The 115,343-nt window shown below is 69.1% G+C and carries 96 protein-coding genes and 1 pseudogene (1 of these 97 running past the window's edge); 51 read left to right on the plus strand and 46 right to left on the minus strand.

Going from position 1 to position 115,343, the window contains the following annotated elements:
• Window positions 1-123: 123 nt before the first annotated feature.
• From ABNF93_RS19430 to ABNF93_RS19450, 6 genes and pseudogenes are all read right to left on the minus strand, one after another.
• Window positions 124-2,484: an ATP-binding protein gene (locus ABNF93_RS19430; RefSeq protein ID WP_349329505.1), complete on the minus strand. Its 2,361-nt coding sequence runs from the start codon at window positions 2,482-2,484 to the stop codon at window positions 124-126.
• A gap of 149 nt (window positions 2,485-2,633) precedes the next feature.
• Entirely contained in the window at window positions 2,634-2,966 is a 333-nt protein-coding gene (locus ABNF93_RS19435; protein WP_349329506.1) for a LapA family protein, read from the minus strand.
• A 158-nt stretch (window positions 2,967-3,124) separates the two neighbouring features.
• On the minus strand, window positions 3,125-3,943 hold the full coding sequence (locus tag ABNF93_RS19440; protein WP_349329507.1) for a methyltransferase domain-containing protein: 819 nt from the start codon (window positions 3,941-3,943) through the stop codon (window positions 3,125-3,127).
• A complete protein-coding gene (locus tag ABNF93_RS19445) occupies window positions 3,940-4,575 on the minus strand; it encodes a low temperature requirement protein A (RefSeq protein WP_349329508.1) in 636 nt (211 codons plus the stop codon). The genes ABNF93_RS19440 and ABNF93_RS19445 overlap by 4 nt, the downstream gene beginning before the upstream one ends.
• A gap of 115 nt (window positions 4,576-4,690) precedes the next feature.
• Window positions 4,691-5,149: pseudogene (locus tag ABNF93_RS34965) on the minus strand (low temperature requirement protein A); the annotation flags it as partial.
• Window positions 5,150-5,515: 366 nt separating this feature from the next.
• Window positions 5,516-8,230 (minus strand): polysaccharide lyase 8 family protein, encoded by a 2,715-nt coding sequence (locus ABNF93_RS19450; RefSeq protein ID WP_349329509.1) that lies wholly within the window; start codon window positions 8,228-8,230, stop codon window positions 5,516-5,518.
• A 483-nt stretch (window positions 8,231-8,713) separates the two neighbouring features.
• Here ABNF93_RS19450 and ABNF93_RS19455 point away from each other — a divergent pair, with 483 nt between their 5' ends.
• From ABNF93_RS19455 to ABNF93_RS19465, 3 genes are read left to right on the plus strand one after another with little or no spacing between them, the layout of a single operon-like run.
• Window positions 8,714-9,541 carry an ABC-2 family transporter protein gene (locus ABNF93_RS19455; RefSeq protein WP_349329510.1) on the plus strand — a complete coding sequence of 276 codons (828 nt, stop codon included), beginning with the start codon at window positions 8,714-8,716 and terminating at the stop codon, window positions 9,539-9,541.
• Window positions 9,531-10,448, plus strand: coding sequence for an ABC-2 family transporter protein (locus tag ABNF93_RS19460; RefSeq protein ID WP_349329511.1), 918 nt, complete (start codon window positions 9,531-9,533; stop codon window positions 10,446-10,448). The genes ABNF93_RS19455 and ABNF93_RS19460 overlap by 11 nt, the downstream gene beginning before the upstream one ends.
• Window positions 10,399-11,466: an ABC transporter ATP-binding protein gene (locus tag ABNF93_RS19465; RefSeq protein ID WP_349329512.1), complete on the plus strand. Its 1,068-nt coding sequence runs from the start codon at window positions 10,399-10,401 to the stop codon at window positions 11,464-11,466. Before ABNF93_RS19460 ends, ABNF93_RS19465 begins: the two co-directional genes overlap by 50 nt.
• Here the strand turns inward: ABNF93_RS19465 and ABNF93_RS19470 are convergent.
• On the minus strand, window positions 11,455-11,889 hold the full coding sequence (locus tag ABNF93_RS19470; RefSeq protein WP_349329513.1) for a DUF2237 family protein: 435 nt from the start codon (window positions 11,887-11,889) through the stop codon (window positions 11,455-11,457). The two genes, ABNF93_RS19465 and ABNF93_RS19470, sit on opposite strands and share 12 nt — an antisense overlap.
• Before the next feature lie 114 nt (window positions 11,890-12,003).
• Between ABNF93_RS19470 and ABNF93_RS19475 the strand changes: the two genes are divergently transcribed.
• The 4 genes from ABNF93_RS19475 to ABNF93_RS19490 all read left to right on the plus strand — a co-directional run bounded on the left by ABNF93_RS19475 (window position 12,004) and on the right by ABNF93_RS19490 (window position 15,013).
• Window positions 12,004-12,615, plus strand: coding sequence for a CBS domain-containing protein (locus ABNF93_RS19475; RefSeq protein WP_349329514.1), 612 nt, complete (start codon window positions 12,004-12,006; stop codon window positions 12,613-12,615).
• A 94-nt stretch (window positions 12,616-12,709) separates the two neighbouring features.
• A complete protein-coding gene (locus ABNF93_RS19480) occupies window positions 12,710-13,588 on the plus strand; it encodes a universal stress protein (protein WP_349329515.1) in 879 nt (292 codons plus the stop codon).
• Complete coding sequence (locus tag ABNF93_RS19485; protein WP_349329516.1) at window positions 13,585-14,526, plus strand: CBS domain-containing protein; 942 nt, start codon at window positions 13,585-13,587, stop codon at window positions 14,524-14,526. The genes ABNF93_RS19480 and ABNF93_RS19485 overlap by 4 nt, the downstream gene beginning before the upstream one ends.
• Window positions 14,519-15,013, plus strand: a complete 495-nt coding sequence (locus ABNF93_RS19490; RefSeq protein ID WP_349329517.1) for a universal stress protein — start codon at window positions 14,519-14,521, stop codon at window positions 15,011-15,013. Before ABNF93_RS19485 ends, ABNF93_RS19490 begins: the two co-directional genes overlap by 8 nt.
• Window positions 15,014-15,075: 62 nt before the next feature.
• Here ABNF93_RS19490 and ABNF93_RS19495 read toward each other — a convergent pair whose 3' ends face one another.
• Window positions 15,076-15,516, minus strand: a complete 441-nt coding sequence (locus ABNF93_RS19495; protein WP_349329518.1) for a CBS domain-containing protein — start codon at window positions 15,514-15,516, stop codon at window positions 15,076-15,078.
• A gap of 78 nt (window positions 15,517-15,594) precedes the next feature.
• A complete protein-coding gene (locus ABNF93_RS19500; RefSeq protein WP_349329519.1) occupies window positions 15,595-16,014 on the minus strand; it encodes an Hsp20/alpha crystallin family protein in 420 nt (139 codons plus the stop codon).
• Between the two features lie 204 nt (window positions 16,015-16,218).
• Here ABNF93_RS19500 and ABNF93_RS19505 point away from each other — a divergent pair, with 204 nt between their 5' ends.
• The 3 genes from ABNF93_RS19505 to ABNF93_RS19515 all read left to right on the plus strand — a co-directional run bounded on the left by ABNF93_RS19505 (window position 16,219) and on the right by ABNF93_RS19515 (window position 20,825).
• Complete coding sequence (locus ABNF93_RS19505) at window positions 16,219-16,896, plus strand: DUF2267 domain-containing protein (protein ID WP_349329520.1); 678 nt, start codon at window positions 16,219-16,221, stop codon at window positions 16,894-16,896.
• Between the two features lie 90 nt (window positions 16,897-16,986).
• Complete coding sequence (gene ppsA / locus ABNF93_RS19510) at window positions 16,987-19,401, plus strand: phosphoenolpyruvate synthase (RefSeq protein WP_349329521.1); 2,415 nt, start codon at window positions 16,987-16,989, stop codon at window positions 19,399-19,401.
• Entirely contained in the window at window positions 19,398-20,825 is a 1,428-nt protein-coding gene (locus ABNF93_RS19515) for an RtcB family protein (RefSeq protein ID WP_349329522.1), read from the plus strand. Before ppsA ends, ABNF93_RS19515 begins: the two co-directional genes overlap by 4 nt.
• Window positions 20,826-20,914: 89 nt before the next feature.
• Here ABNF93_RS19515 and ABNF93_RS19520 read toward each other — a convergent pair whose 3' ends face one another.
• A complete protein-coding gene (locus tag ABNF93_RS19520) occupies window positions 20,915-21,808 on the minus strand; it encodes a LysR family transcriptional regulator (RefSeq protein ID WP_349329523.1) in 894 nt (297 codons plus the stop codon).
• A 96-nt stretch (window positions 21,809-21,904) separates the two neighbouring features.
• On the opposite strand from ABNF93_RS19520, the gene ABNF93_RS19525 reads away from it, so the two are divergent.
• Both ABNF93_RS19525 and ABNF93_RS19530 read left to right on the plus strand, forming a co-directional pair.
• Window positions 21,905-22,069, plus strand: a complete 165-nt coding sequence (locus tag ABNF93_RS19525; protein ID WP_349329524.1) for a hypothetical protein — start codon at window positions 21,905-21,907, stop codon at window positions 22,067-22,069.
• Between the two features lie 31 nt (window positions 22,070-22,100).
• Window positions 22,101-22,550, plus strand: a complete 450-nt coding sequence (locus tag ABNF93_RS19530; RefSeq protein ID WP_349329525.1) for a RidA family protein — start codon at window positions 22,101-22,103, stop codon at window positions 22,548-22,550.
• On the opposite strand, the gene ABNF93_RS19535 is transcribed toward ABNF93_RS19530, so the two are convergent.
• The 5 genes from ABNF93_RS19535 to ABNF93_RS19555 form a co-directional block, all read right to left on the minus strand.
• Window positions 22,534-22,950 (minus strand): archease, encoded by a 417-nt coding sequence (locus tag ABNF93_RS19535; protein WP_349329527.1) that lies wholly within the window; start codon window positions 22,948-22,950, stop codon window positions 22,534-22,536. The two genes, ABNF93_RS19530 and ABNF93_RS19535, sit on opposite strands and share 17 nt — an antisense overlap.
• Window positions 22,951-22,966: 16 nt before the next feature.
• The gene (locus ABNF93_RS19540; RefSeq protein WP_349329528.1) at window positions 22,967-24,475 is read right to left on the minus strand and encodes a bifunctional aminoglycoside phosphotransferase/ATP-binding protein; all 1,509 of its coding nucleotides are present in this window, start codon (window positions 24,473-24,475) and stop codon (window positions 22,967-22,969) included.
• 192 nt (window positions 24,476-24,667) lie between these two features.
• Window positions 24,668-25,372, minus strand: coding sequence for a hypothetical protein (locus ABNF93_RS19545; protein WP_349329529.1), 705 nt, complete (start codon window positions 25,370-25,372; stop codon window positions 24,668-24,670).
• Between the two features lie 170 nt (window positions 25,373-25,542).
• Window positions 25,543-26,106, minus strand: a complete 564-nt coding sequence (locus ABNF93_RS19550; RefSeq protein WP_349329531.1) for a hemerythrin domain-containing protein — start codon at window positions 26,104-26,106, stop codon at window positions 25,543-25,545.
• A 242-nt stretch (window positions 26,107-26,348) separates the two neighbouring features.
• Window positions 26,349-29,666: a tetratricopeptide repeat protein gene (locus ABNF93_RS19555; protein ID WP_349329532.1), complete on the minus strand. Its 3,318-nt coding sequence runs from the start codon at window positions 29,664-29,666 to the stop codon at window positions 26,349-26,351.
• Window positions 29,667-30,076: 410 nt separating this feature from the next.
• Between ABNF93_RS19555 and ABNF93_RS19560 the strand changes: the two genes are divergently transcribed.
• The gene (locus ABNF93_RS19560) at window positions 30,077-31,006 is read left to right on the plus strand and encodes a DUF5996 family protein (RefSeq protein WP_349329533.1); all 930 of its coding nucleotides are present in this window, start codon (window positions 30,077-30,079) and stop codon (window positions 31,004-31,006) included.
• Here ABNF93_RS19560 and ABNF93_RS19565 read toward each other — a convergent pair.
• On the minus strand, window positions 30,987-31,610 hold the full coding sequence (locus tag ABNF93_RS19565; RefSeq protein ID WP_349329534.1) for a hypothetical protein: 624 nt from the start codon (window positions 31,608-31,610) through the stop codon (window positions 30,987-30,989). The genes ABNF93_RS19560 and ABNF93_RS19565 overlap by 20 nt on opposite strands.
• 161 nt (window positions 31,611-31,771) lie before the next feature.
• On the opposite strand from ABNF93_RS19565, the gene ABNF93_RS19570 reads away from it, so the two are divergent.
• The 5 genes from ABNF93_RS19570 to ABNF93_RS19590 all read left to right on the plus strand — a co-directional run bounded on the left by ABNF93_RS19570 (window position 31,772) and on the right by ABNF93_RS19590 (window position 39,148).
• The gene (locus tag ABNF93_RS19570; RefSeq protein ID WP_349329535.1) at window positions 31,772-35,161 is read left to right on the plus strand and encodes a S8 family peptidase; all 3,390 of its coding nucleotides are present in this window, start codon (window positions 31,772-31,774) and stop codon (window positions 35,159-35,161) included.
• A 56-nt stretch (window positions 35,162-35,217) separates the two neighbouring features.
• Entirely contained in the window at window positions 35,218-35,793 is a 576-nt protein-coding gene (locus ABNF93_RS19575) for an RNA polymerase sigma factor (protein WP_349329536.1), read from the plus strand.
• Window positions 35,794-35,805: 12 nt separating this feature from the next.
• Window positions 35,806-36,801, plus strand: coding sequence for a hypothetical protein (locus tag ABNF93_RS19580; RefSeq protein ID WP_349329537.1), 996 nt, complete (start codon window positions 35,806-35,808; stop codon window positions 36,799-36,801).
• 146 nt (window positions 36,802-36,947) lie between these two features.
• Window positions 36,948-37,889 carry a 5-dehydro-4-deoxyglucarate dehydratase gene (locus ABNF93_RS19585; protein WP_349329538.1) on the plus strand — a complete coding sequence of 314 codons (942 nt, stop codon included), beginning with the start codon at window positions 36,948-36,950 and terminating at the stop codon, window positions 37,887-37,889.
• Window positions 37,886-39,148: a glucarate dehydratase family protein gene (locus ABNF93_RS19590; protein ID WP_349329539.1), complete on the plus strand. Its 1,263-nt coding sequence runs from the start codon at window positions 37,886-37,888 to the stop codon at window positions 39,146-39,148. Before ABNF93_RS19585 ends, ABNF93_RS19590 begins: the two co-directional genes overlap by 4 nt.
• 33 nt (window positions 39,149-39,181) lie before the next feature.
• On the opposite strand, the gene ABNF93_RS19595 is transcribed toward ABNF93_RS19590, so the two are convergent.
• A complete protein-coding gene (locus ABNF93_RS19595) occupies window positions 39,182-40,711 on the minus strand; it encodes a ferredoxin reductase family protein (RefSeq protein WP_349329540.1) in 1,530 nt (509 codons plus the stop codon).
• 228 nt (window positions 40,712-40,939) lie between these two features.
• Here ABNF93_RS19595 and ABNF93_RS19600 point away from each other — a divergent pair, with 228 nt between their 5' ends.
• The 3 genes from ABNF93_RS19600 to ABNF93_RS19610 all read left to right on the plus strand — a co-directional run bounded on the left by ABNF93_RS19600 (window position 40,940) and on the right by ABNF93_RS19610 (window position 43,925).
• Window positions 40,940-42,100, plus strand: coding sequence for a baeRF3 domain-containing protein (locus ABNF93_RS19600; RefSeq protein ID WP_349329541.1), 1,161 nt, complete (start codon window positions 40,940-40,942; stop codon window positions 42,098-42,100).
• 104 nt (window positions 42,101-42,204) lie between these two features.
• On the plus strand, window positions 42,205-42,900 hold the full coding sequence (locus tag ABNF93_RS19605) for a thiamine pyrophosphate-binding protein (RefSeq protein ID WP_349329542.1): 696 nt from the start codon (window positions 42,205-42,207) through the stop codon (window positions 42,898-42,900).
• 14 nt (window positions 42,901-42,914) lie between these two features.
• Window positions 42,915-43,925: a transketolase family protein gene (locus ABNF93_RS19610; RefSeq protein ID WP_349329543.1), complete on the plus strand. Its 1,011-nt coding sequence runs from the start codon at window positions 42,915-42,917 to the stop codon at window positions 43,923-43,925.
• Here the strand turns inward: ABNF93_RS19610 and ABNF93_RS19615 are convergent.
• Window positions 43,906-45,036, minus strand: coding sequence for a Gfo/Idh/MocA family protein (locus ABNF93_RS19615; protein ID WP_349329544.1), 1,131 nt, complete (start codon window positions 45,034-45,036; stop codon window positions 43,906-43,908). The two genes, ABNF93_RS19610 and ABNF93_RS19615, sit on opposite strands and share 20 nt — an antisense overlap.
• Window positions 45,037-45,311: 275 nt before the next feature.
• Between ABNF93_RS19615 and ABNF93_RS19620 the strand changes: the two genes are divergently transcribed.
• The gene (locus ABNF93_RS19620) at window positions 45,312-45,515 is read left to right on the plus strand and encodes a hypothetical protein (RefSeq protein WP_349329545.1); all 204 of its coding nucleotides are present in this window, start codon (window positions 45,312-45,314) and stop codon (window positions 45,513-45,515) included.
• Here ABNF93_RS19620 and ABNF93_RS19625 read toward each other — a convergent pair.
• A complete protein-coding gene (locus tag ABNF93_RS19625; RefSeq protein ID WP_349329546.1) occupies window positions 45,505-46,641 on the minus strand; it encodes a mandelate racemase/muconate lactonizing enzyme family protein in 1,137 nt (378 codons plus the stop codon). The genes ABNF93_RS19620 and ABNF93_RS19625 overlap by 11 nt on opposite strands.
• A 238-nt stretch (window positions 46,642-46,879) precedes the next feature.
• Here ABNF93_RS19625 and ABNF93_RS19630 point away from each other — a divergent pair, with 238 nt between their 5' ends.
• On the plus strand, window positions 46,880-47,881 hold the full coding sequence (locus tag ABNF93_RS19630; RefSeq protein ID WP_349329547.1) for an acetamidase/formamidase family protein: 1,002 nt from the start codon (window positions 46,880-46,882) through the stop codon (window positions 47,879-47,881).
• On the opposite strand, the gene ABNF93_RS19635 is transcribed toward ABNF93_RS19630, so the two are convergent.
• The gene (locus ABNF93_RS19635) at window positions 47,868-48,104 is read right to left on the minus strand and encodes a hypothetical protein (RefSeq protein WP_349329548.1); all 237 of its coding nucleotides are present in this window, start codon (window positions 48,102-48,104) and stop codon (window positions 47,868-47,870) included. The two genes, ABNF93_RS19630 and ABNF93_RS19635, sit on opposite strands and share 14 nt — an antisense overlap.
• Window positions 48,105-48,420: 316 nt before the next feature.
• On the opposite strand from ABNF93_RS19635, the gene ABNF93_RS19640 reads away from it, so the two are divergent.
• Together ABNF93_RS19640 and ABNF93_RS19645 are read left to right on the plus strand one after the other, a co-directional pair.
• Window positions 48,421-49,752, plus strand: coding sequence for an HNH endonuclease signature motif containing protein (locus ABNF93_RS19640; RefSeq protein ID WP_349329549.1), 1,332 nt, complete (start codon window positions 48,421-48,423; stop codon window positions 49,750-49,752).
• Between the two features lie 18 nt (window positions 49,753-49,770).
• On the plus strand, window positions 49,771-50,259 hold the full coding sequence (locus ABNF93_RS19645; protein WP_349329550.1) for a GNAT family N-acetyltransferase: 489 nt from the start codon (window positions 49,771-49,773) through the stop codon (window positions 50,257-50,259).
• A gap of 62 nt (window positions 50,260-50,321) precedes the next feature.
• Here the strand turns inward: ABNF93_RS19645 and ABNF93_RS19650 are convergent, their stop codons facing one another.
• Window positions 50,322-50,939, minus strand: a complete 618-nt coding sequence (locus ABNF93_RS19650; RefSeq protein WP_349329551.1) for a TetR/AcrR family transcriptional regulator — start codon at window positions 50,937-50,939, stop codon at window positions 50,322-50,324.
• A gap of 115 nt (window positions 50,940-51,054) precedes the next feature.
• Between ABNF93_RS19650 and ABNF93_RS19655 the strand changes: the two genes are divergently transcribed.
• The 3 genes from ABNF93_RS19655 to ABNF93_RS19665 all read left to right on the plus strand — a co-directional run bounded on the left by ABNF93_RS19655 (window position 51,055) and on the right by ABNF93_RS19665 (window position 53,374).
• Complete coding sequence (locus tag ABNF93_RS19655) at window positions 51,055-52,269, plus strand: cytochrome P450 (protein ID WP_349329552.1); 1,215 nt, start codon at window positions 51,055-51,057, stop codon at window positions 52,267-52,269.
• A gap of 29 nt (window positions 52,270-52,298) precedes the next feature.
• Window positions 52,299-52,580: a ferredoxin gene (locus tag ABNF93_RS19660; RefSeq protein ID WP_349329553.1), complete on the plus strand. Its 282-nt coding sequence runs from the start codon at window positions 52,299-52,301 to the stop codon at window positions 52,578-52,580.
• 95 nt (window positions 52,581-52,675) lie between these two features.
• Window positions 52,676-53,374 (plus strand): pentapeptide repeat-containing protein, encoded by a 699-nt coding sequence (locus tag ABNF93_RS19665; protein ID WP_349329554.1) that lies wholly within the window; start codon window positions 52,676-52,678, stop codon window positions 53,372-53,374.
• Here ABNF93_RS19665 and ABNF93_RS19670 read toward each other — a convergent pair.
• Both ABNF93_RS19670 and ABNF93_RS19675 read right to left on the minus strand, forming a co-directional pair.
• On the minus strand, window positions 53,362-55,503 hold the full coding sequence (locus ABNF93_RS19670) for a glycoside hydrolase family 84 protein (protein ID WP_349329555.1): 2,142 nt from the start codon (window positions 55,501-55,503) through the stop codon (window positions 53,362-53,364). The two genes, ABNF93_RS19665 and ABNF93_RS19670, sit on opposite strands and share 13 nt — an antisense overlap.
• Before the next feature lie 145 nt (window positions 55,504-55,648).
• The gene (locus ABNF93_RS19675; protein ID WP_349329556.1) at window positions 55,649-57,319 is read right to left on the minus strand and encodes a beta-N-acetylhexosaminidase; all 1,671 of its coding nucleotides are present in this window, start codon (window positions 57,317-57,319) and stop codon (window positions 55,649-55,651) included.
• Between the two features lie 102 nt (window positions 57,320-57,421).
• Between ABNF93_RS19675 and ABNF93_RS19680 the strand changes: the two genes are divergently transcribed.
• Window positions 57,422-59,953 (plus strand): Tex family protein, encoded by a 2,532-nt coding sequence (locus ABNF93_RS19680; RefSeq protein ID WP_349329557.1) that lies wholly within the window; start codon window positions 57,422-57,424, stop codon window positions 59,951-59,953.
• Between the two features lie 34 nt (window positions 59,954-59,987).
• Here the strand turns inward: ABNF93_RS19680 and ABNF93_RS19685 are convergent, their stop codons facing one another.
• From ABNF93_RS19685 to ABNF93_RS19715, 7 genes are all read right to left on the minus strand, one after another.
• Window positions 59,988-62,093: a prolyl oligopeptidase family serine peptidase gene (locus ABNF93_RS19685; RefSeq protein WP_349329558.1), complete on the minus strand. Its 2,106-nt coding sequence runs from the start codon at window positions 62,091-62,093 to the stop codon at window positions 59,988-59,990.
• Window positions 62,094-62,173: 80 nt separating this feature from the next.
• Entirely contained in the window at window positions 62,174-63,202 is a 1,029-nt protein-coding gene (locus tag ABNF93_RS19690) for an aspartate-semialdehyde dehydrogenase (RefSeq protein WP_349329559.1), read from the minus strand.
• 64 nt (window positions 63,203-63,266) lie between these two features.
• Complete coding sequence (locus tag ABNF93_RS19695; RefSeq protein WP_349329560.1) at window positions 63,267-63,845, minus strand: hypothetical protein; 579 nt, start codon at window positions 63,843-63,845, stop codon at window positions 63,267-63,269.
• Window positions 63,842-65,224, minus strand: coding sequence for a DUF58 domain-containing protein (locus tag ABNF93_RS19700; protein ID WP_349329561.1), 1,383 nt, complete (start codon window positions 65,222-65,224; stop codon window positions 63,842-63,844). Before ABNF93_RS19700 ends, ABNF93_RS19695 begins: the two co-directional genes overlap by 4 nt.
• A complete protein-coding gene (locus ABNF93_RS19705; protein WP_349329562.1) occupies window positions 65,221-66,282 on the minus strand; it encodes an AAA family ATPase in 1,062 nt (353 codons plus the stop codon). Before ABNF93_RS19705 ends, ABNF93_RS19700 begins: the two co-directional genes overlap by 4 nt.
• Window positions 66,264-66,803 (minus strand): hypothetical protein, encoded by a 540-nt coding sequence (locus tag ABNF93_RS19710; protein ID WP_349329563.1) that lies wholly within the window; start codon window positions 66,801-66,803, stop codon window positions 66,264-66,266. The genes ABNF93_RS19705 and ABNF93_RS19710 overlap by 19 nt, the downstream gene beginning before the upstream one ends.
• The gene (locus tag ABNF93_RS19715; RefSeq protein ID WP_349329564.1) at window positions 66,800-67,516 is read right to left on the minus strand and encodes a DUF4129 domain-containing protein; all 717 of its coding nucleotides are present in this window, start codon (window positions 67,514-67,516) and stop codon (window positions 66,800-66,802) included. The genes ABNF93_RS19710 and ABNF93_RS19715 overlap by 4 nt, the downstream gene beginning before the upstream one ends.
• A gap of 151 nt (window positions 67,517-67,667) precedes the next feature.
• Here ABNF93_RS19715 and ABNF93_RS19720 point away from each other — a divergent pair, with 151 nt between their 5' ends.
• The 5 genes from ABNF93_RS19720 (at window position 67,668) to ABNF93_RS19740 (ending at window position 72,831) form a co-directional block, all read left to right on the plus strand.
• Complete coding sequence (locus ABNF93_RS19720; protein ID WP_349329565.1) at window positions 67,668-68,651, plus strand: carbohydrate kinase family protein; 984 nt, start codon at window positions 67,668-67,670, stop codon at window positions 68,649-68,651.
• A 434-nt stretch (window positions 68,652-69,085) separates the two neighbouring features.
• Window positions 69,086-69,244, plus strand: coding sequence for a hypothetical protein (locus tag ABNF93_RS19725; protein ID WP_349329566.1), 159 nt, complete (start codon window positions 69,086-69,088; stop codon window positions 69,242-69,244).
• A 236-nt stretch (window positions 69,245-69,480) separates the two neighbouring features.
• Entirely contained in the window at window positions 69,481-70,350 is an 870-nt protein-coding gene (locus ABNF93_RS19730; protein WP_349329567.1) for an SDR family NAD(P)-dependent oxidoreductase, read from the plus strand.
• Between the two features lie 425 nt (window positions 70,351-70,775).
• Window positions 70,776-71,849, plus strand: a complete 1,074-nt coding sequence (locus ABNF93_RS19735; RefSeq protein WP_349329568.1) for a Gfo/Idh/MocA family protein — start codon at window positions 70,776-70,778, stop codon at window positions 71,847-71,849.
• A gap of 85 nt (window positions 71,850-71,934) precedes the next feature.
• Entirely contained in the window at window positions 71,935-72,831 is an 897-nt protein-coding gene (locus ABNF93_RS19740) for a DUF6807 domain-containing protein (protein WP_349329569.1), read from the plus strand.
• Window positions 72,832-72,984: 153 nt separating this feature from the next.
• Here ABNF93_RS19740 and ABNF93_RS19745 read toward each other — a convergent pair whose 3' ends face one another.
• Window positions 72,985-74,172, minus strand: a complete 1,188-nt coding sequence (locus ABNF93_RS19745; RefSeq protein WP_349329570.1) for a lytic transglycosylase domain-containing protein — start codon at window positions 74,170-74,172, stop codon at window positions 72,985-72,987.
• 276 nt (window positions 74,173-74,448) lie between these two features.
• Between ABNF93_RS19745 and ABNF93_RS19750 the strand changes: the two genes are divergently transcribed.
• The 3 genes from ABNF93_RS19750 to ABNF93_RS19760 are packed head-to-tail and all read left to right on the plus strand — an operon-like array spanning window position 74,449 to window position 77,762.
• Entirely contained in the window at window positions 74,449-76,047 is a 1,599-nt protein-coding gene (locus tag ABNF93_RS19750; RefSeq protein ID WP_349329571.1) for an AlkA N-terminal domain-containing protein, read from the plus strand.
• On the plus strand, window positions 76,044-76,613 hold the full coding sequence (locus ABNF93_RS19755; protein ID WP_349329572.1) for a methylated-DNA--[protein]-cysteine S-methyltransferase: 570 nt from the start codon (window positions 76,044-76,046) through the stop codon (window positions 76,611-76,613). Before ABNF93_RS19750 ends, ABNF93_RS19755 begins: the two co-directional genes overlap by 4 nt.
• A gap of 15 nt (window positions 76,614-76,628) precedes the next feature.
• On the plus strand, window positions 76,629-77,762 hold the full coding sequence (locus ABNF93_RS19760; RefSeq protein ID WP_349329573.1) for an NAD(P)/FAD-dependent oxidoreductase: 1,134 nt from the start codon (window positions 76,629-76,631) through the stop codon (window positions 77,760-77,762).
• Window positions 77,763-77,830: 68 nt separating this feature from the next.
• On the opposite strand, the gene ABNF93_RS19765 is transcribed toward ABNF93_RS19760, so the two are convergent.
• From ABNF93_RS19765 to ABNF93_RS19775, 3 genes are all read right to left on the minus strand, one after another.
• Complete coding sequence (locus ABNF93_RS19765; RefSeq protein ID WP_349329574.1) at window positions 77,831-79,795, minus strand: copper resistance protein CopC; 1,965 nt, start codon at window positions 79,793-79,795, stop codon at window positions 77,831-77,833.
• Window positions 79,792-80,583 (minus strand): YcnI family copper-binding membrane protein, encoded by a 792-nt coding sequence (locus tag ABNF93_RS19770; protein ID WP_349329575.1) that lies wholly within the window; start codon window positions 80,581-80,583, stop codon window positions 79,792-79,794. The genes ABNF93_RS19765 and ABNF93_RS19770 overlap by 4 nt, the downstream gene beginning before the upstream one ends.
• Window positions 80,584-80,825: 242 nt before the next feature.
• Complete coding sequence (locus tag ABNF93_RS19775; RefSeq protein ID WP_349329576.1) at window positions 80,826-81,278, minus strand: MerR family transcriptional regulator; 453 nt, start codon at window positions 81,276-81,278, stop codon at window positions 80,826-80,828.
• A gap of 46 nt (window positions 81,279-81,324) precedes the next feature.
• On the opposite strand from ABNF93_RS19775, the gene ABNF93_RS19780 reads away from it, so the two are divergent.
• The 8 genes from ABNF93_RS19780 to ABNF93_RS19815 all read left to right on the plus strand — a co-directional run bounded on the left by ABNF93_RS19780 (window position 81,325) and on the right by ABNF93_RS19815 (window position 92,843).
• A complete protein-coding gene (locus ABNF93_RS19780; RefSeq protein WP_349329577.1) occupies window positions 81,325-81,942 on the plus strand; it encodes a class I SAM-dependent methyltransferase in 618 nt (205 codons plus the stop codon).
• Window positions 81,943-82,102: 160 nt separating this feature from the next.
• A complete protein-coding gene (locus ABNF93_RS19785; protein WP_349329578.1) occupies window positions 82,103-83,170 on the plus strand; it encodes a lactonase family protein in 1,068 nt (355 codons plus the stop codon).
• A 472-nt stretch (window positions 83,171-83,642) separates the two neighbouring features.
• Complete coding sequence (locus tag ABNF93_RS19790; RefSeq protein ID WP_349329579.1) at window positions 83,643-86,123, plus strand: YncE family protein; 2,481 nt, start codon at window positions 83,643-83,645, stop codon at window positions 86,121-86,123.
• 151 nt (window positions 86,124-86,274) lie between these two features.
• Complete coding sequence (locus ABNF93_RS19795; protein ID WP_349329580.1) at window positions 86,275-87,207, plus strand: DUF1775 domain-containing protein; 933 nt, start codon at window positions 86,275-86,277, stop codon at window positions 87,205-87,207.
• Entirely contained in the window at window positions 87,204-89,030 is a 1,827-nt protein-coding gene (locus tag ABNF93_RS19800) for a copper resistance CopC/CopD family protein (protein WP_349329581.1), read from the plus strand. The genes ABNF93_RS19795 and ABNF93_RS19800 overlap by 4 nt, the downstream gene beginning before the upstream one ends.
• 36 nt (window positions 89,031-89,066) lie before the next feature.
• On the plus strand, window positions 89,067-91,034 hold the full coding sequence (locus ABNF93_RS19805) for a PepSY-associated TM helix domain-containing protein (protein WP_349329582.1): 1,968 nt from the start codon (window positions 89,067-89,069) through the stop codon (window positions 91,032-91,034).
• Between the two features lie 11 nt (window positions 91,035-91,045).
• Entirely contained in the window at window positions 91,046-91,540 is a 495-nt protein-coding gene (locus tag ABNF93_RS19810) for a 2Fe-2S iron-sulfur cluster-binding protein (RefSeq protein WP_349329583.1), read from the plus strand.
• An 88-nt stretch (window positions 91,541-91,628) separates the two neighbouring features.
• Window positions 91,629-92,843 carry an NAD(P)/FAD-dependent oxidoreductase gene (locus ABNF93_RS19815; RefSeq protein ID WP_349329584.1) on the plus strand — a complete coding sequence of 405 codons (1,215 nt, stop codon included), beginning with the start codon at window positions 91,629-91,631 and terminating at the stop codon, window positions 92,841-92,843.
• A 10-nt stretch (window positions 92,844-92,853) separates the two neighbouring features.
• Here the strand turns inward: ABNF93_RS19815 and ABNF93_RS19820 are convergent, their stop codons facing one another.
• The 5 genes from ABNF93_RS19820 to ABNF93_RS19840 all read right to left on the minus strand — a co-directional run bounded on the left by ABNF93_RS19820 (window position 92,854) and on the right by ABNF93_RS19840 (window position 99,228).
• Window positions 92,854-93,894, minus strand: a complete 1,041-nt coding sequence (locus tag ABNF93_RS19820; RefSeq protein ID WP_349329585.1) for a zinc-dependent alcohol dehydrogenase — start codon at window positions 93,892-93,894, stop codon at window positions 92,854-92,856.
• A 166-nt stretch (window positions 93,895-94,060) separates the two neighbouring features.
• The gene (locus ABNF93_RS19825; protein ID WP_349329586.1) at window positions 94,061-95,581 is read right to left on the minus strand and encodes a rhamnulokinase; all 1,521 of its coding nucleotides are present in this window, start codon (window positions 95,579-95,581) and stop codon (window positions 94,061-94,063) included.
• Between the two features lie 6 nt (window positions 95,582-95,587).
• Window positions 95,588-97,684: a bifunctional aldolase/short-chain dehydrogenase gene (locus tag ABNF93_RS19830; protein ID WP_349329587.1), complete on the minus strand. Its 2,097-nt coding sequence runs from the start codon at window positions 97,682-97,684 to the stop codon at window positions 95,588-95,590.
• Window position 97,685: 1 nt separating this feature from the next.
• On the minus strand, window positions 97,686-98,867 hold the full coding sequence (gene rhaI / locus ABNF93_RS19835; protein WP_349329588.1) for an L-rhamnose isomerase: 1,182 nt from the start codon (window positions 98,865-98,867) through the stop codon (window positions 97,686-97,688).
• 40 nt (window positions 98,868-98,907) lie between these two features.
• Window positions 98,908-99,228: an L-rhamnose mutarotase gene (locus tag ABNF93_RS19840; protein ID WP_349329589.1), complete on the minus strand. Its 321-nt coding sequence runs from the start codon at window positions 99,226-99,228 to the stop codon at window positions 98,908-98,910.
• 289 nt (window positions 99,229-99,517) lie between these two features.
• On the opposite strand from ABNF93_RS19840, the gene ABNF93_RS19845 reads away from it, so the two are divergent.
• The 3 genes from ABNF93_RS19845 (at window position 99,518) to ABNF93_RS19855 (ending at window position 104,858) form a co-directional block, all read left to right on the plus strand.
• Window positions 99,518-100,795 (plus strand): Gfo/Idh/MocA family protein, encoded by a 1,278-nt coding sequence (locus tag ABNF93_RS19845; protein WP_349329590.1) that lies wholly within the window; start codon window positions 99,518-99,520, stop codon window positions 100,793-100,795.
• A 279-nt stretch (window positions 100,796-101,074) separates the two neighbouring features.
• Complete coding sequence (locus tag ABNF93_RS19850) at window positions 101,075-102,919, plus strand: glycoside hydrolase family 2 protein (RefSeq protein WP_349329591.1); 1,845 nt, start codon at window positions 101,075-101,077, stop codon at window positions 102,917-102,919.
• 133 nt (window positions 102,920-103,052) lie between these two features.
• Window positions 103,053-104,858, plus strand: a complete 1,806-nt coding sequence (locus ABNF93_RS19855; protein WP_349329592.1) for a hypothetical protein — start codon at window positions 103,053-103,055, stop codon at window positions 104,856-104,858.
• A 61-nt stretch (window positions 104,859-104,919) separates the two neighbouring features.
• On the opposite strand, the gene ABNF93_RS19860 is transcribed toward ABNF93_RS19855, so the two are convergent.
• The 7 genes from ABNF93_RS19860 to ABNF93_RS19890 form a co-directional block, all read right to left on the minus strand.
• Entirely contained in the window at window positions 104,920-106,929 is a 2,010-nt protein-coding gene (locus ABNF93_RS19860; protein WP_349329593.1) for an aldo/keto reductase, read from the minus strand.
• Window positions 106,930-107,315: 386 nt separating this feature from the next.
• Window positions 107,316-107,648 (minus strand): LuxR C-terminal-related transcriptional regulator, encoded by a 333-nt coding sequence (locus ABNF93_RS19865; protein ID WP_349329594.1) that lies wholly within the window; start codon window positions 107,646-107,648, stop codon window positions 107,316-107,318.
• Window positions 107,649-108,049: 401 nt separating this feature from the next.
• Window positions 108,050-109,150, minus strand: a complete 1,101-nt coding sequence (locus tag ABNF93_RS19870; RefSeq protein ID WP_349329595.1) for a Gfo/Idh/MocA family protein — start codon at window positions 109,148-109,150, stop codon at window positions 108,050-108,052.
• The gene (locus ABNF93_RS19875) at window positions 109,135-109,821 is read right to left on the minus strand and encodes a ThuA domain-containing protein (RefSeq protein WP_349329596.1); all 687 of its coding nucleotides are present in this window, start codon (window positions 109,819-109,821) and stop codon (window positions 109,135-109,137) included. Before ABNF93_RS19875 ends, ABNF93_RS19870 begins: the two co-directional genes overlap by 16 nt.
• A gap of 271 nt (window positions 109,822-110,092) precedes the next feature.
• Window positions 110,093-110,872: an ATP-binding cassette domain-containing protein gene (locus ABNF93_RS19880; RefSeq protein WP_349329597.1), complete on the minus strand. Its 780-nt coding sequence runs from the start codon at window positions 110,870-110,872 to the stop codon at window positions 110,093-110,095.
• Complete coding sequence (locus tag ABNF93_RS19885) at window positions 110,872-111,921, minus strand: ABC transporter permease (RefSeq protein WP_349329598.1); 1,050 nt, start codon at window positions 111,919-111,921, stop codon at window positions 110,872-110,874. The genes ABNF93_RS19880 and ABNF93_RS19885 overlap by 1 nt, the downstream gene beginning before the upstream one ends.
• A gap of 6 nt (window positions 111,922-111,927) precedes the next feature.
• Window positions 111,928-113,064, minus strand: a complete 1,137-nt coding sequence (locus tag ABNF93_RS19890) for a sugar ABC transporter substrate-binding protein (RefSeq protein WP_349329599.1) — start codon at window positions 113,062-113,064, stop codon at window positions 111,928-111,930.
• Window positions 113,065-113,359: 295 nt separating this feature from the next.
• Here ABNF93_RS19890 and ABNF93_RS19895 point away from each other — a divergent pair, with 295 nt between their 5' ends.
• The 3 genes from ABNF93_RS19895 to ABNF93_RS19905 all read left to right on the plus strand — a co-directional run.
• Window positions 113,360-114,163 (plus strand): methylenetetrahydrofolate reductase, encoded by an 804-nt coding sequence (locus ABNF93_RS19895; protein WP_349329601.1) that lies wholly within the window; start codon window positions 113,360-113,362, stop codon window positions 114,161-114,163.
• A 67-nt stretch (window positions 114,164-114,230) separates the two neighbouring features.
• Window positions 114,231-114,956: a response regulator transcription factor gene (locus ABNF93_RS19900; protein WP_349329603.1), complete on the plus strand. Its 726-nt coding sequence runs from the start codon at window positions 114,231-114,233 to the stop codon at window positions 114,954-114,956.
• Window positions 114,953-115,343, plus strand: partial view of a sensor histidine kinase gene (locus ABNF93_RS19905; RefSeq protein ID WP_349329604.1) — the 5' end (the start) only. The gene runs 1,163 nt beyond the window's last position; 391 of the gene's 1,554 nt are visible here — the first part of the coding sequence; the start codon lies at window positions 114,953-114,955; the stop codon falls past the right edge of the window. Before ABNF93_RS19900 ends, ABNF93_RS19905 begins: the two co-directional genes overlap by 4 nt.

Genomic DNA, 115,343 nt, shown 5'->3' on the forward strand with positions numbered 1-115,343 from the left:
AGACGTCCGCGAGTGGATCAAGAACTGGAACGAAAACCCCAAGCCCTTCATCTGGAAGAAGACCGCCGAGGAGATCCTCGACTCCCTCGCCCGATATATCGCACGAATTTCAGGCGGAGGACACTAGCGTCCAGTGTCATCGGCGGCGTTCGGCTCGAATGAACTGTCCTGGCCGACCCACGCCGCGATCTGCGTGCGGGAGGTGAAGCCGAGTTTGGTGAAGATGTGGTCGATGTGGCTCTCGGCGGTCCGCTCCGCGATCACCAACTGCGCGGCGATCTCCCGGTTCGAAAGGCCATCGGCGACGAGCTTCGCGACATCTCGTTCCCGACTGCTCAGGGTTTTCTGGTCATCCTGGTCATGTGCGGCCCGTGCGCCTCTCTTCTTCTCACCGGTGGCGCAGGAGACGACCGCGTCGACGGTGAGGAGCGATCCGCGCCGGTACTCGTTTTCGTAGGGCTGATCGCCGAGAAGCGCACGCAGCCGCGCCTCACATCGCTCGCGCCAGTCCAGGAACGCCTTGTGCCCGTACAGAAACGTACCGATCGGCTTCCAGCGCGCATGTACCGCGCCGAGCAGTCGGGCCGCGCGAACCGCCATCGCGGTGTCCCCGGGAGTCGCCAGCGTCCACGCCAGGCACTCGGCGCTCAACAACGTGCCCGCAAGGTCGTGGAACGCGTGTTTGATCAGCAGTGACTCACGCAGCTGGGCGATGGCGTCCTCGATGTTCCCCGCGATCCAGTGGGCGAGGCCGAGTCCCCACAGCGTCCATGACAGTGCCCAGCGCTCGTCGTGGGTGCGGCAGATCCTCCCGCCTTCCTCGCAGAGCGCGACCGCCCGCTCGGTGTTCCCGCGCAGGCACATCGCGTACGCAAGGAAGAAGAGCGCGAGGATCAGCGGGGTGTCCGGCCTGGCATGCTCGGTCCGGTAGTACGCGATGGCCTCCTCCAGGCGCGCGACGGCGCTGGGCAGATCGTCGGCGAACTGCAACGTCAGCCCCGCGGCGCTGTTGGCATGGGCCGCGATGTCCTCCTCGCCGAGCTCCCGCCCGAGAGCCCGACAGCTGTCGAGCATGTCCAGCGCGGTGGCGATGTCGCCCTGCCTGGTGGCGACATAACCGCAGGCCCACAACGCCTGTGCGCGCTCCCGACACGGTGTCGTGTCGAGCTGGAGCGCCCGGTCGAGCCATGACCTACCGTCGAGGAGGAATCCGCAGGGAATCCAGTAGGGCCACAGGGCGCCGGCCAACCGCAGCCCCGAGCGGTTCTCCCCGTGCTCGGACAGGCAGTACTCCAACGCGACGGTGAGGTTGGCGTACTCACTCCGCAGGTTCCTGGCCAGATCGAGCTGGGCCTCGCCGAACCACGCCGACTCCACCCGTTCCGCGAGGTCCAGGTAGTGGTCCCGATGCCGGCGCCGTAGCGTGTCGCTCTCGCCATCGCCAAGCCGGCTCCTGCCGTACTCACGGATCGTCTCCAGCATCCGGTAGCGCGCCTCAGGAGCGTCCTGGTCCAGTGTGAGGATGGACTTGTCCGAGAGTCCGCCGAGGACGGAGAGCAGGTCGTCGGCCGGCAGACTGGCGTCGGTGCAGACCATGGCGGCAGCACCGAGATCGAAGCCGCCGGCGAACACGGACAATCGTGCCCACAGAACCCGCTCCGGCGGTGAGCACAGCTCGTAGCTCCAGCCCATCGCGGCATCGAGCGTGGCGTGTCTCGATGTCGTGTGGTCGTCGGCGAGTACGCGGTAACGATCATCGAGCTGGGCGAGCAGCTGGCCGATCGACATCCTCCGCAGCTGTGCCGCAGCCAGCTCGATCGCCAGCGGGAGCCCCTCCAGAAGGTGGCATATGCGAGCGACGGCCCTGTCGTTCGACCGGTCCTTCGCGACGCCTGGCAGGACCGACTCCGCCCGCTGCCAGAACAGGTCGATCGCTTCGTACCGGCGGTCATGCCCGGCACCCGGGTCGAGGGCGTCCTGGGGCGGTACGGACAAGGGAATGACCGGCCAGACGTGCTCGCCGACGATCCTCAACGGCTCCCGGCTGGTGGCCAGTACGCGGATGTCCGGCGCGGTCCGCAGGAGCTCCGCCACCAGGCGCGCGCTCGCGTCCAACACATGCTCGCAATTGTCCAGAACAAGGAGAAGTTGCCTGTCCTGGAGGTACTCGACCAATGCCCGCAGTGGTTCGCGGATCGCGGTTTCCTGCAGGCCGAGGGTGGCCGCCACCACATGGTCCAGGAGTAAGGGATCATCCAGCTTGGCCAGGTCGACCAGCCACACCCCGTCGTGGAACGCGCGCCGGGACTCCCACGCCACGTGCCGGGCCAGACGGGTCTTTCCGACCCCTCCGACACCTGTCAGTGTGAGCACACGCGCCTCGGACAGCTTTCGCCGCACCTGCGCCGTCGCCTCGCGGCGACCTACAAAACCGGGCAGGTCAGTGCGCAGGTTGCCTTCCTCGCGAACCGCGACTCTCGTCATACTCCACCAGTGTGGTCGGCTGGCTCCTCACCACGCCTTCTTCATCCTAAGGCGCGCTGGACGAGGTGCGGCGTACCCAGGTGACCTGACCCCCGGCTCCTGGCCTCGGCGAGTGTCCCGTGTGATCGGCTTGTGGACTGGTCGGAGCGTCACCTGTGGTGACCGACAAGGCGGCCGAACTGGGCGAGCAGGAGTCCACCCGCGACGGCGATCAACGCCACGATCGCTACCGGAGCTGATCCACGCATCCACAGGAAGGAGAATTCGGCGGTGCCGGTGTTCTGCAGCATGAACACGGTCAGCGCGACGAAGACGACGGTGGCCGCACCGACGCTGACCATCCAGGGCAGATTCGCGGGGCGGCGGGCAGCCGGAGACTTGCTGGTCGGCGGCAACCCGTACCCTGCGGGCATCGGGCTGTCCGACGGCCTGTCCGCGCTCGGATCGATGGAATTGTCGCGGTTGCGATACATGACGTTCATGGAATCCCCTTTTGGTAGCCGGGTGGCTGGCAACCTCAGGCTCGGGGATGTCGTCAATTCCGGATACGTGAAACTGTACCCGACAAATCATTGAACAGGTGTTGTTTCCCGGGGCGCAAATAGACCATCGCATTTCGGGCCGGGTGCGGCAGGGCCGATCATCTGGTCATCCCCGTCCGACCGCCTTGAAGAACCGTGTAGCAGAAAGTCCCGTCGTCTTCGGCGGTGCGATACAGATCCCTGATACCGGCCGCCCAGTCCGCCTCGTTCATCATTCCCTGTCCGACGGCCTGATCTCCGACCCCTTCGACCATGGCGGTGAAGGTCTTCCGCGTGAAGCCGTCGACCAGGGCAGGCCTGCTGGCATCGACGTACACCATCCGGGGTGAGACGTGGACGTCGCGATAGCCGGCCCGGACCAGGAGCGGATACAGCCGTCGACCGATCAGGGCGTCGCCACCGGCCTGTCGCTGGAGATCGACCAGGCACTGGACGGCTCGGCGCGCTGGCTCGCTGTCGGGGTGAAAGTAGGTGGATCCATGGTCACCTTCGATGACGGTGATCGAGCCTCCGGGCTTGAGCACGCGCGCGAGTGCGGCCAACGCCTCGGTCGGATTCGGCAGATGCTCGAGGACGAAGCACACGAAGATGTGGTCGAAATGATCGTCTGGAAAAGGGAGATCGAAGATGTCCGCCTGCCGGAACTCCACATTGCCCAGGCCCGCTTCGTCGACCCGCTGCTTCGCCGCTGCCAGCGAGTCATCGGAGATGTCGACGGACGTGATGTCGGCCTGCGGGCTGTTGCCGGCCAGGATGACGGTCTGCGCACCGACGCCGCAGCCCGCCTCCAACACCCTGCTACCGGGAGGAAATCGGGTGTCGGCGTGCAGAAGCTCGGTCAGTGTCGCCGCCTGGTCACCGAGGCGCGTGCCCTCCACTGCCGAATAGCCGTGGACGTAATCGTTCACCAATGTCATCTCCCAGCAGGCTGGTCCTCGAGTCTGTCCCCGGAGGAATCATCTCGGGTGGCGATCACGAAGGTCGCCGCGGCAAGGCCGGTCAGAAGCAGGCCGCTCAGCAGCACCGGAACCCCCGTCCACGTGGTCGCCAGCACCAGGACGGCGGTGACCGGGTACAGCACCGTGCGGGCAGCGCGGACCCCATGCGGTCGTACGTGCAGGAACCACAGCGTGAGCAGGTAGACCGCCACCGGAACCGTCACGGCAGCTCCCGCGCCGGTCCGGCCCAGCTCGCCATGATCGGTCTGCTGGTCGATGACCACGGACAGGCCGGCGCCGACGGCGGCCGCCGCGGCGAAGATCAGGTAATGACCGTAGCTCCACACGAAGGCTGCCCGGTTCGTGTCGAGGAACCGGGCCGCGGGCTTGGCGAAGTACAGCCACCACATCGCGAAGACGATCAGCAGACCGCCCAGCACGACCTCGTACAACGCCGCGCTGGCACGGTTCTCGTCGAGCGCCGTCTGCACGGCGATCGTCGCGGCGAGGACCGACTCGCCGAGCACGATGATCGTGAACAGTCCATACCGCTCGGCGATGTGGTACCGATGCCACGCCGTCCGCCCGGCACGTTCGGCCCAGACGGGCACGCACACTTCCGCGACGACCAGGATTCCCCAGCCCCAGAGGGGCCAACTTCCCCTCGATGAACAGCACGGTCCACCCGAGCATGCAGACCGTGAGCCCGATGACGAAACGAATCGCGGTGGCCCGGCCGGCCGGGTTGGCGAACGCCGCTCGCAGCCACTGGGCGACCAGGGCGATCCGCATGATCGCGTAGCCGAGCACGATGATCCCGAAGTCGCGGGAGTCGAACGCCCGCGGAACCCCGGCCGCGATCACCAGGGTGCCCGCGATCTCGACCATCGTCGCCAGCCGGTACGGCACGTCGTCGTTGTCGTAGGCGGAGGCGAACCAGGTGAAGTTGACCCATGCCCACCAGATCGCGAAGAACACGGTCAGGTAGCCGAGGACGCCGCCCGCCACATGGCCCGCGGAGACGGCGTGGTGCAGGTGCGCGGCAGCCTGGGCGACGGCGACGACGAAACAGAGATCGAACAGCAACTCCAGTGGTGTCGCGCTCCGATGCGCCTCGGTCATGTCTCGGCTGGACAGCCGCCGACGCCATCGGGTCGCCGTCACACCGTCGACGCGTTCCGTCATGTGAGCCCGCCTGCCCTTCGTCCGCGGCCTCAACGTACGACAACCGGCCACGGGCGTGGAAGTAACCCGCCCGCGATGCCGCGTATGTGCCGCGGGTTTGCAGCAGCGCCGCACGGGCGAGATGGCGCTGATTCTCGCGGATCGCCTTGGAAACAACGTGCTTTCGCGAATCCGGACGTGATCAACATCTGGTAGAATCGTCGGTATGTTCGATTGCGGGGGTGTGGATTTCTCGGTGTTGGCTTCGGCTGTGCCGGCGACCCACGCCCGGCGGATCAAACGAGCCGGGGATGTTCGGACGTTGGCGCAGATCGAGGCTGATGTGTTCCTCGACCTGCTCCGGGGCACTGCCAGCAGACTCGGCCGCTACGACAGCCGGGCGATGAGGCGCTGGGCGAGGTCATCGAGGATCCCGGTCGCGGATTCATTGATGCCATCGCCCCGGTGTCCGGCGACGGTTCTGCGGAACGCATCGACGAGTTCGCGAGGCGGCTTGCCGTCCTCGACCGCCGCCTCGATCGTCGTCAGCTGGCCCTCCAGCGAGGCGTAGGCACCCTCCGCCTCGCCGCGGTCCCGCAACTCGTTCAGCCGAGCGCGGACGTCAGCCACCGTGAGCGGTGCGTACGCGACCCGGAGCGTACGACTGGCACCGCCCGCACCGGTCAGGTCGACCTCGACGGTGAGCGGGTCGAGTGACGTGACGGTCAGCCCGTCGTCAGCGGACACGACATCGGTCGCGGTGACCGCCACGCCCAGGGTCAGGGTCGTCGCGAGGTGGGTGGGGTCGGCGACCGCCAGGGCGAGCTCGCTGTCTCCTTCCTCGACGACGACGGACACACCGCCGGTCGTCGAGACGAGGGACGCCTCGCCCGGTGCCCAGAAGTTCGCGCACAGCACGCCGGCGTCCAGCCGTCGCGCGGCCTGGACGGCCGAACTGTTGGCGACGATCGCCGTCTCGGGGCGCTCGCTGTAGCGCGCCGTCTCGCCTGCGCCCGCCGTCGGCAGCAGGACGTACGCATAGCTGTCGTCGGCCGGGTCGACACCGTGGTCCAACAAGGCGGTGAGGTAGTTCGCCGTGATCGGATCATCCTTGGCCCACACGGGATGATGGGTGATGTCGGACCACTTGCCCGTCCGCGCCTCGCGGAGCACCTGCAGGGCGACCGGCTTCGGGAACACGTACCCGCCGGTGTCCTCCACGTGCAGCCAGCGGGCGTTCTTGACGGTCGCGGAGTCTCCGAGCGACTTGACGATCTGGTCGCCGTTGGCGCGCACCTTCTCGTCGCCGGTGTCGCCGAGGCGGCGGTTCTCGACGATGGTCTCGGCCCTGCGTCCGTCGGTGGCGGTGATGCCAGCACCGAGTGCGACCACCTCGTCGTCGAAGCACATCCACGACTTGCGTACCGTCAGCGTGCCGCCCTGGGCCGTGAGATGCATGCCGCCCGCGGTGAACCGGTTGTCGAGGAACGCTCCGCCCGCCCACGGGTTGGGGCCGACGGCGTTGCGTCCTTCGCCGAGCGTGCGTGGCCGGACGTCGACGGTCGTACCAGGAATGCGGTACGGATCGATTGTCGGCCAGTACGCGTCGACGTAGCGGCCGGAATCATCGGCATGCAGGAACGTCGCGCCGTCGGCGGTCATCCAGGCCTTGAAGTTCTCGGAGTTGATCGACTCGAACCGCGCGATCCGGGTGGAGTTCATCGCGATGCCGAGAAGCCAGCCGGGACGCCGGTGGACGATCCGGTCCTGATGGTGGAACACCTTGCTGAGCAGGAGTTCTCCACGGCGTTTCGTCGTGTCGTCGTCGATGAGCGCCTTGGCCGTCAGCACGATCGGGATGTTGCGCTGCGGCGTCGGGTCGTCGAACGTGTCGCTCAGCAACCACTCCTTGAGCACTGAACGCAGCCAGTCGCGTTGGTCGTCAGGCGCGCTCGCGGCGAGCCCGATCGCGGCTTCGAGGACGTAGTGGCCGTGGTAGTGCTCGTGCTCGTTGTAGCGGGAGATCGTCCGGCCGCTCACGCTGTCCAGCAGGGCGCCGCGCCAGATGACCGGATCGAACGTGTCGCGGATCCAGGCGTACACGATCGGGGCGTCGACCTGCCATGCCGTGTTGGCGACCGTTCCCAGCAAGGGGACGAGGGCGTCGAGGATGGAGGCGCCGTACGCACCGACGTACGGATACGTGCGGTGCTGGAGGAACGAACCGTCCCGGTAGAAACCGTCACCGCTCGTGGCGTACTCGAAGACCGGTACGAGGCCTTCGGTGCCCTTGGTGACCGCATCGGCGTTGCCGGCCAGTGCGCCCCAGCCGACGACGACATTGGCCGACAGCGCGCGGTTGGCCGCGGTGGCGAAGGGCTCGGGCGTGAAGTTGGCGACCGCGCGGGTGTAGGCCGCCACCTGCTCGGGCGTGAGCTCGGCGTAGGTCAACACCACGGCGTCGTTGAACGCCTGCGGCCCGCTGATCTGCCACTCGTACCAGTTGCCGATGATCTCGCCGTCCTCACGGTAGTAGTTCGCGACCATCCAGTCGAACGCGGCGATGATGTCGGCGAGCAGGTCGGCGTTGCCGGTGAGATCGGTGCCAGGTGTGGCCCAGGCCAGCGCCATCTGGCGTAGCCGGTAGAACGACACCGAGATCGCGAACGAGATCTGCACCTCGAGTTGGGCGTCTTCCCAGAGGTAGGTCCGTTCGGCGGATCGGTCCATCGTGGACCAGTAGGTCTGCCCTTCCTCGGCGATGCGGGCAAGGACGGGAGCGATGTTCGGATCGGTGGGGTCGTAGTCGGCGGCCACCCACAGCGAACGCCACTGCTCGCGCATCTGCGTGAACTCGTCGGCCGCGGCCGCCACTGCGCCGGCCGATGCGCGCTCCGTCGCGGTCGCCGTAGTGGACGATCCTGCGGTCGCCGCCGCGGTTGCCGCCGCCGCGGGCGCCGGCCGGGCCGCCATCGACGCCGCCGCGCCAGCCACCGTGACGGCCGCACCGGACAGCAGCAGGGCGCGGCGTGAGAGTGCGGCACGGCCGGGCAGCGCGGCACGGCCGGAGTGGGGACTGCGGGAATGGCTCGATGCGCTCATGCGAAATCCCTTGCTCGTCCTGAGTGTTTGCTCGTCCTGGGCGGGGGCCGCGCGCGTTCTCGGTCGTGAACGGCGACGCCGGAGGATGCTAGGTGGCGCCGGATATGGCGTAAACACGATGTGCACGCGAACGACCTGCCGATGCCCGCAACTGGCCCGAACTGTCCCGCAGAGAGGGCCACATGAGGTCTGGTCAACTGTGGTCTGACCATTTGTCTGATGGGGTGACGCTTGCCCTTCACGTCACCGTCGCGGTCGTCGCTGAGGCTGTCCCCACCGGATGTGCACAAGGTCGCCCAATCTGGCCTTGAGCGCGAGAGCGACGAGGGCAGCGGGTTGCGTGGGAAATGGGTCGCTGCGCGGAGCGCGGGTGGTGCACGCTTCTCCGGTGCGCTCCGACGATCCACCCTCAACCTTCCCGCACCGACGCGCTTGGCGGCCTGTGGCAGCCCCGCCGCCTCGGCTCCGACCTTCCTCGCCGCGATGAGCGCCACCGCGAGCACTGTGACGGGCGCCAACCGGCTCCGTGTGGTCCGTGCGTACACCAGAACGATCGGGATGTACGCCACAGAGGCGGTCGGTGACAGCTGGCTGATGTTCGCCGACGCCGGCCTGCGAATCGCACGGGTGCTCGTCCTGCTGGCGATCTGGCGGACCCTGGTCGACCCCGGCGAGGTCGTGGGTGGCTTCACCCTGCCGGCCCTGCTGACCTACACGCTGGTCGCCGAGATGTTCGCCCAGCAGCTGATGGCGAAGTCCGATCTGGACCTCTGGCTGTGGGAGGGCACGATCGCGAGCCGGCTGCTCCACCCGATGAGTCTCGTCGGGCAACTCGTCGCGCAGCTCCTCGGCAGCTGGCTCTTCGGGATCTGCGCCGTCACGCTCCCCATCCTGGCGTTGTCGCCGCTGCTCGGCGTGGATCCGGCGCCGGCATCGTGGCTCGGCGGGGTGGCGTTCGTGCCCAGTCTGGTGTTGTCCGTCGCGATCGCGCTCGCGATGGACGTGATCCTCGGCGCGGTGACGGTGGCGTACGGACTGAACACCTGGCTCGTCGGGATGCTGCGGATGGCGCTCTTCGGCCTTCTCGCCGGCGCCGTTCTTCCGCTCGCGATCCTTCCGTGGGGGTGGGGGAAGGTCTTCGACTGGTTGCCGTTCGCGTCGATGGTGTCGGCGCCGCTGCGGATCTACACCGGCACCGGCGACCCGCTGCTGCTGATGCCTGTCCAGGCCGGATGGGTCCTGGTGCTGTGGCTGGTGGCGGGACGGGTCTGGTGGCGGAACCGGGAGAGGCTGGTCGGCTATGGCGGTTGAGATTCCACCCAGGAACGCCGATCCGCGAGGCGGCGACCAGAGCCCCGGAACCCGCCGCTCGGGCGTCCTCTACGCGGTACGCCAGCTCCTGCGGTTGTGGGGACTCTTCGCCCGGATGGACCTGCTGTGGCTGTCCCGAAGTACCCGCGACGCCCTCATGTGGCTGGTGTCCGACCTGGTCGCCCGGCTGGCGGGCATCATGACGACGCTGCTGCTCGCCGAACGCTTCCACGGCATCGGCCACTGGTCGAAGGCACAGATCATCTTCATGCTGGGTTACGCGATGGTCGTGGGCGGCGTACTGGACACGTTGTTCGGCTACAACGTCAAGATGATCAGCCGGCGGATCGGACGCGGGCAGCTCGACCACATGCTCGTGCAGCCGCAGCCGTTGTGGCGGTTGATCCTCACCGAGGGCTTCATGCCGTACTCCCAGCCGATCGTGCTCGTGGTCGCCGGCGCCCTGCTGGCGTGGTCGTCCACCCAGCTGGCGGTCGTCGTCACGCCGCTGTGGCTGCTGCTGCTCGCCGGAAACCTCCTGGCGTCGGCGGTGATCGTTCTCTCGGTGCAGCTGGGCTGGGGAAGCCTGGCTTTCTGGGCACCCAGGTCGGCGGAGGAGATCACCATGTCCACCGACGCCATGGTGGGCTCGCTCGGCACGTTGCCGCTCGACAACGTGCCGCGGGTGCTCCTTGGCGGCCTGCTCACCGCCATTCCGGTGGGCTTCGTCGCCTGGGTACCAGCGCGGGCGATCACCGGGGTCGCGCCGCTGTTTCCCGGCGCGCTCGTCACCCTCGTGGCCGCGCCGGTGTTCTTCGCCGTCGCCGTTCTCGTCTTCCGGAAAGGACTCCGTCACTATGGCCGTGTCGGTTCGAAGCGTTACTCCCCGTTCGGACACCGTCGTTGAGCTGACCGGCGTCCACAAGCGCTACGAGCAACGCCAACGCTCCGAACGCCTGCGCGACGCCCTGACCAACCTGCTCCGTCCCCGGACCGAGATCATCACCGCGCTCGACGGCATCGACCTCTCGATCCACCGTGGGGAGATCGTGGCGTACGCAGGTGCCAACGGCGCCGGCAAGAGCACCACCATCAAGCTTCTCTCCGGACTACTCTCCCCCGACGCCGGCACGGTCCGGGTCTTCGGCATGGACCCGGTCCGGCAGCGGGTGCCCTACGTACGCAAGATCGGGGTGGTCTTCGGCCAGCGCACGGATCTGTGGTGGGACCACCCGGTGGCGGCCGCCTTCGAGTGGAAGCGGGTCGTCTGGGACATCCCGCGAGAGCGTTATGACCGGATGCTCGGCTATGTGAAGGAACTGCTGGGCCTCGAGCCGTTCTTTCAGACGTTGGCGCGCGAGCTGAGCCTCGGACAGCGCATGCGCGCCGACCTCGGACTCGCACTGCTGCACGAACCTGCCCTGCTGCTGCTGGACGAGCCGACTCTCGGTCTCGACGTCCTGGCCAAGCGCCGGATGCTGGCGAGCATCGTCGACCTCAACGCCAGCAGGGATCTGACGGTTCTGGTGACGAGCCACGACATGCCGGACCTGGAACAGCTCGCGTCCCGCGTCGTCATGCTGCACCAGGGCTCGGTCACGTTCGACGGTGCGTTCACCGAGCTGCGAGCGACGTTGGGCGACCGCCGCCGGTTGGTACTGCAGACGCCGGACGGGGTCGGCGCCCCGGCGCTCGACGGTGCGTCACTGGTGGGCAGTGAGGGCGGCCGGCACGAGTACGCGTTCGACGCCGCGCAGGTCCCGATCGCCCAGATGCTCGCCCAGGCAGGAGAACGCGTACCCCTTCTCGACGTCGAGACCCACCGCGAGTCCATCGACGAGGTGGTCGCCGACATCTACGAGGGCTGGCTCGGCCAGTCGACGCCGACGCCGACCCCGGCGCCGGCCACGGACTCAGGTGAGTGAGCTCGGATCGGCCGGTACGTCGACCGCGTGCGCCCGGAGGGTGTCCAGCGGCACGATGTCAGTGGCCCGCTCGTGCGTGGCGGCAAGGACCACGGGCGCGGCGACGCCATCCTCGTACGCCTGCAGCCAGCGGGCCGCCACCACGCACCATCGGTCACCGGGGACGAGCCCGGGAAAGGCGAATGCCGGCCGCGGCGTGGTCAGGTCGTTGCCGACCGCGCGCTGATGGCTCAGGAACTCCGCCGTCATCACGGCACACACCGTGTGGCTGCCGAGATCGTCCGGTCCGGTACGGCAGGTCCCGTCCCGGTAGAACCCGGTCACCGGATCGGTGCCGCACGGTTCCAGCGCCTCGCCGAGCACATTCCGCTCGCCCCTGCCGGCGGTCGGATCGCCCTCGTGCACATTCCGGTCGCTTGTCACGGCACCTAGCCTCGCACGTCCGGCCGGCCCGAAGGACCTTCGGCCCTACGGCTGCCTCCGGAGGGCACCCGACAGTGAAGGTGGGGCAACATCCTCCAGGAGGGCAGGTCGATCATGCACGCAGTGGTAGGCGATCGCATCGAGGTCCGGACCGGCACGCTGGACCGGCCGCCGCGGCTCGGCACCGTGCGGGAAGTCCTGAGCGGGGCGGAGGCCGAGCACTTCCTGGTGGGGTGGGACGACGGGCACGAGTCCCTGCTCTACCCCGGTTCCGACACCCACATCATCCCGGCGCAGACCTCCCGTGAGCGGCCGCTCCCGGAGCCGGAGGCGGCACCGGCCGCCCCGGGTCCCAGCGACCCGGTGGAACAGATCATGAGCTCCCCGGTGGCCACCGTGGACGAACACGACTCGCTGCGGACCACCGCGGTGACGCTGGCGGACGCCGAGGTCGGCGCCCTCGTGGTGATGAGCGGACGGACACCGCTCGGTGTCATCTCCGAGCGTGACGTCGTGCACGCCCTCGCCGCGGGCGGGGACCCGGACGAGGTGTGGGCCGCCGACGTGATCGGCATCAGCGTCGTCTGGGGGAGCCCGACCGACACCATCCGGCGGGTGGCCGAGCTCATGCGTGACGCCGACGTACGTCATATCCCCCTGCGGGTGCAGGACTCAGTGGTCGGAATGGTCTCGATCCGAGACATCCACAAAGTCCTCCTGGGGTAGGAACCCACGGAAGGTCGGCTCCGCGGTGAGCAACGAGTTCGTGCCGGAACGCCGCGTTTGTCATAGGCCGCGGACTCTGACGAGGGGACCACCGATGGTGACGGTTGACTCGAGACCCGTCGTGGTGGGCGCGGACGGGTCCGAGGCGGCGCTGGACGCCGTCACCTGGGCCGCCAGGGAAGCGGCCCTCCGCCATGTGACCCTACGGATCGTGCACGCCTTCGCGTGGCCGATGCTGAACGTTCCGACCGTCCTGTGGCAGGAGGGTCAGGAGGCGGCCATGCATGCCCATGCCGAACTTGTTCTCGCCGAGGCCGAGAAGGTCGCCCGGTCGGTGGCACCGGCCCTCGACGTCAGCACGGAGGTGGTGACGGAAATGGCGTTGCCGCTGCTGCTGACGGCAAGTCGGCACGCCGCGTACGTCGTCGTCGGCACGTCCGGCGTCGGCGCTCTCGCGGACGCGGTCGCCGGTTCACCCACCGTCGAACTCGTCGCCAAGTCACACGCCCCCGTGGTGGTCGTACGGGGTACGCCGTCGCCGGACCGCGCCGAGGGGTTGGTGGTCGTCGGCGTGGACGGATCGCCGCAGTCCGCCGCCGCGGTCGAGGTCGGTACGAAGGAGGCAGCCCTGCGGGGCGGCCGGCTCATGGTCGTGCATGTCAGCCGCCACGGACCGGCGGCGCGACTGCGCAGGATGCTCGCCAGGACACCCGCCGATCTCACGCTGACGGACCGGGCTCTCACCGGCTGGCGCCGTGAGTACCCCGACCTACCCGTCGAGGAACGAGTGGCCACGGGCCACCCCGCCGGCGTGCTCGTCGACCTCTCCGAGCGGGCGAGCCTGGTCGTCGTGGGCACCCGCGGCCGTGGTGGCTTCACCGGGATGCTGCTGGGTTCCACCAGCCAGGCGCTGCTGCACCACGCCAGGTGCCCCGTCATCGTCGTGGCGCACAGACAGGGAGAGGCACAGTGAACCACAAACCGATCATCGTCGGCGTGGACGGTTCGGCGGCCAGCGTCGGCGCACTCCGGTGGGCCGCGACCGAAGCCGAGCGCCGCGACCTGCAGGTGGAGGCCGTCCTGGCAACGCCCATCCGGGACCAGGGTGAGGGGATGCCTGATCCGGCAGTCCTCCTGGCAGCAGCGGTGGACGTGGCGCTCCCTCCGACCCGGCGCAGGCTGCGAGAGCGCGTGTCGCAGTGGGTGGTGCCCGGCGACCCGGCCGAGGTCCTCCTGGAACGGTCACGCCGGGCGGCCTTCCTGGTACTCGGCCGGACCCATGGCCGCGACCCGCTGCACACGTCGACGATGGCCCGGTGCATGCGACACGCCGCCTGTGCGGTCGCCATCCTCCCCACCAGCGTTCCCGAACCAGGTGTCCCGCCCGCCGCCGCGGCGCGGTCGACCGCCTACGGCAGCGTCGGCGACCGGCTGGTCGGTGACGTGATGAGGCCGCACGTCCTCGGCATCGACGCCGCGTCGGGCGCCGACGCCGCCCTGCAGCTGATGGTGGGTGCGGGCGTCCACCACGCACCGGTGATGGAGAGCGGACAGTGCGTGGGGTTGTTGTACGAAACCGACGTCGTGTGGCACCTGGCCGGCTGGCCGGTCCTCGACGGGCCCCCTTCGGCTGCTGCGGTCGCCCGGAAACCACCCCCGCGGGTCGCGGCGGACCAACCGGTCCGGCAGGCAGCCGTCGAGATCGCCTACAGCACCGGCGACGCGGTCCTCGTGACGGAGCAGGAGAAGATCGTCGGGATACTGACCTCCGACGACCTCGTCACCTTGCTGGCCGAGCAGTCCGACGCTACCCAGACCGACGCCACGCAGACCGCCACCACGCAGACCGATCGACGTGCGATGTCAGCACCGGAGCGGTCCCCTCAGGAAAGGCCTGGTCACCATGGTTGAGGAGCACGGCGCCACGGTCGTCGTAGGAGTCGACGGCTCGCCCGCCGCCCGGCTGGCGGTCGCCTGGGCCGTCCAGTTCGCGAGCGGCGCCGGCGCCACCGTGCACGCGGTGGCGGTCTGCAGTGTCGCTCCCCCTTCCCCCTTCCTCACCGTCCCGACACCACGCGAGGAAGTCGACCTGGTGGCCGAAGAACACCACGACATGATCGCGGAGGCGCTGCGGCAGGCCGACCCGCGGAGCCATGGCGTGGCGGTCCGCACCTCCGTCATCCACGGCGAGCCTGGCCGCGCACTGTGCGCCCTGTCCGCCGGGGCGTCCGCACTGGTCGTCGGCAGCCACGGCCGCGGCGCGGTCCTCACGGCCCTCCTCGGCTCCGTCAGCACCTACTGCGTACGTCACGCGAAGTGTCCGGTCTTCGTGATCCCACCTGATGCCGCCGAGAGCGTGGACGAGGTCACGGGGAGAGCCGCCGCGGACGCAGGGTGAGGGCGGCGGCACCGGCCGCCGAGTAAAGGCAGCCCAGGCGCCGCCGCGATCTGGACGGCGCGTCAGCTCGCTCGGCTGGGCCCGGTCATCTCTGCGCAGACCAATTCGACGAACTCACCGACCCGCTGCTCCGGCAGGTGCCGGGCGAGGTCGGCCTCTGCGATCATGCCGACGACGCGGTGCTCCTCGAGGACGGGAACCCGATGGATCCGGTGCTCCTCCATCGTCTGCAGCACCTGGTCGACGTCGGCGCTCACGTCAACCGTGTACGGCGTGCCCTGTGCCAGCTCGCCGGCGGTCATGGTCGCCGGATCGCCGCCGGCCGCGAGGCATTTCACCACGATGTCGCGATCGGTGATGATTCCGTGCAGCCGATCGTCGTCGCCGCAGATCGGCAGTGCGCCGATGTCCTGGTCGCGCATCGTCTGGGCGGCGTGCTGCAGGGTTTCGTTCTCGCCGACGCAGGTGACGCCGGCGTGCATGATGTCGCGTGCGGTGGTCATCGTGACTCCTTCGTGCGTGGTGGATCGTCCCGCAGGACAGGTGGTCGAGGTGTCAGCGGTGTCGGGCAACCAGTCGGCTCAGCCCTGCCGGGCGATCGGAATGCGTCGCACCTCGGCCCGCTCGGGCTCCTTCACCCCGACCCTGACTTCGAGAATGCCGTTGGCGTACGAGGCCTGAACGTCGTCCTCGTCGGCGCCGGCGGGCAGTGTCACGCTGCGCCGGAAGGAGCCGTACCTGAATTCCGACCGGTGCGCCTCCTTCTTTTCCTCGCGCCGTTCCGCCTGCACGGTGAGCATTCCGCCCGAGACCGTGATCTCGACATCCTTGTCCGGGTCTATTCCGGGCAATTCGACGCGGAGAACATATTTTCCGGCCTCGAGGTATTCCTCCACCCGGATGAGGTGTCGCCCCGCCAACGGGCCGAGCAGGGGTGTCGGAAGCAGTTCCTCCCCGAACCAGTCGAACAGATCTCCGAAGCGGCCGGGTTCGCGCCGCATGATGCTTGTCACAGTCATCGCCCCCAGGTGGACTCGGTACTCGTGGTCTCTCACAGCGAACCGATTCGCGTGGCAGTTGTGTAGTGCCGGACGTGAGACGTTCGCTCGGGTCGTTCGGCCCTGGATCCGGGCGGACCGCCTGCAGATGCTGAAACGAGACGGCTGAAACGAGACGGTACGTACACCAGGGATCTCCAGGGGGCGATGACGTTGCGGCCACACGCCTTGGAACACGCGGAACGCACGGCCCACGAATGGCTGGCGACCATCGGCCGACATCTCGGCACCCAAGACCTGGACTTCACATTTCGGGTCGTCCGGGCCTGGCTGCACACGGTGCGGGACCGGCTTCCCGTGGAGGGGGCAGCGCACCTGGCCGCCCAGCTCCCCGAGGTGCTGCGTGGCGTCTTCTACGACGGGTGGGCCCCGAGCAGGGTCCCGATCAGGATCGCCGCCGGCGAGTGCACTGCCCGGTTCGCGCAGGAGGCCAGGATCTCGACCGCGGAGGTACCCGACGTGGCGTCCACCGTCTCCTCCGGCCTGGGTGAGATGTTCTCGCCGGGCCTGCTCGAGACGGCGTTCGCCCAGATGCCGGATCAGCTCGCGACACTGTTCAGACCTGCACGTGGCGTCAGACCTGCGCGTGGCGGGGAGGCGTCCGCTGCTGGCGACGAGGCCGGGTCCGAGCACGTCCGGACGGCCGGCCAGACCGACGACCGGTTGGAGCGGTTGGAGCGCGACGTGCGGGCACTCACCGATGCCGTCAGTGCGCTTGCCAGCGGTCTCGAACACGTCCCGCCACCTGAACCACCCGGCGAGACCGCCGCGAAGGCCGCCCGCCGGGCACACCAGCTTCTGCCGTCGGCGCGAACGCCCGAGTAACGCGCTCCGGCCGATCCTCCTGGCGGGCACACCGGGGGTGGTGGGGCTCGTGGTGTGCCGGGATCCGCGCGGTGGAAGGTGGTGAAGGTCATGTCCGTCGATCGGCACGTCGCGTGGTTCGCCGAGGTGGATCGCGGCGACCTCGCCGTCGTGGGCGGGAAGAACGCCTCACTCGGCGAGTTGACGCGTCACCTCTCAGGTGCCGGCGTCCGGGTACCGGAGGGGTTCGCGACCACCGCACAGGCGTACTGGGAGTTCGTGGACACCACGGGTCTCCGGGACCAGGTGGCGGCGCAACTCGACCTTCTCCATGCGGGCGCGGACCTCGCCACGGTCGGTGCTGCCATCCGCGAGTTGTTCGTCGAGACCGACCTTCCAGCGGATCTCACCGACGCCGTCCGGGACGCCTACCGCAGGCTGTCCGAACACCTCGGCCACGCCGACCCCGATGTCGCCGTGCGCAGCAGCGCCACCGCCGAGGACATCCCCGAGGCCAGCTTCGCCGGGCAGCAGGAGAGTTTCCTCCACGTGAGCGGCGAGCGGGACCTGCTCGCCGCCTGCCGGCGGTGCTTCGCCTCGCTGTTCACCGACCGGGCGATCCACTATCGCGAAGACTTCGGCTTCGACCACCTGAGCGTGGCGCTGTCGATCGGCGTACAGGCGATGGTCCGTTCGGATCTCGCGGGAGCGGGGGTGATGTTCTCCCTCGACACCGAAACCGGATTCCCCAGGGTCGTGCTGATCAACGCCTCGTGGGGACTCGGCGAGGCGGTCGTCGCCGGCCAGGTGGACCCGGACGAGTACGTGGTGTTCACCCCGCTCCTCGACCGGCCCGATCTCCGTCCGATCCTGTCCAGGACATGTGGCGGCAAGGAGACCAAGGTCGTCTATGCCGACGACGGGCAGGCGGTACACACCCGGTCCGTCGACACCAGTGAGACGGAGCGGTCCGGTCTCGTCCTCGACGACGACGAGATCCTCACCCTGGCCCGGTGGGCCGCCGCGGTCGAGAAGCACTACGGCGGACCCATGGACATGGAATGGGCCAAGGACGGCCGTACCGGCGAGCTGTTCCTCGTCCAGGCCAGGCCCGAGACGGTCCAGGCCCGTCGCGAGGCCGCACTGCTGCGGTCGTACACCCTCACCGGCACCGCCGAACGCCTGGTCACCGGCCTGGCGGTCGGGGACGCCATCGCTGCCGGCCGCGTCTGCAACCTCGCGAGCCCGGCGGAGATCGACCGGTTCGTCGACGGATCCGTCCTGGTCACCGGCCTCACCGACCCGGACTGGGAGCCCATCATGAAGCGGGCCGCCGCGATCGTCACCGACCACGGCGGGCGTACGTCGCACGCCGCGATCGTCAGCCGTGAGCTCGGCGTCCCCGCGATCGTGGGGGCGGGCGACGCGACCGGGACGCTGGCCGACGGCCGGGACGTCACGGTGTCGTGCGCGGCAGGCGAGCTGGGCTACGTCTATGCGGGGATCTGTGCGTACGAGGCGCGTGATCTCGACCTCGCCGCCATCCCGGCGACGCGCACCAAGGTCATGCTCAACCTCGCCAACCCGGCGGCGGCATTGCGTTGGTGGCGCCTTCCCGCCGACGGAGTGGGCCTCGCCCGGATGGAGTTCATCGTCAACAACCACGTCAAGGTGCACCCCATGGCACTGGTCCACCCGGACAAGGTGGACGAGAAGTCCAGGGAGCGCATCCTCCAGCTGACGCGAGGCTATCGCGACCGGACGGAGTACTTCGTCGATCGCCTCTCGACCGGCGTCGCGCACATCGCCGCGTCCCGCTGGCCCGATCCGGTGATCGTCCGGATGAGTGACTTCAAGACCAACGAGTACGCCCGGCTCATCGGTGGGCAACGGTTCGAGCCCGCCGAGGAGAACCCCATGCTGGGCTGGCGGGGTGCGAGCCGCTACTACAGCGAGGGATACCAGGCAGGGTTCGCACTGGAGTGCCGGGCCATCGCCAGGGTGCGTGACCAGATCGGACTCACCAACGTCGTCGTCATGATCCCGTTCTGTCGTACGACCGACGAGGCCGACCACGTGCTGAAGACCATGAGGGAGTACGGCCTGCGTCGCGGACGCAATGGCCTGCGGGTCTATGTGATGGCGGAGATCCCGTCCAACATCATCCTCGCCGAGGAGTTCGCCGAACGCTTCGACGGATTCTCGATCGGCAGCAACGACCTCACCCAGCTCACCCTCGGTGTCGACCGGGATTCCGCCGAACTGGCTGGACTTTTCGACGAACGCAATCCCGCCGTGGTACGCAGCATCCAGCACCTCGTCACCGTGGCGCACCGGCGTACTCGGATGGTCGGGCAGGAGTGCAAGGTCGGCCTGTGCGGGCAGCGGCCCAGTGACGACCCCGAGTTCGCCCGGATCCTGGTCCGCGCGGGCATCGATTCCATCTCCGTCACCCCCGACAGTTTCCTCGCGGTCAAACAGAATGTGGCGGCGGCGGAGGAGAGCGAGGGAGAGCGACGACGATGAAGCTTGTCGAGGAGACGGCGTTCCGGTTCCGGATCGATCCCGTCGACGACATGCGGGTGCCTGGCATCGTGTACGCGTCCCGCGCCCTGTTGCCAGAGGCCGGCGGTGACCAGGCGCTCCAGCAGGTCGCCAATGTGGCAACGCTGCCGGGCATCGTCGAGGCGTCGTACGCCATGCCGGACATGCACTGGGGTTACGGATTTCCGATCGGCGGAGTGGCCGCGACGGACATCGACCGGGGTGGCGTCGTGTCGCCGGGTGGCGTCGGTTTCGACATCTCCTGCGGCGTACGCCTCTATGCCGCCGACCTCGACCGCGCCGAGCTGCAACCTCACCTTGACGCGGTGATGGACGGTCTCGGGCATGCGACTCCACGCGGCATGGGCAGCGGAGCGGTGTGGAAGCTTGGCGGCAAGGACCAGCTGGAGAAGGTCATGCGGGGTGGCTCCCGGTATGCCGTCGAGCAGGGGCATGGTGTCGCCCGCGACCTCGACCGCTGCGAGGACCGCGGTGCGGTGGATGACGCGGACCCTGCCCAGGTGAGCGAACGCGCTGTCAATCGCGGCTTGCACCAGGTGGGCAGCCTCGGCTCGGGTAACCACTTCCTCGAGGTGCAGGTCGTCGACTCGGTGCTCGACGAGCCGGTCGCCACGGCCTACGGACTTCGTACCGGCCAGGTCTGCGTGATGATCCACTGCGGTTCCCGTGGACTCGGGCACCAGATCTGCTCCGATCATGTCCGCACGATGGAGAAGGCCATGCCGGGCTACGGCATCCGGGTGCCGGACCGGCAGCTGGCATGCGTACCGGTGGAGTCGCCCGAAGGCCGGGTGTACCTCGGTGCGATGGCGGCCGCGGCCAACTACGCAAGGGCGAACCGGCAACTGCTGGGTGAGGCGACGCGTCGGGTCTTCGACCGGATCACCGGCTGCGGCCTCGATCTCGTCTACGACATCTCGCACAACCTGGCGAAGATCGAGACGCACGACGTGGCGGGCGAACCGCGCCGGCTCTGCGTGCACCGCAAGGGGGCGACGAGGGCACTGCCGCCAGGGCATCCCGACCTCCCGGCGGACCTGCGGGACATCAGCGGCGCCGGGCAGCCGGTGTTGATTCCGGGGTCGATGGGGACGGCGTCGTACGTCCTGACCGGTGTCGAGGGCGGCCCGGCGTTCGCGTCGACGTGTCACGGCGCGGGGCGGATGCTGAGCCGGCACCAGGCCGCCAGGGGAATCCGCGGCGAGGAGCTGCGGCGCCGCCTGGAGGCGCAGGGCATCGCGGTGCGCGGGGCCTCGTGGCGCGGCCTCGCCGAGGAGACACCCGAGGCGTACAAGGACATCGACGCGGTGATCGAGGCCGCGACCGGCGCGGGTCTCGCCCGTCCGGTCGCCCACCTGCTCCCCATCGGCGTCGTCAAGGGATGACCGCCGGAGCCGTCGGTGACCCTCCGCCGTCCCCTGACGCCGTCCCCTGACGCCGTGGCCTGACGCCGTGGCCTGACGAAGGCTCCGGGTCAGATGTCACTCGCGGCATGTCCGAGGTGAGTGAGGAACTCGGTGGCCGCGGCAGACTTCGCCCGGCCGGCGACGGTCGCGGCGAACACCCGGCGTACGGACGAGTCGGCACTCTTCAGCCGGAGCAGCGCGATGTCGGCGGGGACCGCCCGGCGGGCGAGCGCGGGGATGAGCGCGACGCCAAGGCCGGCGGCAACGCAGCCCAGCTTGCCGGTCCAGTCGGCGGCGACGATGCCGGTACGCGGGTGGAAGTCCGGTGGCAGGCTCGCGCGCAGCAGGGTGTCCTCGTCGGTGGCCGAACCTGGGATGAAGGAGTCATCGGCCAACTCCGCAAGGCGTACGACCCGACGATGCGCCAACGGATGCGTACGACTCACGGCCACCAGGAGGTGCTCGTCGAGCAGGTGGCGCAGGTCGTACCGTCCCGTGTCGAGTGGCTGGTCGGGTGCCGCGCTGACCACCGCGATGTCCGCGTCACCGGCGCTCAGTCGTTCGAGCAGGTCTGGCGTCCGACCTTCGAGGAGCGCCAGTGACACCTTCGGATGGGTCTCGCGGAACGCCCCCAGCGCCCGCGGGACGAGTGCCGCGACCGCGGTGGGAAACGCGCCGACCCTGATCCGGCCGGAACCCAACCCACGCAGCGCTTCCAGGTCACGCCGGGCGGCGTCGAGCCGGTCCAGGACGGCCTCGGCATGAGCGAGCAGGCACACCCCCTCCTCGGTGAGTGCCACGCCACGCGGCAGCCGGTCGAAGACCTGGGCACCGAACTCCTGCTCGAGCACGACTATCTGCCGGGAGACCGCGGACTGGGTGAAGCGCAGTTCCCTGGCGGCGGAGGTGATCGAACCGTGGCGGGCGACGGTACGCAGCACCTCGAGGGACTCGATCTGCATGGCGTTCATGCTAGGCGCAAGCCATGCGGTGTCGCGATGGCAGCCATGCAGGACATTCGGTGGTCGCATGGGAACGGCGTGCCTACTGTGGAAGGCATGGCACTCGTTCTGACCATGCTGGCCGACGCGGCTGCCGTCGATGCCGTGGGCAGTGCCGACGCGGCAGCGACGGGGCAGCTCACGGGCACGGGACCGGAGTGCCGACCTCGCCAGCATCGTCTGAGCGCGGTTCAGCTGGCCGTTCTCCGCGCGTACGAATGACTGCCCGTACGAACAACTGAAGGAGCCCACCGTGCAGGTCACTCTCGACAATCCCGCCACCGTCGCCGAACCCGTCGGCCCCTATGCGCATGTCGCCCGGCTGGACATCGACGGGGGCGCGTTGCTCATGCTGGCCGGGCAGGTCGCCGTCGACGACGCCGGCGAAGTGGTCGCGCCAGGCGACCCCGTTGCCCAGGCCGAACGCATCTTCGAACTCATCCGCGAGATCCTCGCCGCGCACGGCGCGACGTTCGCCGACGTCCTGCACATCCGTACGTACATGACGGACATGGACGACCTTCCCGCCTACGGTGCCGTACGCCGCCGGCTCTTCCCGGGCACGCCACCACCGGCCAGTACGACGGTCGAGGTGAGCCGGCTCTTCCGTCCCGAAGCGGTCCTGGAGGTCGAGGTCACCGCCGCGGTCACGACGAAGGAGGAACCGGCCACCTCACCGGATCGGCTCAGACGTCGAGGGTGACGGCGCACGTCCAGCCGTCGGCGTTCTCGTCGAATCGCAGCCCGTGCAGGGAAACCGCCTTCGGCACGGCGCCGACCAGTTCGGTCTGGTCGAGTCCGGTGACCGCGAACCGCACGTCGTAGCCCTCCTCTTCCGCTGGCTCGACGGTGGCCCGAAGGGGGAGGACGTCGGCGGTCTCCATGAGGTAGATGACTTCACTGAGCACTTCGACGAGGAGGTCTTCGTCGCCGTCCTCGGCGACCTCGAAGGTGGCGACGTCGGTCGGGCTCGCCGACGTGGTGTCGGCGAACGTCTCGACCATCGCGGTGACGGCTTCGGCCACGCACAGCTCCCGCGTCGGCGCCCACGCCTCGAACCGGCTGTCGGCCGTGTGCGGGACACTGCGATGGCCGGACTGCATGACACCTCCTGACGACCTACTCCTTCAGGATTCCCCATGCCGCCGCCACCGCGTCGTCGGCGGACCGCGCGGTGTCGATCGGGAGGGATTCGGGCCAGTCCGCGAAGTTCTGCTCCAGTTGCCCGGCAATCTCGATCGTCGCGTCCGACGCGTCACCGACCCGCGAAGCGATGCGCGGCCTGGTGACCTCGGCGGGCGCCACACATCGCAGCTCCACGAGCGTGGTGGACGTTTCCCGCCCGAGCGTCCGCGCCGCCCGGCGTTCGTCCGGGTCGCTCCAGGTGGCGTCGACGATGACGGTTTCGCCGTGCTCGACCAGCGTCCGGGCGCGGGCCAGCAGCTGCCGATAGGTGGCGTGCACGTGTTTACTTTCGTACAACCCGCGGCCGTAACCCGCGTGCGGGTCGAGCGCGGCGGCTCCGGGTACTTCCCGGCGGATCTCGTCGCTCCGCAGCAACGTCGCCCCCAGCTGGTCGGCGAGACCGGCGGCCACGGTCGACTTGCCGGTGCCCGGCAGACCGCCGACCAGCACGAGCCGGACCCGCGCAGTCCGCAGATGCTGCCACGCCATGCCGGCCAACTGCCGCGCGTTCGCCCGTTCCTCCGGCACACCCTGCCGATACCGCAGGCAGGCGACCTTGGCACGGACGAACGCGCGGTACGCGATGTAGTGGTGCACCAGCGAAGGCGGCGCCACCGTTCCGGAGAACTCGCCGTACCACCCGAGGAACCGCTGCGCGAGGTCCGCGGCACCCAGTCGTTCGAGATCCATTGCCAGGAAGGCGGCGTCGTCGATGCCGTCGACGTTGCGGAGCGCGTCGTCGAACTCCAGGCAGTCGAGCACACGCGGCCCGTCGGGAAGACAGAAGATGTCATCGGCCAGCAGGTCGCCGTGACCGTCGACGACGTACCCGGCACTCGCCCGTTCGTCGAGCAGGTGCGCCCGCCCGTCGACGTAGGAGAGCGCAAGGTCGCCGATCTCGTCGAACTGCTGCTTGTCGAGGACGCTCCCCGCGAAGAGAGCGCTCTCGGTGAGGTTGTCGCTCCAACGCTTTCGTAGTGCGCCTGGCAGACCGGCGGCAGCCACCGCCGGTCCGGTCTCGGCGCCGGCGTGGAACGCCGCGAGCAGCCGCGCCAACGTCCTGAGGTCGGTTTCCACGTCCTCTCCCTGACGGACCAGCGTGGAGAGCCGTCGATCCGCGGGCATGCGGCGCATCACGACGACCCAGTCGCGGGTCCTGCCCCTACTGTCCTGGACCTCCCAGAGGTCGAGGTAGACATCGGGCGCCAGCCGCCGGTTGAGATTCAGCTCCCGGCGACACGCCACCTCCCGCGCGGCGACGGTGGTGTAGTCGAGGAAGCCGAGGTTCACCGGCTTCTTGACCTTGTACGCACGATCCCCGATGAACGCGACCACCGCGGAGTGGCTCTCGGCGATCGACGCCGCCGTGTCGTGCCGCTCCCCCGGCAGACCGCCGTCCGATCCAGCTGCGCGGGCGTTTCCGGGACGTCCTCGGGACCTCATCCGACCTGGGACGGCTGCAGGTTTCTGCGGCGCCGCCGCCGAACGATGACGGCACCGGTCACCCCAGCACCGATGGCCAACGCAGTCACCGCAACGAGAGCCTTCACACCGAGTTCCTTTCCACGCCGGGACCGGTTCAGTCGGCCTTTCCGCGCCGAATCGTGCCCCGCCGACGCCGCTGATCCGGTTTCGTCAGTGGGCGAAGACGGAGCGCTCGGCCGGCGTGCGTTCGACCTCGGGACGGACGACCATGACCACGGACGCCGTAGCGAGCCACAGAACGAAAGTCGCAAAGGTGAGCAAGCTCATCACCGTGGCAAAGGTCGAAACGGTGATCGTCATCGCGGTTGCCACGCCGGCAATCAGCCCGATCACGGCGACGGACAGGCCGAACCAGCCGAGCCACCTCCCTGCCAGCTCCCGGCGCACCATGGCGAGTCCTGCGGCTCCGGTGAAGAGCGCGATCAGCAACTCCAGCGCCGCGCCGGAGAACATGCGCGCGCCGATCAGCGAGCGCGCAACGTCGCCAGCCATCATGCTCTGCGGCCCCTGCGCCAGATAGGCGAGCGCTCCGCCCGGCACCACACTCAGCAGTCCCACGGCGGACAGCGCGACACCAGCACCCAGCACCACGGGCGAGAACGCTTCCGCGCCACCTTCTGCCCGTTGCAGGACGTGCCGCAGGTGTCCGACGAACCACAGGAACACGACCATGGCCAGCAGGACCAGCAGCAGCGACACCCGCACCTGGACGCTGTAGTCGGCGAAGTACCGGATCATCGCCGCGGTCGAGCCGACCCCACCCGTCGACGGCAGTACCAGCACCGCTGCCGCCAGCAGGGCCGCGGACAACAACCCGCTGGCTGCTCCGATGCGTTCCCACATGCGCTCGTTCATGACCGTCTCCTCTCAGGCGGATCTCTCGACAGCCAGCACACGCCGTCCTCATGTCAGACAGCAGGGGCGAACGACCACGGCCGTCGGGTGCCCAAGGTCCCGTCGATCCCGGGCAGGGCGGTACTGAGTGGGACCTCAACCCCCTTGGTGGGGACCCGCCGGCCACGTCGTCATCGGTCGCGGAGCCGCCACTCGCGGACGGCGTCGTGGACGTGCTCGAAGATCGCCAGCGGTGCGTCGGCCGGTGTGGCGTCGGTCGAATTGTCGGCCTCAACCCGCTCCCTGTTCGGCACCGTGGCCTGGGCGGCCTCAACGGCCCCGGCCATCTCCTGCAGTAGGCCGGGTGGCACCCGCTCGCGGAGGAAGCGGAACTCCTCGTCCTCTTCGTACTTCGCGTGTGCGGCGATCGCCTCGGCCAGCGCCAGGAGCTTGGCCCTGAACTCAGGATGGTCGACGCCGAGGTCGTGCAGCTCGGCGAGCGCCTCCTTGGCGTCCTGCTCCTCCTCCACGCGGTGCTCGATCACCTCGTCCCCATCGTCGATCTCCTTGCGCGCGATCGGGTGGACGACCTCTCCCTCGGTAGCCTCATGCACGGCAAGCAGCCAGACGAGATCTGCGAAGAACTCGCGCTTCTCCTTGCCTCCCGCCTGGGTGACCTTGATGAACAGGCTCCTGATCTCGTTGTGTTGCCGGGTGAGCAGGTCCACGACATCGTCCTTGATCGGCTCAGTCACGCCTCTCACCTCCTTGGTCCGAGTCGAGATTCTCGGCACATATCCGATAACGCGCAGGAGACACCGACAATGATCATCGCGCCGGCGCCTTTCGACGACCGGGACGACCGACCGCTGCCTCCAGTCTCTCCACGGGGTCGGACGAATCGTTCGGGACCAATGGCCGCGCCTTGCCTGCCGCCAGGAAGTCCGTCGGGTGCTATTCGGCCTGCCCCGCTGGGGGCGCCTGGACCACCACTGGATCAGTCACGTCGGGCGCGCCGCGAGCCGGCGCCGGTGCGTGAGCCGTTGCCGGACTGCTCAGGGACACGCGCGCGTGAGCGCGTCACGTTGCCTGGCCTTTCCCCGTCGATGCCGGCGATCTGCGAGTGCCCGACGTCGACGGCGAGCTGGTACGCGGCCTGCGCACTGACGGTGCCACCCTGCTCGGTGAGCAGGACCCGCCGGCTGCCGGCCGCCACCGGGGCGAGGTCGACATAACCCGATTCGATCGCCAGGTGGAATGCCGAACGCGCTCCCGCCAGGTCACCCTGGTCGCGGAGCAGGACGCCGAGGTTGACCGCCGCCGACTGCACGACATCGGTGTGGCCGGAGTCCACGGCCCGCTGGTAGGCCTCCCGGGCTCCCACGGCGTCGCCCTGTTCCTCCAGCAACATGCCCAGGTTGACGGCCGCGACAGGCGCGGCACTCGTGTGCCCCGACCCGGCGGCCACCTGGTAGGCCGCCTGCGCCGCGGCCAGATCCCCGTGCTGGGCGAGCAGCGCGCCAAGGTTGTTCGCCGCCATCGGAGCGACGTCGGCGTGGCCGGAGTCGACCGCGCGCTGGTAGGCCGCTCGCGCACCCGTCAGGTCGTCCTGCGCGGCGAGCAGCGCACCGAGGTTGTTCGCCGCCATCGGAGCGACGTCGGCGTGACCGGAGTCGGCGGCCACCTCGTACGCCGCCCGGGCACCGTCGGCGTCGCCGTGCTCCTTCAACAGTGAACCGCGGTAGAACGCGGCCATCGGTACGACGTCGGCATGACCGGAGTTGACGGCGAGTTCGTACGCCATCTCCGCGCCGGCGACGTCGCCCTGCTCGGCGAGGAGGACTCCGAGGTTCAAGGCGGCAACGGGGACCACGTCGGTGCGCTCCGAGTCGACGGCCCGCTGGAACGCCGACCGCGCACCCGCCGCGTCGCCCTGGTCGCGCATGAGGACACCGAGGTTGACCGCCGCCACCGGCACCACGTCGGGATGCCCGGAGTCGACGGCCCGCTGGAACGCCGACCGCGCACCCGACACGTCCCCCTGGTCCTTCAGCAGGACACCGAGGTTGACCGCCGCCACCGGCACCACGTCCGGTTGACCCGAGTCGACGGCCCGCTGGAACGCCGACCGCGCACCCGACAGGTCGCCCTGCTCCCGCAGGAGTGAACCCAGGTTGACCGCGGCGACGGCGGCGGTGTCGGCCGAGCCGGCGTCGATCGCCTTCTCGAACGCCGACCGCGCGCCCATCACGTCACCCTGGTCCCGCAACAACGAGCCCAGGTTGTTCGCCGCCCGCGGCATCACGTCGGCGTGGCCGGAGTCCACGGCCCGCTGGAAGGCGACCTTCGCCCCTGTCATGTCGCCCTGGTCCCGCATCAGCGAACCCAGGTTGTTCGCCGCCCGCGGCACCACGTCGGCGTGACCGGAGTCCACGGCCCGCTGGAACGCCGACCGCGCTCCAGACAGGTCGCCCTGCTCCCGCAGGAGCAACCCGAGGTCGTTGGCCGCCCGCGGAGCGAGGTCGGCATGGCCGGAGTCAAGGACCTTCCGGAACGCCGGTTCGGCCGCCTGGAGGTTTCCCCGCAGGCTGGCATTGATGCCGATGTCGAACGCGTCGTCGGTGGGGACGGCCGCGAGGAGTTCCTGCCACATCGGGTCGAAGACCGGCCGGCCCTCGTGCCCGTTGGCGCCCTCCTCGACCGCGACCAGGTAGTCGAGCACCTCGAAGCCGACCAGGCCGTTCCTCTGGGCTCGGGAGGATGCCGTACGTGCCGGTTGCGCAGGTGCCGCACGACCCGAGCGGCCCGCGGATCCCGCTGCCGCCGGCGTACGTCCTGACCGGCCCGGCATCGACTGCCGGCCCGCGGCGGGTCGGCCGGCACCACCGCCCTGGCCCGCGCCCTCGACACCCGGAGCCGGCGAACTGCCCGGCTGCTCGGCGGCCCGCAACAGCGACACCTCCGAGGCGATGGGTTCGGTCGCCCACGCCATGCCCTGCGCGAACAGTGCTGAGGTGGGGTCGAGGTCGATCCGGATCCGCCGGAGGTAGAGCGGGTAGAGCCCCCGCAGTTCCGATTCGGTGACGGGCCGCTTCAGTCCGGCCCGCCGTGCGTCGATCGCCGCCTGAACGATCGCGTAGCCGGCCGGGTCGGTCTCCCGGCCCGAGCGGAACCGCTCGACCAGTTGCTCACCACCGACGAGCGCCTCGCCGATGCTCGCCGTGATCCGCTCCTGCGGATAGAGCTGCGCGGCCTCGGCCCGCTCCGGAGGAGTGAGCTGGTACTGCAACGGGATCTTCGTCGCCTTGCTCAGCGCCGACCTGGCGACCGCCGCGACGTCGCCGCGTCCGGCGTGGATCTGGTCCCAGCGTTCCTTCGTCATCGTGGCCACCAGGACGGCGTTGCGGGTGGCCTTTTCGATCGTGTCCGCGGACAGGTGGGCGAGGTCCGCGGCGGTGAGATCGTCCAGCCACAACACCCACGGCTGGCGCTCGGGCGCCACCGGCGGCTCCGGGCGGAGCAGTTCGGCCAGGGCCTCGCCGTTCTCCGGGATGACCACCATCGGGTCCTTCGTCCCCATCGTCTTGCGGATCGCCTCCACCACGGTGCGGGACTTGCCCGCCTTCTCGTGACCGACGACCACGACGAACGCGTACGGAGGACGGTCGGGGTTCAGCAGCGAGGCCAGCCGACCGTCGGCGGCCGGGCGTCGTACGTACGGCGCGTGGCCGCGTGAGGTGTAGCGGGTCGGTGTCGGACCGAGGTCCGCGTCCAGGAGTTCGGAGAGGCGGCGCGCGTCGCCGTCGAGGGTGCCATCGGCGAGCGGCCGGGCGGGTGCCTGGTCCACCGTTTCGTCGCGGCGAGCCGCGGGGCGCTGCGCTCGTTGCCCGCGTTGGTCACCTCGTGCCCGGGGTTCGGTGCGCGACTCGCGCAGGCGGGTCCTACGTTCGCGCGCTTCGGTGTCGTCGGCAACGGGCTCGTCCGCATCGGCGTCGTCTTCGGCTTCGGCGTCGTCGTCCTCGTCGGACTGGTCCGCCCGCGGCCGGGTGGGGTTGAAGAGGTCATCGGGGTCGTCGTCGGCTTCGGCGGAGGTGTCACTCACGCCGAAGATCCACCCCAGGGCGGCGGCGGCGAGCGCCAGCAGCGCGAGGCCACCCAGCACGACCACCAGCGGGCGCGCACCTCCCCGCGTGAGCGTCTCCGTCACCGCGGACAGCCCGACAAGGACCACGCCGGCCATCGCCAGCGACCGTACCCAGTTGCGCCGGTCGGTCAGGATCGGCTTCCGCGCGTCATCTTCATGCCGCTCGGCCACAATCCACCCCCTGGGCCCGCACGAGGCCATCAACGACCCGCGATGGCCGCAGGTCCTGTTGGCCGCTCCGCGGGCCTTGTCGTGACATTCCCCGGGTGCCAGCTACCTCGATCGCCGTCCTCCGGAAGTCCTGACCCCGAAGGAAACATCGCCGATCACGCCGGGCGGCCCGGAGACATCTCAGTCCCCAGTGTCCACATAACGTGGCCACGCCGGGCGGGAATGGTGGACAGATTTACGCCGCACACAATCGTGGGTCGAAGTTGCGTCGAACGCATGGAACGATCCGAATCGAAATGCGGCGACCGAATGGACCTCTGGTCCCTTGACATTCGCGGAGTGGGCACCAGTGCCGTGCGGGTGTAAGGATCGAAAACAGCAGGCGTCGACCACGGGGCACGGTGATTCATATGCAACTCTTCCCTTCGATCCCGTTAGCGGACTGGAAAGACAGCAAAGAGACGTTGCACCGGTTCGCTCAGATCGTCGGCAAGGTTCGCCTGGCAGCCGGCGTAAGGCGCAACCACTGGTGGAATGTCCCCTACCATCTCACCGGCCGGGGCATCACCACCCGGCCCATGGGTCTGGTCGACGGAAACCCGGTCTTCACCGTCGACTTCGACTTCGTCGACCACCGACTGGTTGCGCAGTCGATCGAAGGCGGGTCAGCGGCTTTCTCCCTGCTCGGCCATTCGGTCGCGTCCTTCTACGACCGCACGTTCGAGGCGTTGGACGCGATCGGGGTGAAGGTCACGATCGACCATCCGCACCCCTTCGACATTCCCGGCGATGGACACCCCTTCGGCTCCGACACCGCGCACGCGACGTACGACCCGGTCTGGGTCAACCGCTATTGGCAGGTGCTGAGTCAGGTCAATCTTCTCCTCGAGAAGTTCTCTTCGGGATTCTCGGGCAAGATCAGCCCGGTCCATCACTTCTGGCACACGTTCGACATCGCCGTGACGAGATTCTCCGAACGAGTTGTCGAACAGTCACCGCAAACCGATCCCGTCACCCGTGAGGCGTACTCCCGCGAAGTCATCAGTGCGGGATTCTGGTTCGGCGACGACGCGTTTCCGGAGCCGGCGTTCTATTCCTACGTCGCCCCGGCACCCGAGGGCCTCGCCGACCAACCCCTCCGCCCGCCGTCGGCGCAGTGGCTGGAGCAGCGTGGGAGTCCACTCGCCGTGCTGCGCTATGACGACGTACGCACCGCTGACAATCCGATGGGCAACGTCCTCGACTTCTACGAGACGGTCTACCAGGCCGGCGCCCGGCTCGCCGGGTGGGACCTCGAACGGCTGACGTGCCCTGGCGGGATCACCGACCCCTACGCCTGAGCGATTGGAACGAGCGAACCAATGAACGCAGCACGCGGGTGCGCTGCGAAGCGAGATCCCGCGTGAGCGGGTGGTGGTGCACCCTGCCGTCCAGCAGGTCGAGCACCCGAGCCGCGCCCCGATGGTCCTGTGTCGGGCGGTCGAGGCCGTCGAGCACCTGCGAGGTCACCGCACCGTAGGCGAGATGCGGGATGAGGTCCGCCGCCCAGTCCCTGGCCGCCCAACCTCGCGGGTCGGTGACACCGAGGGCGGCCATCGGGGCGTTCCCGGCGAGCATCGCCACGACCATCGCACCGACCGCGCCCACGACCGGGCTGGGCCGCCAGCCGAGCCCGCGGAGCCCGCCGAGCAGCGCACCCGTCGCGACACCGGCGGCGAGGCCGGTCAGTGGGGCCAGCCCGGCGACCCGGTTGTGCCGTCGTTCCCCCTGACCGGGCACCGGGACATGCGTCTTCATGGAAAGGATCTCCACGGTGTCCTCCGGGGTGTGGCTCGCCGCCCTGCCGCGCGCGGCCATGTCGAGATAGGTGACGGCGTTGAGCGCGGTCGTACCCGCCGCACCCGCCGCGGCACCCCGCAGAACTGACCGCAGCAGCCCACCCATACCCCGTCCCCTTCCCTCGCCGTGCCGGACCGTGTCGAGGTCCTCGAGAGACCCCGCCCTCGCGCCTACCCCACCTGCCGTGACTTACGCGGGAACCTGTCGGATGTCCGCGGACACATGAGAGGTGTACGCGCGTACTGCCCGACGAAGGGGGACTCTCGATGCGACGCCATCGATGGCACGCACTGCTGCTCGCGCTCGTGCTCGCGGTCACGGGTCTGGCGGCCGGTCCGGCCGCAGGTTCGGCCGCCGGTTCTGCCGGAACGGCGAGCAGCGCGGCGGGCCCGGCCAGGGGCGAACGCACGGTCGTCGTCACGTTGGTCACCGGCGACAAGGTGGTGGTCTCCACCAGCCGCGACGGGCGGCGCGGCATGGACATCCGGCCGGCTCCCGGCCGCGAGGGTGTGCCGTTCGTCGAACGCAGGTCGGCCGCCGGCGGCCTCAGTGTCGTGCCCGCGGACGCCGCGGCGTTGATCGCGTCCGGGAAGCTCGACCCCAGGTTGTTCGATGTCGACACCCTCATCAGTCACGGCTACGCGGACGGCGTACGCCAGGACCTCCCCCTGATCGTGTCCCACGGCACCACGGCGCGCTCCAAGGCCGACACGAGGTCCGCTCTTGCCGCGGCCGACGCCACAGTCACCCGGGAGCTGCCCAGCGTGCAGAGCACCGCGGTCCGGGCGGAGAAGACGGGCGCGCTCTGGGCCGAGCTCACCCGTGGCCAGGCGGCGACGCGGACGTTCGATCCGGGCATCGAGAAGGTGTGGCTGGACGGCCGGGTCAGCGCGTCCCTGGACGAGAGCGTCCCGCAGGTCGGCGCCCCCGTGGCGTGGCAGGCCGGCTTCACCGGCGAGGGGGTGAAGGTAGCCGTCCTCGACACCGGCATCGACGCCGACCACCCCGATCTCGCCGGCGCCGTCGTGGCGGCCGAGGACTTCACCGAGACGGGGAGTACGCACGACGGCAACGGCCACGGCACCCACGTGGCGTCCATCATCACCGGCAGCGGCACGGCGTCCGGCGACAGGTACAAGGGTGTCGCACCGGACGCCGACCTGCTCGTCGGCAAGGTCCTCGACGACGGTGGTTACGGCACCGACTCCGCAATCATCGCGGGCATGGAGTGGGCGGTCGCGCAGGGCGCCCGAGTCGTCAACCTGAGCCTTGGCGGTTGCCCGACCGACGGGTCCGACCCGATGTCGCAGTCGGTCAACACCCTGACCGAAAAGTCGGGCGCGCTGTTCGCCATCGCGGCGGGCAACCACCCGAGCGGCAACTCGTGCGCGGAGGCCGAGGACGTGGTGTCCGCGCCGGCCGTCGCGGACGCGGCGTTGGCGGTCGGCAGCGTCACGAAACAGGACGAGCTGAGCGGGTTCTCCAACGTCGGCCCACGGCCGGGCGACGGTGCGATCAAGCCGGAGCTCACCGCGCCCGGTCAGGACATCGTGGCCGCCCGCGCGGCGGGCACCGAGTTGGGCGACGTCGTCGACGAGCGCTACACCACGCTGTCCGGCACGTCGATGGCGGCGCCGCACGTCGCCGGCGCCGCGGCGATCCTCGCCCAGCAGCACCACAGCTGGAGGGCCGACGAACTGCGTTCGGTCCTGATGGGTACGGCCGGGCCGCACCCCACGTTGGGCGTCTTCGCGCAAGGTGCGGGCCGGCTCGACGTCGCGGCTGCCGTACGACAGAACGTGCTGGCGACCCCGGCGGCCCTCAGCATGGGGATCGCCCGCTGGCCCCACGACGACGACGAACCGGTCACGACGACGCTGACGTACGCCAACACCGGCGACGCGGCCGTGACCCTCGACCTCGCCGCGACAGGTACCGGCCCGGACGGCCAACCCGCCCCCGACGGCATGCTCACGGTGACGCCGAGAACCGTGACCCTCCCGGCGAGGGGCTCCGCACAGGTGACGGTCACGGGTGACACCACGCTGGGCGGTCCCGACGGGCACTACTCCGGCAGGGTCACCGCCCGCGGCGGCGAGACCGTCGTCAGCACACCGATCGGGATCACCAAGGAGGTCGAGTCCTACGACCTGACCGTCGACGCGGTGAACCGGTCCGGTGAACCGGTGGACACGGTAGCCGGCCTGACCAACGTCGCGGCCGGCCCGCCACGGCTCGTCCACCTGCCTGGTGAGCCCGTGACACTGCGCCTGCCGAAGGGGCGTTACGACCTGGCAACGTCCATCTTCGACGGCGCTCCACCCAAGGCAGCACCGGGAAGGGCGGCTGCCGAGCCGACGCCGGCGACGCTCGCGACCCGGCCGGACCTCGTGCTGGACAAGGACACCGCGGTGACCCTCGACGCGCGGAAGGGGCGTCGGGTACGTGCCGTCGTGGACAACCCGGCCGCCAAGCCCACGGGCTACCAGGCGACCTGGGTCGACAACGGCATCCTGGGCTTCCGGGTCTGGGGCGGCAACGATCCCAACGTCGGCAACACCCCGCTGTACGCGACACCGACCGCGAAGGTGACCGGCCATCCGTACACCTTCGGCTATCTCGCCACCCTCGGCGAGCCGCTCGACGACGGCGGATCCGGCGCGAACGGGATACCCCGCGACTACCACCTCTTCGAGGACATGTCCGGGCAGATCCCGGACCCGCCGACGTTCACTGTGCACGACGGCGACCTCGCGGCGGTGAACCTGCGGCTCCACAGCCAGGCGGTGGCGGGCTCCCGGGAGGCGACGTTCGCCAGCATCCCGTTCACCGACATCTGGGACGGTCGGCTCAACCGCTACCCCGTCACGATGCCCAGCAGACGGCTCGCGTTCTACTCCACCGGCCCCGACCTGGTGTGGGATCGTTCGCTGGAGGGCGACGGCGGTGGGGAGATCGCCGGACCGCTCAGTAAATACCAGGCTGGAACGAAGTACCGCGAAGACTGGAACGTCGCGGCCATCGGGCCGGTGGCCACGCCGTTCTTCTACGGCAGCGGGCTCTTCCTGAACCTCACGCCGTTCTCGCCGGCGGAGGACGGGCACGCGTTCTTCTCCGACGGCAGCGGTATCGCCATGCAGACGACGCTACGCCGCAACGGCACCGTGGTCGGGACGAGTGACAGCCCTGACGGCGGCCGATTCGACATCCCGGCGGATCGCGCGGAGTTCACGGTGACGAGCAGAGCCACTCGCACCGTCGACTGGTCGGCGCTCGCGACCCGGGTGAACACGACCTGGAAGTTCACCGCCGGACCGTTCGAGAACTTCGCCAGGCCGGGCGTCCTCGGCATCCGGGTGGGAGGCGCGTTCAACCTGCGCGACCGGGCACCCGCCGGAAAGCCGTTCCGGCTGGACGTCCGGGCCCAGCGGGCCGACCCCGACACTCCGGTCAGCGACGTGCGGCTCGAGGCGTCCTTCGACGACGGAAGGACGTGGACACCGCTCGAGCTGACCGACGCGGGCACCGATCGCTGGCTGGCTGACATCGCCCACCCGCAGAGCGCCGCGTTCGTGTCGCTGCGGGCGACCGGGCGCGACTCGGCCGGTGCCAGCGTGCGGCAGACGGTGATCCGGGCGTACGGACTGAGCAGGTGAATGCCCGCGGCACGCTGGACGGCAACCACACGCGGGGGGACGGACATGTACCTCACATGACGCTCCGTTCGGAGATGCTGAACGACCGCGACCTCTGGGACCTGGCCGGCGCGGGCGACACCGAGGCGTTCGGGCTGCTGTTCGACCGGCACGCCCGGGCGGTCTACAACTTCCTGTTCCGGCGTACGGCGTCGGCGAGCGACGCCGAGGACCTCACCTCCTCGGTGTTCCTCCTGGCCTGGCGGAAGCGGACGCAGGTGGTTCTCGACCGCGACAGCGCCCTTCCGTGGCTGCTGAAGGTCGCCGACTACGCGGCGCGGACGGAGTGGCGGTCCGTACGCCGCTACCGGCTCGCCCTCGCCAGGGCTGGCGTCGCCCGGGACGAACATCCCGACCACGCCGACGAGGTGGCCGCCCAGATCGACGACGAACGCCGCATGGCAGAAGTCCGGCGGGCGGTCCACCGGCTGCCCCGGCACGAACGTCAGGTCGTCGAACTCTGCATCTGGTCAGGACTGGACCAGCAGGCCGCCGCCGTCGCACTCGGCATCGCCGTCGGCACTGTCAAGTCGCGCTTGTCACGCGCCCGTCAACGTCTGCAGGGCCTGCTGGTCCTGCCGCAGGAACGCTGAGGAGGTCCATCCATGAACACCCTGTTGTCACCGCCGCCGGAGCGTTCGCTCCCCCACCATCAGCGACGCCGGGCGAAGCTGCTGAGGATCATCGACCATGAACGGGCGGTGCGGCCCCGCCGGCCAGTCGTCCCGATCGTCGCGGCCGCCTCGGTCGCGGCACTCACCGTCGGCGGCACGGTCGTGGTCCAGAACATCGGCCGCGTCAGCGACAGTGGCATCGGCCCGGCCGGCAGCCTGCCGCAAGGCGGCACCGAGGTCACGGAGCAACCCACGTCCGAACCCACGTCCTCACCGGGCGGGGAACCCACCGGTGAGTCGAGGGGGAAACCGACCCTGGCGGCGTACGAGCCTGCGCCGGTGGCGCGGGAGCTGAGCCACCAGGAGACGCGGGACTACCTGCGTGACTGCGCATCGGGGGCGCCGGGCATGTTCGACGGTCACGTGCCGTACGTCGGCATCACCCTGCCGGAGGAGCACCGCCCCTGGGTCTCCGCGTCCTGGCTCGTCACCCGCAAGGGCCGGGAGTACGTCGTGTGCGTCCGGGACGGCCGCGGCAACCCGCTCTCGTCCTCGGCGTTCGGCTCGGCCGCCGCGAAGGACATTCCGCACCTGTTCGCACCGGTGGACATGCGCAGCGACGGTTTCGGCCTCGTCACGCGTCCAGTCGCGACCGTCACGGTTCAGGCGAAGGGCGAGCCCGAGCGGGAAGCCGTACTGCGCAACGGATTCTGGTTCGCACCGGTGCCGGATCCGCCGGGCCGGACCTCGCAGGTGGGTCCGGAAAGCACGCCTGACGAGGACGACCTGGTGATCGGTATCAATCCACCGGGCACGATCCTGCGTGGTTACGACACCGACGGCACGCTGGTCTATGACTCCTCCAAGACCGGGCCGACCGTCGAGGAGTGCTACACCGACCCCGACGGCCGCGAAGTGATCGTCCACAACGGGATCGAGAACCCGACTCCCGGAACCTGCCGACGCACCCTCACCTGGGAGCACTGACCCGGGCACGCCGCCCGCCTGAGACCACTGGCCGGGCCCGCCGACCTGCCAGCCGGGGCGGATCTGACTCGTTGGCCACTCCTGGCAAGTTGGCCTGGTGAGACGTGAGGGCGGGAGAGGGGAGCGCCCCGGCTACGGTCGGGGGCGTGGACTTCACCGGACTACTCTCCTTCCCGCTCACGCCGTTCGACGCCGATGACCGGGTTGACCTCGACGTTCTCCGTACGCATGTCGATCAGCAGGTGACGGCCGGTGCCGCGGCGGTGTTCGTCGCCTGCGGCACGGGCGAGTTCACCGCCCTGACTCTGCAGGAACACCGCGACGTCGTGGCCACGGCCGTACGCACGGTGGCCGGCAGGGTCCCCGTGTTCGCCGGGGCGGGCGGCGGTGCCGGGCTGGCCCGCGAGTTCGTCGCCCAGGCGGCCGCGGCCGGCGCCGACGGGGTGCTGCTGCTTCCGCCGTACCTCGTCTCGTCCACCGCCGCCGGCCTCGTCCGGCACGTCGGCTACGCGGCCGCGGGCGCGAGCATCCCCGTCATCGTCTACCAGCGCGCCAACGCGGTGTTCTCCCGGCAGGCGGCGCTCGACCTGCTCGACATCCCCTCGGTGGCGGGGCTCAAGGACGGGATCGGCGACGTCGACGCCCTGCTGCGTACGGTCACGGCGATCCGTGGCAGCGGGCACCCCCACGCGGCGGACTTCTGCTTCCTCAACGGCATGCCCACCGCGGAGCTCAGCGCCCTCGCCTACCGGGCGATCGGCGTCCCCCGCTATTCGTCGGCGGTGCACTGTTTCGCGCCGGACATCGCCCATGCGTTCCACACCGCCTTCGCATCCGGTGACGACGCCGGCGTGACCGCGCTCCTGCGCGACTTCTACCTGCCCTTCGCGGAGTTGCGCGACCAGGTGCCGGGCTACGCCGTCGCGCTCGTGAAGGCCGGGGCGCGCCTCGCCGGCCTGCCGGTGGGAGGCGTGCGGCCGCCGCTGGTCGACCCGACTCCCGCGCACGTCGACCGCCTGGCCGAGATCATCGCCACGGCTCGCGCCGGCCTGCCGAACCCGTCCCACGACACCGGGAGCGCCAGATGATCATTCGCGACGTCCTCGTCACCCCGGTCGCGTTCCGCGACCCGCCGCTGCTCAACGTCGCCGGTGTGCACCAGCCGTACGCACTGCGGACCATCGTCCAACTGGTCTGCGCCGACGGGGTCGTCGGACTCGGCGAGACCTACGGTGACGACACCCTCCTGGCGCGTCTCGAGCGGATCGCGCCGACGCTCGTCGGGCTGTCGGTCTTCGACGTCAACGCCATCCGCGGCAAGGTGGAGGCGGTCGTCACCGGCGCACCGGGCGGCCAGGACCCTGACCGGCTGACCGGCGCCCCGTCGACCGCCCGCGCCGTCCTGCAGGCGTACTCGCCGTTCGAGGTCGCGTGTCTCGATGCCCAGGGCAAGGCGCTCGGTGTGCCGGTCGCCGATCTGCTCGGTGGTGCCGTCCGCGAGTCCGTTCCGTTCGCCGCCTACCTGTTCTACAAGTGGGCGGGCCATCCGGACTTCGAAGCCGACGAGACCTACGGCGAGGCGCTCGATCCGGCCGGCGTCGTCGCGCAGGCCCGCACCATGGTCGACACGTACGGCTTCGCGTCCCTCAAGCTGAAGGGCGGCGTCTTCCCACCAGAGCAGGAGATCGCGGCGATCCGCGCGCTCCGTGAGGCGTTTCCCGACCTCCCGCTGCGCCTGGATCCCAACGCCGCTTGGACCGTCGCCACGTCGGTCAAGGTCGCAGACGAACTGGACGGCGTGCTCGAATACCTCGAGGACCCGACGCCGTCGATTCCCGGCATGGCAGAGGTCGCGCGCGAGGCGTCGATGCCGCTCGCCACCAACATGTGCGTCGTCGCCTTCGACCACCTGCCGGAAGGCGTTGCCCGCAAGGCGATCGGCGTGCTCCTCTGCGACCACCACTACTGGGGCGGCCTGCGGATGTGCCAGACGCTCGCGACGATCTGCCAGACGTTCGGCATCGGGTTGTCCATGCATTCCAACACCCACCTCGGCATCAGCCTGGCCGCCATGGTGCACCTCGCCGCCGCCACGCCCTATCTGTCCTACGCCTGCGACACGCACTACCCGTGGACGCTCGACGACGTGGTGCGGCCCGGCGCGCTGCGGATCGTCGACGGTGCGGTGCCCGTGCCGGCAGGGCCCGGGCTCGGCGTGGAACTCGACCCGGATGCCCTTGCCCGACTCCATGAGCAGTACCTCCGCTGCGGGATCCGCCGCCGTGACGACGGCGGCTACATGCGGACGTTCCGGCCCGAGTTCCAACCACCTCGCGGCACCTGGTGAGGCCCAGAGGCGCGCCAAGCGTCGCCCAGCCGGTCAACTGGCGAACGCGTAGTCCTCGCGATGGATCCGCTCCGCCGGCACTCCGCAGGACCGCAGTAGCGCACTCGCAGCCTTCGCCATGCCCGCCGGGCCGCACACGTAGGCGTCACGCTCGGCGATGTCCGGAACCAGCCGTCGTACGTCGGTCGGGTTCAGCGGGTCGGCGCGAACCTTGTCGCCCCGGTTCCCCACCAGGTAATGCACCTGCGCACCGCGGGCGGCCGCGATGGCGTCGAGTTCCTGCCGGAAGAGCACGTCGTCCGGTGTGCTCGTACGGTAGAGCAGAGTGAGCTGACCAGGCGTCGTGGACAGCGACTCGAACAACGCCCGCAGCGGTGTCACGCCGACACCACCAGCGATGAGGACGGCACCCGGCCGGGTGCGGCGGGCAGCGGTGAGGGCGCCGTACCCACCCGAGGCCATCACCCTGGTGCCCGGGCGCAGCACCTGCAACACGCTGGTGTGGTCGCCGACGGCCTTGATCGTGACGCGAAGCCAGTGCGGGTTCGGCGCCGCCGACAGCGAGAACGGATGCGACTGCCGCCACGTCGCCTTGGTGAGGAACCGCAGCCTGACGAACTGGCCTGGCTCGGCGGCAAAGCTCGCAAGGTCCCGGCCGGTGAAGTAGACCGACACGACACCAGGGGCTTCCTGGCGTACGTGGGTGACGACCATCCGCTGGCGCAGGGCGTTCGACAACGGAACGCAGAATCGGTACCACAGCAGCAGGATGGCAACGCCGGCGTACAGGCCGATCCACCACACCCGCACGACCGGAAGCGCCGCGAACAACGCACCGTCGACGATTTGGTGTCCGAACGCCAGGGCGATCGCGAGATACGTACCGAGGTGGAGGACGTACCACGCCTCGTAGGAGACCCGGCGTCGCACGACGCGCGCCGAGTAGAAACCAACGGCGACGAGGAGCACGGAGCCGAGTGTGGCCAGGCCGACGTACGGATACCCCAGCATCAGCGTCACCGCCTGGGCGGGAAGGGACGCGTTCGCGCTCACCGCGTACCCCCACCAGATGAGCAGGCCGTGGGCCACCACGAGGAGGACGACGTACCCGCCGATCCGGCCGTGCACCCTGGACAGGTGTCCGGCACCGATCGCCTTGTCGAGAAGGGGAATGCGCGCCATCAGTAGGAGCAACACGACGACGAGAAAGCCCGCGTAGAGACCGAGCAGGCTTCCACCGTTGACCATCGCGGCACCGAACGACGAGGCCGGCACCCTGGTGGCCAGCCACATCATCGTGATGATCAGCATGCCTGACCCGATTCCCGCCCAGAGCGCGCCGACCGGATGCACCTTCGCCCACTCCCTGAGGACGGACATGGCCAACGCGGCGCCCCGCTGTTGGGCGTCGCCACCAGTGCCAGCGCTCCACGGTTCGCCGGGCGCCTGCGGAAGCGTCTTCGTCGTACCGCTGCGAACCGGCCCGGCCACCTGGAAGGGTTCGAGTACCGGAAGAGCCGTGGCGCCGGCGGGGTTCACATTCAGACCCTGGAATCTGGACATGCCCGTCTCCTCTGCGCTCCAGCGGCAGACCTCGGCGACCGCCGTTCTTCGGTGTCTGGAGGGAGTACGACGGTGTGGGCGCACCTGGTTCGCGGCGGTTTCGGGCGTTGGCCGGCGGGCCACCGTCGGTCGCGCTCTCGGGCGTACCGGACAAAGCGCACCCACGTCCACGGTGGGTAGAGTGGCCGTATGCCCGATCGCCCTGGGTAACGGGGCATGGGGGGTGGCATGGATCTTCTTCGCAGGCAAGATCTCGAGTTCCTGATTCAGCGCGATCATCCGGGCACCCAGGTGTCGCTGTTCATGCCGACCGACCGGTCCGGCAACGACGTGCCGGCCGAGCGGATCCGATGGCGGAACCTGCTCCGAGAGGTCGAGTCGGTCCTGGCCCGGCAGGGTGTGCGTACGCCGAAGATCGCCGAGATCCTCGCTCCCGCATGGGATCTGCACACCGACGGACTTGCCTGGCAGTACACGAGCGACGGCCTCGCGATGTTCCTGGGCGAGGGCTGGCAACGGTCGTTCCGCGTTCCGGTCGAGGTACCCACCGTGGGAGCTGTCGGGGACCACGTCGTCGTCGGACCGCTGCTGCCCGTCCTCACCGGCGACCGACGTTTCCTGGTGCTGGCGCTGAGCCAACAGAACGTACGACTGCTCGAAGGCAGCCTCCAGCACATCGAGGAAGTCGAGCTCACCGGTGTCCCGACCAACATGCGGGAGGTCGTCGAACCGCGACCGACGCGCGCGGACAGCGTTCCCTGGGTCGCTGCGGGTCCGACCGGTGGCCGAGCCGGGGTCGGGATCTTCTACGGCCACGGCGCGGCCGACAAGGACGTCAAGAAGGACGACGTCCGCTATTTCCTTCACCGGGTCGCCGAGGGGATGCATCACGTCGTCGGCGGACGTGACCTGCCCATGGTCCTGGTGGGTCTGGACTATCTGGTGGCGATCTACCGGGAGGTCAACACCTACCCGCACGTGACGGAGCAGGCGGTCCGGGAGAACTCCGACCAGTACTCCGCCCCACAACTGCACGCGATCGCCTGGCCCATCGTGGCGGGGATCCGCGAGCAGGAGACCGAACGGGCCGCCGCGCGGATCAGTGACCTGCTGGGGACCGGCCTTGCCGCCAATGACGTACAAGCGGTCGCGGCCGCGGCCGGGGAGGGCCGGGTCGAGACGCTGCTCCTTGCCGGACGTCCGTCGTGTTGGGATCGCCTCGCGAACGTGACCCAGGTGGTCGAACTCGGTGCCAGCGGTGGACATCCGCACTGTGAACTGCTCGACGGTGCCGCGGTCGACACGCTGACCCAGGGAGGGCGGGTGTACGCCGTGAACGGCCCAGAAGTGCCCGGTGGCGGCGACATCGCCGCCATCCTCCGCTACTGAGCGCAGCCGGACCGCCCTTGACCCGAGGCGTAGGTCCAACGACCGATCCGGTGCGGACCCGTTGACCGATCTGTGGGGGTCTGCGCCGTGCCAGGCTGCTGGATGTGACCGCAAGCGACGTGACTCTCGGCTACGACGAGCTGCCCCGGCTGATGACACAGATGACCGGGGACGAAAAGCACGGGTCGAGTGCGACCTCGACTCTCGATGTCCTGTGGGTGCTCTACGACCGGGTGCTCCGGGTCTCGCCCACGACCGTCGACGACCCTTCCCGTGACCGGTTCCTGCTGTCCAAGGGGCACGGCCCGATGGCGTTCTACGCCGTACTCGCGGCGAAGGGTTTCATCCCCGAGGACTGGCTCACCGGATTCGGGACCCTCGACTCCCCGCTCGGCCATCACCCGGACCGGGCCCTGATCCCCGGCGTCGAGATCTCCAGCGGCTCCCTCGGACACGGCCTTCCGTTGGGCGTCGGCGAGGCGCTCGGCCTGCGGGCACAGGGATACGCGGACTCGCGGGTGGTCGTCCTGGTCGGCGACGCCGAACTCGACGAGGGCACGAACCACGAGGCCATCGCCTACGCGGGCGCGAGCGGTCTCGACAACCTCACCGCCGTCGTCGTGGACAACCAGTCCGCCACGCACGGGTGGCCGGGCGGCGTGGCGAGCCGCTTCGGTGTCAATGGTTGGTTGACACACACCGTGGACGGCCGCGACCACGACGCGATCGAGGCGGCCCTGCGCGCCACCGCGCCGCACCAGCCGACGGTCGTCGTGGCCGTCGTCGACCCCAAGGACTGAACGGAGCAAGCAACATGAGCGAGGCGACCGAGACAGCCGAAGCCACTCCGGAAGCGGAAGCCACCGCGGCGACCGAACTGGTAGGAGTGGACGAGGGGTCAGCGACGCCGGACATGCGGACCCGGTTCGTCCAGGTGGCGAGCGACCTGCTCGACGAGGATCCCCGGACCGCCGTCGTGCTCGCCGACATCAGTGCGGACCTGTTCCAGCCGGCCGCGCGCCGGCATCCGACCCGGGTCCTCAACGTTGGCATCCGCGAACCGCTCATGCTCAGCGTCGCGGGCGGGCTCGCCCTGGCAGGCATGCGGCCGATCGCCCATTCCTACGCTCCGTTCCTCATCGAGCGCTCCTTCGAACAGATCAAGCTCGACCTCGGCCACCAGGACGCCACCGCCGTGCTGGTGAGCGTCGGCGCGTCGTACGACTGGACCGAAGGCGGGCGTACGCACCACTCACCCGGCGACGTGGCGCTGGTCGACACCCTGCCGGAGTGGGCGGTCCACGTGCCCGGCCATCCCGACGAGGCCGGCGCCCTTATCCGCGCGGCCATGCGGGACAGCGGTCCGGCGTACGTACGACTGTCGAATCGCGCCAACGCCGCCGCCCAGCCGGGCGCGGCGGATGGCCTTCTGCAGCAGGTACGCAGCGGTGGGCAGGCAGTCGTGGTCGCCGTCGGACCCATGCTGGACGGCGTCCTCGAAGCGACCGCCGGCCTGGATGTCGGAGTCGGGTACGCGGCGACGGTGCGACCGTTCGATGTCGCCGGCCTGCGGGCGCTGACCGAAGCGTCAACCGCCGCCGCGCATGCCAATCGCAGCGTCGATGTCGTGCTGGTCGAGCCGTACCTCGCAGGGACCTCCGCACGGATCATCGACGCGGCGCTCGTTGACCGCCCGCACCGGGTGCTGTCCCTCGGCGTCGACCGCAGGGAGCTCCGGAAGTACGGCACACCGGCCGAGCACGACCGCCTCTACGGCCTCGACCCGGCAGGGCTGCGACGGTCCATCACGAGCTTTCTGCGGTGAGGACCTCGGGCATCGGGTCCGGCCGTTCACACGTGCTCGCGATCTCCACCACGGCAGCGGTCTGAGCGGACTCCTCGATCGCCATCATGGCCTCGAGGACGTGATAGCCGAGCGCGGCGGAGCAGCGGTGCGGCCGGTCCTCGCGCATCGCGACCGCCATCTCCCACACGCCGAGCCCGCGCAGGTTGGCCTCGGACGCGGTGTTGCGATGCTGCGGCGCCACCTCCACGCCGGTGTCGCCGTCAGCAGCGCTCTTCCGCAGTCGTACGGCGTTCTGGAACCGGTTCGGGTTGGGCGTCCACAGTGTCCCGGCCGTCCCGCTGACCTGCACCGGCAGCATGCCCCGGCCGGCGGCAGACTCCCAGGTCGTCACGATGTGTGCGGTGGGACCGGCCACGAACTCCACCATGGCGGCGTACGACAGCGGAACGTCGATGCGCAGGCGCTCACCCGCGCGCGGGCCCTCTCCCACCACCACCTCGTCGACCTGCCGGCTGGCGCGACCCCATGCACGGCGGATCGGGCCGAGGAGATTGACCAACGTGGACAGGGGATACGGCGCCATGTCGAACAGCGGACCCGCACCCTGCTGGTAGAAGAAGTCTGGTGCGGGATGGCGTGCCGCTGGCCCGGGGGACGTCGCATAGAACCAGCTGCTGGCGTCGAGCACCGCACCGATCTCGCCGGAGTCGACCAACCGGCGAGCGGTCTGGTTCCCGTCCGCGAGGAGGGTGTCGGGCGCGCAGCCGAGCCGGAGACCCCTTCGTTCGGCCTCGTCAAGGGTCTGGCGCGCCTCGTCCAGGGTGAGCGCGAGCGGCTTCTCGCTGTAGACGTGCTTGCCCGCCTCCAGCGCGGCGAGGTTCAGCTCCACGTGCGCCGCCGGCCAGGTGAGGTTGACGACCAGCTCCACCTCGGGGTCGCGCAAGAGCTCGTTGACAGCGAGCACCCGCGGGACGTCGTGCTTGGCCGCCATGACCTCGGCACGCGCCAGGTCGAGGTCCGCACAGGCGACGACCGTCACGTCCTCGGGATGTCCACCCAGGTTGGCGATGTAGACGTCGCCGATGACGCCACAGCCGAGAACGCCTACCCGTACCGGTCCGCGACTCACTCGTCCACCTCTCGCCGGATCCACAACACCACCACCATTTCACCCGGTATCCGGGAGTGATCGGACCTGCGGCCGCGACCAGCTTGGCCACAGATTCCCGGGAACCGGGCCGGCCGCCAGGCGCCAGCGCGACCAGCGCGGGACCAGCCGGACCAGCGGAGCCAGCAGGACCAGCGGAGCCAGCAGGACCAGCCGGACCATGCCAACCGCCAGGCCAGCCAGGCAAGCGGCCAGGCCAGCCAGGCGTATGGCAGCCGGGCAAGGTGTCGACGCCTGTGAGGAGACCACAGACCTACTCAGCGTGGTCATTCGCCTCGAGTGTCCCCGGCAACTCCGGCAACCCCGGCAACGTCGGCAACTCCGGCAGCTCCGCAGGGACGGGTCGTCGCCCGGACGGCCGACGGGCGGCGGAGTCGGACCCGTACCGATCCGGCGGGCTGGTGCGACGGCGGCCGGGCGCCCTGACGCTCAGCGGGTGAGCTCGTACGTACGTACCACGTCCTCGTCGAACTCGAGGCCGATGCCCGGTCGGTCGCCCAGCACGGCAGCGCCGTCCTCGACCACCAGCCGGCTCGCCGGCGTCAGCAACTCCTCGAAGTTGTAGATGTCCTTGTCCAGCGTGAAGTGCTCGATCGCGATGCAGTTCGGGGCCGCCGCCGCGAGGTGGGCGTGGATGTTGGCGTGCCAGTGCGGCGCGACCTGGATCCCGAACGTCTCGGCCGCCCGTGCGACCCGCAGCCACTCGCTCACGCCGCCGAGGACGCCGGCGTCGGGCTGGAGGATGTCGGCTCCACCGCGTTCGATCAGGTCCCGGAACTCCCACCTGGTCTGGTGGATCTCGCCGGTCGCCACGGTCATCTCGATCTGGCTCGCGAGCGCGGCGTGGCCGGCGTTGTCGTCTGGCGAGAGCGGCTCCTCGAACCACCACAGGCCCACGTCTCCGGCCGCTCGTTCGAACGCCCGCGCCGCTCGCGCCGCCTCGGGCACGCTGCGGTAGGCGTTGTTGGCGTCGAGGCCGAGCCGCCCGGTGCCGCCGATCGCGTCGATCGCCGCCTTCACCCGCTTGGCGTCCTCCTCGACCGTCAGGCCGCCGACCTTGATCTTGTGGTCACGAAAACCCTGCGCCCGGTTCCGCTCGATCTCGGCCGCCACCACCGTCTCCCACGGCCCGTCCTCCGGACGGTAGTAGCCACCCGAGGCGTACGCCGGAATCGGCCGCGCGGTGGTGCCGCCGAGCAGGACGGCGAGCGGAACGCCGGCCCGCTTGGCGTTCGCGTCCCACAGCGCCATGTCGACCGCGGACAGCGCGCGGATGACCACGCCGCGCCGGCCGGTCAGCAGGGTCTCCTGGTAGAGCCGGTCCCACAGGCCGAGAATGTCGGTGTCGTCGGCGTCGCGGAGTACGGGCTCGAAAAGCTCGACGGAGGAGGCGAGGACCTGGCCGCCCGACGTACCGGCGTAGGAGTAGCCGAGCCCCTTCGTACCGTCGTCCGTCGTCACCTCGACGAGCAGGTAGTGGCGGTCGCTCAGGACTCGGGTGGACATCCGTGCGGTGCGCTTCAGGGGGACGGCCACGGCCCGGGCACGTACGTCTGTGATCGTCATGAAACCTCTCCAGGCTTGGCGGGTCGGCGTTCGGCGTTCGTTCGTCTGGTCGTTTGGCGGTTGGTCGCTGCTCCGGCGTTCTACCGGGTGACGACGTACGGCAAAGATCAGATGGTCCGATCTCTTCGGACGTCCGCTGGGAGGCTACCGGCCGTACGATGATCCGGGCACCTGCGCGGCGGGTCGCTGCGCGGCTGGACCTGTCCACCTACCCGGCACCGGAGGGAGACTGCGGCGGATGGAGACGATCGAGTACACACCCACCTTCGAGCAGTACGCATGGACCTTCGGGGGTGTCCAGCCGATCATGTCGGTCAAGCCAGGGACCGCCCTTCGGCTCTGGACCGAGGACGCCTACTCCGGCCGGATCCGGAAGGCGGAGGACCTGCCCTCGGTCTGCGTCGACATGAACCACGTCAATCCGCAGACCGGCCCGTTCCACGTGGAGGGTGCGGAGCCCGGCGACACTCTCGTCCTGCATTTCGTCGATCTCGAGCCGGCCCGGGACTGGGGGGTGTCGACCACGATCCCGTTCTTCGGCGGCCTGACGAGCACCGACAAGACGGCGACACTGCAGGATCCGCTGCCGGAGATGACGTGGATCTACCATCTCGACCGTGCCAAGAAGTCGTTGACGTTCGAGGCGCTGCGGAGCGAGTTCCGGGTCGACCTTCCGTTGGAGCCGATGCTCGGCACGGTGGGCGTGGCGCCGGGTGGGCGCGAGGTACGTTCGTCGCTCGTCCCGGAACGCTTCGGCGGCAACATGGACTCTCCCGAGATGCGCGCCGGCGCGACCTGCTATCTCGGCGTCAACGTTCCTGGCGCGTTGTTCTCCATCGGGGACGGTCACTACCGGCAGGGCGAAGGCGAGGCTTGCGGAACCGCCGTCGAGGGTGCGATGAACGTCACGGTCATCGTCGAACTCGTCAAGGGTGGTGCGCCCGCGTGGCCGCGGATCGAGCACGACGACTCGTTGATGGCGATCGGTTCGAGTCGGCCGCTCGAGGACGCCTGGCGGATCGCCCAGGTCGAGATGGTGCGCTGGCTGGGCGAGCTGTACTCCCTCGACCCCATGGACGGCTACCAGTTGCTGTCCCAGACCGCGAAGGCACCACTCGCCAACGTCGTCGACACCAACTACAGCTCAGTCGTCAAGCTGGCAAAGGACTTGCTGCCAGTGTCATCGGCGTACGACGGCATCCACCAGCATCTTCGTGCGGCCGCAGCTACCCTCCACTGAGGCCGGTCCGGCTGAGTACGTCATCGGGCAGGACGGGCCATCGCCAAACCGGATCGGGCCGCCACGTGGTCCATTCCTGGGCGAATAGCCCGGTGCGTTCGCCCAGCATGGAAAGGACTTCCTCGCGTGCCCGCCCGACGCCGTCGTGTTCGGCATCCGACACCAGGCCGAGCCGCCGCCCGTACCGGCCGGTGCGCGAGCGCGACCAGGTTTCCATCGTCATGGATGTTCCGGTACGGGGTCGCGGTCCAGACCTTCCCTGCAAAGACATCCCGGCGTACGACCGTGCTACCGCAGGGAAACACCGGCGCACCTGGTTCGCCCATGCTGATCAGCCTACCGACGGCGATGCCTTGCGGCGATCGTGAGAGTTGCCGAACGAGGCGTTCGCGGGTACGTCGCTGGCGGCGGCGCGGTTGGCTGCCGATGTTCGACCACGTCCTGGCCGAAGAAGATTCTTCTAAGCGATTTCGTGGAATCGCCTTGCTGGGCACGGTTTTCGGGGTCGGGTTGTCGGTGGTCGCTTATAGCGTTGGATCATGGAAACGACCACGACGCAAACAGCGGACGCGGCGGGCACCATGCCCGCTGCCCCGACTGCCCAGCATCCACTTGCGGTGCTGGTGTCGCGGATGCGTGCCCGGTTGGGTGGGCAGTTGCCGCCGGTGTTGTGGTCGATGCCCGACGACGAACTGACAGGCCTGCTGGTGGATTTGCAGAGTCTTGTTGGCCAGGTGGATGCGGCGTTGTTGGCCGGGATGCGGGAGGTCGACCGCCGCGACCTGGGCAGGACCGCTGGTGCCACCTCGACCGCGAAGTGGATCTCCGGGCTGTTGCGGATGCGTCCTGGCCAGGCCAGCCGACGGGTGAGACTCGCTCGTGACCTGGACACCACGCTGGTGATGACCCAGACCGCCGTGAACACCGGCGACATCAGTGTGGAGACGGCTGAGGTGATCGCCCACACCATCGGCAACCTACCCGCCGAGGCAGGCCCGGATGTGCGGTTCGACGCCGAACGAGCAATGCTCGACCACGCCCGAACCTTCCACCCCCACGACCTTGCCCGGATCGGCACCACCATCCTCAACACCGTCGACCCCGAACTCGCCGACCAGATCCTGGCGAAGAACCTCGCCGCCGACGAAGAACGAGCCGCCCGGGCAAGAGAGCTGTCGATCAGTGACGACCCATACTCGAGGTCGAGTTTCCTCCGCGGGAAACTCGACCCGGTAACCACCGACATGCTTCGCACCGCACTCGAACCCCTCGCCAAACCCCGGCCCACCGACGCGGACGGGCCCGACACCCGCACCGCCGGCCAGCGGCTCGGTGACGGACTGCACGAGCTGCTCCGCCGCTACCTCAACTCCGGTGCCTCACCGTCCCATGCCGGGGAGAAACCACACCTGGTCATCCGGATCGACGTGGACAACCTCGCGGGCGGCACCGGCTACGGCACGCTGCTCCGCACCGGCACCCCCATCTCCGCCCACACCACCGGACTCCTCGCCTGTGATGCCAAGGTCTCGTTCTGGGGCACCGTCAACGGTGAGCAAGCCCTCACCGACGGCACCCGGCTGTTTACCGGGAAGACCCGCCGGCTGCTCGAGCTCCGGGACCAAGGTTGTGCCTTCCCAGGATGCGACCGCCCACCCTCCTGGTGCGAAGGCCACCATGTGACTTCGTGGCTCAAAGGCGGGCCCACGACGGTCGGCAACGGTGTACTCCTCTGCGGCCACCACCACCGCCTCATCCACCAAGGCGCCTGGCAAGTCCGGATAGCAGACAACGGCCTACCCGAATTCACCCCACCCGACTGGATCAGCAAGACCCGAGAACCCATCCGCAACACCAGACTGCGCACGTGATCGGGATAATCGACCAACGTGAGCGAACCCATGATCCGCGTGGCGACGACTGCCGACGTTCACGCCTTGGCATGGCTACGCCGGGCAGACACGATCGAACGCCGGGGCGTCACTCCAGACGCTGACCCCGACTTCGAAGCCAGGTTCGCGCACTGGATGACCGCGACCGACCACTGCAGCGTCAGCTGGCTCGCTGAGGCCGACAGCCAACCGGCCGGGATGCTGCAGATGTTCGTTCACGCTCGCATGCCCATGCCCGACCGCGATCCCGGCGGTTGGGCTTACATCGGTGTGCTCTTCGTACGACCAGACCATCGCAATGTCGGCCTCGGCCGGCGACTGCTGGATGCGGCCTTGACGTACGCCGAGGAGCAAGGGCTCTCGCGCGTCTTGCTCCATCCCACGGAGCGCGCCATGTCGTTCTACCGCAGAGCCGGACTCGAACCCGCCGACCGCTACCTCGTGTGGACCGCAGCCCAGCAGCCCGGGCAGTCCGGTAGCCCGTAGCCCGGCAGCCCGGCCCTCCCGTCGCGTGTCGGGCGCGCGGATCACACCTCACAGCGGCCGACTCAGCGGAACGATTCGATACCGCGCAGCGCGATGCGGGCGGCCGTGCTTACCGCGGCGAAGCTCTCCTCCCGCGAGTCTCCGCGCTCGATGCTGGCCAGCACGGCGGCCTGGCCGGCGCCCACGACGGAACCCACGATCGCGGCCGCGGTGACCTCGTCCAGCCGAGTCGGGTACGCCGCGGCGAGCCCTTCCGCCAACTGCCGCTGCATGGCGAAGATCAGGTGCAGCGCCTTCGCCTGCAGGGCCGGCGCAGTCATCAGCACGCTCGCCCGCACCGGCAACAGGTCGGGTGCGACGTCGCTGTCGCGGGACTTGACCAGCTCCAGGACGCTTTCGACCACCCGCAGCAGCACCTCGTCGAGGGGGTCGGACGGAGCCCGGTCGGCGACGACCTGGAGAGCGACGTCCATCCGCTGACCCGCGTCGGCGAAGACGACGTCCTCCTTGCTCGGGAAGTAGTTGAAGAACGTCTTCGTCGACACCTCGGCGGCGGCCGCGATCTCGGCCACGGTCGTCTGCTCGTAGCCCTTCTCCGCGAACAGCCGGAGCGCGGTGGCGACCAGCGCCTGCCGGGTGCGCTGCTTCTTGCGTTCGCGGAGCCCCTGACTCTGGATCACAGCCGCCAGGTTACACCAAGCCTCTTTTTACATCGGTTGTAATAATTCTCGCGATGGTGTTTGCTGGAAAGAGAGTCGAACCCCGCTCGACCCCGCCCCACGGAGGGAGCCCACGATGGCGGAGTCCACGTCCCAGACCTCGGTGGTGCCGGAGCTGCCCACCGTCCGCAACCGCCCGCTCGACCCGCCTGAGGAGCTCGCCACCCTCCGCGGCCATCGGCCGATCTGCCGCCTGCGGTTCCCCGACGGCCACCTGGGTTGGCTCGTCACCAGCTACGCCCTCGCCCGCGAGGTGCTGGCGGACCGACGCTTCAGCCGCCGCCGCGACCTGCTGCGCAGTCCGGTGCCGATGGGGCTCGCGCGCGACGATCACCGGCCGGCCGAGCCAGGTTTCTTCATCGGCATGGACCCGCCGGACCACACGCGCTACCGCAGGCACCTCACCGGCCAGTTCACCGTACGAAAGATGAAGGAACTGGAGCCGCGGATCGCCGAGATCACCGCCGAGCACCTCGACGCCATGGAGCGGCACGGGTCGCCGGTCGACCTTGTGCAGGCGTTCGCCCTGCCGATCCCGTCACTGGTGATCTGCGAACTGCTCGGCGTCCCCTATGACGACCGCGACCAGTTCCAGCAGGACACCAGGCTGATGCTCAGGCTCGACACGACCCCGGAGGAAGCCGGCGGCGCCCTCGTGTCGCTGCAGACGTTCCTGCATGGACTGGTCGTCCGCAAGCGTGGCGAGCCCGGCGACGACCTGCTGAGCGGACTGATCAGCGCCGGAGACCTCACCGACGAGGAACTCACCAACATCGCCGTCCTCCTGCTCGTCGCCGGTCATGAGACCACCGCGAACATGCTCGGGATCGGCACCTACACCCTGCTGAAGAATCCCGCCCAGCTGGCGGCCCTCCAAGCGGATCCGACACTGATCGAGTCCGCCGTCGAGGAGCTCCTTCGCTTCCTGACGATCGTCCACATCGGCCCGCCACGAACCGCTCTGGAGAACGTCGAGATCGGCGGCGAACTGGTCAGGGCCGGCGAATCGATCGCACTCTCGCTCTCCGCCGCCAACCGCGACCCCGAGCGCTTCGACCATCCCGACGTCCTCGACATCGCCAGGCCAGCGGCGGGGCACGGTCACCTCACGTTCGGCCACGGCATCCACCAGTGCCTGGGACAGCAGCTCGCCCGGATCGAGATGCGGATCGCGTACGCCGCGCTCTTCCAGCGATTCCCGACCCTGCGTGTCGCGATCCCTGACCAGGAGGTACGCATGCGAACGAACATGGCAATCTACGGTGTGCACAGCCTCCCCGTGACGTGGTAGATCAGCCTGGTAGATCAGGAGGTGTGACGATGCGGATCGTCGTCGACCGGGAGCGGTGCGCGAGTGCCGGCATGTGTGCGCTCACCGTGCCCGACGTCTTCGATCAGGACGAGGGCGACGGCCGGGTCATCCTCCTCATGCCCGAACCGCCCGCCTTTCACGAGGACGCGGCGCGCCGTGCGGTTGCGCTGTGCCCGTCCGGGGCCATCACGATCGCCGCCGGGGACGACGGCAGCGACCGCGCCGGGGACGACGGCAGCGACCGCGGCGGCGACCGCGGCGACGACCGCGGCGACGACGACGGCAGTTGAGGCAGCTCCCAGGCCAACGCCGGTTCCGACGCTGGCCCACGCCCAGGTTCCTTTGCTGCCGCGTCCACGTCGGGGCCTCACGTTAGGGTCGCATCGTGCCACCGCCGCGAAAGCTACGCCCGCCGACGAAACCGCGGATGGCGTCGCCGCCGGTCGCGGCGGACCTCGCCCTTCACGACATTGCCGATGACGCCCATCTGCATGGTCTCGCGTTCACCGGACTACGCATGCCGGACCGCGACGCCCGACTGGTCGACTTCGAGGAGTGCGAGTTCACTCAGGCGGATCTGAGCGGATGCACGCTGGCCAAGGCGACCTTCGCCGACTGCCGGTTCGTGAGCTCCAACCTGGCGAACCTCGGCGCCACGAGTTCGTCACTGATCCGGTGCGAGCTACGTGGGCTGCGTACGACCGGATTCCGCTGGATCGACGGAACCCTCCGCGATGTGGTGTTCAGCGAGTGCAGACTGGATCTGACGGCGTTCCGGTTCACGTCCTTCATGAACGTGCGGTTCGTCGGGTGCAACCTCAGGCAGTCCGACTTCACCAACGCCGACGTGCGCGGCGTGCACTTCATCGACTGCGACCTCACCGCGGCGCAGTTCAGTCACGCCGACATGCGCGGCACCCGCCTGCAGAACTGCGTTCTGGACGGCATCAGCAGCGTGACCAGCCTCCGCGGCGCGGTCATCGACCCGCAGGACCTGATCGCCCTGACGTACGCCCTCGCGAACGCGCTCGGCATCGTCATCGAGACACCCGACGACCAGCGCCGCAACCCTCACGACTCCTGACCCGGCGCCAGCCGTCGGCGGAAGGCGGCGTACGCGCGGCGGGGTCCGGCCCTCGCCGCCGCCTGGGCGAGGAAGGCGTCCAGCACTCCGTCGCCGACCCGCACCTGTCCCTGTGGACGCGTCTCGCCCGGAATCGTGGTGACGTGTTCCGCCTTGCCCGCAAGCTCCTCCGCTTCAGCGAACGACCGCCTCGCGGTCTCACCGTCGCCGTCAACCCTGGCCTGCAGGCCGTCGAGAGTACGGACGAACGCCTCCCCCCACAGGTCGAGCGCGTCGAGCCAGGGTGCGCAGTCCTCGACGAACGCACGATCCGCGACACCTGCCCTGATCCGCGTCGGCGCGTCGGCGAGCAGGTGGGCGTACGGGCGGAGTTCGCCGATGGCTGCCGCCTTCGCCTCCCTTGCCGCCTTCGCGTTGACCTTCGCCTTGGCGTCGGTGGACGGCGGGGCCTCCTTGTCGGCACGGGCCCATGCGGCGCGGAACCGCGCCAACCGCCTGGAGAGCGCCGGTGCCTGCGGTTGCCACAACTCCTCGCCGAACGTGGGAATCAGGTGCTCGACATCGAAGAACGCCACCAGAGCGGCGGTCGTCGCTTCGTCACCCCCAGCGAGCTGCGCCGCCGCGTGGCGTGCGGTCACTGCCGCGTCGTAACCCCGGTCGTGCCAGGTGAAGTCGGCGCCGCCTGTCAAGGCGACCTTGCTCGCCGCCGCCTGGTTCATCGGGTTGAGGACGATGCCGGAAAGCTGCCGATGCAGGCCGGGCTCGCGGTTGGAGTACGGCGCGAGGAAGAGCCGGCCGACTGAACGGTCGTAGTCGTTCACCGGGTAGTTGTCCCAGACGAAGACCTTGCGCCCCCAGAGCGCCGCTGCTCGACCGGCCTCTGCGACAGTGATGCGGGGTGGCACCACGGCCGTGCCGGTCCACATCACCTCCACCCTCCGGTCGAGGTCCTGCCGGATCGTCGCCTTGTAAGGCGTTTCGGCGAGATCTCCGTACTCTGTCGGCACCATCTGCAGCGGATGCGTGCCAGTGTGGGAGTCAAGAAAGCCTTGCTGGACAGCGTTGAGCAGGTCGACCTGCGCCCGTGCCGCGGACTGGGCCGACGGTTCGCCATAGCGATCCCCGTCTCGTGCGCAGTTCCACCTTGTGTAGTCGATGTCGTCGAGCGGAATGGAGAACGTGCGTACGCCAAGGTCGTACACCGCCTGCAGCTTCGCCTCCAACGCCCGCCGGTCGCCCGGATCGCTGTAACAGATCGACACGCCCGGCGACAGCGCGAAGGTGAATCGCACGTGGTGAGACCGGGCCTGGTCGACGAGCTCGCCCAGCTCGGCGAGCTTGGCCGCCGGGTAGGACTCGCGCCATCTGCCACGGTGGTAGGGATCATCTTTCGGCGCATAGATGTAGGTGTTGAGCTTCAGTTGGCCGTAGAACGCCAACTGGTCCATGCGTTCGGCATGAGTCCATGGACTGCCGTAGAAACCCTCGATCGCACCGCGCAGGCGCATCAAGGGATAGTCGACAACCGTTGCGGTACGAATCGACTGGCGTCCCGCGAGCTGTCGCAGCGTCTGCACGGCGTAGTAGGTACCGGCGGAATCCACGCCGGCCAACACCACGGCGTCGCCACCGGGCGATGCGCGGCTGGCAAGGACATAACCCTCGGCGGGGAGATCCGCCGGCACCCGTCCGCCCGCCGTACGCAGAGCCGCCGCCACGCGGTCATCCCCCAGCGCGCCGACGGTCACTGTCAAGGCCGCCTTGCGTACGCGCTGGCGCCCGAGGGTCTCCACGTCGACTCCCCGCGCTCCCGCGGATTCGAGGACCTGGACGAGCAGGGCCGTGCTCGCCCGGTCCACGGCTGGACCGGCGAAGATCTGGACGTCCCGCGGCACCGGAATGCTGCCGTCCCCGAGCTCCAGCTGTTGCGGGCGAGGTAAGACCGGGAGTCCCGGGCCATCGGGAGGTTCTTGGCGGCCCCATTGCTTGCCGCCGGCCGCCTCCGGCAGGTCTCCCGTCAGGGCGCTGTCGGCTCCGACACCCAACGGGCCGCCAGCTCCCGAAAGCCCCAGCAACGCCAGCCCGACCAGAGCAAGACGCCACCGTCGGCGACCTGGACCTACCTGCACAAACCGCCTCCACGACCCGAGACCATGAGCACCCGCATCGGTCGAGAGTACGCGGTCCGCTCGGTACGCCCTGCCTACCCGGCCGGCGCGGGGCGTGCGGACGAGCAGCGAGACCGCGGGCGTGCGGGTGGTTGCTGGCGGCCGGTCAGTCGACCATCTGCGGCTGGTTGGGACGGTTGAAGCGACCGGTTCCGCCCTGCTGCCACGGGAGCGGCCCGGAAAGCGGGCGGTAGTTCACACCCAGCGCGTCGAGCCGGTGCAGGTGATCGTCGAGCCGCTCCAGGAACTCTTCGTACGGCCGGTCACGGCGCGACCGCCACACCGCCTCGGCGAAAGCACATGCCCGCGGAAAGGCCATGTACTCCACCTGTGGCCCGGCGGGTAGGAATCCGGTCCAGAGCTGGACCTGCGCTCCGAGCACGTGGGAGGCCTCGGTATCGGACAGCGCTGCCGGGACGGGTTCGTAGGCGTACACCGCCTCGAGGGGAACGTGGCCGCCGATCGCCAGCGGTTCATCAGGACTCTCGGACTGGTAGTAGTCGAGGTAGGTCGGCGAGGTCGGCGCCATTACCACGTCATGACCGGCCCGGGCGGCCGTGATGCCACCCTCCTCACCGCGCCACGACATCACGGTCGCCCCAGGTGCGAGACCACCTTCTCCGATCTCGTCCCAGCCGACCAGCCGCCGACCTCTGGCGGTCAGCCACGAGTCCATCTGGGTGATGAACCAACTCTGCAACTCGTCCTCGTTCGCGAGTCCGAGCTCGCGCATCCGCAGCTGTGCGCGTGGGCTGTTCCGCCACGGTTCCTTGGGGCATTCGTCGCCACCGATGTGGATGAACGTACTGGGAAAGATCTCCAGCACTTCTTCCAGGACGTTCTGGAAGAACTCCAGCGTGCCGTCCTCCACATTGAGTACGTCATCGTGATCGGGCGGGATCGACGACCGTGGCGGCGCGTCGGGGTGGTGGCCGAGCTCCGGATAAGCCGTGATCGCCGCGCCCGTGTGCGCCGGCATCTCGATCTCGGGTACGACGGTGATGAAGCGCTGCCCTGCGTACGCGACGATCTCGGCCAGATCGGCCTGGGTGTAGAAGCCGCCGTGGGGAGTTCCGTCACCCCGCTCCTCCCACCACCAGCGGGTCTCCTCCCGCCACGCGCCGGCCTGCGTCAACCGCGGATAGCGTTTCGACTCGACCCGCCATCCGTCGTCGTCGGTGAGGTGGAGCTGGAGAACATTCAGTTTGTGCAACGCCAGCAGGTCGATCAACCTGCAGAGAAAGTCCTTGGGCATGAAGTACCGCGCGACGTCGAGCAGGCAGCCACGCCAGCTGTGGGCCGGCCGATCCTCGATCCGGCAGCAGGGAACCGACCATGCCGGCCTTGACGCGTGGGCGGCCCGGTAGACCTCGGGCGGCAGGAGTTGCTTCAGGGTCTGGATCGCGTAGAAGACCCCCGCCGACGCGCCGCCGCGGACCCGCACCAGATCTGGTGTCACGTCGAGGTGGTAGCCCTCCGCGGGAAGCGCGGTGTCGATCTCGAGGATCATCCGCCGTGGCACACCGCCACCACCGGCAGTCCCGGACCCCGCACCACCTGCCGCCGCCCAGCGCGGACCGGATCCCCGGAACTCGCGGGCGAGGATGTCCCGCAGCTCGGGTGGGGCGTCGAGCACCACCTCATCGTCGAGAACGAACGACCCCTCGTCCTCCGCGTACGACATCGGCCAGGGAATCACGACGTCATCTCCTTGAGGTCTGGACTCGATGAAGTACCTCTGCGTCCCCCGCACCATCTCGACCATGCCGGTGCTCATCGGAAAGTACCATCACCAGCGGGATCCTTCGTCGGGCCCGGGAGTGCGGGCGCCCTCCGGGCGGTCCAGAATGAACGGGACCTCGACGCGAAGGCGGATGGTGTGACTGAAGCAGTCCCGGACACGACAGCGCAGACGGCGCAGGCGGCGCAGACAAAGCTGACCGTGCAGGAACGGATCGCCGGCGAGCTCGGCGTACGCGGTGGTCAGGTCAGGGCAGCGATCGAGTTGCTCGACGGTGGAGCGACCGTGCCGTTCATCGCGCGCTACCGCAAGGAGGTGACCGGCGCGCTCGACGACGCACAGCTGCGGACCCTCGAGGAGCGCCTGCGCTACCTGCGCGAGTTGGAGGAACGCCGCGCCGCGATTCTCGAGTCGATCCGTACGCAAGGCAAGCTTGACGACGCGCTCGAGGCGCAGATCATGGGGGCCGACACCAAGGCCCGTCTGGAGGACATCTACCTTCCGTACAAGCCGAAACGGCGGACGAAGGCGCAGATCGCCCGCGAAGCCGGCCTCGAGCCGCTGGCCGACACGCTGCTCGCCGACCCGACCCGCGACCCGCACCAGGAGGCGGCGGCGTTCGTCGACGCCGACCAGGGCGTTGCCGACGTCGCCGCGGCTCTCGACGGCGCTCGCGCGATCCTGATCGAACGGTTCGGGGAGGACGCCGACCTGATCGGTGAGCTGCGCGAACTCGTCTGGTCGCGCGGCCGGCTCGTTTCACGCGTCCGCGACGGAAAGGAGGAGGCCGGTGCGAAGTTCGCCGACTACTTCGACTTCGCCGAGGCACTGAGTGCCCTGCCGTCGCACCGGATCCTTGCGGTGTTCCGCGGCGAGAAGGAGGAGGTTCTCGACGTTGCCCTCGACGCCGGAGACCCCGCCGACGCCGACGCTCCAGTCGACGCAGAACGCCGGATCGCCGACCGCCACGGCCTCTCCGACTCCCTCGCCGCGGTAGCGGACCCCAGCGCCCAACGGACGGTCCGTCCAGGTGACCGGTGGCTGGCCGACACGGTGCGGTGGGCGTGGCGTACGCGGATCTTCGTCCACCTCACCATCGATCTGCGGATGCGGCTGCGTCAGGTCGCCGAGGACGAGGCCGTCCGGGTCTTCGCCGCCAACCTGCGCGACCTGCTGCTCGCCGCACCCGCCGGCACCCGGGTGACGATGGGTCTCGACCCCGGATTCCGTACCGGCGTCAAGGTCGCGGTCGTCGACGCCACGGGCAAGGTGGTCGCGACGGACACCATCTATCCGCACGTGCCCCAGCGGCGTTGGGACGAGTCGATCGCCACGCTCGCCCGGCTAGCCGCCCAGCACAAGGTCGACCTCATCGCGATCGGCAACGGCACCGCCTCGCGTGAGACCGACAAGCTCGCCGCCGACCTGATCAGGAGACATCCCGACCTGAGCCTCACCAAGATCGTCGTTTCCGAGGCCGGTGCGTCGGTGTATTCGGCCTCGGCGTACGCCTCGAAGGAGCTGCCCGGCCTCGATGTCTCCCTGCGCGGTGCGGTCTCCATCGCCCGACGGCTGCAGGACCCGCTCGCGGAGCTGGTGAAGATCGATCCGAAGTCGATCGGCGTCGGGCAGTACCAACACGACCTCGCCGAGGCCAAGCTCTCCCGGTCCCTCGACGCGGTCGTGGAGGACTGCGTCAACGCGGTTGGCGTCGACGTCAACACCGCCTCCGCGCCCTTGCTGACAAGGGTTTCCGGCATCACCGAGACACTTGCCGGCAACATCGTGGCGCACCGGGACGACAAGGGACCGTTCCGGTCGCGACGCGCGCTGACGCAGGTGCCCAGGCTCGGACCGAAGGCGTTCGAACAGTGCGCGGGGTTCCTCCGCATTCCCGACGGTGACGACCCGCTCGACGCCTCCAGTGTGCACCCAGAGGCCTATCCGGTCGTACGCCGAATCCTGAAGGCGACGGGCGGCAACCTCCGCGAGCTGATCGGCAACACCGCGGTCCTACGCCAGATCCGGCCGACGGAGTACGTCGACGACACGTTCGGCCTGCCGACGGTTGCCGACATCCTTGCGGAGTTGGAGAAACCGGGCCGCGACCCGCGTCCGGCGTTCACGACCGCGACGTTCGCCGACGGTGTGGAGGAGATCGCCGACCTCCAGCGTGGCATGGTCCTCGAAGGGGTCGTCACCAATGTGGCGGCCTTCGGTGCGTTCGTGGATGTCGGTGTGCACCAGGACGGGCTCGTGCACGTGTCGGCGATGGCGAAGACCTTCGTCAGTGACCCGCGCGAGGTCGTGAAGTCCGGCGATGTCGTTCGGGTCAAGGTGATGGACGTCGACATTCCCCGCAAACGCATCTCCCTCAGCCTGCGCCTCGACGACGAGCCGGAGGGTACGACCGCACCGGACCGGAAGCCCGACGAACGACGGAGTCCCGGCGGCGGGGGCAAGCCGGGCGGGCGGGGCAAGCCGGGCGGGCGGGGCAAGCCGGGCGGGCGCGGCAAGCCTGGACCACGCACGGGCGGTGCACCGCGCCATGGGAACCGCCGCCAGGGCGCGGCCGGCGGTGGCCGACCGGAGAACGACGCCATGGCCGACGCACTCCGGCGCGCAGGCCTGCTCGGCGACGGCAACCGTGACAAGTCAGGCGGCAGCTGACGCGGGCGGGGCGCTTCGTTTCCACCGGCACGGCTCAGCGCGTGAGGTTTCTCCACAGGAACTCGAGTGCCAGCGCGTTCTTGAACGCCAGTTGCTCGTTGTCGGCGGCAGCGCCGTGCCCACCTTCGATGTTCTCGTAGTAGGCAACGTCGTAGCCGAGCTCACGCATCCGCGCGACCATCTTGCGGGCATGGCCCGGATGCACCCGGTCATCTCTGGTCGACGTCGCGAAAAGCACCGGCGGATAAGGGCGATCCGCGGCAACCTGGTGGTACGGCGAGTACTTCCGCAGGAATTCCCAGTCCGATTCCTCGTCCGGGTCACCGAACTCCGCCATCCACGACGCGCCCGCGAGCATCACGTGGTAGCGCTTCATGTCCAGCAACGGCACCTGGCACACGATTGCTCCGAAGAGCTCCGGATAGCGGGTGAGCATCACGCCCATGAGCAGGCCGCCATTGCTGCCGCCCTGGATGCCGAGCCTGGATGGCGAGGTGATGCCGCGGCTGGTCAGGTCGCTCGCCACAGCGGCGAAGTCTTCGTACGCCCTCACCCGGTTCTCACGCAGTGCCGAACGGTGCCATTCCGGTCCGTACTCTCCACCGCCACGGATGTTGGCCACGACGTAGGTACCACCGCGCGCCAGCCAGCCGCGGCCGATCACGCCGCTGTAGCTTGGCGTCAACGCGATCTCGAATCCGCCGTAACCGGTGAGCAGGGTCGGCCCGGAATCGTCCGCACCTGCAGGGCTGACGACGAAGTACGGGATCTTCGTGCCGTCGGCGGAGGTCGCGAAAAGCTGCCGGACCGAGAGGCCTGAGGCGTCGAAGAACGACGGTGCCTGCTTGAGCACCTCGATCGACCCGCCGATCTGGCCGTAGCGCAGCGTCGAGGGCTCGGTGAAGCCACTCGAATTGAGGAAGTACTCGTCACTGTGGTCAGGATCGGTGCCGACGATCTCGGTGTTACCGATCTCGGGAACTCCCGGAAGCGGCGCTCGCTGCCACCCACCGGCGCCCGGCGTCAACACCTCCAGCCGACTCTTCACATCCGCCAACGTGCCCAGGATGAGATGGTGGCGCGTCCACGCGAAATAGCTCAACGACGTGTGGGGATCGGGTTCGAACAACACCGTCAGGTCCCGCTCACCCGCCATGTAGGCCTCGAAAGGCGCCGCCAACAAGGCACCCGCGGGATACGTGGTGACGCCGACCGTCCACGGCGTGCGGGTGCGGATGAGCATCCATTCCCGATGCACCGAGACGTCGACGTCATGCGGGACGTCGATCTTGACAAGACCCTCTGCCCCGGTGACGTCGGCGGACACCCGCAGGTATTTCTCACTCGAGTAGAAGTCGATGGCGCGACGTACGAAGTCACGCTCGAAACCCTCGGTGTGATCGTGGAACGCCGACACCGACACGTCGTCCGGCTTGCCCTCGAAGACCGTCACCGCCTCCGACAACGGAGTCCCGCGCCGCCATTCCTTCACAATGCGCGGGTATCCGGACGACGTGAGTGAACCTGGTCCGAAGTCGGTGCCGACATAGACCCGGTTCTCGTCGATCCATCCCACGAAGCTCTTCGCCTCGGGGAGGGAGAAGCCGTCCTCGACAAAGGACAACGTCTCCAGGTCGAACTCGCGCAACACCGTCGCGTCGGCACCACCGCGGGACAGCGGAACCAGGCAGCGCCGGTACTCCGGCCGCAACACCGCGGCCCCACGCCACACCCAGTTCTCCGACTCCTCCGCACCGAGGGCGTCGACGTCGAGCAGAACCTCCCAGTCCGGCTCGTCGGCCCGGTAGCTCTCGAGCGTCGTCCGCCGCCACAGTCCACGCGGGTGCTCGGCGTCCTGCCAGAAGTTGTAGAGGTGATCACCGCGCCTGTGTACGTAAGGAATACGCTCGTCGGAGTCGAGCACCTCACGGGCCTCACCGCGTACCTGCTCGAACCGCTCACCCCGGGCGAGGACGGACAGGGTTTCGTCGTTGCGTTCGCGGACCCAGGAGAGCGCGGGCTCGCCGGAGACCTCCTCGAGCCAGAGGTACGGATCGTCGCCGTCGCCCGAGTCGGCCGGCACCGCGCCCGCCCATGTGCCGTCGGCGGGTGTCGTGCCGACCGGTGTGGTCTCGTCCATGCCCGCCATTGTGACGCACCCGTGCGAGGGGAGCGGGGCCCGCTCACCCACCCTCGACCGGGGAGGGCACGAGGGCCGGGTCAGCTGACGCGGCGCGCGGCCAGCAGCTCGGCGATCTGGACCGCGTTGAGCGCCGCGCCCTTGCGGAGGTTGTCGCCCGACACGAACAACGCCAGACCGTGTGCGACACCGGGATCCCTGCGCACCCGCCCGACATAGGACGGGTCCTTGCCGGCGGCCAGCAGCGGCGTCGGCAGGTCGGTCACCTCGACCCCGGGAGCGTCGGCGAGAAGCTCGACGGCACGCTCCGGCGAGAGCTCACGGTCGAACTCGGCGTTGATCGACAACGAGTGCCCGGTGAAGACGGGAACGCGTACGCAGGTGCCCGACACGGCAAGGTCGGGAATCTCGAGGATCTTGCGACTTTCGGTACGGAGCTTCTGCTCCTCGACGGTCTCGAGGGTGCCGTCATCGACCAGCGCGCCAGCCAGTGGGTGCACGTTGTACGCCACAGTGGTCGGGAACACGCTCGGCTCCGGGAACTCCACGGCGTTGCCGTCGAGGGCGAGCGCTGCCGCCGAGTCCCCGGCCTTGGCGAGCTGCTCGTCCAGCTCACGGACACCGGCGCCACCGGAGCCCGAGACGGCCTGGTAAGTGCTGACCACGAGTCGCCGCAGGCCGGCCTCGCGGTGCAGTGGTGCGAGAACCGGCATCGCGGCCATCGTCGTGCAGTTCGGGTTGGCGACGATCCCCTTCGGGATCGAGTCGAGGGCGTGCGGATTGACCTCGGACACCACGAGAGGCACCTCGGGATGCATCCGCCAGGCCGAGGAATTGTCGATCACCACGGCACCCGCGGCGGCCATCCGCGGCGCGACCGTGCGGGACGTGCCGGCGCCCGCCGAGAACAGCGCCAGGTCGAGGCCGGCGAAGTCGGCAGTCTCGGCGTCTTCGACGGGTATGTCTGTGCCCTGCCACGGCAGGGTGCGTCCCACCGACCTCGCCGAGGCGAAGAACCTGACCTGTTCGGCCGGGAACGCCCGATCCGTCAACAACTGCCGCATGACCGCGCCGACCTGGCCGGTGGCGCCGACTACTCCGATCCGCATGAGCGCAAGGCTACGAGACGCCGCCCGCGCGGGGCGACCTGATTCCGCCGCAGGCCCGGCCCTCTCATCGGTCGCGGACGGCATACGCAAGCAGTCCCGCCACGAGGATCGCCAGCAGGACGCCCAGCGCGGGAACCACCACCGTCGAGACGTCGCCCACCCGCGCGCCGAGCGGCACCGCCACCGCGGCAATGAGCGCCGTCACACCGAGCACCGCGCCGGTACGTACGAGCCATCGGCGTACGACGCCAGGAAGGAACCGGACGTTCAGCGCCACCGCCGCGGCGAACCCGCTCGCGCTGTGGTGCACATAGAGCGCCGCCGCCAGCGCCAGCACCGGGAGGAACGCCACCCGAGCCTCGGACGTGGCCGTCCCCGCCACCCACCCGCCCACCGCCAGAAGCTCCAGCGCCAGCACCGGCCACCGCCCGGGCAGCACCACCGTCACAAGCGGTACGACGACGGCCACGACGACGACCAGCGCAGGCGCGAGGCTGTAGGCACGCCCGGGCATGGCGAGCAGCAGGGCACCGGCACCGGCGACCCACCCGAGCAGCCGCAGCGCCAGCCCGCCGAGCGTCACCCGCCGGGTGGCCCCGACACCGGCCGCCACCGAGTCGCGTACCTGCGTGACGATGGTCATCGGGGCGCCGCCGCGATCCGCGAGACGTCCCGCAGGACCTGGTCGAGGCTGCCGGCCCCTGCCCAGGTCACCGTGGGGACGCCGTGCTCGAGGAGTTGGGCGAGGGTGTTCTGGCGTTCGAGCCGCCACATCCGGAACGCGGCGTCGGACCACGGACCGGGCCGCCCCGCCGCCGGTCGTGCGTACGACGGAAGGGTGTCGACCGCGACCACCGACCGCCCGCTCCGTGCCAGCCGAGCCACGGCCGCGACGCTGCGCCGGTCGAGGAACGGGGTGAGCACGATGAGCAGTGCCGCGGTCGGGAGTACGTGCCGGCGGAAGATCCCCTCGGTGGGGTCGTGCGGCCCCTCGCCGGACTGGACGCCGAGCAACCATTCCAGCGCCATCAGGTAGTGCCGGCGTCCGGTGCCCGCGCGCAGCGCCCGGTTGCGTCCGCCGTACTCGAGGAATCGCACCCGGTCGCCACGGCCGACGTAGTGCTGGGCGATCCCGGCGGCGGCGCGGACGGTGGTGTCGATCACGCTGGCGGTTCCGTCCACGCCCGCGTTCATGGCGCCACCAGTGGACCTCTGCCTGCTGACCCCCGCCGAGGACCCGCCCGCCTCATGGAGCACGTCGAGGACCAGCACCAGCTCGGCGTCGCGGTCGGAGAGGGTCTGCGCGACGTGGAGTTCGCGGGTACGCAGCGAGGCGCGCCAGTCGATCCGCCGGAGCCGGTCGCCCGGTGCGAAGCGTCGGATGCCAGCCAGCTCGCCGCCGTCTCCGTACCGGCGGGACCGGTGGGCGCCCACCAGGCCGGCGGCGTTCGGCATCGCGTCGTCGGCATCGAACGGATCGGTCCGCGGGAACACCTTCAGCGCCAACGCCGGCGATGTCGTCGAACGGCTCACGAGCAGCCCGTCGCCGCTGACTGCCTGGACCTGCACGGGCGCGAACGTGTGCCTCCCCCACCGCGCGACCTCACCTCGCACGGTGACCTTGGCGCGTCGCTCACCTCCGACGGTCACCGCGAGTGGCCGGCCGGCGTCGTGATCGGCCAGCCAGGCCGTGACCTCGCGTCGGATGACCACCAGGTCGTACGCCGACTCGTCGTCGTTGCCGATCCCGATGTCGATGCCGAGCGCGTTGCCCTCGACGACGTGCGCCTGCCTGGTCGCGAGCGCCGGCTGAGGCGGTCGCCGGGGCCGGTAGCGGAGGGCCACCGCCGTGCCGAGCCCGAACGGTGCCGCCAGGACGGCCAGGTCCGCGCGGCCGGTGACGACCGCGGCCACGAGGAGGACCAGCGTCAGGACCACGGCCCGCCCCAGTGCTGGTGTCGGCGTCCAGTCGGGTGGCCCGGACACCGTAGGCGGGGAGGGCGTGCCTCCGGTCGTGGTCATCGTTGCGACGCCGTGCCCTTGGCGGCACCCGCACTCTCGGCGGGCGCGCCGTCCTGGGCGGCAGCATCGTCCTGGGCGGAGTACGTCGGAAGCGCACCGCTCGCCGGCGCCGCCACCGCCGCGACGGCGTCCTGCACGACGCGTTCGGGCTCGATCCGTTGCAGCCACATCTCCGGGCGCAGCGTGATCCGGTGCGCCAGTGCGGGAGCCGCAAGCTCCTTGATGTCTTCGGGTACGACGAACGAACGCCCGTCCAGCACGGCCTTCGCCCGGGCCAGCAGCAGCAACGCGAGCGATCCACGCGGCGAGGCGCCGACCAGCACGCGCTCGTCGGCGCGGGTCGCCCGGACGATCTCGATCAGATAGTGGTTCAGCGAGTCCTCGACCACGACGTCTTCCAGCGCGGCCTGCATGGCGAGCAGCGTGGGGCCGTCGACCACGGGTGGGACGACCGCCTCCTCACGCCGGCGGGCCATCCGGCGGCGCAGCACGTCGAACTCCTCGCCTGCGTCGGGATAGCCGAACGACACCCGCAGCAGGAACCTGTCCAGCTGTGCCTCCGGCAGCGGGTAGGTCCCTTCGTACTCGATCGGGTTGGCGGTCGCGAGGACGTGGAACGGCGACGGTAGCGGATAGGTCGTGCCCTCGACCGACACCTGCTTCTCCTGCATCGCCTCGAGCAGTGCCGCCTGCGTCTTCGGTGGGGTCCGGTTGACCTCGTCCGCCAGCAGCAGGTTGGTGAAGACCGGCCCCTGGCGGAACGTGAAGTCGTGGCTGCGTTGGTCGTAGAGCAGCGACCCGGTTACGTCCGCCGGCAGCAGGTCGGGTGTGAACTGGATCCGCCGGAACTCCACGCCCAACGCCTGCGCCAGCGACCGCGCGGTCAACGTCTTGCCGAGCCCGGGTAGGTCCTCCAGCAGGATGTGGCCACCGGCCAGGACGCCGCCGAGGACGAGCGCCAGCGCGTCGCGCTTGCCGACCATCACCTCGCCCACCGCGTCCAGGACCTGGTGACACTTCTGGCTGACCTCCGGAATCGTCAGTGCTGTCGCAGCCACAGGTCCTCCATCTCCTTCACGATGAGCGTCAACTCGGCGGGCGACGGTGCCCGGGCGCGCTGCCCCACACTTCCGGTCTCCAGGAACTCCCACAGCCGCGGGCCCAGGAGCTCCTGCGCGCGCTCGGGATCGCGGGCGCGGCTGATGCCTTGGGCGGTGCGCAGGCGCTCGTCGACGACCGCGGTGATCTTCGGCAGGACGACCCTCGTGAAGTACGCGGGATCGCCGTGGATCAGCTCGAACCGATCCTCCCACCGGCGTACCTCCGCGAATGGCCGGTCGAGGACGCCGTACGCCCGGACCTCGGTGTCCTCCCGGATCGGCGACTCCAGCACCGGTGGGGTGGCGACGGCGGCCGCGACCTGGCGGCCGGCGACGACCGCGAGGACGACGACGAAATAGAGGAGGTACGGGATCTTCCAGCCGAACACCGCCCCGCTCGCGGCGTAGAGGATCCCCGCGACAGCGGCCGAAAGGGCGACCGCCACCAGTGCCTGGCGGACGGTTCGGCGGGGCGTCACGACGTGACCGCCGGGCGGCTGAGTTCGGTCCGGAGCCGGGTCAGGGTGGCCCGTGCCGTGTCGCGCATCGTCTCGTCGACGACGTCTGGTGCGTACCGTGCCTGCCGGTAGAGCTCGGCCAGCACGCGCAGCGGTTCCGGACTGACCTCGTGGGCGGTGAGTACCCGCCCTACCAGGTCGGCGGGGGTGTCGTGCGGCTCGCGTTCGGTTCCGGCAGCGGCGGCGGCTGCCTCCAGACGTAGCCAGCAGCCGATCACCGCGCGGCGCGGGTCGGCGGAGTCGTCGGCCAACTCCTCGATGCCCGCGGCCACGGCGGCGTGCAGCTCTTCGGCCGCCGGCACGGGTTCGGACACCGTTTCCAGGACCGGACGCGGCCGCCGTGGACCGATCTTGATGCGTACGTACCGGCGGAACAGGTACACGACGCCTGCCAGCAGCGCGACGGTGACGAGCGCGAGCACGACCAGCAGGATGGTGCCCACCCAGGCGGGTACGTCGGCGGCCGCGGGTGCCCCCGTCGGGCTGGCGCTCGACGAGATCTCGGGTGCGGGCGGTGGTGGCGGTGGGGCCGCCGGCGTGCCGGCCGTGCGCGCCGGGGTCGGCAGGCGGGTGGCGCTCGGTCCGGAGACGAGGGCGATCGTCGTGATCAGCGCGAGGAGCCCGAAGACGGCGACGACAGGACCCGCCCGTCGTAGCGTCCGGTCGACCTCCATCACCCCGACACCCTAAGACCTCAGGGACTCTCCTGGTGATCATGATCGTGACCATGAACGTGCTGGGGCACCACGCTGCTATGAATGTCGTCGCGGCACCACCAAGGCGGCGGGGTCCGTACACATCGGCTTGGCTGGGAGGACACGACCCGTGATCACAGTCATCGGCGAGGCGTTGATCGACCTCGTAGGCGACGGCGCAGTGTTCCAGGCGACGCCGGGCGGCAGTCCGGCCAACGTCGCCGTCGGGCTCGCCCGGCTCGACCAACCCTGCGACTTCCTCTGCCGGATCTCCGGCGACTCGTTCGGCGCCCGCCTTCGCGAGCATCTGCGCACCAACGGCGTTTCGCTCCGCCATGCCGTACCCGCCACCGAGCCGACGACCCTCGCCATCGCGACTCTCGACCCGAGCGGGTCGGCGGCGTACGAGTTCTACGTCGAGGGCACGGCCGACTGGCAGTGGACGACCACCGAGCTGCCGTCCCCTCTGCCCCAGGACGTGGTAGCCCTCCACACCGGCTCTCTCGCCCTGGCCATCGATCCGGGCGCGGCCGTGCTCGAGGAGTACCTCCGCCGTGAACGTGAACGCGGTGCCGTCACGATCAGTCTCGACCCCAACGTACGACCGCGGTTGGCGCCTGACCGGGACGCCTCACGGCAACGGATCGAGCGGCAGGTGTCGTACGCCCATGTCGTCAAGGCCAGCGCGGAAGACCTCGGATGGCTCTATCCGGGTGAGCCGGTGGTCGATGTGGTCCGCCACTGGTGCGGCCTCGGACCGTCGCTCGTCGTCCTGACCCTGGGCGCCGAGGGTGCCCTCGCGCTGGCTGCGGGAGGCGAGCTGGTGGAGGTATCTGCCCCTCGCGTCCAGGTCGTCGACACGGTGGGGGCGGGCGACGCGTTCAGCGCCGCGCTACTCAGCGGGCTCGCCGACCGCGACCTGCTGTCGCGTCTGCGCACGGCTCAGGTCCGTACGCTCCAACCAGGGCCGGACGACTCAGCTGTGCGTGGCGCCCTTCCCGACGTGCTCCGCCGGGCCTGTACCGCGGCGGCACTGACCTGTACCCGGCCGGGGGCCGACCCGCCGATGGCCAGCGAACTGGCCAACGCGACAAATAACGCCAGCGACACATGACGCCGCATGAGGATGCGAGCGGGTCGAGACCTGGCACATGGTCGCGCGACATACGTACGTCGAGAATTACTGTCTAACAGTAATTGTTCATATGCATTACGTAACTTGGGTGTGTCTATGTTTTACCGCCTGCGCGCAGCCGTTTGATCCGGCCGGGTTTGCTGGCCAGGCACGAAATTGGCTGACTGGACGCGAAAAACGTTTCGTTCCGCTACATTTTCACAACTCGCTGCACAATCGGGCTGATCGCTGGCATCCTGGATCGCACATCACGAACACATTGGACGTGCTCCGCCCTTCGGGCAGAGCTCATATTCCACAACGTGCGATGTCCTTTGATCGTCCGGCGTGTGCCGGGATCTCGGGCCGCAGAGCGGCGTACGAACTGTGGGGATTTCATCACCCGAACGATGGCCGGCGATCGGGGAGAGGCCATGGACTGGAAGATTCTTGTGGCGATCTTCGCCGCCGGAGCCATCAGCATCATGATCATTTCAATGATCGTCGGATCGGTGAGAAGCACCAGGGGCGGACTCGACTGGGACCACACCACCGACCGCGCGTTCCATCCCTGGGACGACGACGACCACTGAGATTTTGGTGCCCTCGAGAGGTCATCGCGGGCGACGCGGGCTCGGCGTACCCGGCCACCGCTCCCACCCGATCGTCAGCAGCCGATGATCTCCCGCCACGGCCGTTGCCAGCTCGCGTCGGCGGACACCGGAAGCCGGCCGGGTCCGGTCGAGCTCGTCCGCACCCCGCCCGTTCGGGCGCGTTCTCCGGTACGCATCGCCTACTGTCGCTCGGTAGCCGCGCGGAAGGGGTACCCATGGGCGAGCTCAACGGCAAGGTCGCGCTCGTCGCTGGAGGCGGGTCCGGCATCGGCAGGGCCGTCGTCGAACGCCTGGTCGCCGGGGGCGCCACGGTGGTCTTCTGCGGGAACGTCGCAGACCAGGTACGCGCGACCGAGACGGAGGTCCGCGCCGGCGCCGCGGACAGCAGTGCCGGTGGCGCGGGTGCCGGTGGCGCAGGTGCCGGAGGCGCAGGTGCCGGAGGCGGGAAGCCGGCGGTGACCGGAGTCGTCGCCGACGTCACCAGCTCAGCTGACGTAGGCCGGTTCGTCGACGACGCCGCCAACACACACGGCGGGATCGACATCCTGGTCAACTCGGCGGGTATCCAGCGCTACGGCACCGTCGAGGAGACCTCCGAGGAACTCTGGGACGAGGTCCTCGCGGTCAACCTCAAGGCGATGTATCTCACCGCCCGATTCGCCGTCCCGCACCTGCGCGCCCGCGGCGGCGGGTCGATCGTCAACGTCTCGTCGGTCCAGGCGTTCGTCGCGCAGGATCGGGTCGCCGCGTACGCCGCGTCCAAGGCCGGCATCGTCGGGCTCACGACGGCGATGGCGATCGACCACGCGAAGGACAAGATCCGCGTCAACACCGTGTGCCCCGGCTCGGTCGACACGCCGATGCTGCGGTGGGCAGCCGATCTCTACCGCGGTAAACGCAGCGTCGACGAACTGGTCGAGGAGTGGGGCCGCAGCCACCCACTCGGTCGGGTCGCTCGGCCCGCCGAGGTGGCCGAGCTGGTGGCGTTCCTCGCGAGCGACCGGGCGTCGTTCATCACCGGGGCCTCGCACCGGGTCGACGGCGGGCTGCTCTCTGGCGTACCGGTCGTTCTCCCCCAGGGCTGACACCGGACCCACCGCACGACGCGGCCGCTCCGCGAACGGCTCCACCCCGTGATCATGATCGTGATCATGAAGGTTTTCCGGATGCATGGCCCTCTTCAGCTTCAGCGTTCCGTTCACCTTCATGATCACGGGAGTTTGGAAGCCCCATCGTAGGGATCATGAAGTGGATCCGGGCCAGGAAGGGAAACGGGGCTATCAGTCCGCGAATCCTTCACGATCACGATCATGATCACGGGAGGGCGGAGCGTCGGGCGTCGAAAGTTTGCGGTGGGTGTCCGTAGCGGGTCAGCAACGTGACCAAGCGGGCGCCTGCGGGGTAGCGTGAGCGTTCCACTCCGTACGTACAACTCTGCTTCCGCGCGCCGCGTTCACATGCTCACACGCGGAACCCCGGCACACGGAAAGCGCATTCCCCGGGAGGGCCGATGGAACGACTGCGGGCTGCGATCGTCGGAACAGGCGGAATCGCCCGGGCCCACGCACGGGCACTCAAGGCCTACCCGGACCAGGTGGACCTCGTGGCCGCGACCGATGTCGACGCGACGCGGTTGGAGAAGTTCGCCGAGGAGTGGTCGGTCCCGGGGAAGTACCCCAGCCTCGCCGACATGCTCGCGCAGGAGCAGCTTGACATGGTGCACCTGTGCACGCCGCCTGGCGCCCACGCCCCCGACGCGATCCAGGTGCTCGACGCCGGCACGTCGGTCGTCTGCGAGAAGCCGCCGTGCATCTCACTCGCCGAGTTCGACCGGATCGCCGAGGCCGAGAAGAGCAGCGCCGGCCACTTCGTCGGCATCTTCCAGCACCGGTTCGGGACCGCCGCCGAAGCCGCGTACAAGCTCGTCCAGGAGGACCGCCTCGGCCGGCCGCTCGTCGCGGTGTGCAACACGTTGTGGTACCGCGGCGACGCCTACTACGAGGTCGAATGGCGCGGTCGTTGGGACACCGAGGGCGGCGGCCCGACGATGGGTCACGGCATCCACCAGCTCGACCTGCTCGGACACATGCTCGGCGAGTGGTCCGAGATCTCCGCGCACGCGCCGCGGTTGGCCCGCAAGGTCGACACCGAGGACGTGTCTGTCGGCTACATGACGTTCGCCAACGGCGCGGTCGCGACGCTTGTCAACAGCATCTTGTCACCGCGCGAGGAGAGTTACCTCCGGTTCGACTTCGTACGCGGCACACTCGAGGTGAGCCACCTCTACAGCCACGCCGTCGACTCGTGGACCTACACGCCGGTGAAGGGAATGGAGGAGGACCCACCGCCGTGGCCACCGGCAGGGGAGGACGTGCGGAGCTCGCACCAGGCGCAGCTCGGCGAGATCCTCACCAGCCTCCAGGCCGGCAAGCGGCCCGCCACGACCGGTGCCGGGCTCCGGCGTACGGTCGAGATCGTCACCGGAATCTACGCCTCGTCGTTCACCTGCCAGCGGGTGAGCCGAAGCGATCTCACGCCCGACAACCCGTTCTACCACCAGCTCGACGGAAGGTCCCACGCATGAGCGCGAGGAGCCCCCACGCAGGTACGCCGAGGAACGAGGTGTGCCGGAGTGAGGCACCGCAGCGGTCATGCGAAAGGAGACCAGCATGAGCGAGCTGGCCATCGCCGATGTCAACAGCGCCTTGACGGTGACTGCCGACGACGTGGAGCTGTGCCGGTACGTCTACAACTCCGACGTCGCCCAGGTCGAGTCGCCGCGGCCTTACCTGCATCCACTGCGTACGCTCGACGGCAAGCTCGTCTCGCTCTACCGCCCGCACGATCACGTGTGGCACAAGGGGATCTCGCTGGCGCTGCCCAACGTCGGGCCGGAGAACTTCTGGGGCGGGCCGACGTTCGTTCGCGACGAGGGATATGTACGCCTGCCCAACAACGGAGCCCAAGCACACCAGGGATTCGACACGGTCGACGTCGACGGCGGCATCGCGCGCGTCGACGAACGGCTGACGTGGATCACCCAAGGTGGTGAGATCTGGCTGACCGAACTCCGGCAACTGCGCTTCTCGGTCCTGGCCCACACCGACGCATGGGTGCTGTCGTTCACCACCGCGTTGACCAACTGTCGCGGCGAGTCGATCGGGTTCGGTAGTCCAACCACCGAAGGGCGTCCGAACGCCGGCTACGCAGGACTCTTCTGGCGCGGACCGCGATCCTTCAACAAGGGAACGGTTCTCTCCTCCGACGGCCCAGGCGGCCCGGCGATGATGGGTGAGCGGGCGCGCTGGTTGGCCTACGTCGGCAGGCACGACGAGATCGACGCGACGTCGACGGTGGTGTTCCGCGACCAGAACGGCAACGTCTCGCATCCGACCAAGTGGTTCGTCCGCGACGATCCGTACGCCTGCGTGTGCCCGGCCCCGTTCTTCGACGAGGTTCACGACCTGGCCGACGGGGCCACGATGACGTTGCGCTACACGGTCGTGGTCGCGGGCGCCCCCTGGGACGCCAAACAGGTCGAGTCGGTCCTCAGCACGCTGCCGTAACTGGAGTGAGGGCACCCCTCATACAACCGCGGAGCGGATGAGGGGACCCCTGTCACGAACCTGTTGGATGAGGGGCGCCCCCATGCAATACCCGGCTGGAGGAGGGCGCCCCTCATCTCACTGGTCGGGCTGGGCTCACTGGTCGGGCTGGGCTCACTGGTCCGGATGGGCCGCTCCCTCGCCATCGAGGTCGAGGCCGAGGTCGAGCGGCGGGAGTTCCACGCACACCGGCAGCGACTCCACCGGGCACCAGGGCGACGGCGATGGTGTGGGGCCGGGCCTCGGCGTGGGATCCGGTGACGGACCGGGACCCGGATCTTCCGGCTCGGGTTCCCCGGGATCTCCTGGCGCAGGCTCTCCGGGCGCGGGCTCTCCTGGCGCAGGCTCTCCGGGCGCGGGCCCTCCAGGCCCCGGCTCCCCCGGATTCGGTTGCCCGGTCGGCCGAGGCGACGCCGTGGGCTCCGGCGACCGCCGTCCGGGCGACGACGGATCCCCTCCGCCACCGACAGCACGAACCTGGGAGACGTCGGCCGCCGTCGCGGTCGCCCCGCCCTGGCGATAGGCAAGGATCCAGGCGTACACGCTCTGGACGTACGACGTCGAATGGTTGTAACGGTAGAGCGCTTCGCGCAGGTCCCCCGAGCGGCTGAGGTCGCCTTGCCCCACGCACAGGTACAGACCGGAGGCGAGTGCCGCGTCGAAGACGTTGTGCGGGTTCTTCGTCCCGTCGGCGTTGCCGTCGGCGGCGAAATGCTCCCACGAGCTGGGAATGAACTGCATCGGCCCGACCGCGCGGTCCCACTGGGTGTCGCCGTCGAGCCGGCCGCCGTCGGTGTCGGAGATCGCCGCATAGCGCGAGCCGTCGAGCCGCGGACCGAGGATGGGCCGGACGGTGTCACCACGCGAGGTGACGTAGCCACCCCAGGCGTGACCCGACTCGATCTTGCCGATGCCCGCCAGCATCTCCCACGACAGGCCGCAGGCCGGGTCGAGCACCCGAACCCTGGCGGCCGCCCTCCGGTACGCCGACAGCACGGTGGCGGGCACGCCGAGCCGACCGCCGGACGCGGCCGCCACCGGTTCGGCGTCTTCCTTCGTACGGCCGGAGGTGACGGCCGGGCCCGCGACCTTCGGTTCCGGTGATGGCGTCGGACGCGCGCGCTCCGGTCCTGACCGCACCCACCAGCCGAACCGCCACCATTCGGTGGGTACGCCGTCGGGAGCGGGCTCCGCACGCCGGCCGTTGTCGGCGGCCGCGGCCAGGTCGGTCGGATCGGTGGTGAGCAGGAGATACTCCTGATCCACCACGACGGGCAGGACGGACGCCACGATGGCCGCCACTGCCGCGAGACTCCATCGCGCTGTCGCCGATCGCCTCATCGGCACCCCCAAGTCATCCCGATGCCGGTGGTCGCGACGCCTTCGCCACGCCGCGTCGGCACCGCCCTCGGCCCGGTCCACGTCGACCGCCTCAACCGAACGTAGGAAGATCACGTTTCCAGAGCCGACCATATGCGGCTAACAGCTGTAAACGACCATGCACATCTCATTTCGGGCAAGCGTGAGATCGTACGCAACGAGAAGTCGTCGGCGACCATGTCCGATACCCGCTAGCCGATGTCGGTGGGCGGTGGCACGCTCGACAACGTGATGCCCTCCAGCGAGCAGTGCTACCGCGCAGTCGAGTCGCGCGACCCGCGTTTCGACGGCTGGATCTATGTCGGCGTGACGACGACCGGCATCTACTGCCGGCCGAGCTGCCCCGCCATGACGCCCAAGCGTCGCAACACCCGTTTCTTCCCGACCGCCGCCGCCGCGCAGGAGTTCGGACTGCGGGCCTGCCGCCGCTGCCGCCCGGACGCGGTGCCGGGCTCTCCCGAGTGGGACGTGCGCGCGGACGTGGCTGGTCGGGCGATGCGACTGGTGAACGACGGCGTCGTCGAGCGCGACGGCGTTGCCGGGCTCGCCGCGCGGCTCGGCTACACGACCAGGCACCTCAACCGGCTGCTCATCGCCGAACTCGGTGCCGGCTCGCTCGCCCTCGCCCGCGCCCGCCGTGCGCACACCGCCCGGCTCCTCCTCGAGACGACGACGTTGCCGATCACAGACGTGGCGTTCGCGGCGGGGTTCGGCAGCGTACGCCAGTTCAACGACACGATCCGCGCGGTCTTCGCGGCGTCCCCCAGCGAGGTGAGACGCGCCTCGCGGGAACAGACACCGACGAACGGCGCCGTCGTGCTGCGCCTGCCCTATCGCCCTCCGTACGACGTGGACGCCATGTGGCGCTATCTCGCCGACCGCATGGTGCCCCGGCTGGAAGAGACGGGCGAACCCGCACGGCACCCGGCTCCCGGGAGGCGTCGTCCCGCGCGCGAGGCTGAGGCCGCGGTGGGGATCAGCGCGCCGGCATACCGCCGTGCCGTGCGCCTCCACCACGGTGCGGCGATCGTGGAGCTGACGCCACGCGAGGGATTCATCCAGTGCGCGCTGCGGTTGGATGATTTGCGCGACCTCGGCGTCGCCGCCGCGCGGTGCCGCCGGCTTCTTCATCTCGACGCCGACCCCGCCGGCGTGAGCGACGTGCTGGGCCGCGACCCGCTGCTCGGACCTCTCGTGCGCGAATGGCCCGGCCTCCGCGTGCCGGGCAGTGTCGACCCGTTCGAGACGGCCGTACGCGCGATTGTGGGACAGCAGGTCTCCGTCGCGGCGGCGCGGACCGTCACCGGTCGGCTCGTGGCAGCGTACGCCAAGCCACTCGCCATGCCCGCCGGATCGATCACGCACACGTTCCCCGCCGCCGACGCGCTCGCCGACGCCACCGGCCTGCCCATGCCGAAGTCCCGGGCGAGGACACTCACCGCGCTCGCGGCCGCCGTCGCCGACGGGAAGGTGAACCTCGAGCCCGGCGCGGACGGGAGCGAGACCGAACGCGCCCTGCTCGACGTTCCGGGCATCGGGCCGTGGACCGCCGCCTACGTCGCGCTGCGCGGCCTCGGTGACCCGGACGCCTTTCCTGGAACGGATCTCGGCATCCGCCGCGCACTCGTCGACCTCGGAGTCGCCGACCATCCGGCCACCATCGCCGCGCTTGCCGAACGCTGGCGCCCGCTGCGCAGCTACGCCGCACAGTATCTCTGGACCGCACATGCACCTCCCCGGGAACTCGGCGGAGACCGGCAACCCGAGCACAGCAACCCTCGAGGACGGGCCACATGACCACCATCCATTACACCTGCACCATGGACTCGCCGATCGGCCCGCTCGAGCTCCGGGCAGGGCCCGAGACACTCACCTCGATCCGCTTCGTCGACATCGCACCCGCAGCGCAAGGCGAGGTTGACGCCAGCCCTGCCAGCCCTGCCAACCCTGCCAACCCTGCCAACCCTGCCAACGTTGACGACAGCGGCAACGTTGACGACAGCGACGTGCTGCGGGCGGCGATCACCCAACTGGACGAGTACTTCGCCGGAGAACGCACGGACTTCGACCTGCCCCTGCACACCGGCGGTACGCCTTTCCAGCAACAGGTCTGGTCGATGCTCGCCGAGATCCCGTACGCCGAGACCTGGTCCTACGCCGAGCTGGCGCGGCGGATCGGCTCGCCGACGGCGTTCCGGGCAGTCGGTGCGGCGAACGGACAGAACCCGCTGCCGATCGTCCTGCCCTGCCATCGCGTTGTCGGAGCCAACGGCACGCTGGTCGGCTACGGTGGCGGCATGGACCGCAAGCGCACCCTGCTCCAACTCGAGGCCACTGTCCAACTTCAGCGCGACTTCGGCTGACGGGCCGAGGACACCATGCGGATCGTGGTGGTCGGGTCGGGGATCGTCGGCGCGAGTGTCGCCTATCACCTCGCCCGGAGGGGTCGTGACGTCGACGTCGTCCTGGTCGACCGTGGGGATCCGGGCCGCGCCACCGACGCGGGTGCGGGCATCATCTGCCCGTGGCTCTCGTCGGCCAAGCGCTACGTCGACGCCTACCAGCTGCACGCGGCGGGCGCTGCGTACTATCCCGAGCTGATCGAAGCCCTCGGCGACGACGGCGAGACCAAGCCCAGCTACGCGACGGTGGGCGGGCTGTTCGTCTCCACCGACGACGCCGCGCTCGCGGACGCACATGCACTCGCCACCCGACGAGCGGCCGAGGCGCCGGCGGTAGGCGAGGTCACCCGCGTCGACTCCGCTGACGTACGCCGGTACTTTCCGCCGTTGCGGGAGGACTATTCCGGCGTCCACGTCTCCGGTGGTGGGCGGGTGGACGGTCGGATGATGCGTGACGCGCTGGTCCGGGCGGCGGCCCGACGTGGCATGACGCGCAGGTCCGGTTCTGCCCAGCTCGCCGTGGACGACATCGGCCGGATCACCGGCGTACGCCTCACCGGCCGCGGCTCCGCAGGCGACCTGGTCCCAGCGGACGCGGTCATCGTCGCGGCCGGCGCCTGGACACCGGAACTGCTCCGTCCGTTCGGTGTCAAGCTTGCCTTGACGCCGCAGAAGGGACAGATCGTCCACCTCCAACTCGCCGGTGTCGACACGTCCGCGTGGCCCATCGTGCAGCCGCTCGGAGCGCACTACCTGCTGGCGTTTCCGGGTGGGCGGATCGTCTGCGGCGCCACGCGCGAGACGGGCTCCGGGTTCGACTACCGGCTCACGGCCGGCGGCATCCGCGAGGTCCTCGACGACGCGCTCACCGTCGCGCCCGGGCTCGCCGACGCCACCCTGCTGGAGTCCCGGGTCGGGTTCCGGCCGCGCAGCGACGACGAGATCCCCTTCCTGGGGAGGGTTCCCGGTGTCGACGGACTGGTCGTCGCGACGGGGATGGGGGCCACCGGCCTCACCGCCGGACCGTACTCCGGACGGATCGCCGCGGCCCTCGCACTCGATGAACCCTCGCCGCTCGACCTCACGCCGTTCCGGATCGACCGGCCCTGAACGCTGGCGAAACTGAACGCCGACGAAACTGAGCGTCGGCGAGCCCGGGAGGCCGTACCGAACGGTCCTCACCGGATGTCGACCGGAGCCGTCACCGTCACCTGGTCCACGTCGGACGTACGAATCGTCACCGTGATCGTCCACTGTCCAGCAAGGGGAAATATCGGCAAGGAGATGTAGTGCCCCTGCGATGCCTTCGCGACCTTCAGGTTGATCGGCCCCACATCAGGTTCGGTGAGCTTCGCGGCGGCGCTGATCTCGACCGGGTCCACCGGCCGGCCGTCCTTGCCGACGGTGGCCAGGTGCATCGTCGTCACCCCGACCTTCGGAGGCTGGACGACGAGTTGGATCGTGCCCTGTCCGCCGGGTCCGCCGGTGTCGTAGGGAATGGTCGCCATCCCAGGCACCGTCGCCATCCCAGGCACCGTCGGCATGGTCGGCGTCGCTCCAGGTTCCGCCGCGCCCCCAGTTCCGTCCTGCCCACCTGTCGTTCCACGCGCATCGCCCCCCGCAAGCGCGGTCGCGCCTGCCACATCGGTCCGTGCGCTGTCCTCCTTCGCCAGCGCGGTGCGGCCGGTCTCGGTGTTGACGAGCACCGCCGTCAGGATCAGGACCATGCCGGCGACCCCGACCTCGCCCACCACGGATCGACGCAACCTCGCGACCTCGCTGTTCGCAGGGTGCGGCGCTCCCCGCCGGCGGGTCGACGAGTGGGCGATCGGGGCGACAGCCGGGCGCTCGTGCCGGCGTACCCACGACCTCGCACCGAACGCGAGGACCAGGATGACGAGCACGAGCGCCACCTTGAGCATGAGAACGCCGCCGTAGTCGGTGCCGGTGAGTGCTGCGACACTGCCGACCTGGCGCCAGGCCTGGTAGAGACCCGTGGCGGCGAGTGCCGCGACACAGGCCATGGCCGTCGCCGAGAACCGTCGTACGGCGGCGCGCACGCCGTCGGCCCCCCGGCCGGGCAGCAGCACCACACCCAGCGCGACAAGTCCGCCGAGCCAGACCGCCATCGCCACGAGGTGGACCACGTCCGCGACGATCGCGACGGGCACCTGGACACCCGCGGCGCTGTGGTTGGCCGCGCTCCACGTCGCGGCGAGAGCGGCGGCGCCCGCGATGACGCCCGCGCCGCGCAGGGTTCGCGTCCGGCGGTCGTCCGTCTGGTCACTGCCGCGACGCGCGAGCCGACGGAGCAGCAGCCATCCCCCGACCGCGAGCACGGCGAGCAGCAGCAGCCGCACCACGAGGGCGGCGCCGAGCCGGGTCTGCAACGTCTCGGCCAACAGCGACGGTCTGGCGATCGCCCCGACCGGCAGGTCGGCGACGTACGGACCGTAGAAGAGCAGTGCCGCGACAGTCGCGCCCGCGAGCCCGATCCCGCCGTACCGGAGCAGCCGGAGCGCCCGCGGATCACGCGTGCCAGCAGGCCAACAGACCGCCACGAAGTACGCAGTGCCGACGCACAACGCCAGGCCCGCGAACGCCAACGCGCGCACCACCCCCGACAGCACGCCGATCAGGGAGTACGCATCGTCACCGGCCGCCTCGACCGCAGCCGACCCCCTGCCTGCACCCGTCCCTGTACCCGCGTTCGCCTCCGCCGGGTCCGGACCCGCCGCGGCGGACGGCTCGCCGACGGTGAACGCGAAGGCACCCCGCACGGGATGCGAGTCGGACGACGTCACCTGCCAGGTGACCGTGTACACACCGGCTCGAAGCGAGCCGCGGATCGGCACGGCGACCGTGGTGGCGTCGCCCGGAGGGTGCGCCAGGGCACCCGTTCTCACCGACCTGCCGGCAGAGTCCAGGACCTTCACCGCGCCGAGCCCGAGGTCGACCGGCTCGGTGAACGTCAACCTCACCTCGTGCGGCGCGGTCGCGAGGCGCTGTCCATTGGCGGGTTGGGTCGACACCAGGTCGGCGTGGGCCCACGCCTGGCCCGCTCCGACGAGCAGAGCGAGCCAGGTGGTCACCACGGCCGCCACGACCGTGGCACAACGTCGGATCAGCCGACGACGACTCACCGCCGCGCCTTCGCCGGCTCCTCAGGGGCGGCCGCGGCCTCAGTCGTCGATGTCTGCGGGATGGCACCGGTCGGACGGCGGCGCAGGATCGCGACGCCCAATGCCAGCAGTCCGGCGGCCAGTCCCGCACCGGCCAGCCAACGGGCGCCCGGATCCTGCGCGGCGACGGCCTCGGTCTGACCAGCGGGCTCTCCGCCGCCCGCATCCTCCGCCGCCGTACCCTCTGCCGCCGTGTCTTCGGCCGCGTCGTTCGGCGACTCGGCCGCGCCGGCTCCCGCGTTCGCCGCTTCGGGCGGTGCGACCGTCAACATCGGTGCCGGACTCTCGGGCTCCGTGCCATCAGCACCTGGGAGTTCGATCCAGCGGACCACCTCCCCGCTCGAGTACGTCTGCAGTGCCTTGAACGCGAGCGCCGCCTCGCCCTGCGGCAGCCGGCCGGCCGACACCTCGAACTCCTGGAACTCGCCCGCCCCGATCGTGCCGCCCCTCCACACGATGGACGACACGACCTCGGTGATCTCGCTGTCGCCGGACACGATCGGCTCGGCGAGCTTCTTCATGGTGACCGTCGATGTCCAGCCGGGTACCGGCTTGACCGACGCGTGGCCCAGCGGGTTGTCCTGAGGAAAGACCACCTCGACCCGCGTGGTGGACGCGTCGTCGCGTTCGTTCGGGACGCGGAAGGCGAGCTTGGCGTAGCCGCCCGCCTCAACCGTGTCCGGATTGACGGTGACGTGCGCAAGCGCGGGCCCCGGGATCATGACGACACCGGCGACCGCGGCGAGCACGCAAGCCAGCCGGATTCGGGATCGGCCATCCCCAGACGACGAACTCGACGCGCCCATCGGCTTCCCTTCTTCGATGTGGAACGGAAGTGGTCGCATTTCGCCACGAGCCGGAGCAAGCTCGTTGATGGGGAAAATACGGTCACCGTGGTAGAAAGCCAGGCGGATGTTACGAACGGTGCCCGGTGGTACTACTCGACCGTTACGATCCGGTCACCACATCCGCTCTCGGCAGTGCGAGACGTTTAACGCCTGCGGTATCCGTCAGGCACCGGCTGACCGTGCTCCGCGGCGAGCTGTTCGAGGGGTACTCCTGCGAGCCGCCGGTCAAGCGCATCGATCATGTACGGACACTCACGAACCGGGTGCTCGGCCGGACATTTCGCGGCGTGCTCGAGGAAGTGCTGAGCCCCTCTGGCCTGGGCGATGAGGTGCTCGAGCATCTCGATCTGCTCACTGACGACCTCGCGCCAGCGATCACTCGGCTCGTCGAGGACAGCCGAGGCGGCGTCCAGGCTCATCCCCAGCTGCTGCATGATCTGGATGAACGCGAGTCGACGCAACTCCTCGGGACCGTACATCCGCCGGCCGCCCTGGCGCGCCGCTGGCCGGACGAGGCCCTTCTCGTCGTAGTAGCGCAGCGCCGACGTGTTCATCCCGAGGCTGGTGGCGGCCTCACCGATGGGCAGGAGATCCATGTCGCCATTTGACTTCAAGTCGGGTTGAAGCGCCAGTCTGACGGCCATGGAGACAGAACTCGCACGTTCGTGGGCCATGGAGCGGCCGGTCACCTCTCCGTTCGCCAGGCCCAATGGCATCAGGGGACGCCTGGCCGGGCGGATCATGCTCTGGACGAACCCGCAGCACGTCGTTCTCGACAACCTCGAGGTGCGGCCCGGTGATCGGGTGCTCGAGGTCGGGTACGGTCCAGGCGGCCTGGTCCGGTTGCTTGTCGAGCGTACGGACGCCGTGCTCATCCAGGGGATCGATCCCTCACCCGACATGCGGGACGTCGCGACGAGAGTCAACCGGGCCGCTGCCGGGGAGGGCAGGGTCGACCTGCGCGTGGGGACCGCGGAACGGACAGGGCTCCCGGACCAGAGCGTCGATCACGTCGTGTCGGTCAACAACGTCGCGATCTGGCCCGACCTCGAGGCAGGCCTCCAGGAGTTCCACCGTGTGGTACGCCCCGGCGGCACGGTGGTGATCGCCTGGCACGGAGGGACGGACCCCTCCCGGATCGCCCGGTCCCTGCGCCTTCCGAAGGACAAGCTGGACCGGATCGAGCACGGCCTCGAGAAACTCTTCTCGCAGGTCACGCGACGCCAGTCGAAGAACCTCGACATCTTCAGATCCCGCTAGGGGGTGTCTGATGGATCACGATCGATCAGACACCCCCTAGCATGCGGCGAGCGGTCCCTGACATGCTCCTCACTCAGCCGACAGGACCAGATGCCTGGCGCGCGGAACGGCCAGGATGGCTGCGGGCGAGGCGTGCGAGCGCAACCAGACGGAGGAGCCAATGGCGAGCAGCGGCACCGCGACCGACCACCGCAGGGTCTACATCGGTTCGTTCACGGTGGGAGCGGGAGGCGACGGGGCTGGCATCAGTCTGGCCGAGCAGGATCGCGGGTCGGGTGCGCTCGAACTCGTCGGACTCGTGGCCGAGACAGCCTCGCCGGCTTTCCTCGCCTGGCATCCGAGTGGCAGCCATCTCTACGCCATCAACGAAACCGCCGCCGCGTCGGTCGTTGCCTACGCCGTCAGCGCGTCGGGCGAGCTGACCGAGGTCGGCACCGCCCAGCCGACCGGCGGCAGGGGAGCCTGTCACCTCACAGTTCATCCGTCCGGGCGCTATCTATTGACCGCGAACTACGGCAGCGGGCACGTCTCCGTGCACCAGATCCTGCCCGACGGGTCGGTGGGCGACCGCACCGATCTGATCCAGCATGCCGGCTCGGGTCCGAACCCCGACCGCCAGGAAGGACCCCACGCGCATCAGGTACGCATCGATCCGAGCGGTCACCAGGTCCTCGTCGCCGACCTCGGCATCGACGCCGTCCTCACGTACACACTTGACCTCGACACCGGCACGCTCACGCCAGGGCCGGTCGCGAAGACGGCGCCGGGTGCCGGACCCCGCCACCTCGCCTTCGCACCGGACGGGATGGTGCACGTCGCCGGCGAACTCGACTCCACCGTGACGACCTACGCGCTCGATCCGCGGACCGGAACGATGGAGGGCCGAGGCGTCGCGCCGTCGACCGTGCAGCGCGCCCCGGCGGACAACTACCCGTCGGAGATAGCGATCAGTGACGACGGCCGTCATCTCTACGTGGCCAACCGCGGCCTCGATGTCATCGGCACCCTGGAGGTGTCGGGCGCGAGCGTGCGGCCGGTCGCCGACGTCCCCACAGGTGGGGCGTGGCCGCGGCACCTGGCCGTCTTCGGTGGACATCTCTATGTCGCCAACGAGCGCTCACACGAGGTCACGCACTTCGCCCTCGACCCGGTGACCGGCGTACCGAAGCAGGCCGACGACGTGCTGGCCGTGCCCAGCCCCGGCTGCATCCTCCCCGCGCCGAGCTAGCACGCCAGACCCGTCCACCACGGACGGGGCCCACCAGGCCCTTTCTGGGCTCTTCCCACAGCGTCTTCCCGCCGGGGCGGGAAGACGCTGTCGGACGGGATCCCGGCACACCCGTTACCCATCACCACGGTTCGTCGTTGAGCGGGACGAGTGCTGCACACCGGCAGAGGACGGCCCTTCCCCGGTGGCTACTGTCGCGCCCTATTCGGGCATATCACCGAAATCCCGCATTGAGGGTTAAGCCCGTTTAACGGTGCATTTACGACCTCGTCTCCATTTCGGCGCCTCTCAGGCATTTCACTCTTTGTGTTCGAACTGTGCCGTCGGATCAAGCGGCAGTTCGAGCGACCCTCTGGGATCGAACGAAGGGAACCTCATGCCCGAAAATGCTCCCCCGGGAGCGTCGAGGAGACGCAAACGTCTCAAAGGAGCGGCCACGGTCCTGGCGCTCGCGGCACTCGGAACGGTGACGATGGCAGCACCGCAGGCGGCCGCGCTGCCCGTCGGTGCTGGTCCGGTACCGATCACCTTCGATCTGAAGGACAGCAACGGCAACTGGTTCGACTCGGGGCTCGACCTGTTCGGCGGTCAGTCGCTCGCGGTGGGTGTCCTGCCGCGGGTCGGCATCGCGAGTGTCGGTGGGCCGGTCGGCGTCCCGGACGTCGGTGGACTCGCCGGCGGCGGGGTTCCGGACGTCGGTGGGCTCACCGGCGGACTGACCGGTGGACTCACCGGCGGCGGAGTTCCGGACGTCGGTGGGCTCACCGGCGGACTGACCGGTGGACTCACCGGCGGCGGCCTTCCGGACGTCGGCGGACTCACCGGCAGCGCACCGGACGTCGGTGGGCTGACCGGCGGTGCCGCGGGCGTCGAGGGGCTGACCTCCGGCGTACCAGGCATCGGTGGACTGACGTCGGCTCAGGCCTCTGGCCTGACCAACGCCAACCTGACCGACTCGCTCTCCGGCCTCGTGTCGGGTGCGACCGGCGGGGTGCCGTTGCTCGGGGAAACCGGGGTCAACCTGTCCGAGATGCTCAACCTGGACAGCACCCTGGCGGCCGTGACGTCGATCGCGCAGTCCAACAAGGAGGCGGCTCCGGCCGCCGCCAAGGCGGAGTCGCTGCTCGGGCAGTTCGCCGAGCAGACGGCCGACCTTCCGGTCGATGCGCCGATCAGCCTCGACAGCCTGCCGGTCGGCGTCGACCTGCAGAAGGCCCTCGATGACCTCACGAAGTTCGCCCAGAAAGGCCCTGCGGTCACGGCGACCTTCAACATCGCGGGTCCGGACAACGAGTCGGTGCACGACATCACCTCGCTGATCCGGCCCAAGGGCGCTCCGATGTTCGAGCAGCCGGGTGCCTTCATGGGCGAGGCGTCGACCCAGCTCACCGAGCCGGGACTGTACGCGTGGACGTGCACGATCCACCCGTACATGCTCGGTGCGGCGGTCATCGACGACCCGCTCACGGTCGGGCTCGACTTCGGCAAGGAGCTCGAGGTCACATCGCGCGACCTGAGCGTCCCGTCGAGTGCGGACGTCATCCAGCGGCTGGTGAACGCGTTCTTCACGATCACCGTGCCGGACAACTGGCAGGAGTACAGCTACACGGAGTCCTCGAGCTGGAACCCGGTAGTCCCGCCCGCGCCGATCCTGCAGTACGACGAGGACGGCGACCAGGTGCTGATCCCCAACCTGGATGCGTACTACGACCAGAAGTTCAAGTACCCCAAGGAGTTGCCGGCGCTGAGTCCGCCGAAGACCCCTGGGGTCGGCGAGGTCTGGATCGACACTCAGATGGAGGAGTACGCCGGTAAGGACAAGGTGGGTGCGGCCACGAAGATCGATGTCGAGAACTGGAAGATCGCTCGCAAGATCTCCGGTTCAGCCATCAACATGAACAACCCGCACAACATGTGGACCGACAAGAACTACAAGTACCTGTACCAGACGGAATGGTTCGACGACGAGCTGTCCGTCTTCGAGCGGGAGAGCGGCAAGCACGTTCGTACGGTCAAGGTGGGACCAGACCCCTCCCACGTGATGACCCGGACCGACACGGACGAGGTGCAGGTGGCCATCAACGGTGGCACCGATGTCGTGGAGCTCACGCCGGGCGCCACGAAGATCGATCGGCGCATACCAGTCGGCCCGCAGAGCCAGGAGGCCATGCCGCAGCACCCGCATGCGTTCTGGCTCAGCCATGACGGAAAGACGACGGTCACCCCGAACGTCAATCCGTACGACGCCACCATCGTCGACAACGAGTCAGGGACGTGGCGCAAGGCACCAACCGGTGAGTTGCCGATCGCCACGGGCATGACCCCCGACTCGTCGAGGGCATACCTGGCGGACTTCCTCGGCGCAAGCATCTCGTGTATCTCCATCGCGGAGGACGCGTGTATGCAGGATGGCGAACTGGTGACCAACAGCAGCATCGACCTGTGGGAGAACTACGACCCGATCTCGGGGCCCACGGGCGGTCCATTCGGTGGCCTCACCATCCAGCTCCCGGTGAGCCCGGACGGTAAGGCGCTGCTGGCGGCCAACACCTACAGCGGCACGGTCTCCGTGATCGACCCGTCGACGAACGAAGTGGTCAAGGACCTGCCGTGTAACGCCGGCTGTCACGGCATCAACTTCGGTGCCAAGAAGGGCGGCGGTTACTACGGCTACGTGTCCAACAAGTTCTCCAACGCGGCACAGGTGATCGACATCGACCCGAACATGGATGGCGACATCTCTGACGCCACCATCGCTGGGCAGCTCGTGATGTCGCAGGAGCCTGGCACCGCGATGGAAGACACCATCACGGGTCAGGACGGCATGGGCGGACAGGGTGTGTTGCCTGTCCCGATTGTCTACAACGGCTGGTCGCAGCAGGTTCCCGCCGGTTGGCGGGAGAAGCTGACCTGCGAGCAGCTCAACCCGATTGATCCAGACGCCTGCTCGTAGGCATCTGAACGCGGCCCGGGGCATCGCCCTGCCCCGGGCCGCACCCTCGATGAACAGAGTCTCCATGAACGGTCCCTGTTCAGGGCCGCCTCCTTCATTCGTGCATTCGTGACTGGTCGTCCCGGCCTTGCCATCCCCAGGGAGTCCCACCATGGCGCTCTGCCAGTCCCGCCTTCCCCGCTATGTCACTCTCGTACTCACCGTGCTAGCCACTGTGCTCGCCACGATGGCCGCGACCATGCTCGGCGTCCTCGTGATGGCCGAACCCGCCGCGGCCCGCGTCTCGATCGTGCCCGGCACGGTGAAGGGCGGAGGAACGGAGACGTTCGCCATCCGGCTCGCCAACGAGCGGCAGGACACGTCGACGAACCGGCTCGCGCTCGTCTTTCCCGACGACACACCGATCTCGATCGTCGAGGTCACCCCCGTGAAGGGCTGGACGGTGAGCATCTCGACAAGGCCGCTGAACCCGCCGGCCGAGGTCGAGGGTCGGGCCGTCCGCGAGGTCGCCGAGTCCATCGTGTGGGAAGGCGGCCGCGTCGGCCCTGGCCAGTTCGAGCAGTTCCTCGTCACGCTGGGGCCGCTTCCTCGCCACGGCCGCCTCGCCCTCGAAGCGACCCAGACGTACGCGAACGGCGACACCGACATGTGGCCCGACGCCTCGGCATCCAGTCAGCAGAACCCCGTGGCGCCGGCCATCACCATCGGCGCGGGAAGGGTCGACACCCCGTCCGCGAGCCCGCCGGCGGACGACGCCGCAGCCGTCAAGTCGGCCGACGACTCCGCCGACCGAGGCGACTCTGCCCAAAGCGCCGGTGAGTCGGGCGGGCAGTCCGACGACGACATCCTGACCCTGCTGCTCGTCCTGGTACTGGCCTGCATCGGGGTGATCTTCGGGATCGCTCTCGTCCGGCAGGTGCGAACGCACCGGAGCGCCTCATCCGGCGAAGCTACGGACGATGCCGACCAGCCGGACAGTGCCGACCAGGCGGGCGACACCGACCACGCGCATCACGCGGACCACGCGGCCGATCCGGCGGACGAGGCGGGAACGGCGGCGGCGACCGAGGCGAGCACCCGATGACACTTGTCCAGAGTCGAGGCCGAAGGGCCTCGGCGCAGGGCACGCGTACACCGTCGCTCGTCGGGCGAGCCATCGCGGTCTCGTTGCTGGTACTCGGGTGCTGGGCCGCGTTGCTCGTGGTGGCGTCGCCATCCACCGGCGACGCCGTGCTGCGATCCACCTCGCCGGGTAACGGCGAGACCGCGCGGCCGGAGCGTCTGCTGCTCACCTTCGACCGGCCCGTTCCCGCGGGGTTCGTCACCGTCCGTATGACCGACCCGTACCGCAGGGAGGTCGTCCTCGACCGTCCGAGCAGAGTGGACGGTCGCGCCGACACGATCTCCGTGCCGATGCCGAGGACGCGGTTCGCCGGCACGTACGCCGTGGCGTGGAGCCTGCCGTCCAGCCAACTGGAACCCGTCGGCGGCACGTTCACCTTCGACTTCGTGTCCCGGAGCCGGGAGCATCCGGCCCCACGGATCGAGACCGAACCGAGCACGGTCATCGTGGTGGTCTGCACGCTGGCTCGGTTCGCCGCGTTCGCGGCTATGGTCGTGCTCGTCGGCGCCGTGTTCTTCGTCGCCGTCATCTGGCCGGCCGGTGCCCGTCGTGTCCGCCGCCTGATCACCTACGCCTGGCTCGGGCTCGTCGCCGCCACGCTCGCGGTTCTCGTGTCGTACGGACCCTATGCGGCCTGGGCACCGCTGACCGACGCTCTCGACCCCGCGCTCCTGGTAGCCACCTTCCAGTCGGAGCAGGGCGCCGCGTTGCTCGCGCGGCTGTTGGTGCTCGTGCTGGCCGGGTTCGCCGTTGCGGAGCTGGTTGCCGCCCGGCCGCCCGAGACCACAGGGGAGCTGTGGCTGCGAGGCGGCGGTGTCCTTGGCTGCACGGCAGCGCTCGCGGCCACCTGGGCCCTCCCGGGTCACACCACGTCCGCGCTCGGGCCGCTCGAGGTGGCCGTCGACATCGTGCACCTCACCGCGTTCGGAGTCTTGGTCGGTGGCCTGGTGCTGTCGTGCGCGGCGCCGCTGCGCAACCGCGAGGTCACCGACGCACGCGAAGCGGGTGCCCGGTTCTTCCGCGTCGCGCTGGTGTGCGTCGGCGTGCTCGTGCTCACCGGCGGCTACCAGAGTTGGCGCCAACTCGGTGGCCTCGACGCGGTGACCGCCACCCCGTCCGGCTGGCTGCTCATCGCAAGGACCGCGCTGGTGGTCGCACTCGCGGCGGTCTGCGTCGCGGGCCGCTGGTGGCTGCGCCGGCGCGACGACTGGCCGCGGCATGGTCCGGGCAAGCGACGTCAGCCGGTCGCTCCGACCAAGGGTTTTCGCCGGCTCATGGCGGTCGAGGCCGGGGTCGCCGGAACCTTCCTGGCCGTGACGGCACTCCTCGTGGCCGTCCAGCCCGGGCTGCTCCCGGCGACCGGCGCACAGCGGCCGGTCACACAGGGATCGGCCACACAGGGGTCGGCCACACAGGGGTCGGCCACACAGGGGTCGGCACACACGCTTCCCGCCCCGGCACGGCTCGCGTTCGACACCGGCGGCCCCGGCGGAAAGGGCTGGCTGGATCTGGTCGTCGTCCCCGCCACTGTCGGCGAGAACACTCTGCACTTCTCGGTGCTCGACCGGAAAGGCGCTCCCAAAGACGGCAGCGCGGTCAAGGCCGTCCTCAAGCAAACAGGCGGTACGGGCAGGTCGGTGCGGGTGACGAGCCAGGAGGTCGCACCGGGCCACCTGGTCAGCACCGCGACCATCCCGGCCCGCGGGGAGTGGGAGCTCGCGCTGACCATCCAGTCCGTCGGCGGGCATCGGCAAACCCTCACCGGCGTCGTGGACGTCGGCTGACGGCTGTCCCGCCAGGGCACACAGAAGGAGTTCACGTTGTCCACATCGGACGCCGCTCAGGACACCGCTCGGCAGGTCCGGCGGCCGGCCTCCCACACCAGGAAACCGCGACCCGCCGACACGCGCACCGTCGTCCGCGTGCTTGCCCGCCGGCTGCACTTCCTGGCCGGGATCTTCGTCGCGCCGTTCCTCGTGGTGCTGTGCCTCACCGGTCTGCTCTACGTGTTCACCCCGCAGATCCACGACAGCCTGTACCACTCGATGTTGTACGTCCAGAACGCCGACGGCAGACCACACCCGATGTCGCACCAGGTCGAGGCAGCACTCACCGCACATCCGGAGGCCACCGTTCGGGCAGTCATGCCGCCGCCCGCACCGGACCGCACCACACGAGTCCTGCTGTCGGTGCCCGACCTGGACGACTCCGGCGAGCCTGGCGCGACCCGGACGGTGTTTGTGGATCCCTACACCGGCTACCTCAACGGTGAGCTGACCACGGTCGCCAACCAGCTACCCGCCAACACCTGGCTTCGCGATCTCCACAGCAACCTGCACCTCGGCGACGCCGGACGGCTGTACTCCGAGCTCGCCGCCAGCTGGCTGCCGTTCATCGCCCTCGGTGGCGTGGCCGTGTGGCTCCTCCAGCCGGGCCGCAGACGGCGGTGGGGTGAGCTGCTCAGGCCCTCGACCCGCAGCAAGGCGGAACGGTTGCGCCTGCTGGGCGTGCACGGCCCGGTCGGGCTCTGGTTGGCCATCGGCCTGCTCCTCCTGGGTCTCAGCGGGTTGACCATGTCCCAGTTCGCGGGCGGTCGTACGCAGCAGGCGGTCGACCCACTCGACGCGCGAGCTCCGGCGCTCACGGGAGCCCCCGTCGACGTGCCGGCGAACGCCGACCGGATCGGCATCGACGAGGCGCTGGCCGTCGCCGCGGCGGAGGGGCTCGGTGGTGAGTTGGTGGTGACTCTCCCCGCCGCGGAGAGTCGGCCGTACACCGCCGCCGAGAGGTCGGTCGGCCTGCCCCTCCGGCACGACAGCATCGCGATCCATCCCTCCTCCGGGAAGGTGATCGAACGGATCGGCTGGAGCGACTACCCGCTGGGCGCCAAGCTCGCGACCATCGGCGTCGAGTTCCACACCGGCAGGCTGTTCGGACTCGCCAACCAGATCATCGTGGCGCTGCTGGCGCTCGGCGTGATCGCGTTGGCCTGGCTCGGCTACCGGATGTGGTGGACGCGCAACCCCTACAAGGACCCGTGGGCGTCAGCGCCTCCGCCGGCGTGGCGGCAGCTGCCGCGGACCGTCCTGGCTGGCGTCGTGGTGGCCGCCGCCGTGCTCGGCTGGCTGCTGCCGGTCTTCGGCGTGAGCCTGGTCGGCTTCGTGGTCGTCGACGCGGTGATCAACGCGATCCGGCGGCGTCGACAGTCGCTCCGCACCCGGGCGGCGCTGACCGCGGGTACCGTCAGTGCCGGTGCCACGGCCCTGGTACGGCGACTCCGTAGGCGTCCGGCAACGGTGGCAGCGGGGTCGGCCGCCCTGGTTGCCTCCGTCGTCCTCGTGCTCTCCGTCCTGTGGCCCTTCGGCGCGCGAGAGATCGGCGAGGCGCTACCCGCACCGGCGCCCACCCGCCCGGCCGTACCACCGGAGAGCCGCGAGCCGACTCCCACGGAGTCGGTGACAGGGCCCACACCGACGCCCGAACGGACACGACCGGGCTCGGAGCCCGCCGCGGACTGGTCGCCGCCGGTCACGCGGCCGAACCGGGACCCCGGCGCACCCGGGCCAGCCGGGACGCCTACGCCGACCGCGACCGAGCAACCCCCCACGTCCGCGCCGAGTCCGTCGCCGACCGCGCCGGAACCACCACCGAGCCCGTCGCCCACGTCACCGAGCCCCACTCAGCCGCCCAGTCCGCCACCGCCCGACAGTCCCCCACCGCCCGACAGTCCGACGCCGTGCACGGTTCGGATCGCTGACCTGTGCGTCATCGTCGACCTCCCCTGGTGAGGACACCGCGCATGCTCACTGGGGGCGGATTGCGGGGGGCGAACATTTACCGCACAACGCACGGCTGGCTCATTGAGAGCGAATCTAACATTCCGGCAATAAGCCCTTATTACCGTTTCCTCTACGCGGCATCGACGCCCACGTCCACCGGAAAGGCATTTGGAAAGGTCGGAGCTTTGATGATGCCCAAGATCACCTATTGTCAGCAGGACGGCTCCGCGATGTCCTTCGATGTGCGCACGGGGATGTCGGTCATGGAGGCGGCGCTGGAAGGCGGCGTCGATGGCATCGTCGCCGAGTGCGGCGGCAACCTCATCTGTGCCACGTGCCATGTCTACGTCAACCCCGAACAGCTCGACAGGCTGCCCGAGATGCGCATCGACGAGGACGCGATGCTCGACAACACCGCGAGCCCTCGCGAAGCCAACAGTCGGCTGTCCTGCCAGCTGCGGGTCACAGGCGAGTTCGATGGTCTCATCGTCACCGTTCCCGAGGAGCAGACGTGACCACCGAGCGAACCCGACGCAGTGAGCGGAGTGGCTGGCGATGCGCAGCGAGCCGTCCGCGGAGCGAACGAGGAGCGGTGAGCGAACAATGAGCACCGTCGTGATCGTGGGTGCCGGGCAGGCGGGCTACCAGGTGGCCGCGTCGCTGCGGGACAAGGGATATCGGGGCCGCGTCGTCCTGGTCGGCAATGAACCGGGCATCCCCTACCAACGGCCTCCGCTGTCCAAGGCGTACCTCACTGGAGCGCTGGCTGACGCCAGGCTCGCGCTGCGTCCGATGACGTTCTATGCCAAGCACGACATCGAACTGGTGGCCGGGCACGCGGTCGGCATCGACCGCGAGTGCCACCGACTCCGCCTCGCCGACGGCCGCGAGCTGGAGTACGGGCATCTCGTCCTTGCCACCGGCACCCGCAATCGGGAGCTGTCCGTTCCGGGTGCCCGGCTCGACGGCGTACTCGGCCTGCGTACCAAGGCCGACGCCGACCGCATCCGCCAACGGCTGGGCACCGCCCGCGACATCGTGGTGATCGGCGGCGGCTTCATCGGACTGGAGTTCGCCGCGTCAGCGGCGAAGCTCGGGCTGACGGTGACGGTCGTCGAGGTGGCGGACCGGGTGATGCGGCGGGCGGTGTCGCCGGTGGTGTCCCAGCACTACGAAGCCTTGCACGAGCGGCATGGCAATCGCGTGGTGCGCGGTGTCCCGGTGGCCGGCCTGCACGGCACGCAGCACGTGACGGCGGTCGAGCTCGCGGACGGCACCGTGCTGCTGGCAGGCGTCGTCGTGGTGGGAATCGGTGTGGTGCCCAACACCGAGCTCGCCGCGGAAGCCGGACTGGCCGTCGACAACGGAGTCGTCGTCGACACCCACATGTCCACGTCGGACCCCGATATCTCCGCGATCGGCGACTGCGCCGCCTATCCCAGCAGGCACACCGGCCGCCATGTCCGCCTGGAGTCGGTGCAGAACGCCGTCGACCACGCCAGGTGCCTGGCCGCCCGTCTCACAGGTACCGCCGAGCCCTACACGTCACTGCCGTGGTTCTGGAGTGAGCAGTTCGACGCCAGACTCCAGATCGCCGGCATCTCGGACGGTTACGACAATGCGGTCGTACGCGGCGATCCCACGGAAGGCGCCTTCTCGGTGTTCTGCTTCCGTGGGGAGCGGTTGGTCGCCGTCGAGTCGGTCAACCGCGTGCCTGACCACATGGCTGCTCGCCGTCTGCTGGCGGCCGGCCGGTCACTCCGCCCGGCCGACGTCGTGGACAGCTTCGACCTCAGGAGCTACGCGGCGGCGTCGTAGGGGCATCGGGCTACGACGACGACGGGTCACCGGGGAAGACCAGCACCTTGCTCGCGCCGTCGGTTCCCCTCGCCAGTGCCTCGAACGCGGTCGGCGCCTCCGCCAGGCCCACCCGGCCCTCGACCAGCCGGGCCAGCTCCGGCGGCGCCGTCGCCACCCAGGCAGCCGTTTCGCGGAAGTGGTCGGCCGTGTAGCAGTAGCTGCCGATGAGGGTGCGTTCCTCGATACTCACGTCGTACGCGGGAATGCTCACCTGCGGCTCGTGCATGCCGACCAGCACCACCCGCTCGCCCGGCGCACATACGGTCAAGGCGTCGGTGAGGGAACGCGACGACCCCACCGCGTCCACGACCAGGCTCGGTGGGCCGCCGAGCGCGGCCGCGGCATCGTCGGCGAGCGAGTCACCAGCAGCCGGGTCGATGGTCGCCACACCCACGTCGGCGAGCAGCGAACGGCGTCCGGCGTGCGGCTCGGAGACGACAAGTCCGCCGGCACCAAGCCGCCGGGCGGCCAGCGCGCACGCCTGCCCGATGGGCCCGCCGCCGACGACGAGCACCCGGTCGCCCGGCCCGCATCCGCCACGGACGACGGCATGCTGGCCGACCGCGAGCGGTTCGACCAGGGCGCCGTACTCGGCCGGCATGTCCTCGGGGAGGGGCACGGCGTTGCCGGCCGGGACCGCCATGAGTTCGGCGAACGCCGAGCTGTACGCCGGATCCACGCCGATGATGCGCTTGACGGGGCAGCGGTAGTCCAGCCCCGCGCGGCAGGCGGCACAGGTGCCGCACGCGAGCACGGGGTGGACGGTCACCAGCGTCCCCACCGGCGGCGCGGCCACGTCCGGCCCGACCGCGGCGATTCGGCCGACGGTCTCGTGCCCCATGACCTGTCCGGGAAAGCGACGGCCGTTCTCCCCGGTGAAACCGTGCACGTCGGACCCACAGATTCCGGTGGAGACGACGCCCACGACCACCTCACCGGGGCCCGCGACAGGATCCGGCCGCTCCTCGACCGCGATCTCCCAGGGGCCACGAAAGACAAGTGCGCGCACGAGGACCCTCCCGCGGTTCGACGTCGCCGGCACCATACCCATCGGCGCGCCGGCTCATGAAAGGGCGGTCAGCCGGCTGACCGACCTGCGGCAACCGTCCGTCCGGTTCCGGTCGGTTCGGCGACGTCCAGGACGTACGCCTCCACGCGCCGGGCGGCGCGTCGTGTCAGTCGCCCAGGTGGGCCCGCCAGCGGTCAGTGTCACGGGGATCGTGGCGGCGCAGCTGCTGGGTGCGCCGGACGAGCGCGCGTCCGGCCACGCGATCGGAGATGACGCCGTACGCGCGTGCCTGGACGAGCAGGTTCCCCAACGCGGTCGCCTCGACCGGGCCGGCCACCACGGGCCGCCCACAGGCGTCGGCGGTGAGCTGGCAGAGGAGGGTGTTGAGGGCGCCGCCGCCGACGATGTGGACGACGTCGACCTGGGCGCCGGAGAGTCGCTCGGCCAGTCCCACGTTGCGCGCGTGCGCGAGCGCGAGGCTGTCGATGACGCACCGCGTGAGCGCCGCGGGGGTGGTCGGCTCCGGTTGGTTCGTCCGCCGGCAGTACGCGCGGATGCGTCCGGGCATGTCACCCGGAGCGAGGAACTCCTCGGACTCGGCGTCGACGACGCTGCGCAGTGGCGGCTCGGTCTCGGCGGCCGCGAGCAACCCCTCGAGACTCACCTGCTCACCCGACTCCTGCCAGTGGCGCAGGCTTTCCTGCAACAGCCACAGCCCCATCACGTTTCGCAGGTACCGCACGGTGCCGTCGACGCCCACCTCGTTGGTGAAGTTGGCGGCGAGACTGTCCGCGGACAGGACGGGCGCGGGTAGCTCCACCCCGACCAGAGACCAGGTGCCGCACGAGATGTACGCGAAATGCTCACCCTCGGCCGGCACCGCTGCGACCGCGGAGGCGGTGTCGTGCGACGCGACCGCCGTCACCCGCAACCCGTCGTTGACACCCAGTGCCGAACGCACGTGCGGCAGCAGTGTGCCGACAGGCTCGCCCGGTTCGCGCAAGGGCGGGAAGATCCGCCGTGGCAGGTCCAGCTTGGCGATGAGGTCGTCGGACCAGCCCGACCTTGTGACGTCGTACAGCTGGGTGGTGGAGGCGTTCGTGCGTTCCGCCCCGATCGTGCCGGTGAGGCGGTGGCACAGCAGGTCGGGGATCATCAGCATCGCCGCCGCCCGGGCAAGGTCGTCCGGTTGTTCCGCGAGCAGCTGGTAGGCGGTGTTGAACGCCATGAACTGCAGGCCGGTCCTCGCGTAGATCTCGGCGTCGCCGAGCTGCGCGCGGACGCGTTCCATCACGCCCGCGGTGCGCCCGTCCCGGTAGTGCGCCGGCGGCGCGATCAGCGCGCCCGACTCGTCGAGCAGACCGTAGTCGACGCCCCACGAGTCGATGCCGACCGACTCCAGCCGCGACGCGTCAGGAAGGGCCGCGGCCGTCTCTGTGGCGGCTCGGATCCCAGCCAGGATGCCGTCCCACAAGGCGTCCAGGTCCCAGGACAGCCGGCCGGCCGCCTCGATCGGCTCGTTCGCGAACCGGTGGACGACCTTCGCCGTCAACGTGTCCTGGCCGACGTGTCCGAGCAGCACCCGCCCACTCGACGCGCCGAGGTCGACGGCCGCGGCGGTCAGCGTCTTCTGCCTGGCTTGAGCGGTCGGTGAGGCCTGCGGGGCGTTCGTCGTCGGGCTGTCCATCCGAACTCACCGCAGGAAGGCAGCGGCAACGCCACTGTCGACCGGGACGTGCAGACCGGTCGTGCGCGAGAGATCACCCGCCACCAGAGCGACGACCGCCGCCGCGACGTGCTCGGGCAGGACCTCCCGTTTCAGCAGGGTGCGCTGGGCGTAGTACTCGCCGAGCTTCTCCTCCGGTACGCCGTAGACGGCCGCCCGCTGGGCACCCCAGCCGGAGGCGAAGATGCCGGAGCCACGGACGACGCCATCAGGGTTGATGCCGTTGACCCGGATGCCGTGCTCTCCCAACTCGGCGGCCAGCAGCCGCACCTGGTGTGCCTGATCGGCCTTCGCGGCGCCGTAGGCGACGTTGTTGGGTCCGGCGAAGACGCCGTTCTTGCTGGAGATGTAGACGATGTCGCCGCCCATGTCCTGGTCGATCAGGAGAGCGGCGGCGGCCCTCGCCACCAGGAACGACCCGCGCGCCATCACGTCGTGCTGCAGGTCCCAGTCGGCAGTCGTCGTTTCCAGCAAGGACTTCGAGATCGACAGGCCGGCGTTGTTGACGACGAGATCGACCCCGCCGAAGGCGAGAACCGCACTGTCAAGGGCAGCTTGCACCTGGTTCTCGTCGGTGACGTCGACCGTCACCGATGCCGCGACGTCCGTGCTGCCGATGCCTTCGGCGACCGTCGCCGCCGTCTCGGCGTTCATGTCGGCGACGACGACGCATGCGCCTTCGGCAGCGAGCCGTTCGGCGATGGCCTTGCCGATGCCCGAGCCGCCGCCGGTGACGAACGCCACCCGCGTCGCGAGCGGTTTGGGCTTGGGCATCCTCGCCAGCTTGGCCTCTTCGAGGATCCAGTACTCGATCCGGAACTTCTCGCGTTCCTCGATCGGCTGGTAGGTCGAGATCGCCTCGGCGCCCCCCATGACGTTGATCGCGTTGACGTAGAACTCGCCGGCCACCCGCGCGGTCTGCTTGTCCTTGCCGAAGCTGAACATGCCGACGCCAGGAACGAGGACGATCGCCGGATCGGCGCCGCGCATGGCCGGTGTGGCGGAGTCGGCGTACCGCTCGTAGTAGGCGCGGTAGTCCTCGCGGTAGGCGGCGTGCAACTCCCTCAGGCGAGCGGTCACGTCTTCCAGCGGCGCAGAAGGCGGGAGGTCGAGCACCAGCGGGCGGACCTTCGTCCGCAGGAAATGGTCCGGGCACGACGTGCCAAGGGCGGCGAGGCGCGGATGTTCCTTGCGGGCGAGGAAGTCAAGCACGGCGTCAGAGTCGGTGTAGTGGCCGAGCTGCGGACGGTCGGAGGAGGCGAGTCCGCGGACGAACGGAAGGAGCGCCGCCGCCCGCGCCCTGCGTTCACCTTCGGGAAGCGGTTCGTAGCCGGCGACGACCGGCCCGAACGGGTCAGGGCGCCCGTGCTCGTCAAGGTAGCGTTGACAGGCTTGGATGATCTCCAGCGAGTTGGCCTCGCACGCCTCGGAGGTGGCACCCCACGCCGTGATGCCGTGACCGCCCAGGATCACCCCGATGGCTTCCGGATGCGCGGCCTTGATCTTCGCGATGTCCAGGCCCAGTTGAAATCCTGGGCGCCGCCACGGCACCCACGCGACCCGGGAGCCGAAGCACTCCTTGGTCAGCGCCTCACCGTCAGCGGCCGTCGCGAAGGCGATACCGGCGTCAGGGTGGAGATGGTCGACGTGCGCGGCGTCGACGAGCCCGTGCATCGCGGTGTCGATCGATGGTGCCGCCCCGCCCTTGCCGTGCAGGCAGAAGTCGAACGCCGCCACCATGTCGTCCTCGCGTTCGACCCCTTCGTAGACCTCGGTCAGGGCCCGCAGCCGGTCGAGCCGCAGGACCGCGAGACCCTTCTCCGTCAGGGTTCCGAGGTCGCCTCCCGAACCCTTGACCCACAGCAGCTCGACATCGGCGTTCGTCACCGGATCGGTGGCCGTCGCCTTGCACGACGCGTTTCCGCCCGCGTAGTTGGTGTTGCGCGGGTCCGCGCCGAGTCGGTGGCTGCGATCGAGCAGTCGCGCGACGTCGGGATGCGTGGCGGACCCACCGGGACGCGTGGCGGACCCCGCCACCGAAGGTACGTCCGGCACCTCAGGCACCTCAGGCACCCCAGCCGGCCGCCTGGCCGTCCTTGCGTTCGATCTTGACGCGTTCGGCGTGCCCGGACCCGCGGTAGGCCGCGATCGGGTCCGGGTCGATGCCCATCTCCTCACGTACCTCACGCAGGAGCGGTCGCACATCGGTGTTGTAAGCGTCCATGACGACCGCGTTGGCACCGAGCACGTCGCCGTTCGCCTGGGCTTCGGCCAGCGCGGCGGAGTCCACCAGCAGCGCCTTGGCGGTCGCTTCCTGGACGTTCATCACCGAACGGATCATCGCCGGGACCTTGGGCTCGAGGTTGTGGCACTGGTCGAGCATGAAGGCGACGTTGGCGGACGCGTCCAGCGCACCCGCCTGAACGATCTCGTGCATGATGCGGAACAGTTGGAACGGATCCGCCGCCCCGACCATGAGGTCGTCGTCGGCGTAGAACCTCGAGTTGAAGTGGAACCCGCCGAGCTTGCCCTGGCGGAGCAGGAACGCCACGATGAACTCGATGTTGGTGCCCGGTGCGTGGTGCCCGGTGTCCACCAACACCTGCGCCTTGTCGCCGAGGGTGACGCAGTGGGCATATGACGTTCCCCAGTCGGGAAGGTCCGTCGCATAGAACGCCGGCTCGAAGAACTTGTACTCCACCAGCATCCGCTGACTGTCGCCGAGCCGGTCATAAGCCGAGCCCAATGCCTGCGCAAGGCGATCTTGACGCGCACGGAGAGAGTCCTGGCCGGGATAGTTGAGCCCGTCGGCGAACCACAGGCTGAGGATGGACGATCCCGTCGCGTCCATGATGTCGACGCACTCCAGCAGGTGGTCGACGGCCTTCCTACGTACGGCCGGATCGGGGTGGCACACGCTGCCGAGCTTGTAGTCGTCCTCCTGGAAGACGTTCGGGTTGATCGCCCCCAGCGCGATTCCCATATCTTTGGCGTGCTTGGCGAGATCGGCGTAGTCATCCACCCGGTCCCACGGGATGTGCAGGGCGACACTGGGAGCGACACCGGTCAGGGTGTGCACGAGAGCGGCGTCATCGACCTTTTCGTAGGCGTTTCGCGGCACGCCCTCCTGAGCGAACACCTTGAACCGCGTCCCCGAGTTCCCGTAGGCCCACGACGGTGTCTCGATGTGTTGGGCACGCAGAGCGGCCTTGACACTGTCGACCATGACACTGGCGTTCGTCGTCATTGCCTCGCCTCTCTTAGGAGAAACACCGTCCGTCAGAAGCTCAGTCGAGGTGGAAGACCTCGTCGAGCGAGCGCATGTCCGTGTCGGCGCTTCCCGAATCAAGGTCCTCGAAGAACTCGGCCATTTCCGCCTGCCAGCGACGGTTCACGTCGCGCTCCGCCATACCCGCACGGGCCGCCTCGAAGTCCTCGGTCTCCAGATATCCGACCAGGAGGCCGTCATCGGTGAGGAAGAGCGAGTAGTTGCGCCACCCGGTCTCGCGCAGGGCGTCCTGCATCTCGGGCCAGACATGCCGATGCCGCTCGCGGTACTCGTCGAGTCGGTCGCGCTTGACTCGCAGAAGGAAACACACGCGCTGCACGAGCCTGCTCCCCTCTTCCAGGTCGACGGGCGGCTGCCCACCCCTCCCAGCACTGCCCAACCGCACGGTCTGAATCGTTTCACGAATGGTAGGGAGCGCCACTGGGAGGGTCAACAGCAGGGTCCCGGAGAGGACAGACCAGATCCGGCAGCGCCGGGCGGGGGTGCGACAGTGCCGGCGTACCCTCCGGTTCGGCGCCACCCACCTGGCACCATCGTGTCCTGACGTCGACGAATCCCGCGCGACCAGGTGTGGACACGGCCGGGTCGGCACAAGGTTGGAGCAGCTGGTGAACGTACAACCACGCATCCCGATCGGACGCCCGGTCACCTTCGCCATTCTCGGCGCTGGCAACCGCGGCTCGGTGTATGCCAACTGGGCGGCCGCTCATCCCGACCGGGCCCGTGTCGTCGCCGTCGCCGAACCACGCGACCACCACCGCGCGGCGCTCGCAGAACGCCACGGTATCCCGCCGGAGCACACGTACTCGTCCTGGCAGGACCTCATCGCCGCCGACAAGATGGCCGATGCCGCCATCGTCGCGACCCAGGACGCCGAGCACGTCGAACCCGCCGTCGCCCTCGCCAACCAGGGCTACCACCTGCTCGTGGAGAAGCCGATGGCCCCTGACGAGGAGGGCTGTCGCACCCTCGTCCAGGCCGTGCGCTCCGCCGGGGTGGAGTTCGGGGTCTGCCACGTCCTGCGCTACACGCCGTACACCAGACTTCTCAAGCAGGTGGTGGATTCCGGCCGTATCGGTGCCATCACCAGCGTCCAGCACCTCGAACCGGTGGGCTACTGGCATCAGGCCCATTCCTACGTCCGTGGGAACTGGCGCCGGGAGGACCAGTCGTCCTCGATGCTGCTGGCGAAGTCATGCCACGACATCGACTGGCTGCGCCACGTCATCGGACGGCCGATCGAACGGGTGTCGAGTTTCGGGACACTCTCGCACTTCACGCCGGAGCATCGGCCCGTCGGCGCGGCCGACCGGTGCCTCGACTGCGCGGTCGAGTCCGCCTGCGCCTACTCGGCGAAGCGGATCTATCTCGGCATGATCGAGCGTGGCCACACCGGCTGGCCGATCCTCGTCGTCACCAGCGACCTGACCGAAGCGGGCGTTACCCAGGCTCTTCGCGACGGCCCCTACGGACGTTGTGTCTACGCCTGCGACAACGACGTCGTGGACCACCAGGTGGTGGCGCTCGAGTTTGCCGGCGGAGTCACGGGAACCTTCACCATGACCGGGTTCAGTGCACCGGGACATCGACGTACGCAGATCTTCGGTACGCGGGGCAGCATCGACGGTGACGGCGAGAAGATCCGGGTGTTCGACTTCCTGACCGACGAGACCGAGGAACTGTCGGTCGAGTCGCTGGGCTCCGACGCGGGGTCGGGACACGGCGGCGGCGACGCGGGTCTGATGGAGGCCTTCACGCAGGCGCTCGCCACGGGTGACTCGTCGTTCATCAGCTCCGGCGCACTCGAGTCGCTCGAGACTCACCTCGCGGTCTTCGCCGCCGAACGCGCCCGCCATGCCCGCACCGTCGAACCCGTCCCCAACTGACCCTCGAGCCCCAGCCCCCAGCCCCAGCCCCGTCCCCAGCCCCGCCCCCGTCTTCCCGCCGACGCCCGGTGATCATGATCGTGATCAGGTAGGTTTTTGGGGCCTATCGCCCGATCTTCTTTCATGATCATGAGAGCTCGGCCTTCGCCGGGGCGCGTCCATCCCCGGACAGTAGGCACCGTTGAGGTGAATCCGGGGTTAGAACCACTTGTGGCGGTCTGAGAGGATCGGCTTTTACATCGATGTAGGAGCTTGCCTCCCGCACCTTGAGGAGCTGCCGTGCCAGACGAAGCCCCGCGGGCCACCACGGACGACGCCGCCCAACCGTCGCACTCCGGCGACTGCCCCCGTCCCGAGTACCCCCGTCCACAGTTCGTACGCCCGGACTGGCTGAACCTCAACGGACCTTGGCAGTTCGAGATCGACCGGGGCGACACCGGGCTCGAACGCGGGCTCGCGGAGCGGGATCTCGCGTCCGAGATCACCGTGCCGTTCTGCCCGGAGTCCGAGCTGTCGGGAATCGGTGACGTCGACTTCCTCCACGCCGTCTGGTACCGCCGGACGATCCAGGTCCCCGACAGCTGGGCCGGCCGCACGGTCCTCCTGCACTTCCAGGCCGTCGACTACGACACGACCGTCTGGGCGGACGGCGTCGAGGTGGCCCGCCATCGGGGCGGCTGGACTCCGTTCACAGCCGATCTCGGCCAGGTCGCAGGGCAGGAGATCACCCTCGTCGTTCGGGCCCGCGACCCCAAGGACGGGCCGCTCCCGCGCGGCAAACAGTCCGACCGCTACGGCAACTACAGCTGCCTCTACACCCGGACCACCGGCATCTGGCAGACGGTCTGGCTGGAACCGGTTCCACAGTCCCACCTCGGCCGCCCTCGGATCACTCCCGACCTCGCCGGCGGGGCGTTCCATCTCGACGTCCCGGTCACCGGCGGATCCCGTCGCGGCCTCGCCGTCAAGGCCCGCTTGTCAGACGACACGGGTGAGATCACCACCGAGCGCATCCGTGCCGACCTCGACTTCGGCGTACGCCTGACTCTGCGAATTCCGGAGTCCCGGCAGCGGACATGGTCACTCGACGACCCGTTCCTCTACGACATCGCCCTCGAACTCGTCGACGAGGACGACACCATCGTCGACGCCGCGGCGACCTACGCCGGCCTTCGCTCGGTGACCATTGACGGCAAGGCGATCCTGCTCAACGGCCATCCGGTGTTCCAGCGACTGGTTCTCGACCAGGGCTACTACCCGGACGGCATCCTCACCGCGCCGAGCGACGCCGCGCTGGTCGCCGACATCGAACTGTCCAAAGCCGCCGGCTTCAACGGCGCACGCCTTCACCAGAAGGTCTTCGAGGAACGCTTCCTCTACCACGCCGACCGGCTCGGGTACCTCTGCTGGGGAGAGTTCGGCGACTGGGGCGCCAACGCCGGCAGAGAAGGCGACAACCAACAACCCGGTGCCACCTACATCACCCAGTGGCTCGAGGCCGTCGAGCGTGACTACTCTCACCCGTCGATCGTCGGCTGGTGCCCGCTCAACGAAACCCGGCAGTGGTTGCACGACAAGGTGACGGTGCTGGACGACGTCACACGCGGGATGTTCCTTGCCACCAAGGGCGCAGACCAGTCCCGGCCGGTCCTGGACGCCTCCGGCTACTCCCACCGCGTCCGCGAGACCGATGTCTACGACTCCCACAACTACGAACAGGATCCGGCGAAGTTCGGCAAGGCCATGGCAGGTCTGGCGGAGGACCAGCCCTACACCAATGCCGGTGGCGCCGACCGGCCATGGTCGATCTCGTACGCCGGACAACCCTATTTCTGCAGCGAGTTCGGCGGAATCTGGTGGAACCCCGACGCGGGGCCGGACGAGGACTCCTGGGGATACGGCGAACGGCCACGGACTCTGGAGGAGTTCTACTCCCGTTTCGAGGGGTTGGTCGCCGTGCTCCTGGACGACCCGAACATGTTCGGCTACTGCTACACCCAGCTGACCGATGTCTACCAGGAGCAGAACGGCGTCTATCTGTTCGACCGTCGGGAGAAGTTCGACCTCGAACGCATCCGGGCAGCACAGACGCGCACAGCGGCGATCGAGAAGGTCGACGGCTGAGCAACCGGGCACGGCACCGGCGCGGACCCACGGCAGGAACAATCGGCACAGCAACAACCAGCACAGCAACCGCCAGCGCAGCAACGAGACGACCAGGGCTGGAACCACGGAGCAGGTGGGAGTCATCACCGTCATGAACGTGCGTCCGCTTGACCTGTTGGCGACCGGTGTCGAGAGCTATCTTCCTTACCTGCAAGGCTCCGGAGAGCTGCACGACCCGGTGTTCGACGAGCCGACGCAGTACGGCACGGCGTACCACATGTTCTCTCACGCCGCCCTGTCCGTCCTCGGCCCGACCGAACGCCGGGAGTTCCACCTCGACCACGCCGTTCGCGGTCTCGACGCGGCACTCACGCACACCGGCAACCCGTCCTTGACACCTTCGGCGGCCGGCTTCTCCCGTGCCACGGGAGCCGTCCGCCGATCCAACCACCGCGACTTCACCTGGCCACCGATTCTCAAGACCTACCGCATCCTCGCGGCGGCTGGTGCGGACCGGACCGCCGAGTTTGCCGAGCGCATCAAGGCCGTCGACATCGAGGCGTCCTTCCGCAGTCGCCCGCCGTCGAACTGGGCGTCGGTGTGGTTGTCCGGAGAGTGGATCCGGATCCGCGAAGACCTTTCTCCGTACACGATCAGCGATGTCGACACCTGGCTCGGTGTCTTCCTCGACGACCTGCTCCGTCCGGAGGACGGGTTCTACTTCGAGCCGGGCAAGCCCAACTCCTACGACCTGTTCACGCGCTACCACGTTGCGGATCTGCTGGCGGAGGGCTACGACGGTCGCTTTCGCGGGGACCTGGAACGGCTCATGGTCACAGGGCTCGATCGCAGCCTGGCGGTCCAGATGTCCGACGGGTCCCTGGCATCCGCGCACCGGAGCGCGGGCCAGACCTGGACGGTCGGTGCCCAGATCGCCTTCTTCACCCTCGCCGAACGCTACTTCTCCGGCCTCGGCCCCGACGTCGGCGGCCAGCCGGCGAACACCAGCAACACAAGCGATCCCGCACTGACCAGCAACACGGCGCGCACTGTAGCCGCCGCCGACGGCGCCCGTCGCGCGTTCGCGTCAATGCGGCGTTGGCAGCGCGCTGACGGCCCGTTCAGCCCGGTCGAGAACCTTCTTCCAGCCGGCTACCGGATCGGCTACGAGGGCTACACCGCCGACGCCCACTACGGCAACCTGGCCTTGGCATTCCTCGCCGCCGCGCTGCTGCACGGGTTCACCGACACCGCTCCTGTCACCGCCGATCGTCCGCCCGCCGTCCGCGTCGAACACACGCCGACCTACCGAGGCGTCGCCCACTCCGGTCCGTACAGTGTGGCGGTCAACGCCGATCCCGGACCGGCCTACGACGGGTACGGCATCACCGACCTCACCGTCGGACCGGGCCGTTTCCTGCAGTTCGCCTCCAGCGTCAAGCATCCGGAGACGGGGACCTTCGTCAACCTGGGCATGGCTCGACGCCCGACACCCGGGCGTACCGGCCTCGACATCATGGCCCAACGGACGTTAACCCTCGACGAGCCACTCGCCTCGCTGGCGCCCGGTCCGACCACCCGCGGCGTCCGGTTGCGCGCCACGGCACCGGAGGCGGAAGACCAACCCGCGTTCGCCTACGAGCTCACCGTGCTCGCGGCCCCCGGCGGTGTCTCGGTCGTCGAGGCGACGCCGGGCACCATCGATCACCGGACACTTCTCGTTCCCTACCTGCGCGATCCCGGCACCGGTGTCCACACCACGGTCGAACAGCGCTCCGACGGCATCCACCTGACCTACGGCGATGAGACGGTCGCGGTGACGGTCGATGCCCAGATCGAGGCGATGATCCATCTTCCGTTCGGATTCGAGAACCGGCGCGGCCTCTGCGGACTCGTCCGCCTCGATCTCGACGAGCCCGCTGATCGGATCAGCTACCGGATCAGCGTCGTCGGCTGACTGAGGAGCCCCTTCACGCCGAAGTTCGCGCGAAAGGGCTCCTCATCCAGCTCGGCGGAGGTCAGTCCCGGAGGTCCAGCCACCGCACCTCGTCCGGCGTCAGCTCCACCCGGAGTGCGTCGAAGGAACTGCGGGTCTCCGCGAGCGCCCGCGGCCCGATCAACGGGAACGTCGGGAACTCCTGGTGCAGAACGTATGCCAACGCGATGGCCGTCGGCGCGACATTGCGTCGGTCGGCCAGTTCGCGCGCCCGTGCCAGGCGTTCGAAGTTGTCGTCGCTGTACCAGCAGCGCACCAGGTCGGGATTGGACCGGTCCGCAGGATCCGCCCGCCCGGTGAAGAATCCCTGCGCCTGGCTCGACCAGGGCATCAGGGCCAACTGGTTCTTCTCCAGCCACTGCCGAGACTCGTCGTCGGAGGCCGACACGCATCCCGCCCACGGCACGTCGATTGCCCGCGCCAGCGAGAAGTTGTTGCTCATCGCGACAAAGGGGGCCTTCCCAGCCGACTCCGCGTACGCGTTCGCTTCGGCGACCCTTGCCGTGCTCCAGTTCGACCCGCCGTACGCCTTGATCCGCCCGGCCCGCAGGTGTTCGTCCATCACGTCGACGAATTCCTTGACGGGGTACTCCGGATTGTCGCGGTGCATGAAATAGATGTCGAGGTAGTCGGTCTGCAACCGCTCGAGACTCTCGTGCAGCTGCCGGGTGATCGACTCCGGATCACAGTGCGGCGTGTGGGCACCCTTGCCGATCACCACCACGTCGGAACGGACACCGCGGTTGCGGATCCACTGCCCCAGCACGCGTTCGCACATCCCACCGCCGTAGATGTACGCCGTGTCGAACGTCGTACCGCCGCGCTCAACGAAGTCGTCGAACATCACCGTCGCGTGCGGCAGGTTGGTCTGGTTGTCGACGCCCATCACCAGCCGGGAGGCGGGCTTGCCCACACCCGGGATCTCCGCGTAGCGCATGACGTGGTCGCTCCGCCTGGCGAGTGGACGCCGGTGCACCGTGGGGATCGAGGCATCGAGGCGCTCACCGGGGTAGGTGAGTCCGATCTCCTGTCGCCACTTGTCCAGCGTCGCCGCCTGTCCGAGCGAGTCGTCCCAGCTCATGGCCGGTGCCTGCCGGTCGGCGACGTGAGCGGCCACGGTGTCCGCCTCCGCTGCGTACAACGGAGTCGGCTCGACCTCGATCTCTTCGACGTCCGCCCCCAACCGGTAGACCGAGATGCCCGAACTGCTGCCGTCGCGCCCCGGCAACCAGGGATTCGGAACGAGGAGATAGCCAGCGCTGCCGATGACCCGGACAACGTTGTCCGCCCCTTGCCGGATGCCCGTGGTGACGTGCGCGGAAATGCCTCCTGAGAACTGCAGGGTCGCGGTGGCCCACTCGTCCACGCCGGTCTCACCGACCACACCGCCCGCGGTGACGGACTCCGGATCGGCGAACGACCTGCCCGCCGCGGCGCCCGCGAGAAGCCGCGCCATGGAGACCGGATATCCACCCACATCGAGGATTCCACCGCCGGCCAGCTCGGCCTCCCACAGCCGGCTGCCAGGCGACGGAGACGAACGAAAGGCGAATGAGGCCTCGATCTGGAGAACGTCACCGATCGCGCCGTCACGCAGGAGCTGCACAAGCCGCTGCGTCTGCGGAACGCAGCGATACATGAACGCCTCCATCAAGAAGACGTCGTTCGCGCGTGCCGCCTCGATCACCGCCATCGTCTCGGCGCGGTTGACCGTCAGTGGCTTCTCACACAACACATGCTTGCCCGCTTCCGCGGTCTTGATCGCCCACTCGGCGTGGAGTGGGTGCGGGGTTGAGATGTAAACGGCATCGACACCATCGTCGGCCAACAGTTCATCGAAACTTCCATATGCCCGGTCTGCGCCATGCTTGGCCGCGAACGCCTGTGCCTTGTCGGCATTGCGACCGCCGACCGCGACGAGAACGCCGGTCTTCGACGCCGGAAGATCTGCTGCGAAACGCTGGGCGATGTTCCCAGGTCCGAGAATTCCCCAGCGGAGCTCGTGGCCGGCACCTTCAGTGTCTTGTCCCATGGACCCAAGCCTCCCAGGCGGCATGCCGACACCGGTAACCGAGCCGGCTTCGGCCGCCTCCTTGGCCGAATCCGGACGCGATACCAACCTGGCAAGGATGCGATCGAAAGGGCTGGCCCAGGCCGGCGGAGTCGATCGCCACCCACGCCGCACTCGTCACGCTCATGCGCGACACGTGATCATGGATAATAGCCGCGGCGGCGACACCTGGCGGCGACAAAAGAATTCCGGCCGGCGGCCGGAAAAGCGCAAAGAAATGCGCTCAGAAATACCCGGTGTTGAACGGGAACCGCAATGTTCCCGTTCAACACCGAAGAAGAGTTGGTGGGCCGGCGCGCACCGTTGAGCACCGGCGTGCCGAGCATCGAGCACTCAGCAGGATCGGATCAGATCAACCCGTTCCTTGCTGCCCATGCGACGACCTGAATAGGTGCCCGAGCACCCAACCGGTCACACAGTGCTCGGGAACGCCGACGCACCGTACGATCGGAAAGCGCTAACCGACGCGCAATAGCTTCCACGGGAAGCCCATCGGCCAGCAGAGCCAGGAGCCTGATTTCGTCGTCAGTCACGCGGCGCCGCAGGTCACTCGTGGTGGTGACATGGTTGACCGCACTGTGACTTGTTATGTTGGGGGCTGGCGTGCTGTACATCGGTTCTGCGACGCCGGCCGGTCGGAGTGCCCTCACTACGCCATGGCTGAGATCTGACATGCCCATCCGCCTTCGCGTTGACCCCGTAACCCTTCGCGTTAACCCCGTGTAAAAAGAAGCGGCCTGAGTCGTTTCAATGTGCACCTAAGGTACGGGGATTAACACCGCCTAGTCAACGGTCGGCCGCGCACCGTTCGCAATCGGATCTGTATCGAACGCAGCCAACACCCGCAAGCCAATAGCGGATAGTAATCCTCAACCACTCTGCGTATAGAAATTGGGCACCTCAACGCCGGAAGATGCCATCGGCGTGACACACAGGCGACGCGTCAGCCAGCCGGGAACCCGCCCCTCGGGGCACTACTACCCCCTCGTTTCACCAACGTTTCGGGCCGCCTCGGTGCGCCCTCCGTGGGATCGATCCCACGAACGTACGCACCGAGGCGGCCCAGGTCACACCGCCAAGCTCAGGCCAGGTCAGGAGTTGCGTCGAGCGGCACCGCCGCGGGCCGGGCGACCGTGCTCTCCACGTCGACCGGTGTCCCGCCCTGGGCGCCGGACTCGAGCAGCGCCTCCATGATGTCCAGCACGTGGAACGCCAGCTCACCACTCGCGCGATGGGCGCCGCCCTGCTGGATGGCACGGGCCATGTCGGCCAGGCCGTAGCCACGTCCGGACTCCGCGTAACCGCCGGCCACTGGTGCGACGGTCCAGTCCCGGCCGCCCGCCGCGCGCACCTCGACGTCGCCGCCGAAGGTGTTGGGGTCGGGCACCGACAACGTCCCCTCGCTTCCGTAGATCTCGATCCGCGGCAGCTTGGCACCCCAGACGTCGAAGCTTGTGACGACAGTCGTGAGGACACCGGACTCGTGCTCGATGACCCCGGTCACGTGCGTGTCGACGTCGACCCCGAAGGACGTGCCCTCCTTCGGTCCGCTCCCCACGGTGCGCTCCTGCTTGGCCCGGCTGACCCGACCGTTGACCCGGCGTACCGGGCCGAGCAGCGTCACCAGGGCACTGAGGTAGTACGGACCCATGTCGAGCAGGGGGCCGCCACCGGGCTTGTAGTAGAACTCCGGGTCGGGGTGCCACGGCTCGGGTCCAGGGCTCACGAAGAAGGCCGACGCGGCGGCCGGTACGCCGACGTCGCCCCGGTCGAGCAGGACCCGTGCCGTCTGGGTGCCGGTGCCCAGCACGGTGTCGGGGGCGCAGCCGATCCTCAGGCCCGCCTTCTCGGCGGCCCCGAGCAGCGGCCGGGCCTCCTGCCGGGTCACAGCGAGCGGCTTCTCGCCGTAGACGTGCTTGCCGGCCCCGATCGCCGCGAGCGTGACCGACGCGTGGGCGGCGGGGATGGTGAGGTTGAGGACCGCCTCGACCTCGGCGTCGTCGTAGAGCTCGTCAGGGGACATCGCACGAACGCCGTACTTCTCCCCGGTCGCCTTCGCACGGGCAAGGTCGAGGTCGGCCGCGGCCACGACCTCGGTGCCGGGCAGCTTGCCCAGGTGTTCGAAGTACGTCCTGCTGATCGTTCCGGTCCCGACGACGCCCACCTTCAGCGGCTCGCCCATAGCAGTCCTCTCTCGATGATCGTGCGGACCTCGGGGGTGTCGAGGTCGTCCAGCTTGTGACCGACCGTACACACGAAGACCCGGCCCTGGCCCCACGTGCGGGTCCAGATCGCCGGCATCGTGACGCCCTCGATCCAGGGGTAGTTGTCATGGGCCGGGAACGTCGTTGTCGCCAGCACGTTGTTGCTGGGGTCGGCATGGATGTAGTACTGCTCCGTGTGCACCGAGAACCGGTCGATGCCCTGGACGATCGGGTGGTCGGCCTTCTCGGGCACGACCTCGACGTCGTAGTCGACGAAGCCGTGCGGGTGGCAGATGAACTGCCCGCCGACGATGAAGTTGTATTCGAGGTCCGCGCGGAACGCGTCGGCGATGCCGCCGTGCCACCCGGCAAAGCCGGTGCCGGACCGGATCGCCTTGTCGAGCCCTTCGCGCTGCTCCTTCGTGATCTCGCCCATCGTCCAGATCTGCAGGATGAGGTCGGCCGACTCGAGCAGGTCGGCGTCGAGATAGGAGTCGAGGGTGTCTGAGATCTCAACGTCAAAGTGGTTTTTTTCAAGGTACGGAATGAAGCGGTCGGTGGACTCGACCGGGACATGGCCGTCCCAGCCTCCCCGTACGACCAGTGCACGGCGCTTTCCGCCGGCCTCCGGAGCTGTGGCAGTGGTCACGGACGTCACGTCCTCCCTGGTGAGCTAACTCGGCTCCGGAGCGATCGGCCCGGGATGCCGTACCAACGTTGAGACTCGTGCGCGAACCCACGCCCTTGTGCGAAGCCAGAGTCATCGATGACCGTAGGACGCGGTGGTGCCGCCGGCAACGGCGGCCCCCGCAGCGTCCGGCATGTGAGAACGTCGGCCGCTGGCCCCCGGCCGGCCGGGCCACCCGGCGCTGCCTGGGGCGCGGGAGCGGGGCCGAGCCGGCCCTGGTCTCGGGCCGCGCTCACGGTTGATCGTCGTTCACATCCGCGAAGGTGGCCGTCCTGGAGTTCCGGTACTCGGCCACCACGAGATCGGTGAGTTCCTGCACCGAGGTCTCGGACGCGGGCTTGTCGAAGGAGATCGTTCCGTGCTCGAGGAGGTTCACCCGATCACAGACGTCGAGGACCTGCGCGTAGTTGTGGGCGATGATGATGATCGCCACGTCACCCCGGCTCCGAAGCGCCCGGACGAGATCGAGGATCAGTGCGCCTTCCTTGGCACCCATCGCGGCCAGCGGTTCGTCGAGCAGCAGGATGCGGGCGTCGGAATAGACCGACCTCGCCACCGCGATCGCCTGCCGCTGTCCGCCGGAGAGTTTGGCGACCTCCACGTCGACCGAGGCGATGGCGACCCCCATGTCGTCCAGGTGCTTCTTGGCTTGCTTCCGCATGGCGCGGTTTCGGAGCAACCGCCAGCGGACGAGCTCGCGGTTGAGGAACATGTTGTGGTAGACGGTGAGCTCGTTGACCAGGGCGAGATCCTGATAGACGGTGTCGATCCCGATCGAGCGCGCGTGGTCCACCGACTTGAGGACGACCTCGTTGCCGTCGAGGAGAATGCGCCCTGTGTCCGGCGGGTGAAAACCACAGAGAATCTTGATCAGCGTCGACTTGCCGGCACCGTTGTCGCCGATGATGCCGAGCACCTCACCCTTGGCCAGCCTGAGGTTGATGTCGCGCAGTGCGGTGATGGCCCCGAACCGCTTCGAGACGTGCTCGACGCGCAGGATCTCCTCGGCCATCAGGTCCGCCCTGCCCTTCGTAATCCGGCGAGATAGACGTTGGAGATCATCGCGATCAGGATCGCCGCTCCGATGATCAGGTCGAAGGTGTAGGCGTCGATCCCGATCAGGTTGAATCCGTCGCGGAGGACGCCGAGCACGATCGCCCCCAGCAGCGCGCCGATGATGGTCCCCGATCCGCCGGCGAGCGCGGTCCCGCCGATGACGGCGGCCGCGACCGCGGCGAACATGATGGTCTCCCCACCGGCGGTCGGGTCGATCGAGTCGATCCGGAACGCCTCGATGATGCCGGCGAACCCGCCCAGGGTGCTGCAGATCATGAAGTTGTCGATCTTGACCCGCCCCACCTTGATCCCCGCTTCACGGGCGCCGAGCAGGTTGCCGCCGACCGCCACGGTGTGCAGACCCCAACGGGTGCGGGTGAGTACGACGTGGAAGAACGCGACGATGAGCACCGCCCAGGTGATCTCCGACCAGCCGGCCGCACCGAGCCAGGGCTGCACGCCGGTTGCCGCCTCCGGAATCGGCACCGGATAGGCGTGCGACGTCGTCAACGTGATCCCACTGATGATGAACAGCATGCCCAGCGTGGTGACGAACGACGGAACGCGGAGCTTGACGGTGATGAGGCCGTTGACGAGGCCGACGCAGCCGGAGAGCAACAGCGCAAGGATGATGGCCGGGATGACAGGTATGGAGTAGAAGTCGACCGCGTAGTGCATGAGGAACGGCGCGAGCGTGTAGACGTGGCCCACCGAGAGGTCGATCTCACCGCTGACGAGCAGCAGCACCTGGCCGACCGCGATGATCGCCGTCGCAGCAACGTACTGCGACACGTTGACCAGATTGTCCTCGGTGAGGAATATCCCGGTCGTCGCCTGGAAGTACACGACGAGGACGACGGCGACCGCGATGATGCTCGCCTCACGCCACCGCAGGAACGCTTCGCCGACCGAACGCAGCGGCGTCGATTGTCGACCCGTCCCAGCCGGGCCGGAGGCGGCGTCCGGTTCAGGCGTACCGGATGGTTCTGCCGATGTCTGCGTCACCGCTGCTCACCCGTGCGCGATCGGGCCGGACCGCTTGATGAGTTGCTGTTCGCTGTCGGATCCCTCGAACCTCGTCTTGGTGGTGAGGTAGGGCTTCACGTTGTCCTTGGTGACGAACAGCAGGCCGGTGTTGGTCTCCGCTGGCGCGACGAGTCCACCGGAGAGTTTGTAGAGATAGAGCGAGAGCACCGGCAGGAAGCCTTGCAGGTAAGGCTGTTGGTCGATGGTGAAGTCGAGGTCACCGGCCTCGATCGCGTTCAGGGTGCCAGGGACGAGGTCGAACCCGCCGGCAGCTACACCCTTGTCCTTGAGCTTGTACTTCGCCATCACCTTGCCGACCGCCTCGGTCGACCCGGCGTCGACGGCGAACATTCCCTTGAGGTCGGGATGACCCTGCGCATAGGCGTCGATCGTGCTCAGCTCCTGCGGGAGTTCGGCGCCGCTCGCCACCTGGTCGAACGTGATTCCCTTGCCCGCTTGGTCGATCGCCTGCTTGGCACCGTCGATGCGAGGCTGGATGTTGAGCTGCCCAGGCGTCGCGATGAACCCGACGACGTCGCCCTCGGACACAAGCTCGGCGATCCGCTCCCCGAGCTGTACGCCTGAGGTGAACAGGTCCTGACCGATGTAGGCCAGGCGGTTGGTGCCAGGGTCCTCAGCTGATCCGTCGGCGTTGTAGGACACCACGGGAATACCGGCGTCGAGGGCCTTGTCGACCGGCCCGGCGAAAGCGTTGACGTCGACCACCGAGACCGCGATCCCGTCTGCCTTCGCGGAGATGGCGGCGTTGGTGGCGTTGACCATCTCGCCGACCACGGACGTCTTCGAGCCCGTCCACTGGTAGTCGCAACCCAACAGGGCGCACGCGTCGGCTGCGCCGTACTGCGTGGGAACGAAGAACGGGTTGGTCGTCACGTGGTTGACGAAGACGAACTTCCACTTCGGAGTCGCCGGGAAGTCGCCGACTCCGGCGGCACCGGCCTGACTCCCGTTGTCCGGGCCGCACGCCGCGAGGAGCGCCGATGCGGCGAGCGACGCGCTGACCAGTCCGCCGCCGGTGAGGAGCCGACGACGCGTGGCCGACGGCAGGTCGAGCGTGTCGACCGCTTCCTCGACGCGGGGGTCTACCTTCTTCGTGCTCATGAGCGGGCTCCTCGCCGGGCACCTTCGCGACAACGACGAATGGGCGGCCAGGCCGGCGATGGTTCGTGGTCACCGCTGTGCCCACGACGGTGCTCAGAGCTCGTGCCCTCGTCCGCCCCCGGACGGTGTTGCTGGTCTGAAAGTTTTCGGACATTTGGGACGCTGAACCTTGCCTGGACGGTAGAGCGCCGCCAGGAACGATGTCAATGCCCGACACTTTCGCGGCCTGCGGCCTTGTCAGAGGCCGCCGACAAAGTTCGCTGACAGGTCCACTGACCTGGCTAAGCTGCCGGTCATGTCGCCACACCATTTCCAGCTGGTCTGTGAGGTCGAGCCGCCGACCCGGCCCGACCTCGCTCATGTGCGTACGCAGATAGCGGTCCTGTCGCGGCATGCTGACGCATTCCTCGCACCGGACAACCACATCGGGCGGGCGACGGTTTCGAGCATCGCGGTCGCGCACGAGATCGAGCGGGTCGGCGTGCCGGGGATCGCCTGCCTGAACTCCCGCGACCGCAACCTGCTCGGCTTCCGCCGTGACCTGCTGACGGCGGCTGCGTACGGCGTTCGGCGCATGGTCTTCGTCTACGGCGACAAGCCGACGTCGGGCAACCGCACGAGCGACCTCACCGTGCGCGCGATGATCGAGGAGGTACGCCGGATCCGCGACGAGCCCGCATTCGACGGCATACCGCCGTTCGAGGTCGGCGTTGCCGCGCAACCGGGCCGGCCGCTCCCGAGATGGAAGTGCGCCGCGGACTTCGTCCTCACGCAGGTGTCGTTCTCGGTGCCGGAGGTGTTGCGGTGGCGGGAGGCACAGTCCTACGACGGGCCGGTCTACGCCGGTGTCCTGGTCCTCGCCAGCGATGCCATGGCCACCCGCCTCCGCGGCGCGATCCCGGACATCGATATCCCCGACGCTCTGATCGAACGTCTCCGCCGGGACAAGCGCGTGGGCGTCGAGATGGCCTGCGAGCAGGTCGACCAGATCCGCGAGTCCGGCGGGTTCGACGGCGTACATCTGGTCAGCGGTGTGCGTTTCCGGCAGGTCGCCGAGGGTCTCGATGCGCGCGGCTGGGCGAGGTCGCCGCGCGGCTGAGGCGATTCTTTCCGGCTCCTTGGCGAAATCACAGCTCGCTCTCAGGAACGCGCGCAAGGCTTCCGGCGTGTCCGGTAGCTGTCAGGACGGCTCGCCCAGAGTCCTCGTGGTCGACGACGAGCCCAACATTCTCGAGCTGCTGTCGGCTGCCCTGAGGTTCTCCGGATTCGAGGTCCATACCGCCGACCGCGGGTCGACCGCCCTCGAACGCGTCGTCGATGTGCATCCTCACATCGTCGTCCTCGACGTCACCTTGCCCGACTACGACGGGTTCGATCTCGCTCGGAAGCTCCGCGCTGACAACGACCGGCTTCCGGTGCTGTTCCTGACCGCCCGCGACGCTGTCGAGGACCGGATCGCCGGACTCACGGCCGGAGGTGACGACTATGTCACCAAGCCGTTCAGTCTCGACGAACTGGTGCTACGGCTTCGCGCCATCTTGCGTCGTACGACCGAGATGGCTGACCCGCAGGACTCCACCATGCTGACTTATGCCGACATCGAACTCGACGAAAGCGCTCATGAGGTACGCCGCAGCGGCGAACTGGTGCGGCTTTCTCCGACCGAGTTCAACCTGCTGCGTTACCTGCTGATCAATTCCGAGAAGGTGGTCAGCAAGTCACAGATTCTCGACCGGGTGTGGAATTACCAGTTCGGCGGCGACAGCCGGATCGTGGAGTCCTATATCAGTTACCTCCGACGCAAGATCGATGTGCACGACCCGCCGTTGATTCACACGATCAGGGGCGTCGGCTACACGTTGCGCATGCCGCGCGGAGCCACCACCCGTTGAACGCCCGACGGCGGCCCGGGGGTCGGCCGTGGAGTTTGCGCCTCCGCCTCGTCGTCGCCGTCGTCGTCGTCACGGCCCTGGGGCTCACCGTCGTGGGCGGCGCAAGCGTCGCGCTCCTACGCCAGTCACTCACCAACCGGGTCGACAACCAGCTCGCCGAGCTGACGCCGCAGTGGCGGGCCGACCTTCCCCCACTCCGCCGGATCGCGGCGTTTCGACTCGGCCAGCGTGTCCTGCCGACCGACTACCGGGTGACCTACCTGCGTCCTGACGGACGTCCTCTCACCAGCGTCGGGCAGCCGCCGGGTGCGTCCGGCGGGCCGGCGCTGCCGGTTCTCGACCAGTCGGCGGTGGAACAACGGGCTGGCGAACCGTTCACCGTGCCCG

The organism is Actinopolymorpha sp. B9G3 (assembly GCF_040120725.1).
GTDB lineage: Bacteria > Actinomycetota > Actinomycetes > Propionibacteriales > Actinopolymorphaceae > Thermasporomyces.

Coding starts and splice junctions, on each gene's coding strand:
- ABNF93_RS19595 (WP_349329540.1), bottom strand. CDS start 40,711: ATGTCCAGATTCCAGGGTCTGAATGTGAACCCCGCCGGCGCCACGGCT.
- ABNF93_RS19800 (WP_349329581.1), top strand. CDS start 87,204: ATGACACTTGTCCAGAGTCGAGGCCGAAGGGCCTCGGCGCAGGGCACG.
- ABNF93_RS19810 (WP_349329583.1), top strand. CDS start 91,046: ATGCTCACTGGGGGCGGATTGCGGGGGGCGAACATTTACCGCACAACG.
- ABNF93_RS19715 (WP_349329564.1), bottom strand. CDS start 67,516: ATGGAGGTCGACCGGACGCTACGACGGGCGGGTCCTGTCGTCGCCGTC.
- ABNF93_RS19515 (WP_349329522.1), top strand. CDS start 19,398: ATGAAGCTTGTCGAGGAGACGGCGTTCCGGTTCCGGATCGATCCCGTC.
- ABNF93_RS19725 (WP_349329566.1), top strand. CDS start 69,086: ATGGACTGGAAGATTCTTGTGGCGATCTTCGCCGCCGGAGCCATCAGC.
- ABNF93_RS19895 (WP_349329601.1), top strand. CDS start 113,360: ATGTCGCCACACCATTTCCAGCTGGTCTGTGAGGTCGAGCCGCCGACC.
- ABNF93_RS19870 (WP_349329595.1), bottom strand. CDS start 109,150: ATGGGCGAGCCGCTGAAGGTGGGCGTCGTCGGGACCGGAACGATCAGC.
- ABNF93_RS19630 (WP_349329547.1), top strand. CDS start 46,880: ATGGAGACGATCGAGTACACACCCACCTTCGAGCAGTACGCATGGACC.
- ABNF93_RS19455 (WP_349329510.1), top strand. CDS start 8,714: ATGAGCGCCACCGCGAGCACTGTGACGGGCGCCAACCGGCTCCGTGTG.
- ABNF93_RS19790 (WP_349329579.1), top strand. CDS start 83,643: ATGGCAGCACCGCAGGCGGCCGCGCTGCCCGTCGGTGCTGGTCCGGTA.
- ABNF93_RS19460 (WP_349329511.1), top strand. CDS start 9,531: ATGGCGGTTGAGATTCCACCCAGGAACGCCGATCCGCGAGGCGGCGAC.
- ABNF93_RS19465 (WP_349329512.1), top strand. CDS start 10,399: ATGGCCGTGTCGGTTCGAAGCGTTACTCCCCGTTCGGACACCGTCGTT.
- ABNF93_RS19570 (WP_349329535.1), top strand. CDS start 31,772: ATGCGACGCCATCGATGGCACGCACTGCTGCTCGCGCTCGTGCTCGCG.
- ABNF93_RS19430 (WP_349329505.1), bottom strand. CDS start 2,484: ATGACGAGAGTCGCGGTTCGCGAGGAAGGCAACCTGCGCACTGACCTG.
- ABNF93_RS19600 (WP_349329541.1), top strand. CDS start 40,940: ATGGATCTTCTTCGCAGGCAAGATCTCGAGTTCCTGATTCAGCGCGAT.
- ABNF93_RS19860 (WP_349329593.1), bottom strand. CDS start 106,929: ATGGGACAAGACACTGAAGGTGCCGGCCACGAGCTCCGCTGGGGAATT.
- ABNF93_RS19690 (WP_349329559.1), bottom strand. CDS start 63,202: ATGCGGATCGGAGTAGTCGGCGCCACCGGCCAGGTCGGCGCGGTCATG.
- ABNF93_RS19540 (WP_349329528.1), bottom strand. CDS start 24,475: ATGAGGTCCCGAGGACGTCCCGGAAACGCCCGCGCAGCTGGATCGGAC.
- ABNF93_RS19475 (WP_349329514.1), top strand. CDS start 12,004: ATGCACGCAGTGGTAGGCGATCGCATCGAGGTCCGGACCGGCACGCTG.
- ABNF93_RS19735 (WP_349329568.1), top strand. CDS start 70,776: ATGGAACGACTGCGGGCTGCGATCGTCGGAACAGGCGGAATCGCCCGG.
- ABNF93_RS19435 (WP_349329506.1), bottom strand. CDS start 2,966: ATGAACGTCATGTATCGCAACCGCGACAATTCCATCGATCCGAGCGCG.
- ppsA (WP_349329521.1), top strand. CDS start 16,987: ATGTCCGTCGATCGGCACGTCGCGTGGTTCGCCGAGGTGGATCGCGGC.
- ABNF93_RS19440 (WP_349329507.1), bottom strand. CDS start 3,943: ATGACATTGGTGAACGATTACGTCCACGGCTATTCGGCAGTGGAGGGC.
- rhaI (WP_349329588.1), bottom strand. CDS start 98,867: ATGACGACGAACGCCAGTGTCATGGTCGACAGTGTCAAGGCCGCTCTG.
- ABNF93_RS19750 (WP_349329571.1), top strand. CDS start 74,449: ATGTCGGTGGGCGGTGGCACGCTCGACAACGTGATGCCCTCCAGCGAG.
- ABNF93_RS19535 (WP_349329527.1), bottom strand. CDS start 22,950: ATGCAGTCCGGCCATCGCAGTGTCCCGCACACGGCCGACAGCCGGTTC.
- ABNF93_RS19450 (WP_349329509.1), bottom strand. CDS start 8,230: ATGAGCGCATCGAGCCATTCCCGCAGTCCCCACTCCGGCCGTGCCGCG.
- ABNF93_RS19890 (WP_349329599.1), bottom strand. CDS start 113,064: ATGAGCACGAAGAAGGTAGACCCCCGCGTCGAGGAAGCGGTCGACACG.
- ABNF93_RS19795 (WP_349329580.1), top strand. CDS start 86,275: ATGGCGCTCTGCCAGTCCCGCCTTCCCCGCTATGTCACTCTCGTACTC.
- ABNF93_RS19775 (WP_349329576.1), bottom strand. CDS start 81,278: ATGGATCTCCTGCCCATCGGTGAGGCCGCCACCAGCCTCGGGATGAAC.
- ABNF93_RS19760 (WP_349329573.1), top strand. CDS start 76,629: ATGCGGATCGTGGTGGTCGGGTCGGGGATCGTCGGCGCGAGTGTCGCC.
- ABNF93_RS19660 (WP_349329553.1), top strand. CDS start 52,299: ATGCGGATCGTCGTCGACCGGGAGCGGTGCGCGAGTGCCGGCATGTGT.
- ABNF93_RS19610 (WP_349329543.1), top strand. CDS start 42,915: ATGAGCGAGGCGACCGAGACAGCCGAAGCCACTCCGGAAGCGGAAGCC.
- ABNF93_RS19685 (WP_349329558.1), bottom strand. CDS start 62,093: ATGGACGAGACCACACCGGTCGGCACGACACCCGCCGACGGCACATGG.
- ABNF93_RS19495 (WP_349329518.1), bottom strand. CDS start 15,516: ATGACCACCGCACGCGACATCATGCACGCCGGCGTCACCTGCGTCGGC.
- ABNF93_RS19525 (WP_349329524.1), top strand. CDS start 21,905: ATGGCACTCGTTCTGACCATGCTGGCCGACGCGGCTGCCGTCGATGCC.
- ABNF93_RS19590 (WP_349329539.1), top strand. CDS start 37,886: ATGATCATTCGCGACGTCCTCGTCACCCCGGTCGCGTTCCGCGACCCG.
- ABNF93_RS19545 (WP_349329529.1), bottom strand. CDS start 25,372: ATGAACGAGCGCATGTGGGAACGCATCGGAGCAGCCAGCGGGTTGTTG.
- ABNF93_RS19640 (WP_349329549.1), top strand. CDS start 48,421: ATGGAAACGACCACGACGCAAACAGCGGACGCGGCGGGCACCATGCCC.
- ABNF93_RS19500 (WP_349329519.1), bottom strand. CDS start 16,014: ATGCGGCGCGAACCCGGCCGCTTCGGAGATCTGTTCGACTGGTTCGGG.
- ABNF93_RS19700 (WP_349329561.1), bottom strand. CDS start 65,224: ATGACCACGACCGGAGGCACGCCCTCCCCGCCTACGGTGTCCGGGCCA.
- ABNF93_RS19865 (WP_349329594.1), bottom strand. CDS start 107,648: ATGGGCATGTCAGATCTCAGCCATGGCGTAGTGAGGGCACTCCGACCG.
- ABNF93_RS19480 (WP_349329515.1), top strand. CDS start 12,710: ATGGTGACGGTTGACTCGAGACCCGTCGTGGTGGGCGCGGACGGGTCC.
- ABNF93_RS19520 (WP_349329523.1), bottom strand. CDS start 21,808: ATGCAGATCGAGTCCCTCGAGGTGCTGCGTACCGTCGCCCGCCACGGT.
- ABNF93_RS19625 (WP_349329546.1), bottom strand. CDS start 46,641: ATGACGATCACAGACGTACGTGCCCGGGCCGTGGCCGTCCCCCTGAAG.
- ABNF93_RS19655 (WP_349329552.1), top strand. CDS start 51,055: ATGGCGGAGTCCACGTCCCAGACCTCGGTGGTGCCGGAGCTGCCCACC.
- ABNF93_RS19580 (WP_349329537.1), top strand. CDS start 35,806: ATGAACACCCTGTTGTCACCGCCGCCGGAGCGTTCGCTCCCCCACCAT.
- ABNF93_RS19740 (WP_349329569.1), top strand. CDS start 71,935: ATGAGCGAGCTGGCCATCGCCGATGTCAACAGCGCCTTGACGGTGACT.
- ABNF93_RS19565 (WP_349329534.1), bottom strand. CDS start 31,610: ATGGGTGGGCTGCTGCGGTCAGTTCTGCGGGGTGCCGCGGCGGGTGCG.
- ABNF93_RS19505 (WP_349329520.1), top strand. CDS start 16,219: ATGACGTTGCGGCCACACGCCTTGGAACACGCGGAACGCACGGCCCAC.
- ABNF93_RS19780 (WP_349329577.1), top strand. CDS start 81,325: ATGGAGACAGAACTCGCACGTTCGTGGGCCATGGAGCGGCCGGTCACC.
- ABNF93_RS19785 (WP_349329578.1), top strand. CDS start 82,103: ATGGCGAGCAGCGGCACCGCGACCGACCACCGCAGGGTCTACATCGGT.
- ABNF93_RS19675 (WP_349329556.1), bottom strand. CDS start 57,319: ATGAGCACCGGCATGGTCGAGATGGTGCGGGGGACGCAGAGGTACTTC.
- ABNF93_RS19825 (WP_349329586.1), bottom strand. CDS start 95,581: ATGGACAGCCCGACGACGAACGCCCCGCAGGCCTCACCGACCGCTCAA.
- ABNF93_RS19635 (WP_349329548.1), bottom strand. CDS start 48,104: ATGACGATGGAAACCTGGTCGCGCTCGCGCACCGGCCGGTACGGGCGG.
- ABNF93_RS19855 (WP_349329592.1), top strand. CDS start 103,053: ATGAACGTGCGTCCGCTTGACCTGTTGGCGACCGGTGTCGAGAGCTAT.
- ABNF93_RS19560 (WP_349329533.1), top strand. CDS start 30,077: ATGCAACTCTTCCCTTCGATCCCGTTAGCGGACTGGAAAGACAGCAAA.
- ABNF93_RS19490 (WP_349329517.1), top strand. CDS start 14,519: ATGGTTGAGGAGCACGGCGCCACGGTCGTCGTAGGAGTCGACGGCTCG.
- ABNF93_RS19815 (WP_349329584.1), top strand. CDS start 91,629: ATGAGCACCGTCGTGATCGTGGGTGCCGGGCAGGCGGGCTACCAGGTG.
- ABNF93_RS19730 (WP_349329567.1), top strand. CDS start 69,481: ATGGGCGAGCTCAACGGCAAGGTCGCGCTCGTCGCTGGAGGCGGGTCC.
- ABNF93_RS19695 (WP_349329560.1), bottom strand. CDS start 63,845: ATGACCATCGTCACGCAGGTACGCGACTCGGTGGCGGCCGGTGTCGGG.
- ABNF93_RS19575 (WP_349329536.1), top strand. CDS start 35,218: ATGACGCTCCGTTCGGAGATGCTGAACGACCGCGACCTCTGGGACCTG.
- ABNF93_RS19880 (WP_349329597.1), bottom strand. CDS start 110,872: ATGGCCGAGGAGATCCTGCGCGTCGAGCACGTCTCGAAGCGGTTCGGG.
- ABNF93_RS19755 (WP_349329572.1), top strand. CDS start 76,044: ATGACCACCATCCATTACACCTGCACCATGGACTCGCCGATCGGCCCG.